The sequence below is a fragment of the Streptomyces sp. NPDC087420 genome, assembly GCF_044744165.1.
In the GTDB taxonomy this organism is placed as follows: Bacteria; Actinomycetota; Actinomycetes; order Streptomycetales; family Streptomycetaceae; genus Streptomyces.
The window spans coordinates 227,146-319,855 of sequence record NZ_JBIUXU010000013.1; the positions used below are offsets into that span (position 1 = coordinate 227,146).

General features: G+C 69.1%; 91 protein-coding genes, 1 tRNA gene and 2 pseudogenes (1 of these 94 cut by a window edge). 36 read left to right on the forward strand and 58 right to left on the reverse strand.

Annotated elements, in window-relative coordinates:
* On the forward strand, positions 1-661 hold the final stretch of the coding sequence (gene rph, locus ACIO1C_RS27130) for a rifamycin-inactivating phosphotransferase (RefSeq protein WP_401868136.1). Its footprint begins 1,844 nt before the window's first position; 661 of the gene's 2,505 nt are visible here — the last part of the coding sequence; its start codon lies beyond the left edge, outside the window; its stop codon occupies positions 659-661.
* Positions 662-1,913: 1,252 nt separating this feature from the next.
* Here the strand turns inward: rph and ACIO1C_RS27135 are convergent.
* Complete coding sequence (locus ACIO1C_RS27135) at positions 1,914-2,471, reverse strand: AAA family ATPase (protein ID WP_401867907.1); 558 nt, start codon at positions 2,469-2,471, stop codon at positions 1,914-1,916.
* Between the two features lie 85 nt (positions 2,472-2,556).
* Positions 2,557-3,156, reverse strand: a pseudogene (locus ACIO1C_RS27140) (sigma factor); the annotation flags it as partial.
* 145 nt (positions 3,157-3,301) lie between these two features.
* Here ACIO1C_RS27140 and ACIO1C_RS27145 point away from each other — a divergent pair.
* Complete coding sequence (locus tag ACIO1C_RS27145; protein WP_401868139.1) at positions 3,302-4,090, forward strand: SDR family oxidoreductase; 789 nt, start codon at positions 3,302-3,304, stop codon at positions 4,088-4,090.
* A 28-nt stretch (positions 4,091-4,118) separates the two neighbouring features.
* Here the strand turns inward: ACIO1C_RS27145 and ACIO1C_RS27150 are convergent, their stop codons facing one another.
* Entirely contained in the window at positions 4,119-6,146 is a 2,028-nt protein-coding gene (locus ACIO1C_RS27150) for a serine/threonine protein kinase (protein ID WP_401867910.1), read from the reverse strand.
* Positions 6,147-6,416: 270 nt separating this feature from the next.
* A complete protein-coding gene (locus ACIO1C_RS27155) occupies positions 6,417-6,992 on the reverse strand; it encodes a methylated-DNA--[protein]-cysteine S-methyltransferase (protein ID WP_401867913.1) in 576 nt (191 codons plus the stop codon).
* Positions 6,993-7,086: 94 nt separating this feature from the next.
* Here ACIO1C_RS27155 and ACIO1C_RS27160 point away from each other — a divergent pair, with 94 nt between their 5' ends.
* Positions 7,087-7,281, forward strand: coding sequence for a hypothetical protein (locus tag ACIO1C_RS27160; RefSeq protein ID WP_401867915.1), 195 nt, complete (start codon positions 7,087-7,089; stop codon positions 7,279-7,281).
* Between the two features lie 38 nt (positions 7,282-7,319).
* Here ACIO1C_RS27160 and ACIO1C_RS27165 read toward each other — a convergent pair whose 3' ends face one another.
* Positions 7,320-7,787: a nuclear transport factor 2 family protein gene (locus ACIO1C_RS27165; protein WP_401867917.1), complete on the reverse strand. Its 468-nt coding sequence runs from the start codon at positions 7,785-7,787 to the stop codon at positions 7,320-7,322.
* Between the two features lie 258 nt (positions 7,788-8,045).
* Between ACIO1C_RS27165 and ACIO1C_RS27170 the strand changes: the two genes are divergently transcribed.
* Positions 8,046-8,582, forward strand: coding sequence for a hypothetical protein (locus ACIO1C_RS27170; RefSeq protein ID WP_401868152.1), 537 nt, complete (start codon positions 8,046-8,048; stop codon positions 8,580-8,582).
* Between the two features lie 16 nt (positions 8,583-8,598).
* Here ACIO1C_RS27170 and ACIO1C_RS27175 read toward each other — a convergent pair.
* The 3 genes and pseudogenes from ACIO1C_RS27175 to ACIO1C_RS27185 form a co-directional block, all read right to left on the reverse strand.
* Positions 8,599-8,830 (reverse strand): annotated as a pseudogene (locus ACIO1C_RS27175) (IS5/IS1182 family transposase); the annotation flags it as partial.
* Between the two features lie 7 nt (positions 8,831-8,837).
* Entirely contained in the window at positions 8,838-9,179 is a 342-nt protein-coding gene (locus tag ACIO1C_RS27180; RefSeq protein ID WP_401867920.1) for a hypothetical protein, read from the reverse strand.
* 179 nt (positions 9,180-9,358) lie between these two features.
* Positions 9,359-9,832 (reverse strand): hypothetical protein, encoded by a 474-nt coding sequence (locus ACIO1C_RS27185; RefSeq protein ID WP_401867923.1) that lies wholly within the window; start codon positions 9,830-9,832, stop codon positions 9,359-9,361.
* Positions 9,833-9,987: 155 nt separating this feature from the next.
* On the opposite strand from ACIO1C_RS27185, the gene ACIO1C_RS27190 reads away from it, so the two are divergent.
* From ACIO1C_RS27190 to ACIO1C_RS27210, 5 genes are read left to right on the forward strand one after another with little or no spacing between them, the layout of a single operon-like run.
* Positions 9,988-10,824: a Scr1 family TA system antitoxin-like transcriptional regulator gene (locus tag ACIO1C_RS27190; RefSeq protein WP_401867926.1), complete on the forward strand. Its 837-nt coding sequence runs from the start codon at positions 9,988-9,990 to the stop codon at positions 10,822-10,824.
* Positions 10,821-11,057: a DUF397 domain-containing protein gene (locus ACIO1C_RS27195; RefSeq protein WP_401867929.1), complete on the forward strand. Its 237-nt coding sequence runs from the start codon at positions 10,821-10,823 to the stop codon at positions 11,055-11,057. Before ACIO1C_RS27190 ends, ACIO1C_RS27195 begins: the two co-directional genes overlap by 4 nt.
* Positions 11,058-11,088: 31 nt before the next feature.
* A complete protein-coding gene (locus ACIO1C_RS27200) occupies positions 11,089-13,965 on the forward strand; it encodes a CHAT domain-containing protein (RefSeq protein WP_401867932.1) in 2,877 nt (958 codons plus the stop codon).
* Complete coding sequence (locus tag ACIO1C_RS27205) at positions 13,937-14,776, forward strand: tetratricopeptide repeat protein (RefSeq protein ID WP_401867934.1); 840 nt, start codon at positions 13,937-13,939, stop codon at positions 14,774-14,776. Before ACIO1C_RS27200 ends, ACIO1C_RS27205 begins: the two co-directional genes overlap by 29 nt.
* A gap of 19 nt (positions 14,777-14,795) precedes the next feature.
* Positions 14,796-15,179 carry a hypothetical protein gene (locus tag ACIO1C_RS27210; protein WP_401867936.1) on the forward strand — a complete coding sequence of 128 codons (384 nt, stop codon included), beginning with the start codon at positions 14,796-14,798 and terminating at the stop codon, positions 15,177-15,179.
* Positions 15,180-15,289: 110 nt separating this feature from the next.
* Here ACIO1C_RS27210 and ACIO1C_RS27215 read toward each other — a convergent pair whose 3' ends face one another.
* A complete protein-coding gene (locus tag ACIO1C_RS27215; protein ID WP_401867938.1) occupies positions 15,290-16,573 on the reverse strand; it encodes an adenylosuccinate synthase in 1,284 nt (427 codons plus the stop codon).
* 263 nt (positions 16,574-16,836) lie between these two features.
* On the opposite strand from ACIO1C_RS27215, the gene ACIO1C_RS27220 reads away from it, so the two are divergent.
* The 3 genes from ACIO1C_RS27220 to ACIO1C_RS27230 are packed head-to-tail and all read left to right on the forward strand — an operon-like array spanning position 16,837 to position 18,977.
* Positions 16,837-17,832, forward strand: coding sequence for a diacylglycerol kinase (locus ACIO1C_RS27220; protein WP_401867941.1), 996 nt, complete (start codon positions 16,837-16,839; stop codon positions 17,830-17,832).
* A gap of 53 nt (positions 17,833-17,885) precedes the next feature.
* A complete protein-coding gene (locus tag ACIO1C_RS27225; protein ID WP_401867943.1) occupies positions 17,886-18,497 on the forward strand; it encodes a hypothetical protein in 612 nt (203 codons plus the stop codon).
* A 33-nt stretch (positions 18,498-18,530) separates the two neighbouring features.
* On the forward strand, positions 18,531-18,977 hold the full coding sequence (locus tag ACIO1C_RS27230; protein ID WP_401867945.1) for a hypothetical protein: 447 nt from the start codon (positions 18,531-18,533) through the stop codon (positions 18,975-18,977).
* Here ACIO1C_RS27230 and ACIO1C_RS27235 read toward each other — a convergent pair.
* Entirely contained in the window at positions 18,969-19,580 is a 612-nt protein-coding gene (locus ACIO1C_RS27235) for a TetR/AcrR family transcriptional regulator (RefSeq protein WP_401867948.1), read from the reverse strand. The genes ACIO1C_RS27230 and ACIO1C_RS27235 overlap by 9 nt on opposite strands.
* 143 nt (positions 19,581-19,723) lie before the next feature.
* On the opposite strand from ACIO1C_RS27235, the gene ACIO1C_RS27240 reads away from it, so the two are divergent.
* The 3 genes from ACIO1C_RS27240 to ACIO1C_RS27250 all read left to right on the forward strand — a co-directional run bounded on the left by ACIO1C_RS27240 (position 19,724) and on the right by ACIO1C_RS27250 (position 21,537).
* The gene (locus tag ACIO1C_RS27240) at positions 19,724-20,458 is read left to right on the forward strand and encodes an SDR family NAD(P)-dependent oxidoreductase (RefSeq protein WP_401867950.1); all 735 of its coding nucleotides are present in this window, start codon (positions 19,724-19,726) and stop codon (positions 20,456-20,458) included.
* A gap of 33 nt (positions 20,459-20,491) precedes the next feature.
* A complete protein-coding gene (locus tag ACIO1C_RS27245) occupies positions 20,492-21,115 on the forward strand; it encodes an NADPH-dependent F420 reductase (RefSeq protein WP_401867952.1) in 624 nt (207 codons plus the stop codon).
* Positions 21,116-21,231: 116 nt separating this feature from the next.
* Positions 21,232-21,537 (forward strand): hypothetical protein, encoded by a 306-nt coding sequence (locus ACIO1C_RS27250; protein ID WP_401867954.1) that lies wholly within the window; start codon positions 21,232-21,234, stop codon positions 21,535-21,537.
* Positions 21,538-21,632: 95 nt separating this feature from the next.
* On the opposite strand, the gene ACIO1C_RS27255 is transcribed toward ACIO1C_RS27250, so the two are convergent.
* From ACIO1C_RS27255 to clpB, 23 genes are all read right to left on the reverse strand, one after another.
* Positions 21,633-22,829: an esterase-like activity of phytase family protein gene (locus tag ACIO1C_RS27255; protein WP_401867957.1), complete on the reverse strand. Its 1,197-nt coding sequence runs from the start codon at positions 22,827-22,829 to the stop codon at positions 21,633-21,635.
* 205 nt (positions 22,830-23,034) lie between these two features.
* Entirely contained in the window at positions 23,035-23,694 is a 660-nt protein-coding gene (locus ACIO1C_RS27260; protein ID WP_401867959.1) for a response regulator, read from the reverse strand.
* The gene (locus ACIO1C_RS27265) at positions 23,691-24,941 is read right to left on the reverse strand and encodes a sensor histidine kinase (protein WP_401868141.1); all 1,251 of its coding nucleotides are present in this window, start codon (positions 24,939-24,941) and stop codon (positions 23,691-23,693) included. Before ACIO1C_RS27265 ends, ACIO1C_RS27260 begins: the two co-directional genes overlap by 4 nt.
* Before the next feature lie 384 nt (positions 24,942-25,325).
* Positions 25,326-26,231, reverse strand: coding sequence for an alpha/beta hydrolase (locus tag ACIO1C_RS27270; RefSeq protein ID WP_401867962.1), 906 nt, complete (start codon positions 26,229-26,231; stop codon positions 25,326-25,328).
* Positions 26,232-26,356: 125 nt separating this feature from the next.
* Positions 26,357-27,640, reverse strand: a complete 1,284-nt coding sequence (gene kynU, locus ACIO1C_RS27275) for a kynureninase (protein ID WP_401867965.1) — start codon at positions 27,638-27,640, stop codon at positions 26,357-26,359.
* Complete coding sequence (locus ACIO1C_RS27280) at positions 27,633-28,526, reverse strand: tryptophan 2,3-dioxygenase (RefSeq protein WP_401867967.1); 894 nt, start codon at positions 28,524-28,526, stop codon at positions 27,633-27,635. Before ACIO1C_RS27280 ends, kynU begins: the two co-directional genes overlap by 8 nt.
* A gap of 161 nt (positions 28,527-28,687) precedes the next feature.
* Positions 28,688-29,356, reverse strand: a complete 669-nt coding sequence (locus ACIO1C_RS27285; RefSeq protein WP_401867970.1) for a DUF3152 domain-containing protein — start codon at positions 29,354-29,356, stop codon at positions 28,688-28,690.
* A gap of 200 nt (positions 29,357-29,556) precedes the next feature.
* Positions 29,557-29,970 (reverse strand): DUF3151 domain-containing protein, encoded by a 414-nt coding sequence (locus tag ACIO1C_RS27290; RefSeq protein ID WP_161310685.1) that lies wholly within the window; start codon positions 29,968-29,970, stop codon positions 29,557-29,559.
* A 64-nt stretch (positions 29,971-30,034) separates the two neighbouring features.
* Positions 30,035-31,555 (reverse strand): MFS transporter, encoded by a 1,521-nt coding sequence (locus ACIO1C_RS27295; RefSeq protein ID WP_401867973.1) that lies wholly within the window; start codon positions 31,553-31,555, stop codon positions 30,035-30,037.
* Positions 31,556-31,579: 24 nt separating this feature from the next.
* On the reverse strand, positions 31,580-32,806 hold the full coding sequence (locus tag ACIO1C_RS27300) for a MalY/PatB family protein (protein WP_401867976.1): 1,227 nt from the start codon (positions 32,804-32,806) through the stop codon (positions 31,580-31,582).
* A gap of 76 nt (positions 32,807-32,882) precedes the next feature.
* Entirely contained in the window at positions 32,883-33,914 is a 1,032-nt protein-coding gene (gene fbaA / locus ACIO1C_RS27305; protein WP_401867979.1) for a class II fructose-bisphosphate aldolase, read from the reverse strand.
* Positions 33,915-34,109: 195 nt separating this feature from the next.
* Positions 34,110-34,649 (reverse strand): orotate phosphoribosyltransferase, encoded by a 540-nt coding sequence (pyrE, locus tag ACIO1C_RS27310; RefSeq protein WP_401867982.1) that lies wholly within the window; start codon positions 34,647-34,649, stop codon positions 34,110-34,112.
* Between the two features lie 46 nt (positions 34,650-34,695).
* Positions 34,696-35,523: an aldose 1-epimerase gene (locus ACIO1C_RS27315; protein WP_401867984.1), complete on the reverse strand. Its 828-nt coding sequence runs from the start codon at positions 35,521-35,523 to the stop codon at positions 34,696-34,698.
* Positions 35,524-35,532: 9 nt separating this feature from the next.
* Complete coding sequence (locus ACIO1C_RS27320; protein WP_401867987.1) at positions 35,533-36,597, reverse strand: SRPBCC domain-containing protein; 1,065 nt, start codon at positions 36,595-36,597, stop codon at positions 35,533-35,535.
* Positions 36,598-36,769: 172 nt separating this feature from the next.
* Positions 36,770-38,413 (reverse strand): polyamine aminopropyltransferase, encoded by a 1,644-nt coding sequence (locus ACIO1C_RS27325; RefSeq protein WP_401867989.1) that lies wholly within the window; start codon positions 38,411-38,413, stop codon positions 36,770-36,772.
* Positions 38,414-38,486: 73 nt separating this feature from the next.
* Positions 38,487-39,005, reverse strand: coding sequence for a DUF2617 family protein (locus ACIO1C_RS27330; protein WP_167029704.1), 519 nt, complete (start codon positions 39,003-39,005; stop codon positions 38,487-38,489).
* Positions 39,006-39,613: 608 nt separating this feature from the next.
* Positions 39,614-39,901: a hypothetical protein gene (locus tag ACIO1C_RS27335; RefSeq protein ID WP_401867993.1), complete on the reverse strand. Its 288-nt coding sequence runs from the start codon at positions 39,899-39,901 to the stop codon at positions 39,614-39,616.
* 218 nt (positions 39,902-40,119) lie between these two features.
* Positions 40,120-41,256 (reverse strand): aminotransferase class I/II-fold pyridoxal phosphate-dependent enzyme, encoded by a 1,137-nt coding sequence (locus ACIO1C_RS27340; protein ID WP_401868144.1) that lies wholly within the window; start codon positions 41,254-41,256, stop codon positions 40,120-40,122.
* Between the two features lie 286 nt (positions 41,257-41,542).
* Complete coding sequence (locus ACIO1C_RS27345; protein ID WP_401867996.1) at positions 41,543-42,070, reverse strand: YbjN domain-containing protein; 528 nt, start codon at positions 42,068-42,070, stop codon at positions 41,543-41,545.
* A gap of 75 nt (positions 42,071-42,145) precedes the next feature.
* Entirely contained in the window at positions 42,146-42,319 is a 174-nt protein-coding gene (locus ACIO1C_RS27350; RefSeq protein WP_401867999.1) for a hypothetical protein, read from the reverse strand.
* Complete coding sequence (locus ACIO1C_RS27355) at positions 42,319-42,459, reverse strand: hypothetical protein (protein ID WP_401868001.1); 141 nt, start codon at positions 42,457-42,459, stop codon at positions 42,319-42,321. Before ACIO1C_RS27355 ends, ACIO1C_RS27350 begins: the two co-directional genes overlap by 1 nt.
* A gap of 55 nt (positions 42,460-42,514) precedes the next feature.
* Positions 42,515-43,768 carry an ATP/GTP-binding protein gene (locus ACIO1C_RS27360; protein WP_401868004.1) on the reverse strand — a complete coding sequence of 418 codons (1,254 nt, stop codon included), beginning with the start codon at positions 43,766-43,768 and terminating at the stop codon, positions 42,515-42,517.
* A gap of 137 nt (positions 43,769-43,905) precedes the next feature.
* Positions 43,906-46,548, reverse strand: a complete 2,643-nt coding sequence (gene clpB / locus ACIO1C_RS27365) for an ATP-dependent chaperone ClpB (protein WP_401868006.1) — start codon at positions 46,546-46,548, stop codon at positions 43,906-43,908.
* A gap of 153 nt (positions 46,549-46,701) precedes the next feature.
* On the opposite strand from clpB, the gene ACIO1C_RS27370 reads away from it, so the two are divergent.
* Complete coding sequence (locus tag ACIO1C_RS27370) at positions 46,702-47,130, forward strand: pyridoxamine 5'-phosphate oxidase family protein (RefSeq protein WP_401868009.1); 429 nt, start codon at positions 46,702-46,704, stop codon at positions 47,128-47,130.
* A gap of 146 nt (positions 47,131-47,276) precedes the next feature.
* Here the strand turns inward: ACIO1C_RS27370 and ACIO1C_RS27375 are convergent, their stop codons facing one another.
* Entirely contained in the window at positions 47,277-47,597 is a 321-nt protein-coding gene (locus tag ACIO1C_RS27375) for a (2Fe-2S)-binding protein (protein WP_161310980.1), read from the reverse strand.
* Positions 47,594-47,791 (reverse strand): hypothetical protein, encoded by a 198-nt coding sequence (locus ACIO1C_RS27380; protein WP_401868011.1) that lies wholly within the window; start codon positions 47,789-47,791, stop codon positions 47,594-47,596. The genes ACIO1C_RS27375 and ACIO1C_RS27380 overlap by 4 nt, the downstream gene beginning before the upstream one ends.
* Positions 47,792-47,918: 127 nt before the next feature.
* On the opposite strand from ACIO1C_RS27380, the gene ACIO1C_RS27385 reads away from it, so the two are divergent.
* Positions 47,919-48,929, forward strand: a complete 1,011-nt coding sequence (locus ACIO1C_RS27385) for a helix-turn-helix transcriptional regulator (RefSeq protein WP_401868014.1) — start codon at positions 47,919-47,921, stop codon at positions 48,927-48,929.
* Between the two features lie 110 nt (positions 48,930-49,039).
* Here the strand turns inward: ACIO1C_RS27385 and ACIO1C_RS27390 are convergent, their stop codons facing one another.
* The 4 genes from ACIO1C_RS27390 to dnaK form a co-directional block, all read right to left on the reverse strand.
* Positions 49,040-49,507 carry a heat shock protein transcriptional repressor HspR gene (locus ACIO1C_RS27390; protein WP_327235338.1) on the reverse strand — a complete coding sequence of 156 codons (468 nt, stop codon included), beginning with the start codon at positions 49,505-49,507 and terminating at the stop codon, positions 49,040-49,042.
* Positions 49,508-49,513: 6 nt separating this feature from the next.
* Entirely contained in the window at positions 49,514-50,713 is a 1,200-nt protein-coding gene (gene dnaJ, locus ACIO1C_RS27395) for a molecular chaperone DnaJ (protein WP_327235339.1), read from the reverse strand.
* 99 nt (positions 50,714-50,812) lie between these two features.
* Positions 50,813-51,496 (reverse strand): nucleotide exchange factor GrpE, encoded by a 684-nt coding sequence (gene grpE / locus ACIO1C_RS27400; RefSeq protein WP_401868017.1) that lies wholly within the window; start codon positions 51,494-51,496, stop codon positions 50,813-50,815.
* The gene (dnaK, locus tag ACIO1C_RS27405) at positions 51,493-53,358 is read right to left on the reverse strand and encodes a molecular chaperone DnaK (RefSeq protein WP_401868019.1); all 1,866 of its coding nucleotides are present in this window, start codon (positions 53,356-53,358) and stop codon (positions 51,493-51,495) included. Before dnaK ends, grpE begins: the two co-directional genes overlap by 4 nt.
* 300 nt (positions 53,359-53,658) lie before the next feature.
* On the opposite strand from dnaK, the gene ACIO1C_RS27410 reads away from it, so the two are divergent.
* From ACIO1C_RS27410 to ACIO1C_RS27420, 3 genes are all read left to right on the forward strand, one after another.
* Positions 53,659-54,402 (forward strand): sugar transferase, encoded by a 744-nt coding sequence (locus ACIO1C_RS27410; protein WP_401868021.1) that lies wholly within the window; start codon positions 53,659-53,661, stop codon positions 54,400-54,402.
* A 58-nt stretch (positions 54,403-54,460) separates the two neighbouring features.
* Complete coding sequence (locus ACIO1C_RS27415; RefSeq protein ID WP_401868024.1) at positions 54,461-56,806, forward strand: (Fe-S)-binding protein; 2,346 nt, start codon at positions 54,461-54,463, stop codon at positions 56,804-56,806.
* Between the two features lie 108 nt (positions 56,807-56,914).
* A complete protein-coding gene (locus ACIO1C_RS27420) occupies positions 56,915-57,895 on the forward strand; it encodes a Yip1 family protein (protein ID WP_401868026.1) in 981 nt (326 codons plus the stop codon).
* 106 nt (positions 57,896-58,001) lie between these two features.
* Here the strand turns inward: ACIO1C_RS27420 and ACIO1C_RS27425 are convergent, their stop codons facing one another.
* From ACIO1C_RS27425 to dcd, 3 genes are all read right to left on the reverse strand, one after another.
* On the reverse strand, positions 58,002-58,787 hold the full coding sequence (locus tag ACIO1C_RS27425) for a calcium-binding protein (protein WP_401868029.1): 786 nt from the start codon (positions 58,785-58,787) through the stop codon (positions 58,002-58,004).
* An 81-nt stretch (positions 58,788-58,868) separates the two neighbouring features.
* Complete coding sequence (locus ACIO1C_RS27430) at positions 58,869-59,336, reverse strand: phosphoribosyltransferase (protein ID WP_401868031.1); 468 nt, start codon at positions 59,334-59,336, stop codon at positions 58,869-58,871.
* A gap of 55 nt (positions 59,337-59,391) precedes the next feature.
* Entirely contained in the window at positions 59,392-59,967 is a 576-nt protein-coding gene (gene dcd / locus ACIO1C_RS27435) for a dCTP deaminase (RefSeq protein WP_161308049.1), read from the reverse strand.
* A 553-nt stretch (positions 59,968-60,520) separates the two neighbouring features.
* On the opposite strand from dcd, the gene ACIO1C_RS27440 reads away from it, so the two are divergent.
* The 3 genes from ACIO1C_RS27440 to ACIO1C_RS27450 all read left to right on the forward strand — a co-directional run bounded on the left by ACIO1C_RS27440 (position 60,521) and on the right by ACIO1C_RS27450 (position 65,994).
* Positions 60,521-60,594 (forward strand) — tRNA-Gly (locus tag ACIO1C_RS27440).
* A 392-nt stretch (positions 60,595-60,986) separates the two neighbouring features.
* Positions 60,987-61,970 carry a hypothetical protein gene (locus ACIO1C_RS27445; protein WP_401868035.1) on the forward strand — a complete coding sequence of 328 codons (984 nt, stop codon included), beginning with the start codon at positions 60,987-60,989 and terminating at the stop codon, positions 61,968-61,970.
* 214 nt (positions 61,971-62,184) lie between these two features.
* Positions 62,185-65,994: a DUF4365 domain-containing protein gene (locus ACIO1C_RS27450; RefSeq protein WP_401868038.1), complete on the forward strand. Its 3,810-nt coding sequence runs from the start codon at positions 62,185-62,187 to the stop codon at positions 65,992-65,994.
* 186 nt (positions 65,995-66,180) lie between these two features.
* On the opposite strand, the gene ACIO1C_RS27455 is transcribed toward ACIO1C_RS27450, so the two are convergent.
* The 3 genes from ACIO1C_RS27455 to ACIO1C_RS27465 form a co-directional block, all read right to left on the reverse strand.
* Positions 66,181-67,344, reverse strand: a complete 1,164-nt coding sequence (locus tag ACIO1C_RS27455) for a tyrosine-type recombinase/integrase (RefSeq protein WP_401868041.1) — start codon at positions 67,342-67,344, stop codon at positions 66,181-66,183.
* Positions 67,344-67,565, reverse strand: a complete 222-nt coding sequence (locus ACIO1C_RS27460) for an excisionase family DNA-binding protein (protein WP_401868044.1) — start codon at positions 67,563-67,565, stop codon at positions 67,344-67,346. Before ACIO1C_RS27460 ends, ACIO1C_RS27455 begins: the two co-directional genes overlap by 1 nt.
* Before the next feature lie 180 nt (positions 67,566-67,745).
* Complete coding sequence (locus ACIO1C_RS27465) at positions 67,746-68,264, reverse strand: helix-turn-helix domain-containing protein (protein ID WP_401868047.1); 519 nt, start codon at positions 68,262-68,264, stop codon at positions 67,746-67,748.
* Positions 68,265-68,552: 288 nt separating this feature from the next.
* Between ACIO1C_RS27465 and ACIO1C_RS27470 the strand changes: the two genes are divergently transcribed.
* From ACIO1C_RS27470 to ACIO1C_RS27490, 5 genes are all read left to right on the forward strand, one after another.
* Positions 68,553-69,800: a DUF3631 domain-containing protein gene (locus tag ACIO1C_RS27470; RefSeq protein ID WP_401868048.1), complete on the forward strand. Its 1,248-nt coding sequence runs from the start codon at positions 68,553-68,555 to the stop codon at positions 69,798-69,800.
* Between the two features lie 186 nt (positions 69,801-69,986).
* Positions 69,987-70,937, forward strand: a complete 951-nt coding sequence (locus ACIO1C_RS27475; protein ID WP_401868049.1) for a DUF2637 domain-containing protein — start codon at positions 69,987-69,989, stop codon at positions 70,935-70,937.
* 335 nt (positions 70,938-71,272) lie between these two features.
* A complete protein-coding gene (locus tag ACIO1C_RS27480; protein WP_401868051.1) occupies positions 71,273-71,734 on the forward strand; it encodes a plasmid mobilization protein in 462 nt (153 codons plus the stop codon).
* A gap of 4 nt (positions 71,735-71,738) precedes the next feature.
* Entirely contained in the window at positions 71,739-73,445 is a 1,707-nt protein-coding gene (locus tag ACIO1C_RS27485; RefSeq protein WP_401868053.1) for a mobilization protein, read from the forward strand.
* Positions 73,446-73,531: 86 nt separating this feature from the next.
* Positions 73,532-74,437, forward strand: a complete 906-nt coding sequence (locus ACIO1C_RS27490) for an IS5 family transposase (protein WP_401868055.1) — start codon at positions 73,532-73,534, stop codon at positions 74,435-74,437.
* A gap of 338 nt (positions 74,438-74,775) precedes the next feature.
* Here the strand turns inward: ACIO1C_RS27490 and ACIO1C_RS27495 are convergent, their stop codons facing one another.
* From ACIO1C_RS27495 to ACIO1C_RS27555, 13 genes are all read right to left on the reverse strand, one after another.
* On the reverse strand, positions 74,776-74,910 hold the full coding sequence (locus tag ACIO1C_RS27495; RefSeq protein ID WP_401868057.1) for a hypothetical protein: 135 nt from the start codon (positions 74,908-74,910) through the stop codon (positions 74,776-74,778).
* Entirely contained in the window at positions 74,907-75,434 is a 528-nt protein-coding gene (locus ACIO1C_RS27500; protein WP_401868059.1) for a hypothetical protein, read from the reverse strand. Before ACIO1C_RS27500 ends, ACIO1C_RS27495 begins: the two co-directional genes overlap by 4 nt.
* A 333-nt stretch (positions 75,435-75,767) precedes the next feature.
* The gene (locus tag ACIO1C_RS27505; protein ID WP_401868061.1) at positions 75,768-76,133 is read right to left on the reverse strand and encodes a hypothetical protein; all 366 of its coding nucleotides are present in this window, start codon (positions 76,131-76,133) and stop codon (positions 75,768-75,770) included.
* Positions 76,134-76,165: 32 nt separating this feature from the next.
* Positions 76,166-77,059 (reverse strand): hypothetical protein, encoded by an 894-nt coding sequence (locus ACIO1C_RS27510; RefSeq protein WP_401868064.1) that lies wholly within the window; start codon positions 77,057-77,059, stop codon positions 76,166-76,168.
* Between the two features lie 733 nt (positions 77,060-77,792).
* Positions 77,793-77,960, reverse strand: a complete 168-nt coding sequence (locus ACIO1C_RS27515) for a DUF5713 family protein (protein ID WP_401868066.1) — start codon at positions 77,958-77,960, stop codon at positions 77,793-77,795.
* Positions 77,961-78,071: 111 nt separating this feature from the next.
* The gene (locus tag ACIO1C_RS27520; protein WP_401868069.1) at positions 78,072-78,914 is read right to left on the reverse strand and encodes an SDR family oxidoreductase; all 843 of its coding nucleotides are present in this window, start codon (positions 78,912-78,914) and stop codon (positions 78,072-78,074) included.
* 93 nt (positions 78,915-79,007) lie between these two features.
* The gene (locus ACIO1C_RS27525) at positions 79,008-79,469 is read right to left on the reverse strand and encodes a GNAT family N-acetyltransferase (RefSeq protein WP_401868072.1); all 462 of its coding nucleotides are present in this window, start codon (positions 79,467-79,469) and stop codon (positions 79,008-79,010) included.
* Positions 79,470-79,482: 13 nt separating this feature from the next.
* A complete protein-coding gene (locus ACIO1C_RS27530; protein WP_401868074.1) occupies positions 79,483-80,805 on the reverse strand; it encodes a UDP-glucose dehydrogenase family protein in 1,323 nt (440 codons plus the stop codon).
* Positions 80,806-80,964: 159 nt separating this feature from the next.
* Positions 80,965-82,257 (reverse strand): aspartate aminotransferase family protein, encoded by a 1,293-nt coding sequence (locus ACIO1C_RS27535; RefSeq protein WP_401868075.1) that lies wholly within the window; start codon positions 82,255-82,257, stop codon positions 80,965-80,967.
* 82 nt (positions 82,258-82,339) lie between these two features.
* On the reverse strand, positions 82,340-83,596 hold the full coding sequence (locus tag ACIO1C_RS27540) for a hypothetical protein (RefSeq protein WP_401868078.1): 1,257 nt from the start codon (positions 83,594-83,596) through the stop codon (positions 82,340-82,342).
* Positions 83,597-83,816: 220 nt separating this feature from the next.
* Positions 83,817-84,257, reverse strand: a complete 441-nt coding sequence (locus ACIO1C_RS27545) for a hypothetical protein (RefSeq protein ID WP_401868080.1) — start codon at positions 84,255-84,257, stop codon at positions 83,817-83,819.
* Positions 84,254-84,496, reverse strand: a complete 243-nt coding sequence (locus tag ACIO1C_RS27550) for a DUF5999 family protein (protein WP_401868147.1) — start codon at positions 84,494-84,496, stop codon at positions 84,254-84,256. Before ACIO1C_RS27550 ends, ACIO1C_RS27545 begins: the two co-directional genes overlap by 4 nt.
* A 660-nt stretch (positions 84,497-85,156) precedes the next feature.
* The gene (locus ACIO1C_RS27555) at positions 85,157-85,603 is read right to left on the reverse strand and encodes an ATP-binding protein (protein WP_401868083.1); all 447 of its coding nucleotides are present in this window, start codon (positions 85,601-85,603) and stop codon (positions 85,157-85,159) included.
* Positions 85,604-85,836: 233 nt separating this feature from the next.
* Between ACIO1C_RS27555 and ACIO1C_RS27560 the strand changes: the two genes are divergently transcribed.
* The 8 genes from ACIO1C_RS27560 to ACIO1C_RS27595 all read left to right on the forward strand — a co-directional run bounded on the left by ACIO1C_RS27560 (position 85,837) and on the right by ACIO1C_RS27595 (position 92,292).
* Entirely contained in the window at positions 85,837-87,120 is a 1,284-nt protein-coding gene (locus tag ACIO1C_RS27560; RefSeq protein WP_401868085.1) for an XRE family transcriptional regulator, read from the forward strand.
* Positions 87,117-87,656, forward strand: coding sequence for a GNAT family N-acetyltransferase (locus tag ACIO1C_RS27565; RefSeq protein WP_401868087.1), 540 nt, complete (start codon positions 87,117-87,119; stop codon positions 87,654-87,656). The genes ACIO1C_RS27560 and ACIO1C_RS27565 overlap by 4 nt, the downstream gene beginning before the upstream one ends.
* Before the next feature lie 8 nt (positions 87,657-87,664).
* Positions 87,665-87,814 carry a hypothetical protein gene (locus tag ACIO1C_RS27570; RefSeq protein WP_401868089.1) on the forward strand — a complete coding sequence of 50 codons (150 nt, stop codon included), beginning with the start codon at positions 87,665-87,667 and terminating at the stop codon, positions 87,812-87,814.
* A gap of 158 nt (positions 87,815-87,972) precedes the next feature.
* The gene (locus tag ACIO1C_RS27575) at positions 87,973-88,917 is read left to right on the forward strand and encodes an ABC-three component system protein (RefSeq protein WP_401868092.1); all 945 of its coding nucleotides are present in this window, start codon (positions 87,973-87,975) and stop codon (positions 88,915-88,917) included.
* Between the two features lies 1 nt (position 88,918).
* Positions 88,919-89,164, forward strand: coding sequence for an ABC-three component system middle component 6 (locus ACIO1C_RS27580; RefSeq protein WP_401868095.1), 246 nt, complete (start codon positions 88,919-88,921; stop codon positions 89,162-89,164).
* Positions 89,164-90,927, forward strand: coding sequence for an ABC-three component system protein (locus ACIO1C_RS27585; RefSeq protein WP_401868098.1), 1,764 nt, complete (start codon positions 89,164-89,166; stop codon positions 90,925-90,927). The genes ACIO1C_RS27580 and ACIO1C_RS27585 overlap by 1 nt, the downstream gene beginning before the upstream one ends.
* A 202-nt stretch (positions 90,928-91,129) precedes the next feature.
* The gene (locus ACIO1C_RS27590; RefSeq protein WP_401868101.1) at positions 91,130-91,777 is read left to right on the forward strand and encodes a DUF433 domain-containing protein; all 648 of its coding nucleotides are present in this window, start codon (positions 91,130-91,132) and stop codon (positions 91,775-91,777) included.
* Between the two features lie 2 nt (positions 91,778-91,779).
* On the forward strand, positions 91,780-92,292 hold the full coding sequence (locus tag ACIO1C_RS27595) for a hypothetical protein (RefSeq protein WP_401868149.1): 513 nt from the start codon (positions 91,780-91,782) through the stop codon (positions 92,290-92,292).
* Positions 92,293-92,710 lie beyond the last annotated feature (418 nt).

The following is a 92,710-nucleotide window of genomic DNA, read 5'->3' on the forward strand; positions in this document are numbered from 1 at the left end:
GGCCGACGAGACCAAGCGGATGATCGACCAGGTCAGAGCCTTCATCGGCTACCGCGAGTACCCGAAGTACGGCATCGTCAGCCGCTACTTCGTCTACAAGCGGGCCCTGATGCAGGAGGCCGAACGGCTGGTGCGGGCCGGCGTGCTTCCCGAGAAGGAGGACATCTTCTTCCTCACCTTCCAGGAACTGCACGACGTCGTACGTACGACCCAGCTGAACGAACAGCTCGTCCACGAGCGCAAGGAGGCCTTCCGCTCGTACGAGACACTCACCCCGCCCCGGGTGCTCACCTCGGACGGCGAGGCTCTGACAGGCGCATACCACCGCGACGACGCGCCGCCCGGCGCCCTGGTCGGCGTGGCGGTCTCGGCGGGGACCATCGAGGGCCGGGCCCGCGTCATCCTCGACATGGCGGAGGCCGACCTCGAAGCGGGAGACATCCTGGTCACGACCTTCACCGACCCCAGCTGGTCACCCCTGTTCGTGGGAATCGCGGGCCTGGTGACGGAGGTAGGGGGCCTGATGACCCACGGCGCGGTGATCGCCCGGGAGTACGGCCTGCCGGCGGTGGTGGGCGTGGACCGAGCGACCCAACTGATCCAGGACGGCCAACGAATCCGCGTACACGGAACAGACGGCTACATCGAGCTCCTGCCCTGACCGACCACGCCGACGGGTCCCGGGGTGGGGTGGTTGGGGTGGGGTGGTTGGGTGCGGGTTCGGACCGAGGGGTAGTCGGGGGCGGCCGGTCTTGTGTTGGGCGACGTGGGGCCGCCCCTTGCTGTTGAGTGTCGCGGTTTCGGGCCGGGCGTCAAGGGCGCTCCTGCGGAGCGTCGGCTTCGCCGATTCCACTGCGTTCCACCCTTGACCCCCGCCCCGAAACCGCAAGTGAAGGCTGAGGGGGGCGGCCCGGGGGAAGGTCCCCCGGAGGGCCTGTTTGCTGTTGGGGTTTCGTCGCGGGCCCCGGCTTTCGGCGGGGTTTTGCGCCCCACTTGAATGGGGCGGTGGCGGGCTGGTTCGGCGGCCGCCAGGCCGTCCGTCGGTGGGCGTACAGGCACCGTGTCTGAGATCCGTGGTCAGCAGCGGGGCCAGGCGGGGCTGGATCCACCCCGGCGGCCAATATGCCCCATTTACCCAGGCTTTGAGGCCCGCCGGGGGCTTCTCCCGCCGGGTCTTGCGTCCTGTGTTTCATTAAGGGGCTCTCAAGGCACACAACCCACCGAAACGGGCCCGATGGCCACCCCGACAGACGGCATCCGCCCTACCACCCACCGGCCCGGGCGTGGTGCTTGCGTGCGGGCCGGTGGGTGGCGGCCGGCCGCCGGTGCTGCCCACCACCCCACTCCCCAACAGACCATATGCCCCATTTGCCCGGGCTTTGAGGCCTTCTGCGGGCCTCTCCTCCCCGGCTTTGTGTCCTGTGTTTCGTTAATGGGCTCTCAGAGCACGCAACCCACCGAAACAGGCCGGACGGCCGCCTCCCCCGCCACATCCGCCCCACCACCCACTCACCACAGACACGGTGCTTGCGCACCGGCCAACGGACGGCCCGCCAGCCGCCGAACTGAGACCAACTGCCCCATTCAAGTGGTGCGCAACACCCCGCCGAAAGCCGAGGCCCGCGACGAAACCCGAACCTCCCCCGGGCATTACCGGGGGACCTTCCCCCGGGCCGCCCCCCCCAGCCTTCCCTTGCGGGTCCGGGCCGGGGGTCAAGGGTGAAGCGAAGCGCAATCGGCGAAGCCGACGCGACGCAGGAGCGCCCTTGACGCCCGGACCGGACCCGCGACACTCAACAGCAAGGGGCGGCCCCACGCCGCTCAAAACAACCCGGCCACACCCGACTACCCCTCGGCCCGAACCCGCACCCAACCCGGAACGCTCCGCCCCCCACCCCACCCCACCCCGCACCTCACCACCCCACCCCCACCGCATCCAGCACCGCCTCGACCGTCTCCTCCACCGTCTGGCCCGCGTTGTCGATCCACGTCCCCTGACCCGCCAGCTCCGTGCGCATCGCCTCGTCCAACGGGGACCAGTCCGTGGTCAGGACCTTCGTTCGCGTCTGGTTGCGCTGCCACGCGGCCGCCGGGCCGGGCGCCAGGACCACGACGTGGAACGGCTGGGTCCCCAACGTCCTGCGGTAGAAGTCGAGGTGGGTACGGCGGACCACCACGTCGTCGATCACCGGGACGAAACCCGCTGCCGCGAAACTGTCCGCCAGCAGGCACGCGTTGCGGGCACGCAGGAAGATCTGGCGGTCGGCCTCCGCGTCCGGCTCCAGCGTCGGCCATCGGCCGCCGCTGACGATCATCTGCTGGAGCCCATCCACCTCGACATGGGCCGCCCTCCCCAGCCGGGCGCCCAGCGCGGCAGCCACCGTGGACTTGCCGCTGCCGGGGATACCGGTCAGCAGGACGGCACCGGCGGCGGCCGGTTCACGGTCGATGGGTACCACGGCCAACGTCATACGAGCATCGTCGTACACCGTCGTCCGTGGTCTCTCTCCACCCGCACGGATCCTCGATCTCACACGCCGGCCCCACCACATCCAGCACCGCCAAGTCCAGCGTCCGCAAACGGTCCGCGTCCGCGATCACGTCGATGCCGGTGATCCCGTCCTCCGTGATCGTGAAGCTCAGCACCAGGAACAACCGGCCGCGAGGGGCCATCACCAGTCCCACCGCCCCGTTCACCAGTGCCGGCTGGGTGTACCGCGCCCGTCCCGTCGCCGTCATCGCGCCCCTGGCCACCGTCCGGGCACCGCGAATGAGGAGCGGAGTGGGCGTCGGTCCTGCCGACCGGTCGGCCCGAAGCACCACATCCGGATGCAGCAGCGCCACCAGCGCCTCGAAGTCCCCACCGCGTGAAGCCGTCAAGAAGGCGTCGACAACCCGGCGTTGGCGCGTGAGGTCCGCCTCCGGCACCGGCGCGCCCCCTCTGACGCAACATGTTCAGGCACACCCGCGCCACCACCGTCGTCAGCCACGCGGTGAGGTCTCCACGTCGTCCGTGTCGGCGCGGCTCATGCGCAGCCATGCCTCCCGTACGGCGTCGTCCGCCTCGCTCGCCGAGCCGAGCATCCGGTACGCCACCGCCCGCAGGCGCGCCCGGTCCTCCTCAAAACGCCCGGTCAGCCGTGCTTCGTCGCCCATCGGTCACATCTCTCGCTCGCGGAGTGTCAAAGAAGTAGACCCTCCGGAACCTGCTGAGGTGACAGGGGGGGAGAAAACCGCGTCGGAGCAACACCACCGAGTCCAGGAGAGACCAATGACCGAGGGACCAACGACCGAGAGACCAATGGCCTCCCCCATCCTCCTCACCGGCGGCACCGGCACCCTGGGCCGTCACGTCCTGCCACTCCTCGGCGCCACCGGCCACGACGTACGGGTACTCAGCCGCCACCCCCAACCCCACCCCCACCCGCCCAAAGACGACCAAGCCCGCCTCGAGTACGTCACCGCCGACCTCCTCAAGGGCGAGGTCGGCGACGGCATCCAGTCCGCCGTCGACGGGACCGAGATCGTCCTGCACCTCGCCGGTGGCCCCAAGGGCGACGAAGTGGCCACCCGGAACCTGGTGCGCGCCGCCTCACGCGCCGGGGTGAAACACCTCGTGTTCGTCTCGGTCATCGCCGCGGACCGCGTCCCCCTGGGCTACTTCAAGTCCAAGCTGGCCGCCGAGGAGGCCGTGACCGCCTCCGGTCTGCCCTGGACCACCCTGCGGGCCGCGCAGTTCCACGACCTGCTCCTGACCGTCGTGGAGAAGATGGCCAAGCTGCCCGTGATCCCCGTCCCTGGCCTCCGCCTCCAGCCGGTCGACTCACGCGAGGTGGCCGCCCGGCTGGTGGAACTGACCCTGGACAAGCCGGCCGGGCTGGTGCCCGACCTGGCAGGACCGAAGGTGTACGAGTCGGCCGAGGCGATCCGCGCGTACCTGCGCGCCAGCGGCAGGAAGCGACCCCTGATCCCGGTCCGGATGCCGGGAAAGGCGGGCCGCGTGTACCGGGCCGACGGAAACCTCTCCCTGGAAGGAACAGACTTCGGCACCCGCACCTGGGAGGACTTCCTCACCGAGCGGCTCCGCTAGGTGGCTCGGAGCCTTCGGTACGTGGGGGTCAGCGAAGCGTCCAGGTCTGATTGTCCCAGCCGCTGCACTCCCACAGGACCACCACCGTGCCGCTCGTGCCCCCGAAGACGGTGACGCATTTCTGCGACTGATCAGCCACCAGCGCCGCACCGGAGAAGTGGAATCGCTGGCTGGCGCCGCCGCCGCAGCCGCTCAGTTGGATCTCGGTACGGTCATCGCTCGCCCCTCCCGCCACCGTCATGCATTTCCCCGACGACCGGATGCTCCCGTCCGATGTGACCTGCCACCGCTGCGTCGCGGAGTTGTCACACGCGACATGGACCAGCTGTATCCCCTCGGTCCCGGCGCCGCCGCTCAGGCACTTGTTCGTGGCGGGGACCACCAGGGCACGGCCGGCCGGAACGTCCGACGATCCGGATCCGGATCCGGAGCCGGATCCGGAGCCGTTGTGCGTGGACGGGCTCTCTTCACCGCTTTCCGTATCGGGATCCGTGTCGCCTCCCGTATCGGGATCCGTGGCGGAATCCTCCTGTCCGTTCCCGGGCTTCGACTTCGACTTCGACGGTGGGGTGTCCGCCGTCGGCGACGTGACACCGGAACTCTTCGAACTCGACGGTGAGGAGACGGAAGAGGGCGTCGGCGTGTCCGCGGACCGCGAGGGCGTGGCCCCGCCGGCCTCGGCCTGGAGCGGGCCGGACGAAGCGGTGGCGCCGCCGGCGTTCTGCTTCGTCGTGATGTTGACCAGCAACCCGATCGTGATCACTGCCGCCGCGGCGAACACAGCGGCAAGCACGACCACCTTCTTCGAGTGGCCCGTTCGGCCGGAGGGCGGCGGCACGAGCGGGTCAGTCGTGACGGGCGCCGGGACGGTCGTGGCTGGCTCCGCGTCGGCCGCAGCCGCACGCGGGCCCGTCGCGACCAACTGCGGCTCGGCCGCAGCCGCATGCGCGCGTTCCGCTGCCGGGACCGCGGCCGATGCCTCGGCTGTTCCGCGCTCCGGCCCGGGTTCCGGTCCCGGCCCGGGTTCCGGTCCCGGCCCCGGTTCCGGTCCCGGCCCCGGTTCCGGTCCCGGTTCCGGCTCAGGACTCGGACTCGGAACCGGACTCGACTCCGGCTCCGGGCTCGACTCCGACTCCGGACTTGAGGCCGGCTCCGGACTCGGCTCCGACTCCTCCGCCACAACCAGGGCATCCGCCGCCGCCGGACCCGCGACGTCACCCCCTCCCCCCACTCGTCGCGGATCGCCGCCCCCCACCCGCAAGAGACGCTCCGCGTCCTCCGCCGATATTCGGTCGGCCGGGGTGCCGGCGAGCAGACCCTGGATCAGCGCGGTCAGCGGCCCGCCACGCCGGACCTCGGGGGCCGGCTCCATCGCGATGGCGTACATCGTCGCCGTCACGGAGTCCCGGAGGAACGGTGAGCGACCGTCCACCGCCTGGAACAGCGTGGCGCCCAGCGCCCACAAGTCCGCCTCCGGACCGGGCTTCGCGCCGGCGAGACGCTCGGGGGCCATGAAGTCGACCGACCCCACCAACTGGCCGGTGCGGGTCAGAGCCGAGGTCTCGGCCGCATGGGCGATGCCGAAGTCGGTGAGGACCACCCGGCCGTCCTCGGCGAGCAGCACGTTCGCCGGCTTCACGTCCCGGTGCAGGATCCCGGCCCGGTGCGCCGCCCGCAGCGCGGCGATCACACCCCGGCCGATTCTGGCGGCCTCTTCGGGCGCGACCGGCCCGTGCGCCTTGATCTGGTCGGCGAGGGTGGTGGAAGGCACGTACTCCATGACGATGACGGGTACGCCCTCGTCGTCCACGACATCGTGGACGACAACAACATTGCGGTGGCTGATCCTGGCGGCACTGCGGGCCTCGCGGCGGGTGCGCTCGAAGAGGGTGGCCAGTTCGGCGGCGTCGAGGTGCGGCTGGGGATGGAGCTTCTTGACGGCGACCTGGCGGCCGAGGACATCGTCGTGGGCCCGCCACACGGTGGCCATCCCGCCCCGACCGACCCGGTCGAGGACGCGGTAGCGGCCGGCTATCAGCCGTCCTTCGTCGGACACCGTGTTTCCTTTTCTCTGCCTCAGGACCGATCCGGCGGGCGGCGCCACGAGGCTCCCCCGGCCGACCACAGGTTCAACGGCCCCGCGCTCACGGCTTGTTGCGGAGTACGGAGAGCGCTTTCCACATGCAGGGTATCGGGTCGCGTCCCCAGGACCAGATCAATCCTCGGCGCGCCGTCCGCGCAACACGCTTCGTCCGCGCAGTACGTGCCGTCCGCGCAGTACGTACCGTACGCACCGTCGGGCACGCCATACGACGCACCGTCCTGCTCACGACCAGTCCAGCGTCGGCGCCAACACCCCCTCCAGGGTCAGCAGCCAATGCTTCGTGGCCAGCCCGGCCTCGCCCCCGCCGTAACCGCCGATCCCACCCGCCGCCACGACCCGATGGCACGGCACCAGGACGGAAACCGGCGCCGACCCCATGATGGAGCCCACCGTCTTGGCCCGGAGGCCGCGTTCGTCGGGCTCCTCATCGAACGCCCCGCTGCGGTCGGCCAGTTCGCCGTACGTGATGGTCGTGCCGTACCCCACCGTGCGGTGAAGGGTCCGCAGGACGGTCTGTTGGGCGCCGGCGGTCGCACGCCAGTCGATCGGCAGGTCGAACTCCCTTCGCCGGCCCGCGAAGTACTCGGCCAGTTGGGCGGTGACCGCGGCGGCTCTGCGGTCCTCGGTCGTGAGGTCCGGGCCGGTGTCCGCGCCGGTGTCCCGGCCGCTGTCCGGGCCCGCGTCCGGCCCGAACGCGGCGGTCGCCACCACGCCCTGGTCCGTGACACCTATGCGCATCCCGCCCGTAGGCAACGGGGTCTCCACGCTGAACCAGCCCACCCCTTGATCGTTCCGCATATGGGAAACGTACCGGCGCGACGGGCGGACATCGGCCGGGTCCCAGGGCTCCCGTCGGAAACCTGCCGACGCACGCTCAGGGGATGATGTCCGTGTGACCCACCGCATCAGCGCCCTGATCTCGGTCTTCGGCGCCCTCACCAGCATGTTGCTGCTCGTCGTCGCCGTACGTGAGTACCGGGCCGGAGCGTCGGCGCTCTGGATCGGGGCCGGAGCTGTGATCTTCCTCAGCGCTCTGTCCGCGCTCGTGCGGGACGTACGGCGGCTGCGTGCCGCGCCGCCCGCCTGAAGGAAGGCTGACGGGCGCCTGACGGGCGCGGTCCTCGCTCAGTCCTTCGTCTCGAACGCCTCGGCCACGGCAAGGCTGTCCTCGTAGACATGATGCCGGGTCACCAGGCCGTCCTCGACGGTGAGGTGGAGAGCGAACCGCGCACGATAGGCGCGCCCGGTGGAGCGGGCGGTCTGGCGGATCTCGCCGAGCACGACCGCCTCTTCGCCGTCGACCAGGATGCGCTCGATCTCGGTCGCCGCCTGCCCGGCGGCATGGTGCTCGGCAAGCTCGCGGAAGTGGGCGGCGGCATCGGCCCGGGTGGAACGGTGACGGATCCATGGCGTGGCCGCCCGGCCATGCTCGGCCTCCGGCCAGTCCAGCTTCCAGTCGACCCGTACGGCATACATCTCGGCGATACCCGCCGGATCACCCTCGCCGATCCGGCGCAACAGCTCATGCACCACAGCACGAGTGCCCTCGGGTGCGGCTGCGGGTACGGCGGCTGCGGCTGCGGCTGTAGACATGGCTCATCACTCCGATCCGACCTCCGCGTCCGACCGACGCGGCGAGATCCCCATCCTCGCCACCCCCGCCGGACCGACGCCATTACCTCCGGGGTAGGGGCCGAGTACCGGAACCGTGGGGTGACGCCAACACGATCGCGAACACGATCGGATCCGACTGAGCCGCAGTACGATAACTCCCCTGGTATGGGGGGCAGTATGTTCGGTTGGTCAGGCACCGAGAACTACTTCTCGGGGTACCGCTCGCAAGTCGTAGAGGTGCCGAAGAAGCTGCGCGAGCGACCCGTGAGGATCGAGGCGTGGGGCCGGTTCCCCAGCATGGGATTCAAGGTTGTCGGCGTGACCGAGCCCGGCGGCCGCTATACGGAGAACCACGCCGGCACGTCGGGGATCGGTCGGGAGAGGGCGCACATTCTCCTTGTGCCCGGGCAGTGCGCATCGGTACGGATCATGCGGGGCTGGAAGATGTCGGGCCGGTGGAAGATCCGCTTCGTGGACGCGATGATCGCGGAGCCGCTGCCGCCGAAGGTCAAGGCCACCGTCTCGCAGCTCTTCCAGTGCCCGGCGCCGGGAACGCGGATCGCCGCCACGTTCGGTGATGCCGGAGGGCGGCTGGCCATCTACAACGAGAAGGGGCGGCGCATCGCGACGCTCACGGGGCGCGAGCACCGGTTCGACGACGTCGTTGTCGTACCCGATGTGAAAGGCCTGCTCGCGGTCGAGGGGCCGGAATCGAAGTGGGGGCCGATGACTCGTTGGTCGCTCCGGACCGAGAACCCGACCGCCACGCGCTGAACCGGCCCCGGGTTCCGACCACGGTGTCCTCGGCGAACCGTTTGCGGGGCTGGAGCGCGAGCATCGGCCCGAGATGGTCGATGATGCGGTCCGCCGCCGACTTGGACACCCCGGACAGGGGGGCGAGCTGCCGCATCGTCGGGGCCCTCCCGCCGCAGCGCTGTCACGAGCCTCCCGAACTGTCGCGGGCTCAGCCCGGTAAACGGACCTGTCGAGGACGACTCCGACGCCGTGATCACACCAGCCACCGCATGATCATTCCACTGCTTCGGGTTCACCCTGCTCGAACGCGATGCGGCAGCGTTCCACCTGGTCAGCCACCTGCTCCATGAACCATTGCATGATCTTGTAGGGGATGACGTGCTCGTCAGGGCTATAGACGCGGACGGTCGGCTCCGATTCAGGGTCCTCGTCGGGGACAAGGACCCTCAGGAAGGCCGGCCCGGGCAGATGGGCCGCCGCGTTGGGCGTCTCAGCCCACGCCGTCGGCGCAGGCACAGCCTCACTCAGCTCCACAGCCCAGGAATCGTCGGGCAAGGCGTAGTGGAACAGAATGGCGTAGTGACGACCCGCGTGTTCTCTCAGCTCTGCCGGCATGACGGCAGGCTGCCACAGCGGTTGTAAGAGGTCTGCCAGGGATCAAAACTCTGGGGCAGGTCGCGCCAGGGAGAGCCGGTGCGGGTCAGAGGTCGGTCGTCCCCGGAGCCGCCGCCCAGGAGCTCCCCTGCACCACCCACAGCAAGATTGACGTACCCGGGTACGTCTCCATGATCCTGCTACAGCGCGGCGGAGGAATCGCTCTGGTCTCCCCGGTCGCCGCCCCACTGACACACCGTCGTACCGTCACCGAGGAGCAGCGCGGCGGTGTTGAGCAGCAGTAGCGGATGTACGAACCGGTCAGGACCGGTCGGCGGTACGTACCAGGACAGCGGCCAGGTGTCCCCCTTCAACGCGGGTACGGGTACGTAACTCACGTGCCCGTAGCTGGAGTTGAACCGCGTGACCTTCGGCGGCCAGGCCCTCAGCGCGGTGCTTCCGGGCGGTAAGTAGAAGTACACGGCCCGGCGACCGTTCGCCTCGGCGACGATCGGACCCGGGTCACCGGCCGTGATCGCCTCCATGGCGTCGGCGAGACGGCGACCGTCGTCCCCGTCCACGCGTACGGCGTCGAATTGCACCCCGGCCTTGCGAAGTTGGAATCCCGAAAACGGAATCCAGCTTGCCTTTAATTGGCGAGTTCTCGCATCCATACAGACAGTGTGCGGTCCACCGGCTAGCGTTTTCTACACCACGACCAGAGGGTCGCGTACGGCCCTGACCTGCTTGAACGTGGTTGAAGACGGGATGAAAACGGCGGGTTCCGGTTGAGACCGGTTGAGTCCGGTTGAGTCGAGAGGGGATCGCAATGGCGCGAGCGGCGAACAAGGAAACGGTCAGTGCGGCGATGCGTGCAATTGCGGGCATCGCACGGCTCCTGCGTAAGCAAAAAGGTTGGACGCAAGAGGAGTTGGGGAAAAAAATCGGGTTCACAGGCTCGGCGGTGAGCGCGATGGAGACGTGTGCACAGCCCGCAAGCGATCAGATGTTGGTGGGACTGGAGCGGGAGCTGGGCGGGGGAAGCGGGATCTTCGAGCAGGCGCGGTTGGACCTACGGCTGGAGAAGTACCCGAAGCAGTTCAAGGACTTCGCCTTGCTGGAACAGAAGGCAGTGGGCCTCTTGATGTACGAGACGCTGGTCATCAGCGGTCTCTTTCAGACTGAGGAGTACGCCGCCGCTCTGATCGGCGGAGGGTATCCGTTCCTCTCGGACCACCGGGTACACGAGCTTGTCGAGGCCCGGCTTGCGCGTCAGGCCCTGTTTGACCGCGATCCGCCGGCTCACATTGAGTTGGTGGTGGAAGAGGCGGTGCTAATGCGAACCATCGGGAGTCAAGAGGTCATGGCCGCTCAGCTATGGCACCTTGCCGAGGCGACTCAGCGACGCAACGTCACGGTCCAGGTGATGCCACTGAACCGAGGGCTGCGCGGCGAGTATGCGGGTGATCGTGGCGGGATGACACTACTGGAGACTCCCGAGCACGAGCATCTGGTCTACCTTGAGGTTCAAGGGGAAAGTCTGCTGATCAGCGATCCCTCAAAGGTAAGCATCCTTGGCCAGCGATATGCGAGGATCCGGTCACAGGCCCTTGGCCCGGACGAATCGCTGGGCCTCATCAAGCGGTTGGCGGGAGAACAACAGTGAGCAACACCATGCAGTGGTTCAAGTCCAGCTACAGCGACAGCGGCGGCGGCCAGTGCATCGAAGTCGCCTTCGACTGGCGCAAGTCCACCTACAGCGACGGCGGCGGCGGCCAGTGCGTAGAGGTCGCCACCACCCCCCACTCCATCCACCTCCGCGACTCCAAAAACCCCGGCGGCCCCACCTTCGCCGTCGCCCCCACCTCCTGGACGACGTTCCTCAACTGGACGGCCTGACTCCGGCACGCACCACAGGGGGGCGGGTCTGATGGTCGAACGGCTGCTGGTGGATCTACGGGACGACGGCCTCGTACAGGTGTCGTCATGGCCCACGGGCGAGCAGTATCCGCGGCCGGCCGGTGATCCGGTGGAGTTGGTGTGGCCTTTGTCGGACGAGGACCTGACCGACTTACGGTGGTATCTGGAGCGGTACCTGCGCCTCCCCACCGCCGCCTACGGCGAACGCGGCGCACGGGTGGCGGCAGCCTTGCCGCAGTGGGGGGAACAGGTCTTCGCGGCGGTGTTCGGGTCCGGGCCGGCCCGTGACGCGTACGTGGCGGCGAGGGCGCGAGGCGGGCCCGTCGAGATCGCGCTGCTGTCGAAGTCGGCGGAGCAGTTGGGGCGTCCGTGGGAGCTGATGGTTGCTCCGGGCAGTCCTGTGCCGGTGGCGCTGGACGGGGTGGCGATCTCGCGCACGCTGCAGAACACGGGGATGGCGGAGGTCTTCGAGGTCCCGGGTTCGCGGCTGCGGGTGCTGATGGTGATCTCCCGGCCCGGCGGGACGGCGGATGTCGGGTATCAGATGATCGCGCGGCCGCTGCTGAGGCGGTTGGAGGCGGTGCGCGGGAGCGTGGAGTTGGTCGTACTGCGGCCTCCGACGCTGGAACGGTTGGGTGAGGTACTCAGCGAGGCGCGGGAGGCCGGGGAACCGTTCCAGGTGGTGCACTTCGACGGCCACGGCGTTTTCGGACAGACGTCCGGGGCGGGGGCGGGGGCCGGAACCGGGTGGGGCTCGGTGATGTACCAGGCGCCGGGCCCGCAGGGAATGCTGGCGTTCGAGAAGCCGGGTGGCGGGAGCGACCTGGTCGAGGCGGGCCGGGTGGCCCAGGTTCTCGCCGGGGCGAAGGTGCCGGTGGTGGTCCTGAACGCGTGCCAGTCCGCGCAGGTCGGCTCGGAGCTGGAGGCGGCGGTGGCCACGCGGCTGCTGGCCGGGGGTTGCGCGAGCGTGGTGGCGATGGCGTACAGCGTGTACGCGGTGGCGGCGGCGGAGTTCATGACCGCGTTCTATGAGCGGCTGTTCGCCGGTGACCGTGTGGCGGACGCGGTCACCGCCGGCCGCGTACAGCTGACGCTGAACGACAAACGGCCGTCGATGAAGGGGATGCTCCCGCTGGCGGACTGGATGGTCCCGGTGCTGTACACGCGCAGCGAGGCGCGCTTCTCGCATCTGCGCACGACCCGGAGCCCCGAACAGTCCGTCGGAGACATCCTGACCCGCATCCGCGAGGAGTCCGAGGCGGGTCCGGAGACGGCCGGCCAGGGCCGGGATCTGGAGCCGGTGGGCGAGTTCGTGGGCCGGGACGCGGACTTCTACACCTTGGACGTGGCCGCTCGTCTCCAACACGTCGTCGTGGTGCACGGCCCTGGCGGTACGGGCAAGACGGAGTTGGCCAAAGCCTTCGGCCGGTGGTGGCGCGACACGGGTGGCATCGATGACCCGGACTGGGTGTTCTGGCACTCCTTCGAACCAGGGGTGGCGTCGTTCGGCCTGGACGGGGTCATCAACGCGATCGGTGAGCGATTGTTCGACGCGCGTTTCGCGCTCCTGGACCCCGCCCAGCGCCAGGAGGCAATCGAAGAACTCCTCGCCACCCACCGCCTGCTGCTGATCTGGGACAACTTCGAGTCGGTACGCGGGATGCCGGACCCAGGGCGGGCCACCCCACCGCTGTCCCAGCAGGAGCAGGACAGGATGCGCGGCTTCCTGACCCGCGTGGCCGCCGGTGGCGGCGGAAGCGCGGTACTCATCACCAGCCGCACCCCCGAAAGCTGGCTGGGGCCGGAGATGCGCCGCATCGAACTCGGCGGACTGGGGCCCGAGGACGCCACCGCGTACGCCCATCAGCTCTTGGCCCCCTACCCGGCCGCCCAGCCGCAGCGGCAGACTGCCGCGTTCGCGGACCTGATGGGGTGGCTGGACGGGCATCCGCTGAGCATGCGGCTGACCTTGCCCCACCTGGACTCCACCACCGCTCGCCACCTGCTGGACGGTCTCCAGGGGACGGCCGCCCTCGCGGCGGACGATGGGGGCGGCGACCGCCGTACGTCACTGTCGGCGAGCATCGCGTACTCGTTCACGCACCTCAGCGATGAGGACCAACAGGCTCTCACTGTCCTGAGCCTGTTCCATGGCATCGCCCAAGCGAATGTCCTCGCCGTCTTCTCCGCCGACGAGCAGGCTCCCGAACGCTTCCGCGACCGAACCGGCCGGCAATGGAGGGAGCTTCTGCAACGGGCGGCGGACTTGGGATTGCTGACACCGCTGGCGGCGGGCATGTTCCGCCTCCACCCCGCGCTGCCCGCGCACCTGGCGGCACAGTGGCGCGCCCACACTCCCGACGCCTACGCCTACGCCGCCGAACGCGCCACCGCCAGGTGCGCCCTCATATCGGCCCACGCCGACTTCAGCGCTTGGCTGGACGGACATATCAACGGCGGCGATGCGCAGCTCGCGTTGGCGCTGATCAGCCATCAGCAGCGGATGCTCGGCAGCATGCTCGGTCTCGCTCTGGACCAGACCCTTTGGGAGAAAGCACAGGACATAGTCCAGCCGCTGAACACGTACTGGAGTGCACGGGGGCTGGCGGAAGAGGCGCGATCATGGTCGGATCGGGTACGGGTGGCCGTCGAATCCGACGACGGCATCCCGCCCGGCCTGGAGACCCGCGCAGGTGCCCTGTGGTTGTTCTCGACTGGAGCCCAAGCTAACCGGGAACGCGAAGATGGGCAGCTTGACCTCGCAGAAAAGACCTACCGAGCCATCCTCCATGCCCTGCGGCGAACCTGCAACGCCGAATCACGCCGGTCGCATGGCCGCGACTTATCACCAGCTGGGAATGATCGCCCAGGACCGGGGTCGGCTTGAGGAAGCCGAGGACTGGTGCCACCAATCCCTCACCATCCACGAGAACCTCGGCGACCGCCCCGGCATCGCCGGCAACTACCACGAGCTCGGCGTGATCGCCCAACTACGGGGCCAACTGGAGCACGCCGAGAACTGGTACCGCCAATCCCTCACCATCCACGAGAACCTCGGCAACCGCCCCGGCATCGCCATTGCCTGTCACCAGCTCGGCGTGATCGCCCAACTACGGGGCCAACTGGAGCACGCCGAGAACTGGTACCGCCAATCCCTCACCATCAGCGAGGACCTCAACCACCACGACAACATGGCCGGCACCTATCACCACCTCGGCGTGAACTCCCAACTACGAGGACAACTGGATGAAGCGGAGGACTGGTGCCACCGATCCCTCACCATCAACGAGAACCTCGGCAACCGCCCCGGCATGGCCATCAGCTACCACCAGCTTGGCGCGATCGCCCAGGACCGGGGTCGGCTTGAGGAAGCCGAGGACTGGTACCGCCAATCCCTCACCATCAAAGAAGATCTCAACAACCGCCCCGGCATGGCCTCAAGCTATCGACAGTTGGGGTTGCTCGCAGAGGAGCGCGGGGATACGGCACAGGCCCAGACATGGATGGTCAGGTCCGTATCCCTCTTCGAGGAGACTCCCCATCCAAGTATGGGATCGGCACTCCGTCACCTCACTCGCCTCACCGCCCAACTTGGCATGCCGTCCCTCGAAGAGACCTGGCAGGCAGTCACCGGCCACCCCCTGCCCGCCGCCGTGCGCGAGTTCGCCCTCGCCAACCAAGACAGCACCAGCGACTGACAACGGGGAGAACACCCTCATGACCGACTTCATCGAACAAGGCGCCCGAGCCGCCGCCCAGCGCCTCACCACAGCCCACAACCCAGAGCTGACCGACGACGTGGAAGTCGCCCTGGCCGCGCGCGAGGCCACCCACGGACCCGACCAGTACAGCGACCCCGTCGCCATCAGCGGCCTCGTCGTCAGCGTCGCCACTTTCGCCTGGGCGGTCTACAACGACATCCGCAGCCGAAGCGCCTCCGCCACGACCGACGCGGTCGCCCGGCGCGTACGCCAGCGGCTCAACCAAGCGGAGGCTACGCCCGCGCCGCAGCTCGACCCCGCCGAACGTGACCGGATCATCGACATCACCGTCGAGGAAACCCTCAACGCTGCCCGGGACCAAAACCCGGAGAGTGCGTAAGAACTCACCGCAGCCGGAGACGGCAGACGCGGCGCCCCCCTGGCCGCCAAGGGCCACGGGAGCGCCGCGTCGTGCGCGTACCGCGAGTCGTGTGCGTACCGCGCGAGTTCCTACAGGAACGAGTTGATCTGGATCGTCTCCGTACGGCCCGGCCCCACCCCGATCGCCGAGATCGGCGCCCCGGACATCTCCTCCAGCGCCTTCACGTACGCCTGCGCGTTCTTCGGGAGGTCGGCGAAGGTCTTCGCCTTCGTGATGTCCTCCGACCAGCCCGGCAGCAGCTCGTAGATGGGCTTCGCGTGGTGGAAGTCCGTCTGGCTGTACGGCAGTTCCTCGACGCGCTTGCCGTCGATCTCGTACGCCACGCACACCGGGATCTGCTCCCAGCCGGTCAGGACGTCGAGCTTCGTCAGGAAGAAGTCGGTGAGGCCGTTGACGCGGGTCGCGTACCGCGCGATCACCGCGTCGAACCACCCGCACCGCCGGTCGCGGCCCGTCGTGACGCCCACCTCGCCGCCGATGCGGCGCAGCGCCTCGCCGTCGTCATCGAACAGCTCCGTGGGGAACGGTCCGGCGCCCACGCGCGTCGTATAGGCCTTGAGGATCCCGATGACCCGGCTGATCTTCGTCGGTCCCACACCCGCGCCGGTGCAGGCGCCGCCGGCGGTCGGGTTGGAGGACGTGACGAAGGGATACGTACCGTGGTCGACGTCCAGGAGCGTGCCCTGGCCGCCTTCGAAGAGGACGACCTTGCCCTCGTCGATGGCGTTGTTGAGGACGAGGGTGGTGTCGGAGACGTACGGCTTCAACTGGTCCGCGTAGGTCAGCAGTTCCTCTACGATCTTGGCGGAGTCGATCGCGCGGCGGTTGTAGAGCTTGGCGAGGATCTGGTTCTTGAAGTCGAGCGCCGCGTCGACCTTCTGGGTCAGGATCGACTCGTCGTACAGGTCCTGGATGCGGATCCCGACGCGGTTGATCTTGTCGGCGTACGTCGGTCCGATGCCACGGCCCGTCGTGCCGATCTTCCGCGAGCCGAGGAACCGTTCCGTCACCTTGTCCATGGTGGTGTGGTACGAGGTGATCAGATGAGCGTTTCCACTGATGAGCAGCTTGGACGTGTCGACACCGCGGTCGTTCAGCCCGCTCAGCTCGGAGAGCAGGACGGCCGGGTCGACTACCACTCCGTTGCCGATCACCGGGATACAGCTGGGCGAGAGGATTCCGGAAGGGAGGAGATGCAGTGCGTATTTCTGGTCGCCGACGACGACCGTGTGGCCGGCGTTGTTGCCGCCCTGATAGCGCACGACATAGTCCACGGACCCACCGAGCAGGTCGGTGGCCTTTCCCTTGCCTTCGTCACCCCACTGAGCACCGAGCAGCACAAGTGCGGGCACAGGCGTACACCCCTTCCGGGCGGGGCATGTCCAAGGTCGGGGGGCGCACATACGGCGTTCGTACGTCGCGTGTGCGCCGTACGACCCGTACGGCATCGCACGACATCGCACGAGACCGCTGGACGTAGATCACAGACGCGGACCGCACGACGTCGTACGACGCAGCCCGAACCGTCGAACCGGTTGCCCCGGAATAGACGAAGCCCCTGGCGCAATAGCGCAAGGGGCTCTTGCACAAAGATGCTACCCGAGGAAGGACCGAGGTGTCGGCTCCAGGGCCCGCCGAGAACGGCGCGCAGCAGCTTCTGGTGGTCATCGACCCGGTCGCCCGCCGGACCGACGGCGAATCCGTACGGATCGCGAAGGACGTGTTGAGCGCGGGTGCGGCGGTGAAGATATGCCTTCCCGACGGGCCGGAGGAGTTCGCGCGGGCGCTGGCCAGGCGGGGCGGCCGGCGGCCCGTGGTGATCGGCGACGACCGGGCGCTGTTGCGTACGGTCGCGCTGCTCCACCGCGAGCGGGAGCTGTCCTCCGGGGCGCTCTCGCTGGTGCCGGTGGGGGCGTCGGTCGAGCTGGCGCGGGCGCTGGGGGTGCCGACGGGCGCGGTGGCGGCGGCGCGGGCGGTGCTGGACGGGGTGGTGCGGCGGCTGGATCTGCTGGTGGACGACAGTGACGGGGTGGTGCTGGGGGATCTGCACATTCCGGGGCTGCCGGGGTCCAGACGGGAGAACGGGAACGGGGGCGGGAAGTGGAAGGGACCCGGTCAGGGGAACGGCGTCGGCAACGGCTCGGGGTCGGGCTCCGGTTCCGGCTCCGGTAACGACCCCGGCAACGGTCAGCGCGACGGCAGCGGGAGCGGCGCGGGCGGGGCGCACGGCGCGGCGTCCATGTGGCACACGTGCCGTTCGCTGGTCCGCACGCTGGTACGGCCGCCCCCCGGCGCGTTCCTCGCGCACACGTACCGGCTGCGGGTGGAGGCGGACGGCGTACTGCTGAGCGATCTGGACGAGCCGGTGGAAGGGATCATGGTCCGCTCGCGGGGCGGGCGGGCGGAGGTGGTGATCCGTACACGCGCGTCGGCCGAGCCGCTGCGGGCGAGCGCGCTGTCCGTGACGGTCTCGGGGGCGAATTTCCGCTACCGGGCCGACACCCGGGTCACGGGTCCGGTCCGGACGCGGACGTGGACGCTCCGGGCGGGGGCGTGGGGGCTGACATTGCCGGCGACGTATTCCGTGCCGGGGGCTTCTGGGACGGGGTGACCACCGATAGCCTCGGGTGCCACGAAGCCGGTACCACGCCTGGGGGCCGACCGATGCACGATTCGACGCCGGAGAGCAGCGCGACGCCGGACAACTCCGGACCGGAGGCCGCGGTCGGGGAGGTGGCCCTCGACGTCACCGAGACGGCGGAGGCGCTGGCCCGCTACCGCTCGCGGGCGGGCATGTGGCTCCGCGTCGGGCTGACGACGGCGGCCGGCGGCGTGGTCGTCGAGCTGGCGAACACCGCCCGGCGCCTGGAGTGGGCGGACCTGGTGGCGGAGGGCATGGGCGGCCTGGCACTGGCGCCGCTGCTGATCGGGCTGAGCGCGCTGCGCCTGGCCCGGCTGATGCGGCTGCGGCTGGCGGCCCGCCCCTGGACGGCCCTCCCGGCGGAAACGGCGCCGCACGGCCCGCACGCGGCGGCGGTGGTCCTGCGCGACCCGGCGAGCGGCGAACTGGTCCCGCTGACCCTGGTGGGCCTCCAAGGCCGCCACCACGCGGCGGACCCCCGCCCGACGGGCGAACTGTGGTGGTGCGGCGACCCGGAGACGGGCGGAGTACTGGCCCGCCCGGGCGGCGCCGAACTGATCTGGGCCCGCACCCCGGGCCGCCTGACCCGCGACCGGATACTGGGGACGGTACGGAGGGCGGAGGACCGGGGGTAGGCGGGACCCTGGCCGGAGGGGGAAGGCACAGCAATGCACGTCCCGGCCGTCCTGGCCGTCCCGGCCGTCTCCGAGCCGAAAGCCGGGTCACCCACGCCATCAACGGGTTGCGGCTGGTACGTACTGACCCCCGCGCTCGCCGCCCTGGGTACGTACGGCGCCACGGCGTGGACCATCCGTTCCTGGGCGAGCTGCCCGCTGGGGAACGACGCCGGCAACAACATCGGCCTCCAACTGCTGATGCCGGTCGTATGGCTCTGCATGACGCTGCCGCTGCTCCTGCTGCAACTCGCCCTGCGCCGACACCCCCTCCGAGGCGGCCGGGCAACCCTGTGGCTCGTACCGCTCGCGGCTGCTGTCGCACTGACGTTGCTGTACCGCTGGGGCATGGACTGGCCGTACCACCCACCCACAGGCCAGTGCGCGGAGGGCTATCCGCTGTTCCCCTTCACGGGCAAGACGGGCCCGCATTCACCTTGACGCCTCGTCACGTCGCCGGTCGTCGCCGGTTGTGGCGGGGATCGCGTGGTCGATGAGGACGGCGGCGATGGCGGCGGCGGTGGGGAAGGCGTCGGCGTTGAGGACCCGGGTCCGGGCCGCGGCGCCGTCGAGGAGCAGCGCGAGCTGCTCGCCGAGCTGTTCGGGGTCGGCGGCGCCGGCTTCGCGGGCGGTGTCGGCGAACCGCGCGGCGACGGCCTTCTTGTAGTCGCGCGCGTACTGGGACGCCGGGTGCTCGGGGTCGTGGAGTTCGACGGCGGCGGCGATGTACGGGCACAGCGGGGTGGTGGCCGGGATGTCGAAGGCGGCGAGGAGCCGTTCGCGGGGCGTGAGGTCGGTGCGGTCGAACACGCCGGACAGAACGGCGGGGTCGAACCGGCGCAGGTACTCGGCGACGAGTTCGTCCTTGCCGGCGAAGTGCTGGTAGGCCGTGCGCTTGGACACCTGGGCCGCCGCGCAGAGCTGGTCCATGCCGGTGCGGTTGATTCCCTGCTCGCGGAACAGTTCCTGCGACGCGCCCAGGATGCGCTCGCGGGCGCCCCGGCCGCGGCGGCTGCCCTTGGGGCCCTTCTCCAACTCCGTCATGGAGCCATCGTACCCCCACTGGGTAACGACCGGTGTACATAGTTGCGCCCCGGCCGCGCCGCCCGTACCGTAAGCACACAGAGCGGTGTACTTAACGCCGTCACCCCAGGTGCGCACGGCACCACCGACTCAAGGGAGCCACTGTGGGAAAGCTGGACGGCAAGGTAGCGGTCATCACCGGCGGCACCACCGGCATGGCGCTGGCCGGAGCGAAGCTGTTCGTCGACGAGGGAGCGCACGTCTTCATCACCGGCCGCCGCCAGGACGCCCTGGACGAGGCCGTGAAGCGGATCGGCCGCAACGTCACCGGCGTCCGGGGCGACGCCGGTGACCTGGACGACCTGGACCGCCTGTACGACACCGTCAAGCGGGAGAAGGGAAGCCTCGACGTGCTGTGGGCCAGCGCCGGCGTGGGCGCACCCGCCCCGCTCGGCGAGATCACCGAGGCCCACTTCCACGACGCGTTCTGGCTCAACGCCCGCGGCACCCTGTTCACCGTCCAGAAGGCCCTCCCGCTCTTCAACGACGGCGGCTCCATCCTCATGACCGGCTCCAACGCCTCCCTCGGCGCCTTCCCCGGCTGGAGCGTCTACGCCGGCAGCAAGGCCGTCCAGCAGGCCTGGGCCCGCGTCTGGCTCAACGAGCTCAAGGACCGCCGCATCCGCGTCAACGTCCTGACCCCCGGCCAGGTCGCCACCGCCAAGCAGGCGGAACTCTTCGACGAGGCCACCAAGCGCCAGTTCGAGTCCCTCATCCCTCGCGGCGAGATGGGCCGCCCCGACGAAATCGCCACCGCCGCCCTCTTCCTCGCGTCCGACGACTCCAGCTACGTCAACGGCATGGAACTCGTCGCCGACGGCGGCACCACCGCCATCTGACCCCGACAACGCACCACGAGGGCAGGACATCCCATGAGCGACATCAGCATCATCGGCACCGGGAACATGGCCCGCACCATCGGCACGCGGGCGGTGGCGGGCGGCAACACCGTCGAGGTCATGGGCCGCGATCGGTCCAAGGCCGCCGACCTGGCCAAGGCCCTCGGCGGCGGCGCCACGACGGGAGAATGGGGCACCGTCCCGACCGGGGACATCGTCATCGTGGCCCTGTTGCACGACGGTGTCGTGCCGGCCGTCGTCCAGTACGGAGACGCGCTCGCGGGCAAGGTCATCGTCGACATCAGCAATCCCTTCAACTCCACGTTCGACGGGCTGGCCCACCGCGAGGAGACCTCGATCGCACAGGAAGTCGCCAAGGCGGCCCCGGCCGGCGCCGGCGTGGTGAAGGCGTTCAACACCGTCTTCCGTCATGTCCTGGAGAAGGGTCGGCCCGACGTCTTCATCGCCGGCGACAGTGCGCGCGCCAAGGCGAGCGTGGAGGCGTTCATCGAGAGCCTCGGGCTGCGCCCGCTGGACGTCGGCGGCCTGAAAATGGCGCACTGGCTGGAAGGAGCGGGCGTGGTCGCGGTGGGCCTCGCCAACCACGGGGTGGGGAACGTGGACTTCGCCCTCGGCATCACCGAACTTCCTGTCTAGGCGCCGAGGACACGGGCGACACGGCGGCTTCGGGCATTCGGTCCCGTATCCGGCATCCGGTAGGGCGGCGTGCTAGAGATAGGGACGAATAGTCCCCAATCAGGAGGTATGTGACGATGCGTTCAGCTCTTCTCCGTGTGACAGCCACGCTGGGTGCCGCGGCGGCCCTGGCCCTCTGCGGCGCCGGCGCGGCCTCCGCCGACGACATGTGGTCGGCCGGTGGCGCCGGGGACACATGGTCGGCGGGTGGCGCCCACGAGGTGTGGCCGGTCGGTGTGGGCAACTCGGGTGCCTTCAACAACGGCGTCGGCAACGCCGGTGTCGCCAACTGGGGTGTGGGCAACGCGGGCCTCGGCAACACGGGCGTCGGCAGCTCCGGCATCGGGAATGCGGGAATCGGCAGCTCCGGCATCGGCAACTGAGGGATCTGGCCACACCTACTCCGGCCCCACGCACCCCGGCCGGCCGCTCCCCCTTGCGGCCGGCCGAGGTGCGTAGCGCGCCGCCCGCCGGCGGCTCAGCGGATGCCGAGTGCGACGAACTGGGTGACCGCGTCCTCGGCGAAGTTGTCGTCGCTGACCAGGACCAGGGTGCGTTCGCCGTTCGGCAGGGTCGGACCCCAGGTCATGCCCTCGGTGTTGTCGACCCTGGACAGACCCAGGTCCGCCAGGTCCGCGACCAGCTTCTTCCGCAGCGGGACGATCTTGCGTCCCTTGAGGGAGTCGAGGTGCCGCACGTCGGTCGCGCCCCGAGTGGTGGCGTCGAAGAGGCGGATCTTGTAGCCCGCGCCCGCCACCCAGGTGCGTTCGAGGACAAAGTAGCGGCCGGGGTCACCGGGGTACGCCAGGATCGCGGGAACGCCGGTGTCGGGCGGATACGTGCTGGACCCGTCCGGCGCGGTGAAGATCTTTTCGAGCGGGTAGGCGAACTGCCCGAGCACCTCCCCGGCCCGGCTCTGCTGGGTGACGCGGACCAGCGCGCCGTGCTGGAGGGTCGGCTCGGGGCCGTCCTGGAGCAGCGGCCCCTCGACGGCGCTGGTGAGCACGCTGCCCCCGGCCCCGAACGTGATCGCCTCCACCGCCTTGTTCCGCGCGATGCCCCAATCGCCCCTGGTGATCTTGTAGTTGGGCGGCAGCGGCAGTTGCCCGCGGTAGGCACCGGAACGGGTGGCGAACTGGATCGACGGCTGGATCACCGGCGCGTCCGACGAGCTCGGCCGGTCGCCCTCCTGCGCCCACCAGTAGTCGCAGCTCCGCGGGTCCACCCGCACTTCCTCCGGGTCCACGGCCTTTCCGTCGCCTGCGCTCACCGGCGGATAGACCTCGCCGTCCGGCTGGAGGAACGGGTGCGTGCCGGTAAACTCGACGGAGTGCACCCCGGCGCCGTCCACCGCGATCCGGGCGGTGTAGAAGCGCGCGGGCTGGAGCACGGAACGGTCGTCGCTGATCGCGACGTACTCACCCGTGCACGGATCCCGGTCGATCCCGGACAGCCCGCCGACGGTCGTGCCCCGGAACGGGAGCTTGTGCGGAACGATCTTCTCGCCCAGCAGCCGGGCCTTCGCCCCGATGTCGGACCGTACGGCCGAGCCGCCCCGCGCGGCGCTCTTGTCCCGTACGCCGTTGTTGTTCGACTGTGCCGCCACGGCCGGAGCCATCGTCGCCGCCAGCACGACGGCCGCGACACACGCACGGCGGATCAAGGAGGGTTTCATAGAGATGATCTTGGCGCGCCACGAGCGCCGGGCGCAGTCACCCATAGGTGTGACGGGGAGGCGCAATGGGGTGAGAGGGCGAGGCGGCGGGGCGGGAGGCGCCGCCCCGGCGCGACGGGGGGCCGCATCACCGCCGTACCCGGCCCGGTTCGTCCACAGGGTGTGGATGAACCGGACGGTGTACGGGAGATCCGCCGGACAGGCCCTAGCCCGGGGTCACCAAGCGCGCCTCGTACGCGAACACCGCCGCCTGCGTGCGGTCGCGCAGGCCCAGTTTCACCAGGATGCGGCTCACGTGCGTCTTGATCGTGGACTCCGCCACCACCAGGTGCTCCGCGATCTCCGCGTTCGACAGGCCCTGGGCGATCAGGACCAGCACCTCCGTCTCCCGTTCCGTGAGGTCGCCGACGCGGGCCAGGACCGGGGGCCTCGGGGTCTCCGAGAGCTTCGAGAACTCCGTGATCAGGCGGCGCGTCACCGTCGGGGCGAGGAGGGCCTCGCCCGAGGCCACCACCCGTACCCCGTCGGCCAGTTGACGCGCCGACGCGTCCTTCAGCAGGAAGCCCGACGCGCCCGCCCGCAGCGCCTGGTACACGTACTCGTCCAGGTCGAACGTCGTCAGCACCAGCACCTTCGCCGCCGCGTCCGCCGCGACGATCTCGCGGGTCGCCTCGATCCCGTTCAGCTCCGGCATCCGGATGTCCATCAGGACGACGTCCGGGTCCAGGGCGGCGACCTGGGTGACCGCCTCGCGCCCGTTCACCGCCTCGCCCACCACCTCGATGTCCGGCATCGCGTTCAGCAGGACCGAGAAACCCTCGCGGACCATCACCTGGTCGTCGACGATCAGCACTCTGATGGTCACGCCGCGTCCCCGTCCTTCACGGCGGCCACCGGGATGAACGCGGCGACCTCGTAGCCGCCGTCCTCCTGGAGATCCGCGGTCATCTCACCGTTCAGCATCGTCACACGCTCCCGCATCCCCGTGATGCCGTGACCCGCCCCCGGCGACTGCTTCACCAGCCCGCGCGGCGGTGTGTTCACGATCCGCAGCCCGAGCCCGCCGAGGACGTAACTGATCTCGACCCGTGCCGTCGACCCCGGCGCGTGCCGCAGCGCGTTGCTCAGTGCCTCCTGCACGATCCGGTACGCCGACAGCTCGACGCCCTGCGGCAGCTCCCGTACCGCGCCCGTCACCGCCTTCTCCACGGTCAGACCGGCGTCCCGCACATTGCCCAGCAGCCCGTCGAGGTCGGCGAGCGTGGGCTGCGGGGCGTCGGGCGCCTCGTAGTCCTCGGCCCGTACGACCCCGAGGACGCGGCGCAGCTCGGTCAGCGCGGCGACGGCGTTCTCGCGGATCGTGACAAACGCCTTCTCCAGCTCGGGGGGCGGATTCTCCACCCGGTACGGCGCGGCCTCGGCCTGGATCGCCACCACCGACATGTGGTGGGCGACGACGTCGTGCAGCTCACGGGCGATGGTGGTGCGCTCCTCCAGCAGCGTGCGCCGGTCGCGTTCGACGGCCGTGACGCTCTGCTGGATCGCGACCTCCTGCTCCGCCTCGCGGCGGACGTGCAGGACGGTCACGGTCAGCAGCACCAGCGCGGAGAGGAAGAGCATGGTGGGGACGCTGGTCGAGCCCCCGCCGTACCCCCCGAGGAAGACCGTGGCGAACGCCCCGTAGACCGCCGTGAGCACCCACAGCCAGGCGGCGGTGCTGGGCCTGGTGCGCAGTGCCACCACCGTGATCACGAGGAGGTACCCGGCGAAGGCGCCGGCTGTCCAGGGCCAGGTGTCGTACCGCCCGCCGAGCGCGCCCAGGACGGCGGAGACCGCGAGGGACAGCCACCAGGCGCCGACGGGCCTGACCAGCGTCATCAGCAACGGGATCGCGGGGAGGACACCGAGGAGCGAACCTTCGTCGGACACGCCGATGAAGCAGACCATGAGCGCGGCCAGCACGACGACGGCGTGCGGCAGCCAGGCGGCGTACTCACGTATCCGGCCGGGCAGCCGACGGATGATCCGGCCGTCCGTCCGCCTGGGCTTGAGCGGACGATAGGCGAAGGCGTCGTGGAAGAGGTCCTCGCGCAGGCCGCCGATCGCGTCCATGGCGAGGCGGAACTCGGGGCTCCGGGTCTTCCCGGTCTCTGTCTCGGTCACACTGCCAAGGTAGGCGGAGAGCCGCCCGGGGTCGTCACCACCGAAGCGGATCCCGGCGGGTCCGTCGCAGGTACTACGGGGGTACGTGGAGGGCGGACGCGGGCGGGGGTCTGTCGGCCGGGAGCACCATGTCGCCTGATGCGGGGGCGAGTCGGCGCGGGGGCGCGTGCCCGCTGGGCGGCAGGGCGGGCGGCGGTACGCGCGGGGCGGGCGGTGACGACGTTCACAGGGGGTGGGGTGGCCGGGCGGTGCGGTGCGCGACGGCCGGGCCCGTGGCGTCCTGGCTCGGTTCGCGCGGGTGCGGGGCCTGTCGGCGGCGGAGCCCCGGCCGCCTCACCACGCCAGCTGTGCGATCTCCTCCGCCACCACCGCGCACGCGTCCGCCGCCGGGTCGATCAGGGGGAAGTGGCCCACGTCCGGCAGCACGGTCAGGCCCACCGTCTCGCCCGCCTTCGCCGCCGCGTCCACATATGCCTCCGCCACCTCGTACGGCACGGTCAGGTCGGTGCGGCCCTGCACCACGGCCGTCGCGATGCCCGTCGGCAGCAGGGCCGCCGGGTCGGCGCTCGGCCGGCGCTCCTCGAAGCGGTCCTCGCCGCCCAGCAGTTGGACGATGGCCCCGCCGCACACGTCCAGCTCCACCGCCCGCGCGAGGTCCGCGATCGGTGCGAGCGCCACGACCCCGCGCAGCGGTGGCGGGTGCGGCAGTCGCCAGGGTGAGCCCTCGGGGAGTACATGGCGGGCCGACGCCCACAGCGCGAGGTGGCCGCCCGCCGAGTGGCCGGTCACCACGATCCGGCGCGCGTCGGCCTGCGGCACGGCGGCCGTCACCAGCGCGGGCAGCGCGTCCATCGCGGCGGCCACGTCGTCGAACGTCTCGGGCCAGCGGCCCGCCGCCGGCCGGTCCGCGTCCGCCTCAGGGGCGCCCGTGCCCTGGTGCGGGATGCCCGGGCCGCGCCGGTACTCCACGTTCGCCACGGCGAATCCCCGGCGCGCCAGGAAGTCCGCGAACGGCGTGAGGTGCGCGCGGTCGTACCGCGCGCGCCAGGCGCCGCCGTGGAACACGACGACGAGCGGGACCCGTTCCTGGTTGCCCCGGGGCGCGTAGAAGTCGATCACCTGATCGGGGTGGTCGCCGTACGCGACGGTCGCGTCGGGCGGGACGACCGGGTGGGAGAAGGCCGACTCGGTCTCTGCTGCGTCACGAACCACGGGATCGTGCGCGCCGGGGTCCGGCATGGTGCTCCAACCTCTAGGTACAGGCTGCGAATTGACCTGATCAGCCGGGACGGTACCAGTCGGACCCGGAGTCGATCACATCCCCGGGCACCGCCCCGTACGCCATCCGCCGAACGGCAGCCGCGTCACCCGCCGGCAGGCACCTCCGCCGGCACCTCGGCCAGTACCTCGCCGAGCACCCGCGCCGCCCGTTCCGCGTCCGCGAAACCCACGTACAGCGGCGTGAAGCCGAACCGCAGCACGTCCGGCCTGCGCAGGTCGCCGACCACCCCGCGCGCGATGAGCGCGTCCATCACCGCCGGGGCCTCGGCACAGCGCAGCGCGACCTGGCTGCCGCGTTCGGCGTGCGCCGACGGGGTCAGCGGGCCGACCCGCCCCGCCGGGGCGTACGCCTCCACGCACTCCAGGAAGAAGTCCGTGAGCGCCAGGCTCTTCGCCCGTACGGTCTCGATCCGCACCCCGTCCCAGACGTCGAGCGCCGCCTCCAGCGCCAGCATCGAGAGGATGTCGGGCGTACCGACCCGCCCCCGCGTCGCGCCCTCGGCGGCCTCGAACTCCGCGGCCATCGCGAACGGGTCGCTGTGCGAGGTCCACCCGGGCAGCGGGGAGTCGAAAGCGGCCTGGTGGCGCTGGGCGACGTACAGGAAGGCGGGCGAACCGGGGCCGCCGTTCAGGTACTTGTACGTGCACCCCACCGCGAGGTCCACACCGTGCGCGTCCAGGCCCACCGGCAGCGCGCCCGCGCTGTGGCACAGGTCCCAGACGGCGAGCGCGCCGGCCTCGTGTACGGCGGCGGTGATCCCGGGGAGGTCGTGCAGGCGCCCCGTACGGAAGTCGACCTGGTTCATCAGCACGACGGCCGTGCGCGGGCCGAGCGAGCCCAGCAGCTCCGCCGGGTCGACGGGGACGAGCGGCTTGCCCGTCATCCGGGCGGCGGAGTGCGCGATGTACCCGTCGCTGGGGAACGTCGTGGCGTCGACCAGGATCTCGTCCCTCGCCGGGTCCGTGGGGTCGAGCAGGCGGACGGCGGCCACCAGGGCCTTGAAGACGTTCACGCTGGTCGAGTCGCCGACGACGACCTGTCCCGGTGCGGCGCCGACGAGCGGGGCGATCCGGTCGCCGATCCGCTCGGGCGCGGTCCACCAGTCGCCCTCGGTCCAGGACCGGATCCGCAGCTCGCCCCACTGGCGGCTGATGACGTCGCGCATGCGGTCGGGGACGTGGCGGGGCAGGGCGCCGAGCGAGTTCCCGTCCAGGTAGACGGAGTGGTCGTCGAGCGCGAACAGGGCGCGGCGGTCGGCCAGTTCGTCGGCCGCGTCGAGGGCGGCGGCCCTGGCGGCGAGGCCGGTCGCTTTCGCGGCGAGGGCGGGGAGCACGGCGGTACGGTCCGTACGGGTCGGGTCAGACATGGCTGCGGGCCGTCCAGAGCTCGGGGAACACGTTCTTGGTGGCGCGCTTCTCCAGCCACGCGACACCGGCCGATCCGCCCGTGCCGGTCTTGGAGCCCATCGCGCGCCGCGTCGCGACCAGGTGGTCGTTGCGCCAGCGCCACACCAGCTCGCCGACGTCCGTCAGCGCCTCGCCCAGCCTGATCAGCTCGGTGTGCTGGTCCGCGTCGGCGTAGACGCCGGCCCAGACCTGCTCGACCTCGGGCGACGGCTCGTACTTCCGCGAGAGGTCGCGCTCGACCACGGCGCCGGGCACGGGCAGCCCGCGCCGGGCGAGCAGCCGCAGCGTCTCGTCGTACAGGCTCGGCTCGTGCAGGGCCTTCTCCAGCTCGGCGTGGACGCGCGGGGCGCCCCGGTGCGGGACCAGCATCGACGCGGACTTGTCGCCGAGCAGGAACTCCATCCGCCGGTACATCGCGGACTGGAAGCCGGAGCCCTCGCCGAGGGCGCTGCGGTACGAGTTGAACTGCGCGGGCGTCAGCTGTCCGAGCGGCTTCCACGAGGCGTTCAGCGCCTCCAGCTCGCGTACGGACCGCTTGAGCGCGTCGACGGCCACCTGGATCCGGTCCTCGCGCAGGGCGCGGGACGCGGTCTCCCACTCGTGGACGATGACCGTGAACCACAGCTCCATGACCTGCGTGGTGACGAGGAAGACCATCTCGCCCGGGTCGTCGGAGAGGGGGTGCTGGAGGTGGGTGAGGACGTCCGCCTGGACGTAGTCCTCGTACGGGGTGGTGCCTGCGAAGTCGAGATGCGGGGTGTCCGAGTGCGGGGTGTCCGAATGCGAAGGGTCCGAATGCGGCGTGTCCGAACCCGCGGATCCGGAGGCATCGGGGGCGTGCGACATTGCTGTCTCCTCGATATTGCTACCGGGTAGCGGTCCGCCCCTTCCGTTTCGTCTCGGAGCTCCGGTCCCCTGTCCGCATCATAATCCGGCTCCCGCCGCACGGCTCCGCCAGGCCACAGGAGCCCCGTCGGGCCAGGTCGGCGCCCCCCGCCGAGGACGGCTCAGGCCAAGGGGCCCGAGAGGTACGTCCCCTTCCTGTCGTACGGCCAGGCGTTCGCCCGGCAGCCGTCCAGGCCCTTGATCTGCTGCATCATCACCGGCGCGGGCCGGCCGGGGCCCGGACAGGCCAGATGCCGGCGGATGCCGATCTCATGGCCGATCTCGTGGTTGATGATCAGATGCCGGTAGTCCGAGGCAGGCCCGTCGAAGGTGGGCGAGCCCTCCGTCCAGCGCCGCAGATTGACCACCACGCCCTCGGAGGTCTCGCAGTTCAGCTCGCCGTGGGTGTCGAGCCCCTCGGCCCGGCAGAGCCGGTCGGCGGTGGCCGGGGTGGCGATCCTGACGACGAAGTCGGCGTCCGAGGAGACCAGCTGGAAGGCGCCGCGCCCGTGCGCGGCCCAGCTGCGCGGGTCGGCCAGGATGTGCTGGATCTCGGTGGCCGCCCTGTCGGCCGACAGGCCCGTACCGGTCTCGACCTGTACGAGGTAGCGGCGCGGGGTGCCGGCGCCGACCGGGCTGCCCTCCGCCCGCGCGGTGGTGAACGTGGCGGGCTCGGGGCCGCGCTGCCAGGAGCCCAGCGAGGCGCCGGCGCCGATCAGGACCGCCAGGCAGAGACCGAACAGCAGCGCGCGGCCGCGCGGCCCACGGCGTTCACCCCTCACCACCGCCATGCACCTCAGTCCCTTCAGCACCGGAACTCGCACCGGAACTCGCACCGGAACTCGCACCGGAAATCAACGAAGACCCACCCCCGGAGAGACGGGGCGGGCCTTCGCAAGGTTGCTCGTTCAATGATTATCGAACCGCGATCAGCTCTCAGCGGACGAGCGGGACGGCTGCGAACCGCAGACAGCGCACGTACGGGCCTGGCTCAGCCCAGCGTGTCCGCGGCCAGCGGCGACGAGTCGCGCAGGAACGTCGAGCAGCGCTCGTACTCCTCCTGCTCACCGATCGCCTGCGCGGCCCGGCCGAGCGCGTGCAGGGCGCGCAGGAAGCCGCGGTTCGGCTCGTGCTCCCACGGCACCGGGCCGTGCCCCTTCCACCCGCTGCGCCGCAGCGAGTCGAGCCCGCGGTGATACCCGGTCCTGGCGTACGCGTACGACTCGACGACCCGCCCGCCCTCGAACGCGTCGTCGGCGAGCCGGGCCCAGGCCAGCGAGGAGGTCGGGTACTTCGCGGCGACATCGGCGGGCGAGGTCCCGTTGGCGAGCAGCTCGCGCGGTTCGGGATCGTCGGGCAGTTCGGTGGGGGGCGGCCCCCCGAGAAGATCTTTGTGAATGGCCATGCCTACAGTCTGCCTTGCCCCGCCGGGCCCCCGCCCCGATCGGCGGCCTTCCCCGCGGACCGCCTCACCGGCCGCCGTCCGTCGCCGGACGATCGCCCGTGCCACCCTCCCCGCTCCGCCGCGGTTCCAGCCCCCGCACCGGCTCCAGCGGCGGCGAGGACAATCCGCAGTGGATCCTGCACTCGGGCTGCTCGTGCCCGTCCGGCGCCCCCGCCGCTCCCGCCGCCACCTTCGGCGTCCGTACGGTCAGGAACGCGATCACCGACCCCACCACCAGGATCCCCGCGCACCACGGCATCGACGTCCGGAACGTGTGGTTGAACTCGGTCGCCGACCGGAACGCCTCCGGGCTCGTCCCCGCGATCAGCGGCAGCGCCGCCACCGCGAGCAGGCCCGCCGCGCGGGCCGCCGCGTTGTTGACCCCGCTCGCCAGGCCCGCGCGCCCCACCTCCACCGACGCCAGCACCGTCGCCGTCAGCGGCGCGACGATCGTCACCATCCCCAGGCCCAGCACCAACAGCGCCGGCAGGATGTCCGCGACGTACGAGGCGCCCTGGCCCACCCGCAGCATCAGCAGCAGCCCGGCCGCGCACAGCAGCGGCCCCACCGTCAGCGGGATGCGCGGCCCGATCTTCCCCGCCAGCTCCCCCGACCGCGCCGAGAACAGCAGCATCAGCGCCGTGGTCGGCAGCAGGGCCGCGCCCGCGCCCAGCGCCGAGTACCCCACCACCACCTGGAGCTGGAGCGAGCCCAGGAAGAAGAACCCGCCGAACGCCGCGTACACGCACAGCGTCACCAGGTTCACCGAGGTGAACAGCCGGGACCTGAAAATCGACAGCGGCAGCATCGGATCGGGCCTGCGGTGTTCGTACAGGACGAAGCCGACCGCGACCACCACGCCCGCGATCCCCGACCACAGCTCCTTGGCGATCAGCGCGTACGTCACCAGCGCCAGCGCCCCCGCGCCCAGCACCGCGCCCGTCACGTCGAACCGGCCGTGGTGCGCCGGGTCCCTGGACTCCGGCGCGTGCCGCAGCGCCACCGGCACACAGATCGCCGCCAGCGGCAGGTTGATCAGGAACACCCAGCGCCAGCCGGGCCCGTCCACGAGATAGCCGCCGAGGAACGGCCCGACCGCCGCGCCCACCCCGCCGAGCCCCGACCACACCCCGACGGCGCGCGCCCGGTCGTCCGGGTGGAAGCTCCCCTGGATGATCGCCAGGGATCCCGGGACGAGCAGCGCCCCGCCGATGCCCTGCAACGCCCGCGCGAGGATCAGCAGGTCGGCGGTGGGCGCGATCCCGCACAGCAGCGAGCCGATGCCGAACCACACGACCCCGACCACAAAGATCCGCCGCCGCCCGTACCGGTCGCCGAGCGAACCACCGAGCAGGATGAGCGCGGCCAGGGTGAGCGTGTACGCGTTGACGGTCCACTGGAGGGCCGCCAGGTCGGCGTTGAGATCGTCCCCGATGTGCGGCAGCGCCACGTTGACGACGGTCCCGTCCAGCAGGGCCATGCTGGAACCGAGCACCGTCGTGAGAATGATCCAGCGGCCCTGGGCCGAGGACAGCCTGATCTCCATACCCGGATCATCCCCGCCAGGGAGTCAGGTGGCGAGCCTGCCGAGCGCACGGATCAGCGCGTCGGCACCCCGTTCCGCCTTGGCGCGCGGACAGCCCACGTTGAGCCGTACGAATCCGTCGCCGCCGGCCCCGTACGTCGAGCCCCGCATGATCGCGACCTTCTCGCGCTCGACCAGCTCCCGCTGGAGCGCGTCGTCGTCGATCCCGAGGGGGCGCAGGTCGATCCAGGCGAGGTAACCGGCCTCCGGCGGACGCCAGTCGAGCTGTGGGAAGGCGGCGTTCAACCGCTCGGCGAGCAGGAGGAGGTTCTGTTCGACGTACGCGTTGAGGGCGTCCAGCCAGGGGCCGCCCTCGCGGTACGCGGCGATGTGGGCGGTCAGGGCCAGTACGGCGGGCGATTCGAGCCCTTCGCCGGTCGCCATCCTGCGGACGAAGGCGGCGTGGTCGGCGGGGTCGCCGACGATGCCGTACGAACCGCTCAGCGCGGGGAAGTTGAAGGCCTTGGAGCCGGAGGTGATCAGCGCCCAGCGCCCGGATCCGAAGCGGGTCCAGGGGAGGTGGTGAGCACCGGCGGTACCGGTCGTACGGGAGCCGGCGGGGTCGGGGTCGTCGCGGAGAAAGTCCTTGTGCGGGAAGTCCGCGTGGATCTCGTCGCTGATGACCGCGACCCCGTACACCTCCGCCAGCCGCGCGAACTCCCTCAGCTCGTCCTCCGTCCACACCCGCCCGGTCGGGTTGTGCGGCGAGCAGAGCAGCAGCACCTTGCTGCCGGGCCGGGCGAGCTGCCGCTCCAGCGCGGCCGTGTCGCCGACCGGCGCCCCGCGCAGCTCGCGGCCGAGGCCCGATATCGCCTTGAGGAAACCGTCGTACGTCGGGGTGTGGACCACCACCCCGTCCCCCGGCCCGGTCCACATCCGCAGCAGCTGCGAGAGCTGGTTGAGCACGGACGGCGCGTACACCAGCCGGTCCGTGTCGATCGCGGTGTTGTACCGGCTCGCGAACCAGTGCCGTACCGCCGACAGGAAGTCGTCGTTGCGCCAGTCCGTGTAGCCGAGCACGCCGTGCGCGATACGGCGGTGCAGCGCGTCCAGCACCACCGGCGGCGACGCGAAGTCCATGTCGGAGATGGTGAAGGGCAGCATCCCGTGGGCCGCCGCGGCGCCGAAGCGGTCCGCGACGCCGTCCCACTGCACGGACCAGGTGCCGGTGCGGTCGATGGCGGTGTCGAAGTCGAAGTCCACGTGGCCCATGGTGAGGTCCCTCCGGGCATGACGCGGGCCCGGCATCGTGTGGGATACCGGGCCCGGAGTGCTGAGCCGGTGCCTACTACTTGATCTTCGTGCCCGAGGAGCGCAGCGCGCCGCACGCCTCGGTGACCCGCGCGGCCATGCCGCCCTCGGCGAGCTTGCCCCAGGTGCGGGGGTCGTACGTCTTCTTCGAGCCGACCTCGCCGTCGACCTTCAGCACACCGTCGTAGTTCCGGAACACGTGGTCCACGACGGGCCGCGTGAACGCGTACTGGGTGTCGGTGTCGAGGTTCATCTTCACGACGCCGTTCTCCAGCGCGGTGGCGATCTCCTCGGCCGAGGAGCCCGAGCCGCCGTGGAAGACGAAGTCGAAGGGCTGGCTCCCCGCAGGCTTGCCGTACTTCGAGGCGACGCCCTCCTGGAGGTCCTTGAGCAGCTCCGGGCGGAGCACGACGTTGCCCGGCTTGTAGACGCCGTGCACGTTGCCGAAGGACGCGGCCAGCAGGTAGCGGCCCTTCTCGCCCAGGCCCAGGGCCTCGGCGGTACGCAGCGCGTCCTCGACCGTGGTGTAGAGCGAGTCGTTGATCTCGTGGCTGACGCCGTCCTCCTCGCCACCGGTCGGGGTGATCTCGACCTCAAGGATGATCTTGGCGGCGGCGGCCTTGGCCAGCAGCTCCGAGCCGATCTCCAGGTTGTGGGCGAGCGTCTCGGCGGAGCCGTCCCACATGTGCGACTGGAAGAGCGGGTTACGGCCGGCCTTCACGCGCTCGGCGGAGACCTCGATCAGCGGACGGACGTACGTGTCGAGCTTGTCCTTGGGGCAGTGGTCCGTGTGCAGCGCCACCGTGATGTCGTACTTCGCGGCGACGATGTGGGCGAACTCGGCGAGCGCGACCGCGCCCGTCACCATGTCCTTGTTGTACTGACCGCCCAGGAACTCCGCGCCACCGGTGGACATCTGGATGATGCCGTCGCTCTCGGCCTCCGCGAAGCCGCGCAGCGCGGCGTGCAGGGTCTGGGACGAGGTGACATTGATGGCCGGGTAGGCGAACTTGCCTGCCTTCGCCCGGTCGAGCATCTCGTTGTAGACCTCGGGGGTTGCGATGGGCATCGGGCCGCTCCTTGTGATGTGCGGGTGTGAGGACTAGTCCCTGACCGGGGGCATGTCGTGGGGCGACGTCATCGTCGGCCCCATCTTTCCAGACTCTTGTGGTGGCTCCACCCTGAGCGGGGGCTGTTTCACGTGAAACAGCCCCCATGCCCACAAAAGGCCAGGTCACGGCAGGTAACAGACACCCCAGGAGCCTCAGGCCAGATCGAGATCGACCGTCGTGTACGCGTGGAGGTACGGGAGTCCCGCCTCCCGCACCGTGGCAGCCGCGCCCCGGTCCACGATGACGGCGACCGCGACGACCTCGCCGCCCGCTTCCCGTACCGCTTCCACGGCGGTCAGCGGGGAGCCGCCGGTGGTGGACGTGTCCTCGACCACCAGGCAGCGGCGGCCCTTGACGTCCGTGCCCTCGATCCTGCGCTGCATGCCGTGCGCCTTCTGCGCCTTGCGGACCACAAACGCGTCCAGCCGCTTCCCGCGCGCGGCGGAGGCGTGCAGCATCGACGTGGCCACCGGGTCGGCGCCGAGCGTCAGCCCGCCCACGCAGTCGAAGTCCAGCCCGGCGGTGGTCTCCAGCATGACCTGGCCGACCAGCGGCGCGGCGTGACCGTCCAGCGTGATCCGGCGCAGGTCGATGTACCAGTCGGCCTCAAGACCCGAGGAAAGGGTCACTCTGCCGTGCACCACGGCGATGTCCTTGATCTGCTGGAGCAGTTCAGCGCGTACGTCAGTCATGGTCACGAGCTTAGACCGGCGGTGTCACGGCCCCTGTCGGGTGCGCTCAGAGCCGCTGCCAGCTCCACTTCGCCGACACTTCCAGCGGCTCCAGCGGGGTGACCAGGCGGGGCACGGTGTTCAGCCCGTTCGGCGGGCCCGACTGCGGTTCGACGCAGACCGCCTCGTCCTGCTCGTCGTAGACGACCACCCACTCCTCGCGGCTGGTGACCTTCAACCGCAGCTGTCCCGGCCAGGTCAGGGTGACGTCGACGCCGTCGGGCATCCCGAAGCAGTCGTCCCAGGGGCCCGGCACCGGCTCGATCCGGCGGCCGGTGGGCAGCGAGTTCTCGCCGCGCTCCTCCTGCCAGGCCGGGCTGAAGTCGAGGTGGACGTCACCGTTGCCGAGGTTGCGCCGGAACCACGGGTGCCAGCCGGCCTGCGCGGGGAACGACGAGTCGTACGTCTCCACCCCCATCGTGAGGATCAGGGAGTCCTCGGCCAGCTCGAAGGTCTGCGAGACCCGTCCGCTGTACGGCCAGGGCTCGGTCAGGTCGTAGCTGAACGCCGCCCTGCTCTCCGTGGCCGCCGCCCGGCCCTCGGTCTCGACCCCGCTCGTGCGGGCGACCCGCCAGCTGGTGTCGCGGCCGGTGCCGTGGATCGCGTGCGCGCCGGAGTTCAGCGGCATCTGGTGCACGACATCGCCGGTGCGGAACTGGCCGTTCTCGATCCGGCCGCACCACGGCACCATCGGGAAGCAGCCGAACCGCTCGCCCTGGCGCAGCAGTTCCGCTCCGTCGATCCGCAGGCTGCTGATCCGGCAGCCGTTCTCCGGGTCGATGGTCAACTCGGCGTTGCCGGCTTTCAGTCGGATGCTCTCATCGCTGCTAGTCACCCTCCGACACTACTTGCGCCGCCGCAGGACACGCCCGACGACCACCGCGGAGGCGAGGGCGAGCGCGGCGGCGGGCGCGATCCACCGGAGCGTGGCGCCGACGGCCCCCGCGGCCTCGGGGGCGGGCACGGGGGCGTACCGGCCGCGCGGCGGCGCGTGGTCGACCTCCTCGGCGCTGCGCCCGATCATGGTGCGGCGGGCGTGCGCGGCCTCGGCGGGGGGCTCGTCGGGGACCAGGAAGTCACCTTCGCCGGCGGTGGTCTCGCCGTCGAGGGGCACGTCGAGCGGGGCGTCGGGGGGGCCGTCGAGGGCCGATGGGGGTACGGAGGCCCCGAACCCACTGCCGGCGTCGGCATCGGGGTCGGGGTCGACGGCGTCCGGGCCGGCGTCGTGGTCGCCGTGGGCGTCCTGGTCGTCGTCAGCGTCCTGGTCGTCGTCGGCGTCGGCGTCCTGGTCGTCGTGGGCGTCGTGGTCGTCCTGGGCAGGCGGCAGCGGGTCGGCGGCCTTGTCGGCGGACGGCGGGGGCGCGGGCTTGTCCGGGGCGGCGGGCGTCTCCGAGGGCTCAGAGGGCTCAGAGGACTCGGGCGCCCCCGAGGAGAGCCCGGCGGACCCCGTCCCCTCCGGCGCCCCGGCCGACTCCGGCGTCACGGCTTCTTCCGCCAAACGGGCGGCGAACCGGTTCAACAGCCGGTGCGCGGCCGCCGTGGCCGCCTCCGAGGGCAGCTCCGCGAGGCGGCCCTCGGCCCGCGAGGCGCCGGTGAAGACGAGCGTCGTGCCGTCCGGCGCGTCGGTCAGCCGCAGCGTGAGCGTCAGCTTGGCGGAGCCCGTTCCGCGGATCTCCGTACCCTCGGCCCCGGCGGTGAAGACACCGTCCGCGCCCTCGGTCAGCGTCAGCGCGCCCCGGTAGGTGATGGTGTGGCCACCGGCCCGGACCTTGAGCCGCCCGGCGAGCGCGCCCGCGGCGGCGTCCGCGTCCTGTTGGAGTCCCGGTACGCAGCGGGCGACGCGGACGGGGTCCCGCAGCGTCTGCCGGAGGGTCTCTGCCGTCACCGGAACGAACACCTCATGCTCCATGGGAACCGAGCCTACTCAGCCGGGCCGGGTAGAGCGCCCCCAAGCGACGAACCGAGTCCGTACGAGTGCGGTTCCCGGCTTCCACCCCCACCGACCACGCCCTCGCCCCCGCCCACCCGGCCGCCCCCCGTCACCCACCCGACCGGCCCGGTCCCCGCCTGGACAGGCCCCCTCACTCCCCGTACCGCGGATGCACCAACGTCGACGCCGGCAGCCCGCCCACGCGGGAGCCCGCCGCCTCCCGGGCGTCCGAGGCCAGCTCCGACCGGGTCAGCGAGCGGAGATGAGGGGCTCCCGGCGCGAGGCCCAGGCGGGGCGGGCGGCCCCTCGCGGCCAGGACCAGGCCCCAGTCGCCCGTCGCCGGGCGGCCGCCCCTGACCCGGTCGGGGCCCGCCGTGAAGCGGGTGAGCCGGCCCTCCGCACGGTAGGGGCTCGTACCGAACCCGGCCGCCCGGAGGGTCGCGTCGACCGTCCAGTACGTACGCGGCTGGGCCGTCGGCGAGCCCGCGTGCACCGCCAGCCGGCCGCCGTCCGCGAGGACCCCGCGCGCGAGGCCGTAGAACTCCTCCGAGTACAGCTTCGTGCTGGCGGTGATGCCCGGGTTCGGCAGGTCCGAGACGATCACGTCGTACGTCTCGCCGCGCCGCCCGCGCAGCCAGGCGAACGCGTCCGCCGTCACCACGCGCAGGCGCGGGTCGTCATACGCGTGCCCGTTCAGCTCCGACAGGGCCGGGTCCGTACGGGCCAGCCGGACCACCCCGGGGTCCAGCTCCACCACCGTGACGGCGCGGACGTCCCCGTACCGCAGCGCCTCCCGCGCGGCCAGGCCGTCGCCCCCGCCCAGGACCAGCACCCGGCCGTGCGGCCCGCGCATCGCGGGGTGCACGAGCGCCTCGTGGTAGCGGTACTCGTCGCGGCCGCTGACCCGCAGGCGCCCGTCCAGATACAGGTCCAGCGGCTCGCCGCGCCCGCCCGTCAGCACCACCTCCTGGACCTCCGTGTGTACCGCGACCCGCACCCGGTCCCCGTACACGGCCCGGCGCGCGGCCCGCTCGAAGTCGTCCACGAGCACCGCGGTGGTCGCCAGCACGACCAGCACCAGGACGTTGACGATCACCAGCAGCAGCCGGGAACGCGGCGTCAGGTCCCGGCGGAAGACCCACAGGACGAGCGCCCCGCCCGCCAGCGCGTTGACCGCGCCCGTCAGCAGCGCTCCGGTCAACTGGCCCAGCCACGGCAGCAGCAGGAACGGAAAGGCGAGACCGCCGACCAGCGCGCCCACGTAGTCGGCGGCGAACAGGTCCGCGACCGTCCCGCCCGCGTCCTGCCGGGAGACGCGCTGGATGAGCGTCATTAGCAGCGGGATCTCCGCGCCGATGAGGACGCCGATGGCGAGCGAGAAGGCGACCAGCGCGAACCGGGACTCGCCCACCCACGCGAAACTCGCGTACAGCACCAGCGCCGAGCAGCCCCCCAGCAGCGCGAGCGCGGCCTCCACCAGCCCGAACCCGACCGCCGCCCAGGGCCGTAATCGCTTGGCGAGCAGCGAGCCGATGCCCATCGCGAAGACCATCACCGAGAGCACGACGGACGCCTGCGTGACGGAGTCCCCGATCAGGTACGAGGCGAGCGCGACCAGCTCCAGCTCGTACACCAGTCCACAGGCGGCGCAGATGAAGACCACCGCGAGAATCAGGAAGCGGCCGGCATCCGGCCGCACGGGCAGCCGCGCCCCGCCCTGCGGCGGTCCGCCTGGGGGAGGCCCACCGTGAGGCGGTCCACCCTGCGGTGGCGAGGAGACGGACTGCTCGATCATGCCGTAACGCTACGTCACACCTACATGCCGGTTTGTCACCCACACGGGTGTAAAAAACGGCGCAAGCGTGTAACTACAGCGTGGCGGGCATACGGACCCCGATCCGGGTCCGTGTCACGACAAGCCGCCCCTCCTGGGGATAGGCGTGCCACGTACGCCACCCCAGCTGCCCCTTCTCGCGGTGCGCGACCATCGCGGTGAACGCGTGCGGGGAGCCGGGGAACGTCCCGGCCAGCCCGTTCGGGTGGTCGGTGACCAGCGCGAGCAGCTCCTGCGCGCGGGCCGCGAACTTGCCGGGCGACAGCGTCTCGACCCGCGCGGCGAATTCGTACTCCCACTCCCCCAGACGCTCGGAGACGCCGAGCGGCAGCGGTGTACTGCTGCCCGGGATGCAGGCGACGGTCTCGGAGCAGGTGCCCCGCTCCTCCTCCACGAGCACTTGGTGGGAGGCGCCGAGGAGCCTCAGCTGGAGTGTCGTACCGGACAGTTCGAGATCGAGGACGGCCAGGGCGGGAAGCGGCTCCCGGCCCAACGCCCAGGCCAGATCGGCGGCACGGGTGTCGGTGTAGGCGGTATTGAGGGTCGTGAGCATGGGTCGGCTCCGCAAACACGCTTGACGGGTGGACCGGGGGCGTCCCGGGAATGAGCGAATGGACTGGTGGGGAAGGTGGCCCGCCCGGCTTGAACGAGGACCGGGGGCTGGGGCTCTCCACAGCGAGGGAATCACGAACTACGCGGCACTCACAGCGTTTTTACCCAACTTGGCGGGGTTTCCATCCCCATGGGGGCTGCTCGGTTCAACTGTTCACCAGAAAACGAAGATGAAGTCAACGAACCGGTCAACATGGGTACTTCGGCTGCGCCGGGGCGCTGTGCGGTTGACGGGGCGGGAGGGGAAAGGGAGTTGTACGGGGGAGTCCGGCAGGCTCACACTCCCCGCACCGGGGGCCCCGGCGGTCGCACACTTCCCGGCAGAGGTGCGCCCCGCAAGGTGCCTCCGGCCAGGGGCACTTGCCCCCGGCAGCCCCCGGAGCCGCCGGCACCCCCGGCGCCCCTCGGCGCCGCCGGCACCCCCCCCCAGAGCCCCCTTCCCCCCGGCACGAAGGTGCCCGGTGGGCACCTGCTCCCCACCGGGCACCCACGGCCGCCGCGGACCGGCTGCCCCGTGTCAGCCGCCTCCGCCGTCAGCGTCCCCCGCCGTCAGCTGCCTCCCCCGCCGCATCCCCCGCCACCGCCGCACGACGATCCGCCGCCGCAGGAGGAACCCCCGCCCCCGCAGGACGCGCCGCCCCCGTCCCCACCGGCGGCGCCGCCCCCGGCCCACCAACTGCCTTCGGAGCGCTTCTTCTTGGCACCCTTCTTCTTCAGCGACGTCGAACCGCTCACGGCCGTCGTACGCCGCCGGTCGCGAGTGACACTCCCGACCACTGCCTTCACCGCTATCGCGATCACCACGAACACGACGAACGCGATCACCAGACCTGCCATGGCCCCCACCATCCTTCACTTCCCCCGAAGCGAGACCCTCGCGCCTTTGCGTGGCCGGCTCCGCTCCTGCCCGGCTTCTTGCGTCTACTGCGTTTCCTTCGATTCCTTCGTTTCCCGCGTGACAGGGATGTCCCCGCACGCCCCCACGCCCAAAGCCGAATTGAGCAACTCCAGAGGTTCGAACCCGATTCGCACACGCGCCCCGGGACCCGCTCGCTTCACCGGGCGAGCGCCGACAGCCGCTCCACCGCCGTCCCCAGCACGTCCGCCCGCTTGCAGAACGAGAAACGCACCAGCCAGGCCGGCGCGTCCGCGCCCACGTAGAACGCCGAGGTCGGGATGGCCACCACGCCGGCGCGGCCCGGCAGGTCGCGGCAGAAGTCCACGCCGTTCTCGTACCCGGCCGGACGTACGTCGGCCTGGACGAAGTAGCCCGCGTCCGCGCGGAAGGGGCGCAGGCCCGCCGCCGCCAGTCCGGTGCTCAGCAGGTCCCGGTGCGCGCGCAGGGTGCCGCGCAGCTCCGCCGCCCACTCCTCCACCGAGCCGAGGGCGAGGGCGAGCGCTTCCTGGTACGGCGTGCCCGAGGCGTACGTCAGGAACTGCTTGGCCGCGCCCACCGCGGCCACCAGCGGCGCGGGCCCGCAGACCCAACCGATCTTCCAGCCCGTCGTGTTGAAGGTCTTGCCGGCCGACGAGACGACCACGGTCCGCTCGCGCATCCCGGGCAGCGCGGCGACGGCCAGGTGGCGGACGCCGTCCTCGTACACGAGATGCTCGTACACCTCGTCCGTGATCACCGTCAGGTCGTGCGTACGGCACACGTCCGCGACCTCGGCCAGCTCCGCCGGGGTGAAGACCTTGCCGGTGGGGTTGTGCGGGGTGTTGAGGATCAGCACGCGTGTACGGGGGGAGACGGCGGCGCGCAGCGCGTCGGCGTCCAGCGCGAAGTGGTCCCCGTCGAGGGCCAGCGGGACGGCGACGAGCCGGGCGCCGGCGAGCCGGGCGTCCGCCGCGTACGCGTCGTAGCAGGGGTCGAAGGCGATGACCTCGTCCCCGGGGTCGCAGAAGGCCAGCACGGCAGCGGCGAGCGCCTCGGTCGCGCCGGTTGTCACGAGGACCTCGCCGACCGGGTCGTACGCGAGCCCGTACCGCCGCAGCTGATGGGCGGCGACGGCCTCGCGCAGGGCGGGGAAGCCGACGGCGGGCGGGTACTGGTTGTGGCCGGCGAGCACGGCGTCCGCCACGTCGCGCAGGAGGGCGGGTGGGCTGGGCAGCTCGGGGACGCCCTGGCCGAGGTTGATCGCGCCGGTGCTGCGGGCCAGTTCGGTCATCTCGGTGAAGATCGACGTACCCATGCCGCGTACGCGCCCGGCGGGCAGCCAGGCACGCGCACCGGCCTCCGCGTCCGCACCCACGCCCGCGTCCGCCCCCGCACCCGCGTCCGCGCCGACACCCGCACCCACGCCCAGATCCATGTTCACGCCTCTACCCATCCGCCGGTCCGCTGGTCCGCCCCACGATAGGCGGCGCAAAAAGCCCGACCGGGGGGGCGATCGTGGTGATCACGCCCCCGGCCGGGCTGTCGTTCCGCTACGGGACCTGCCTGCTGCCCCAGCGCTGTGACCAGCGCGGTAAGAGGACTCAGACGTCCTCGGGATCCTCGTCGCCCGGCGCGAGGCCGAACTGCTCAAGCAGCCACTTGTCGAACTCGATCGACGCGCGCACCCAGCTGACCGTGGACGACACGAAGTGCTCCAGGTTGACGCCCATGCTGATCAGCATCTGCGCCTCACCGATGAGGCGGATGGTGGGCGGACCGTCCCCCTCCTCGTGGATGTGGCTGTACACCTTGGGCCACAGCGTCCGGCGGTTCCAGTCGTCGATCGCGTCGAGGATCTTGTCCTTGTCCGTGATCGGGTGCGGCCGGTCGTAGAACGTCCGCACCGAGAAGACCTGCTGGTCGTCCTCGCCGCGGAACATGAAGTACGTACGGAATTCCTCCCACGGCGCCGCGAGGTCACCCTCGTCGTCGACGACGTACTTCAGCTCCATCTGTTCGAGAAGCTGCTTGACCAGATCCTGGTCGGGGACGACGGGGCCCGCCGGTCCTGCACCCTGCGGCTGGGGCGGTCCCCCGAAATTCGGAATCGAGGACGGGTCGATAGACATCGCTGGAAACTCCTGAGGATGGCGTGCGTGCCGTTGTCTCCCATCGACCCTAGTCGCGATAGCCGTTCGATGCGCTCACGGGTCAGTCATACGGTCCGTGAGCCGCCAAACGCCGGTCGACGGGTTGCGGGCGTGTTCCTCGCCGCTCGGGTCGAGCTTGCGGGCTCTGGCGGTGGCCTGAGCCACGTTGTCCCGGTATCGGGCGAAGTCGATGCGTGTCTTGTCGTAGGCCGGCACGTGCTTGAGCATCAGGGGCAGCGCGCGCGTATCTCGACCAGCTGCGTCGGCGAGCACGCCTTGCCCCGGACGACGACGGAGACGGCGGGGTTGCGCAGGTGATCCCGTAATCCTTGCAGGTACTGCCGCTCGGTCTCCTTGCTACCGCACACGACCAGCATCGTCCGTGCGGACCGCCGGACCGGGCCACGGCGCCGGCCAGAGCCCTCACGTGGAAATGACCTCGCCATGCGTCCCCCAGTACTTCTTGAGCATGTCCTCGAACGCCGTCTCCGGCAGCAGCGGCACAGCCCCGTAGCTGCCCGCGAGGTAGCGCCGCTCGAAGTTCTCCCCCTTGCGCGGCTTGAAGTCGCTGAGCGGGTAGAGCTCGGAGGCCCCGGTCGCGGGGTTCTTCTCCACGAACCACACCTGATCCCGCTGCAACACCTGGTCACCGAGCATGGTGCCGAGGAGGGACGCGTCGTGCGTGGTGAAGATCAGCTGGGCACCACGCGGGTTCAGCTCCGGATTCTGGAACAGGGAGACCAGCTTGGCCGTGAGCATGGGGTGGAGGCTGACGTCGACCTCGTCGACCCACATGGCCCGGCCCGCCAAGATCGCGGAAAGGCCTCCCGTCACCAGGGTCAGCCACGTCTTGGTGCCTGCCGATTCGGCATCGACGGGCAGTACGAAATCCTCGGTGCCGACGCGGTGAACGAATTCCAGCGACTCTGACTCCGCCACTTCGAAGGCGTCCTCTGGGTCGGCTCGCTCGCTCGGCGCGTCCGCCGGTCCGCGACGAATGCCGTGCACACCCAGGTCTGCCGCCGCCAGAACCTCCGCTCCGAGCGGCAGCCCCATGTTCGCGAACCTCTCGTAGGCTACGACCGCGAAAGCCCCCTCGGCGACCGTCTGCCGTGTGTTGTCATTGATGACCAGCGCACTGTGCACTGCGGTCCACACCTCGCTGAGCTGCCGGTGTGCCGACTGGGCGGCAGCGGAGAGGTAAAGGCTGTTGGGCCGCATGATCCGCTCGGCGACGACTCGCTCGCCCGTGAGCGTGGCGCCGTAGGCCATCACCGTCCGGGCACGCTCGAAGAGGACACGTCTGCGGCCCTTGGGGTATGCGTACAGCCACTCGGCGGTCACTTCGGCATCCGTGACGCTGAAGCCGTACACATGCCGCACGCCTTTCAACAGCAGGTCGACGGCGTAGGAAGACGCTTCCGCGCGGCTCTCGTGATCCAAGAGGAAGGGCCGTCGCGGTACGGGCCCGCCGGGCAACCATCTCGCCTGGGAATCACGTACGGCCTTCGTGAAGAATTTGAACGCGTCCACGACCGTCGACTTTCCCGAGGCGTTCGCACCGTAGATGGCAACGACCGGCACCGCGCCCCGCTCGTCCCCGTACACCGGTACAAGATTCAGCTCCTGCGGCTCGCGCAGAGAGCCGTGATTGGCGACACGAAAGCTCAGCAACATGCCTTAGCGCCTCCAAACAGCCTTGTGCGCAAGTGAACCGCCAGTTTCAATCTTTATCTGATGGCAGCTTCCTGCCCACGCACGTGGACAGGCCCACCACCCGGGTGGGTGACGGGCCCGTCAAAAGCCGACACGCGCTACAGCGTCTTCCCCGTCGGCGCGGATCCGGACTCCGTGGACTCCACCGCCTCCTCCGGACCCCCCGGTCCCACGATCAGGCCGTCGCCGAAGCGGGCCACCCTCACCGTGTCGCCGTCCGTGATCTCGCCCGCCAGGATCTCCTTGGCCAGCTGGTCGCCGATCGCCGTCTGGATCAGGCGGCGCAGGGGGCGGGCGCCGTAGGCCGGGTCGTTGCCCTCCTCCGCCAGCCAGGCCAGGGCCTCGGGGGTGACGTCCAGGGTCAGGCGGCGTTCCGCCAGGCGGGCGGCGAGACGGTCGATCTGGAGGCCGGCGATGTGGGCCAGTTCGTCCTTGGACAGGGCGGAGAAGACCACCAGGTCGTCCAGGCGGTTCAGGAACTCCGGCTTGAAGGAGGACCGTACGACCTTCAGGACCTGCTGCTTCTTCTCCTCCTCGCCCGTCAGCGGCTCGACCAGGAACTGGCTGCCCAGGTTCGAGGTCAGGACCAGAATCGTGTTGCGGAAGTCGACCGTCCGGCCCTGGCCGTCCGTGAGGCGGCCGTCGTCCAGGACCTGGAGCAGGATGTCGAAGACCTCGGGATGGGCCTTCTCCACCTCGTCCAGGAGGATCACCGAGTACGGGCGGCGGCGCACGGCCTCCGTGAGCTGGCCGCCCTCCTCGTAGCCCACGTAGCCGGGAGGCGCGCCGACCAGCCGGGCCACCGAGTGCTTCTCGCCGTACTCGCTCATGTCGATGCGGACCATCGCCCGCTCGTCGTCGAAGAGGAAGTCGGCGAGGGCCTTGGCCAGCTCGGTCTTGCCGACGCCGGTCGGGCCGAGGAAGAGGAAGGATCCGGTGGGCCGGTCCGGGTCGGCGATCCCGGCGCGGGTACGGCGTACCGCGTCGGACACGGCCTGCACGGCCTCGTGCTGGCCGACCAGGCGCTTGCCCAGCTCCTGCTCCATCCGCAGCAGTTTCTGCGTCTCGCCCTCCAGCAGCCGCCCCGCCGGGATGCCGGTCCAGGAGCCGACCACGTCCGCGATGTCGTCGGGGCCGACCTCGTCCTTGACCATCGTGTCCTTGGAGGCTTCCTGTTCGGCCTCCGCGGCCTCCTCCAGCTCGCGCTCCAGGCCGGGGATCTCGCCGTACAGCAGCTTGGACGCGGTGTCGAAGTCGCCGTCGCGCTGCGCGCGCTCCGCCTGGCCGCGCAGGTCGTCCAGGCGCTCCTTGAGCTCACCGACGCGGTTGAGGCCCTGCTTCTCCTTCTCCCAGCGCGCGTTCAGCCCGCGCAGCTCCTCCTCGCGGTCCGCGAGGTCGCGGCGCAGCTTCTCCAGCCGCTGCTTGGAGGCGGGGTCGGACTCGTTCTTGAGCGCCAGCTCCTCCATACGGAGGCGGTCGACGGCCCGCTGGAGCTCGTCGATCTCCAGCGGCGAGGAGTCGATCTCCATCCGGAGCCGGGACGCGGCCTCGTCCACCAGGTCGATGGCCTTGTCGGGCAGGAACCGCGAGGTGATGTACCGGTCGGAGAGGGTGGCCGCGGCGACCAGCGCCGCGTCCGCGATCTGCACCTTGTGGTGGGCCTCGTAGCGGCCCTTGAGCCCGCGCAGGATCGCGATCGTGTCCTCGACGTTCGGCTCGGCCACCAGCACCTGCTGGAAGCGCCGCTCCAGCGCCGCGTCCTTCTCGATCCGCTCGCGGTACTCGTCCAGCGTCGTCGCGCCGACCATCCGCAGCTCGCCGCGGGCCAGCATCGGCTTGAGCATGTTGCCCGCGTCCATGGCGGAGTCGCCGCCGGCGCCCGCGCCGACCACGGTGTGCAGTTCGTCGATGAACGTGATGATCTGTCCGTCGCTGCCCTTGATCTCGGCGAGGACGGTCTTGAGGCGCTCCTCGAACTCGCCGCGGTACTTCGCGCCCGCCACCATCGCACCCAGGTCCAGCGAAACCAGCCGCTTGTTCTTGAGCGATTCCGGCACGTCGCCCTTGACAATGCGCTGCGCGAGCCCTTCGACCACGGCCGTCTTGCCGACGCCGGGCTCACCGATCAGCACCGGGTTGTTCTTCGTACGGCGTGACAGCACCTGCACCACGCGCCGGATCTCCTGGTCCCGGCCGATGACCGGGTCGAGCCTGCCCTCGCGGGCGGCGGCGGTGAAATCGGTGCCGAACTTCTCCAGGGCCTTGTACTGGCCCTCCGGGTCGGGTGTGGTCACCCGGCGCCCTCCCCTTGCCTTCTCGAACGCGTCCAGCAGCTTCTTCGCCCCGGCCCCCTGCCGGTCCAGCACCTCCCCGGTCCGCCCGCCCTTCGCGGCGATGCCGATCAGGAGGTGCTCGGTGGAAAGGTATTCGTCGCCCAGCTCCTTCGCCCGCCGGTCGGCGTCCGCGATGACGGCCAGCAGCTCGCGGTTGGGCTGCGGGGGCGCCACGGTGGAGCCCGCGGCGGTCGGCAGGGCGGCCAGCAGCCGCTCCGTACCGGACCGTACCGCCGCCTGGTCCGCCTCGACGGCGGCCAGCAGATCGGTCACGTTCTCGTTGTCCTGGCCCGAGAGCAGGGCGAGCAGCAGGTGGGCGGGGGTCAGGTCGGCGTGTCCCGCCGCCACGGCCCTGCTGGTGGCGGCGTTGATGGCGTCCCGGCTCTTGTTGGTCAGCTCGGCGTCCACGGGCGCTTTCTCCTCCTCGCGCGGATCTCAAGCGGATCTCGACGCAGATCTCAACTATGACTGAGGTGTCGCAACTCTGTCGCAACTCTGACTGAGGCAACCTACGCAAAGTTGAGTCTATTCCACTCAGGGTCGCACGCCTACGCTTTCCGCATGGCTCATGACGTACTGCACCCCAGCCCCGAGTTTCTCGCGTTCTGGCGCGAGCGCCATCTGTGCACCCTGACCACCCTGCGGGCCGACGGCACGCCGCACGTGGTCGCGGTGGGGGTGACGTACGACCCGGAGGCCGGCCTCGCACGGGTCATCACCAACAAGAACAGCAGGAAGGTGGCCAACATCCTGGCGTCGGGCGCGGGGAGCGGCGCATCGGCCGCGAGCGGCGGCGCACGGGTCGCGGTCTGCCAGGTGCACCAGAGGCGCTGGGCGACCCTGGAAGGCGTCGCGACCATCCGTACGGAGCCGGAGGCCGTGGCAGACGCGGAGAGCCGTTACGCGGAGCGCTACGAGCGCGTTCCCGCGCCCAACCCGGACCGGGTTGTCATCGAGATCGCCCTGGACCGGGCGCTCGGTCGCGCGTGATCGTCCGGTCGGGGCCAGGGGGGTGCCCCGACCGGACGTGCCCGCACGCGGGCGGGGGGCACAGCGGCGCCATCGTGTTTCAGGTCCACGATGGCGCCGCTGTGTGGGGGAAGTGCCGGAGCGATTTACAACGACGGGGGAATCGCTCAGGCACTGCGGGGGGTGGCGAGGATGGTCTTGGGTTCGACCAGCTGGTGGTCACGCTGGTCGAGGTTCACGAAAATCATGTCGTACCGGATGGCACAGCGGACGGGCTGTGGGGCGCCCCTCGGCTTCCGCAGGCAACGGTAGGCCCGGACATCGTCGTCCTCCTCGCGTACTACGAGGATCGGCTCTCCGAACAGGGTCACTGTCAGCGAGTCGCCACGGTGCGGAATCGCCGTGACAAGGTCGATGAAGTGCCAGCCCGATCGGTAAGCCGTGGCCATCTCCCGCCGGAAGACCCGGTCGTCCGGCGGGACAGTCATGCGCCGGTGCCGACCGACGCGATACTCCAGCCGATGTCCTTGGGGGCCGAGCCCCAGCCGATGTCGCCGGTGTCCACAGTCCTGGCCGCGGACGTGCTGGCCGCGGACCCTCCAGGCGTGCTGATCCAGCCGATGTCTCCCCCGACAGCCAGCGCACCGAAGGCCAGAGCCGCAGAGAAAGCAGTGGCAACCACTGCGCGAAGCATTCTCTTGTACATGGTCGGCTTCGTCCTCACTTGATGGATTCCTCTTCCCCCGCCATGAAGACGATGTCCCACCCGGGCACACCAACGCCACCGGGTCGAGGCATCATGTTCCTGTATGTTCAGGACCCTGGGGGGTGGAGATTTGCCCGCAAGAGACACAAACCCGACACATCCCCATGCCATCACCGATATGTGTGATGAGGGCAGGCGGCTTTACGCCAGTGCGTTGCGGTCAGGACGCATCGCCAGGAGCGAAGCCGCGGCGGCTCCCTGCCTCATGGAATTTCCCCTCCTGCACCCCGATCCGGACGACGCCAACTGGCTTCGCCCAGTTCCACCCTCCGCCGCGCTCGCCCAGCGCCTCCATCCCATCGAGCGGGAGATCCAGGAGCGCAGGCATTTCGCGGTCGAACTGACCGACTCTTTCGAGCCGTTCATGACCATCAGCGCGCAGGACCCGCCCATCACCCACGCCATCACCGTTCTGGAGGGCGACAGCAGGATCAACGCCGCGCTCGACCTCTCCACCGCCGAATGCCGGACGGAAGTACTGACGGTGCAGCCGGGTGGCGGACGGAGCGCGCATGTGCTGGCGCAGGCCCTGGAGCGCGGCCGGGCGGTGGTCGACCGGGGCGTCAGCATCCGTACGCTCTACCAGCACACCGTCCGGCACAGCCAGGGAACCCTCGCCTACGCGGAACGGCTGGCCGAGGGCAAGGTGGAGATCAGGACACTCGAAGAACTCACCGAGCGGCTGATCATCTTCGACCGGAGCGTCGCGTACATTCCCGCCAGGTCCGACCGCCAGGTCGCCCTGGAGCTGCGCCACCCGGGGCTCGTGGACTACCTGGCCCAGGTCTTCGAGCAGCTCTGGCGGCGCGCCACGCCGCTCAACGAGCAGGTGGAGTACGAGCCGACCCCGGCCGGCATCACGGGTGTCCAGCGGACCATCGCCCAGCTCCTGGTGGAGGGGTACGTGGACGAGGCCATCGCGCGCCGGCTGGGGATGAACGTACGGACGTGCCGGGCGCACATCGCCAAGCTCGCCACCACGCTGGGCAGCGGCAGCCGCGCGCAGCTCGGCTTCCTCATCGCGAACTCGGGGATCCTCAAGCAGGAGCCCTGAGCACAAGCGGAAGCCCTGACCAGGAGACCCGGGAGAGACCGGGGGGATCCTGATCAGGGCGGAGCCTGGGGGGCCGTCCGTACGGCCGCCAGGACGTGCCTGCGGGGCCGCTACGGCCTGTCCGCCGGGCGCCACACCACCAGCGCGCTGGTGGCCTGTACGTCCGTGTACGGCACCAGGTCGCGGCGGTACGAGGCATGCACCTGCGCCTCACGCTGGCGCATCGCCGCCGCCGCGCCGTCCACGGCCGCCGACAGCTCGGCGACCCGGGCCTGGAGCGCGGCGACCTGGTTCTCCAGCTCGATGATCCGCTTGATGCCCGCGAGGTTGATGCCCTCGTCCTGGGACAGCGCCTGCACCTGGCGGAGCAGCTCGATGTCACGGGCCGAGTAGCGCCGGCCACGCCCCGCCGTACGGTCCGGGGAGACCAGGCCCAGGCGGTCGTACTGCCGGAGGGTCTGCGGGTGCAGCCCCGAGAGCTGGGCCGCCACCGAGATGACGTACACCGGCGTCTCCTCGGTCAGTTCGTACGCCCTGCCGAACGCAGAGGGCGGTCTGCGCCGCCCGTCCCTGTCCATCTCGGGTCATGCTCCCTTCGCGGCCTGGAACAGCTCCGCCCGCGGGTCGTCGTCCGCGGTCGCCTTCCGGTAGGCCTCCAGCGCGTCACGTGCCTCCACGCCGAGGTCCTTGGGGACGGCGACCTCGACGGTGACCAACAGATCACCACGGCTGCCGTCCTTGCGTACGGCGCCCTTGCCACGGGCGCGCATCGTACGGCCGTTCGGGGTCCCCGCGGGCAGTTTCAGCGTGACCGGGGGGCCGCCGAGCGTCGGCACCTTCACCTCGCCGCCCAGCGTCGCCTCCGTGAAGGAGACCGGCACCGTCACCGTGAGGTTGTCGCCCTTCCGGCCGAAGACCGGGTGGGCGCCGACATGCACGACCACGTACAGGTCGCCCGCCGGGCCGCCGCGCTCGCCGGGAGCGCCCTTGCCGCGCAGCCGGATCCGCTGGTTGTCGCTGACGCCCGCCGGGATCCTCACCTGCATCGTCCTGGACGACCTGGCGCGCCCGCTGCCCTTGCAGACCTCGCAGGGGTCCTGGGCGATCAGCCCGCGGCCCTTGCAGTCCACGCACGGGTCGGTGAGCGAGAAGCCGCCACCGCTGCCGCGGGAGACCTGTCCGGTGCCCACGCAGGTCGGGCAGACCCGCGGGGTGCCGTTCTTGTCGCCCGTGCCCGAGCAGGCCTTGCAGGGCGCCTGGCTGGACATCCGCAGCGGGACCGTGGCCCCGTCGACCGCCTCGGTGAAGCTGAGCGTCACCTCGGACTCGATGTCCTGGCCGCGGCGCGGCTGCACACGGGTGGTGCCGGGGCCTCCCCGGTTGAAGAGGCCGCCGAACATGTCCCCGATGCCGCCACCGCCGCCGCCGAAGCCGCCGCCCTGCGCCGTTCCCGTACCACCGCCGCCCGGGGCTCCCCCGAAGAGGTCGCCCAGGTCGAAGTTGAAGGAACCGCCGCCGGCGCCGGGGCCCGGCCGGAAGCCGCCGTTGCCGAAGAGCGCGCGGGCCTCGTCGTACTCCTTGCGGCGCTTGGTGTCGCCGAGCACGTCGTTGGCCTCGGAGATCTCCTTGAAGCGCTCCTCGGCCTTCGCGTCACCCTTGTTGGCGTCCGGGTGGAACTCGCGGGCGAGCTTCCGGTACGCCTTCTTGATCTCGGCCTCGGTGGCGTCCTTGGGGACGCCGAGAACCTTGTAGTAGTCCTTCTCCACGAAGTCCTTCGTGCTCATTCCCGACGTCCCTCCTCTCCACCGGCCACCCTCACGCCGTCCGTGCGTGCGTCCGCACTCTTCCGTGCGTCAGCGTCGGCCCTCGTACGGGCGCAACCGTCAGCCCTCGTCCGGGCCACCGCTGTCCTTGCCTTGCGCGGACGGGCCGGACGAGCCCGACTCGCCCGCCTGCTCCTCCGCCGACTTCGGCGTCGCCCCCGGCTGGGGCTCCGCCACCGCGACACGAGCGGGCCTGATCGTCCGCTCGCCGAACCGGTACCCAGGCTGAAGGATCGCGACGCAGGTGTCTTCCGTGACATCCGGCGCATACGAGTGCATCAGCGCTTCGTGGATCGTCGGGTCGAAGGGCTCGCCCTCCTTGCCGAACTGCTGGAGGCCCATCTTGGCGACGATGGTCTCCAGCGACTCGGCGACCGACTTGAAGCCGCCCACCAGCTCTTCGTGCTCCCGGGCGCGCCCGATGTCGTCGAGCACCGGCAGCAGCTCCGTCAGGAGCTTCGCGACGGCGATCTCCTTGACGGTGACCCGGTCGCGCTCCACCCGGCGGCGGTAGTTCTGGTACTCGGCCTGGAGCCGCTGGAGGTCCGCCGTACGCTCGGCGAGCGCCGTGCGCACCTGGTCCAGCTGCGCTGTCAGAGCTATGTCGTTCACGTCCCCGGCCGGGGCCGCCGGGCCGGTCTCCTTCGCGGAGTCCGGCCCGCCGGCCTGCGGCGCGGCGTCTTCGGGGGTCGCGCCGGAGGGGACGTCAGGCTTCTCTTCGAAGCCCGGGGTCTCCTCGGTCACGCGGCACCGCCCTTGGTGTCACGCTCGTCGTCCACGATCTCGGCGTCGACGACGTCGTCCGTACCGTCCTGGGAGGCCTGGCCCTGCTGGGGGCCCGGCGCGTCGGCACCGGCGGTCGCACCCTCGGCCTGGGCGTTGGCGTACATCGCCTGGCCCAGCTTCTGGGAAACGGCCGCGACCTTCTCCGTGGACGTACGGATCTCGGCTGTGTCCTCACCCTTGAGCTTCTCCTTCAGCTCGGCGATGGACTCCTCGACCTCCGTCTTGACGTCGCCGGGGACCTTGTCCTCGTTGTCCTTGAGGAACTTCTCCGTCTGGTAGACGAGCTGCTCCGCCTGGTTGCGCGTCTCGGCGGCCTCGCGGCGCTTGTGGTCCTCGTCCGCGTACTGCTCGGCCTCTTCGCGCATCCGGTTGACCTCGTCGCGCGGCAGCGAGGAGCCGCCGGTGACGGTCATCTTCTGCTCCTTGCCGGTGCCGAGGTCCTTCGCGGCCACGTGCATGATGCCGTTGGCGTCGATGTCGAAGGCGACCTCGATCTGCGGCACCCCGCGCGGGGCGGGCGGCAGGCCGGTCAGCTCGAACATCCCGAGCTTCTTGTTGTACGCGGCGATCTCGCGCTCGCCCTGGTAGACCTGGATCTGCACCGACGGCTGGTTGTCCTCGGCCGTCGTGAAGATCTCGGAGCGCTTCGTCGGGATCGTCGTGTTGCGCTCGATCAGCTTGGTCATGATGCCGCCCTTGGTCTCGATACCCAGGGACAGCGGGGTCACGTCGAGGAGCAGGACGTCCTTGACCTCACCCTTGAGGACACCGGCCTGGAGCGCGGCACCGATGGCGACGACCTCGTCGGGGTTCACACCCTTGTTGGCGTCACGGCCACCGGTCAGCTCCTTGACCAGCTCCGCCACGGCGGGCATACGGGTCGAGCCACCGACGAGCACCACGTGGTCGATCTCGGACAGCGCGATGCCGGCGTCCTTGATGACGTTGTGGAACGGCGTCTTGCAGCGGTCCAGCAGGTCGGACGTGAGCTGCTGGAACTGCGAGCGGGTGATCTTCTCGTCCAGGTGCAGCGGGCCCTCGGCCGACGCCGTGATGTACGGAAGGTTGATCGTGGTCTCGCTGGACGAGGACAGCTCGATCTTCGCCTTCTCCGCGGCCTCGCGGAGACGCTGGAGAGCCATCTTGTCCTTGGCCAGGTCCACGCCGTGGCCGTTGGCGAACTGCTTCACCAGGAAGTCCACGAGACGCTGGTCCCAGTCGTCACCACCGAGGTGGTTGTCACCGTTGGTGGCCTTCACCTCGACGACGCCGTCACCGATCTCCAGCAGCGAGACGTCGAACGTACCGCCACCGAGGTCGAAGACCAGGATCGTCTGGTCGTCCTTGTCGAGCCCGTAGGCCAGCGCGGCCGCCGTCGGCTCGTTGACGATACGCAGCACCGTGAGGCCCGCGATCTCGCCGGCCTCCTTGGTGGCCTGGCGCTCGGAGTCATTGAAGTACGCCGGGACGGTGATCACCGCGTCGGTGACCTTCTCGCCCAGGTACGCCTCCGCGTCCCGCTTCAGCTTCTGCAGCACGAAGGCCGAGATCTGCTGCGGGTTGAAGTCCTTGCCGTCCAGGTTCATCTTCCAGTCGGTGCCCATGTGGCGCTTGACCGACCGGATGGTCCTGTCGACGTTCGTGACCGCCTGGCGCTTGGCTACCTCTCCGACGAGCACCTCGCCGTTCTTGGCGAAGGCGACGACGGACGGCGTGGTCCTGGCGCCCTCTGCGTTGGTGATGACGGTGGGCTCGCCGCCTTCGAGAACGCTGACGACGGAGTTAGTCGTGCCCAGGTCGATGCCGACCGCACGTGCCATTTCAATTCCTCCAACTGACTTGAGTGGAACAGGCTCAAGGATGCATCACGGATCGCGGTGAGTCAAAGGACCTGAGTCGAGGGGGCTCAATAATCGTGCTGACGCGGGGCAACGGGCCTGGCGGGAGGCTTGCTGGGTCACCGCGAAGTGCTTACGGAGCACTCGCCGGCGCCCGGAGCGCCTACCAGGGTGACGCTGCCGCGTCATGCGATCGTTCTGTCATAACTTTCACAAAGGCCCCGAAAGTTCCCCGGGAGCCCCCTTGAGCCCTCTTGAGCCAAGAACGGTCAGGTGTCCGCCATGGAACGGTTCACGTCATGGGTGGCGGGGCGAGCGGCACGGCTCGCGGACCCCAAGCGCCTGCTGGATCTGACGCTCGGCTCGGTCCTGCTGGTTCTGGCGGCGCCGGTACTGGTGGTGGCGGCACTGACGGAGGCGGTACGGGGCCGGGGGGCGGGCCGGGGCGGGGGCTCGGGACGGGGCCGGGGCCGGGGCCCGGGCCGGGCCGTCTTCACCACCGACCGACGCACCGGCCTGCACGGCCGCCCCTTCGTCCTGCGCTCCCTGCGCACCCGCCGGTACCGCCTCGACCTGCTGTCCCGGCTGCACCATGTCGTACGGGGCGACCTGTCCCTCGTCGGGCCCGCCCCGCTCAAGCCCGGCTCCCCGGCGGCGGCCGCTCCCTGGCGGCAGCTCGTACGGCCGGGCCTGACCGGTCTCGCGCAGGTACGGCGGCACTCCCCGATGCCGTGGGACGAGACCCCGCTCCTGGACCAGCACTACGTCGAGCACCACTGGATCGGCCTCGACCTCCTGATCCTGGTCCGCACGCTCCCGGCCCTGCACCTGGCACGGCCCCGGCAGCACCCTCCGGGGCGCGCCCCGGGGCACGTACGCGCGGCGCCCACCCGCCGCTCCGCGGGCCGGGGAGCGGCACCCGCTCCCCGCTCCCCGGCCCGCAGGCGCGCCCCAGCGACACAGATCACCACCCGCGCCACTACATTGCGTCGAGACAACTGGGTAACCTCAGCACGAACCGATTAAGTTACTGCTTAGTACGAGTGCTGGACCTTCCACCCTCGCAGGCCCGAGGAGCCCCCACATGCAACTCGCCGCGATCATCGTGTCGCTGGTACTCGGCGTCGTCGGCGTGGCGCTGTTCGCCCGAGCCATCGCGCAGATCTACCGCTTCGTGCGACTCGGCCAGGACGTCCCCGCGGGCACGCGGACCGACGAGCCGGCGCAGCGCACCCTGACGGTGGCCAAGGAGTTCCTCGGCCACACGCGTATGAACCGGTGGGGTGTCGTCGGCGTCGCGCACTGGTTCGTGGCGGTCGGGTTCTTCTCGCTCGTCCTGACGCTCGTCAACGCCTTCGGACAGCTCTTCCAGGCCGACTGGCTGCTGCCGGTGATCGGCGACTGGACTCCGTACGAGGTGTTCGTAGAGCTCATCGGCGCGCTGACGACGCTCGGCATCCTGACCCTGATCGTCATCCGCCAGCTGTCCCTGCCGACCCGTGCGGGCCGCAAGTCCCGCTTCGCCGGCTCGAACTTCGGCCAGGCGTACTTCGTCGAGGCCGTGATCCTCGTCATCGGGGTGGCGATCCTGCTGCTGCGCGGTCTGGAGGGCGCGCTGCACCACGCGGACGGCTACCAGGCCGCGTACGTCATCTCGTACCCCCTCGTCGCGGCCTTCAAGGGCCTGAGCCTGACCACCCTCCAGAACCTGGTCTACCTGATCGCGATGATCAAGATCGGGACGTCCTTCGTCTGGATGATCACGGTCGCGCTCAAGACCGACATGGGCGTGGCCTGGCACCGCTTCCTGGCCTTCCCGAACATCTGGTTCAAGCGCGACGCGGCCGGCGGCACGGCCCTCGGCGCCCTGCTCCCGATGACCAGCGGCGGCAAGGAGATCGACTTCGAGGAGCCGGGCGACGACGACGTGTTCGGCGTCTCCCAGATCGAGCACTTCTCCTGGAAGGGCATCCTCGACTTCTCGACGTGTACGGAGTGCGGCCGCTGCCAGTCGCAGTGCCCCGCCTGGAACACGGGCAAGCCCCTCTCCCCCAAGCTGCTGATCATGTCGCTGCGCGACCACGCGCACGCCAAGGCGCCGTACCTGCTCGCGGGCGGCGGCAAGACGATGGAGGGCGAGGAGAAGGCGACGCCGGAGCAGCTGGCCGGGGTGCCGGCCGCCGCGCTCGCCGAGGCCGAACGGCCCCTGATCGGGACGCTGGAGGAGAACGGGGTCATCGACCCGGACGTGCTGTGGTCCTGCACCACGTGCGGCGCGTGTGTCGAGCAGTGCCCCGTCGACATCGAGCACGTGGACCACATCCTCGACATGCGCCGCTACCAGGTGATGATCGAGAGCGCGTTCCCGAGCGAGGCCGGGACGATGCTCAAGAACCTGGAGAAGAAGGGCAACCCGTGGGGGTTGCAGAAGAAGCAGCGGCTGGAGTGGACGAAGGAGGTCGACTTCGAGGTACCGGTCGTCGGCCAGGACGTCGAGGACCTGTCGGAGGTCGACTACCTGTACTGGGTGGGCTGCGCGGGCGCGCTGGAGGACCGGGCGAAGAAGACCACGAAGGCCTTCGCGGAGCTGCTGAACATCGCGGGTGTGAAGTTCGCGATCATGGGCGGCGACGAGAAGTGCACGGGTGACTCGGCGCGGCGCCTGGGCAACGAGCCGCTGTTCCAGCAACTCGGCCAGGAGAACGTGGCGATGCTGAACATGGCGTTCGGCGAGTCCGGCGAAGATGACGAGGGCGCGGACCCCGCGACCCGGAAGCCGAAGTCGGCGAAGAGGATCGTCGCCACCTGCCCGCACTGCTTCAACACGATCGCGAACGAATACCCGCAGCTGGGCGGGGAGTTCGAGGTCATCCATCACACGCAGCTGCTGCAACACCTGGTAGACGAGGGCAAGTTGGTACCGGTGACGCCGGTCGAGGGTCTGATCACGTACCACGACCCCTGCTACCTCGGCCGCCACAACAAGATCTACTCCCCGCCGCGCGAGATCATCGCGAGCGTGCCGGGCCTGCGCAGCGAGGAGATGCACCGTCACAAGGAGCGGGGCTTCTGCTGCGGCGCGGGCGGGGCGCGGATGTGGATGGAGGAGCGGATCGGCAAGCGCATCAACAACGAGCGGGTGGACGAGGCGCTTTCGCTGAACCCGGACATCGTGTCGACGGCGTGCCCGTTCTGCCTGGTGATGCTGACGGACTCGGTGAACGGGAAGAAGAACGAGGGCGCGGCGAAGGAATCCATCCAGGTGGTGGATGTGGCGCAGCTGCTGCTGGACTCGGTACGGGTGCCGGTGGGGGCGGTGGCTGTGGCTGTGGCGCCGGACTCTGCTGTGTCCCCGGAGCCGAAGCCGGAACCGAACCCGAAGCCGAACCCGAAGCCGGAACCGACACAGGACGAGGCCCCGGTCCAGTAGTGGACTCCCCTTAGGCCTCCCCTAAGGGATGTCACAGCTCAGCAGCAAACCCGGCCCGGTCCCGTACCTCGTCGGCCGTACGGCTCCGGAGCGGGTACGTTCGATGACGTGGCTGGATTCAGGATCGGACGCGGCCGGGACAACCGCACCTCGCGACAACAACCGCAGCGGCAGCAGCAACAGCAGCCGTACGGACGGCAGGCGCCGCCCCCGAGCTACGGGGGCGGCGGGCAACCCGCACCTCCGTACGGGCAGCCGCCACGCCCTCCGCAGCAGCAGTGGCCGCCGACAGGCGGTGGACAGCAGTACGGCGGGCAGCAGTACGGCGGCGGCCAGGGTGGCCCTGCCCAGGGCAGCGGCGCGCACGGCGAACCGGAGTACTTCGGCGACCCGTACGGCCAGCAGCAGCCGCACCAGGGCCAGGGCGGCGGCCAGGGCGCCGACCCGTACGCCAACAACCCGGGCCACACGCAGATGTTCAGCGTGAACGAGGACCCGTACGGCGACGGCGCGACGTACCACGCCGGCGCCGCGGCGGCCCCGTCGGGCCCGCGACTGCCCTGGAAGGAACTGCTGAGCGGCATCGTCCTGCGCCCGGCCCAGACCTTCCTCCAGATGCGGGACTACCCGGTCTGGGGCCCGGCGCTGACCGTGACGTTCCTCTACGGCCTGCTGGCGCTCTTCGGCTTCGGCACGGCCCGCGAGGACACGATCAACGCGACCCTCTCCACGGCGGTCCCGTACGTCCTGGTGACCGGGGTGACCTTCGTCATCGGCGGCCTGATCCTGGGCGTGGTGACACACACCATGGCCCGCCAGCTGGGCGGCGACGGCGCCTGGCAGCCGACCGTGGGCCTGTCGATGCTGATCATGTCGATCACGGACGCCCCGCGCCTGATCTTCGGCGTGTTCCTGGGCGGCGGGAACTCCCTGGTCCAGATCCTCGGCTGGGTGACCTGGATCGCGGCGGGCTTCCTCTTCACGACGATGGTGAGCAGGAGCCACGACCTGCCGTGGCCGAAGGCACTGGGAGCGTCGGCGATCCAGCTGATCGCGCTGCTGTCACTGCTGAAGCTGGGCACGCTGTAGGGGTGGCCCCGACGCCCGGCGGGGCCTACCGGACATCGGGCCTACCGGACGCCGGGCCCAACGGACATCGGGCCCACCGGAGATCGTGCCCTACCTCACATCGCGCCTACCGGACGTCGACGAAGTCGCCGGCGGCGCTGACGGCCGGAGTGGTCGCCGTACCCGCGAAGCTGTAGCGGAAGTAGCCGTCGGCGGAGGCGGCGACGGTCGTCTTGAGGGCGCCCGTCGAGTTGGACTTGACCGTCTTCACCGTGGTGTAGGTGCTGCTGGTCTTCTTGCGGAACTGCAACGCGACCGACTGGTTCGTATAGCCGTGGTACTTGTTGTCGTCCCAGTTGGCGCGGGAGAGCTTGCCGGTGACCGTGACGGTCTTGCCCTTCGTCACCGGCTCGGGCGAGGCGTTGACCGTCAGCTTCGAGTAGCGCTGCACCTTGAACGTGGTGGCCGCGTCCCGGTGGATGTAGTCGAAGTCAAGGGCGGAGACCAGCGTGCCGAGCTTCCAGGTGGCCGCGGCACTGTTGCCGACGAACCCGGTCGACGCCTGCGGGTCGAAGGTCAGCGTGCCCGAGCAGGTCGACGTCGTGGCACTCACCTTGACGCACGAGATCTCCTCGTCCCAGATCTGCGCGTAGTTCGGCTTCGGGCCGACGCCGCTGATGTACGTGGTCTCCGCGATGCCCGAATCGTCGGACGCGGTCACGGAGACCTTGGCGGACACCACGTTGGTGGTACCGACCACGACCGGCTTGCCGCCGTTGACAACAACCTTGTCGATCGTGATGTTGCCGCTGCCGCCGTCCTCTGCCTGGGCGGCGGTGGCACTGACCGCCGTGGCGACGAGCGCGAGGCCGGTACCGAGCAGGCCAAGGCGGGCGGTTGTGCTGCTGCGCATGAACGTTCCCCCCAGGAACTCTCTGATTGATCAGATTGATCAGAGGGAGCGTACGGCGTTGGCCAACGGTTCACCACGTCGTTACCGCACCGGCGGCAGAACACTCCAGGGAAAGTCGATCCAGTCGTCGGTGCGCTTCCAGACGTACTCACACTTCACGAGCGACTGGGACTTCTCGTAGATGACGGCGCTGCGCACCTCGGCCACCTGCCCGACGCAGAAATCGCGGACGAGCTTGAGCGTCCTGCCACTGTCGGCGACGTCGTCGGCGATCAGGACCCGCTTGTCCGTGAAGTCGATGAGGTCGGGGACGGGCGCGAGCATGACCGGCATCTCCAGGGTCGTACCCACGCCGGTGTAGAACTCGACGTTGACGAGGGAGAGGTTCTTGCAGTCGAGGGCATAGGCGAGCCCGCCGGCGAGGAACACACCGCCGCGGGCGATGCCGAGGATGACGTCGGGGTGGTAGCCGTCGTCGGCGACGGCGTGGGCGAGCTGCCGCACGGCAAGCCCAAATTCCCCATAAGCGAGCGCTTCACGCCCCCTCACAACACCCCACCCCCTCCCCCTCTCTCCCTTCCCCTCCCCTCCCCTCCCCCACCCCTCAAACCTGAGTGCGATGGAAGTTGAGGAAGGACCGAGAGGCGGTAGGACCACGCTGCCCCTGATAACGGGACCCGTACCGCTCGGAACCGTAAGGGAACTCCGCCGGCGAGCTGAGCCGGAACAGACACAGCTGCCCGATCTTCATACCGGGCCAGAGCTTGATGGGAAGCGTAGCGAGATTGGACAACTCCAATGTCACATGCCCGGAGAACCCAGGATCGATGAACCCCGCGGTGGAGTGAGTGACAAGCCCAAGACGCCCCAGGCTGGACTTCCCCTCCAGCCGGGAGGCGATGTCATCGGGCAGCGAGATGACCTCGTACGACGAGGCCAGCACGAACTCCCCGGGATGCAGGATGAACGCCTCATCGCCGTCCGGCTCCACCTGGCGCGTCAGATCGCTCTGCTCGACGGCGGGGTCGATGTGGGGATAGCGATGGTTCTCGAACACCCGGAAGTACCGGTCGAGCCGCACGTCGATGCTCGACGGCTGCACCATCGATGCGTCGTACGGTTCGACACGTACGCGTCCGGAGTCGAGCTCGGCCCGGATGTCCTTGTCAGAGAGAAGCACGCCCCGAGGATACGCAAGGAGCACGAGCCACCCGCAATCGGCCAACGCGCACCCCGAGCGCCCCCATCCCCCAAAAAGCCAAAACCCACCAAAAAGCGCTCCCGCAACCCCACTAACCCCACTAACCCCACTTAACGACTTCCACCCCTACCCGCACCCCCACGTCCCCCTCCCCCTCCCCCTCCACGCCCAAGTCCACCACCGGCACGGCGTGCCGCAACCGCGCACACCGCGGACACCGAATGAGCCGCCCCGGCCCAATTCGCCCGGCGTCGAGCTGCTGCATCGGAAACGTCGACGTACGGAACACATGCCCCTCGGCACAACGAACAACAGGCCGCTCGATCAGATCCATGAGGTCCCTTCCCCAACAAACGCGGACAAAGACCCACACTAGGGGATCAACAAGACACCCCCCACCCCGGCACTCCGCCCAACCTATCCACCCCCACCCCCACCCCGAACACAAACAGGACCCCGGGACGAAAACACGCCCGAGGCCCACGATGAGGTAGAGTGTCCGACGATGCGAGGCCAACAAACGCCTCGCTCGGCGGGTGTAGTTTAATGGTAGAACATGAGCTTCCCAAGCTCAGAGCGCGAGTTCGATTCTCGTCACCCGCTCCACGACAAACCCCCAGGTCACCGACCCGGGGGCTCTTTGTTGTCTAGACCATTTCCGGATGATCCAGCCCTCCGCCAGCCCCATCTGCCAACAGTGGCCACGTTTGAGCGACTTTCCGCGCCACTTCGGAGCCCTTCCACGCCAGGCTTCTCAAATGGCGAGACGCATTTCACGTGAACTGGGTCACATCGATGTGAGCCGACTCAACATTGCAGATGCGATGTCGACATCCGTGCTGCTGCGATCGCGTATTCGACTACTGGCGGTTCTGGCGTGCCCCCCGTCCGGCCGCAACTCGCTATGACGGTCAAGGCATCCAAGATTCAGGGCACCGGCGGCTGGGTTCGCAACAAACCGCCGACCCTCACCAGCTATATGTCCGTACCCTTCACCCATGACGGATTCGGTTAACGACACGCCGCTTGAAGACACTCGGCTGTTCTGTGTCCCGATCAACGAGTACTTCGCCAAGGACTGCGCCGAGGTGCTGAACGTGTACCGCCGCATCGCCGAATCGGCGCTCGACGTTCCCGACGAGGGCCTCAACACCGAAAGCGTCTTCTGCCGCGAGGTGGATGTTTTGCACGCCCTGCCCGACAGTCCGCTGAAGGAGGCCCGCGGACAGTTGCACAGCCTGAGCGTCGACGGCGGCTGGCTGATCTGGGCGCACGCCATCGACCATGTCAGGGCCCTAGAACACGACATCCTCATGAAGCCGCCCCCTGTTTGGTCCCCGCTGGCTCTGGCCCGGGTCACCTTGGAGGGCTGCGCCTTCAACGCCTACCTCTACGATCCGTCGATCACGCTCACGCAGCGCCTCGCCCGCTCAGCCAGCATGCGCATGGCCGAGGCTCAGAATGGGATCCATGCTTCCAAGGGCTTCGGCCGACAGGAAAAGGACTACGCAGAGGGGCAGAAGGCGGAGGCTGAGCAGCTCCTCTCCGACGCCGGCGCCGTACCGAAGCTCAGCAGGAGGGGCGACAAGCTCGTCGGCTACACGCTGGACGGCGAGGAGGCACCGCTGAACCACACAATCAGTAGCCAGATCGCCTCGTTCCTTCCCGAGTGGGCCGCAGGCTCGTACCCGCTGCTGTCCGGGGCAGCACACGGACGGCCGTGGATGATCGCACGTTCCCGCTCGAAGACCGGCTTGGCGGGCGAGGCCGCCACCGTCATGGCGGCCGTCATGGTCGTGATGGGTGCCATGGAGTCGGGCATTGCCGTCTGGGGCGGCTTCTTCGGTGTCGACGTCACCGAACCTCTGTCACAGATGCACTCGGCCCGCGAGGAATTCATCCCCCGCTCCCAGGTGCTCGCCCATGCCTTTCAAATCCTGGCCCAGGGCCCTCAGATCCTCAAGGCGCTCAACGACGAGTGACGTTGCCCCGTAGAGGCCAACCGGTCCGACCGTGTGTGGGGCACTGCTCCGGAGAGCTCCTCACGGTAGGCCAGCTCTGCTTCACCGTCTCTGCTCGGCAAGCCTTCCCTGGTCACAGCTGGGCCGCAGGCATGTCAGTGCCGTCACCTAGCCTGGTTTCGCAAAGGGGGCATGGCCCCGCGGCCCGGAGGGGGATGGGGCAAACACTGTGACGATGGTGCGTGCGACTCACCTGGTCGACCGCGCGGGGGTCACCATGACCGGATATCTGGTGACCACTCGTCTGGGCTGGCTGTTTCGCGAACAGGAAACCAGCGACGTCGGCATTGATGCCCATTTGGAGGTGGTGACCGGTGCCAGCTTGACTTCCAGGACCACAGGTGGCGCTACCGGCCGTCTGCTTGCCGTGCAAATCAAGTCGGGGGAAAGCCAGTTTGCTGTCGCTGGCGAAGAAGGCTGGTGGTATCCGTGCGATGCCGCTCACGTGGCGTACTGGAAGAAACATTCCCTTCCGGTGACGCTCATGCTATTCGACCCGGTGACTGAACGGGTGTACTGGCAGCACGTCAATAAGGACACGCTTGTCTCCACCGGCAAACACTCCAAGGTTTTCGTCCCGTCATCTCAGCAGATCGACGATGCCAACGCCGAAGCCTTGAGCCGCCCTGCTCGCCTCCAACAGGAAATCGACCCCATCCGAACAGCAACCGACCAACTCCCAGGTGACGTTCGGATACGCCTCTTGCAAGACCATCAGGATGGAGCCAGCCATCCTCTGCCTCTGGCCCGGCTTCTTACCGAGACCGACAACCCGGACGGCACGGTCACCGAACTCCTCACTAACCGGCCCCATTGGTTGACCGACCTGCAACCGGCACACGAGGAAGGCGCCTGGAGGACGATCGCCGCCTACGCTTGCGCGCACGAACTTGGTCCTGCGGCCACTAACGCACTGGAGCGTGCCGCTAATGCGGCACCCGACGACAAGGGCCATCTGCTCGCCCTCGCCGCTTTCACAGCCGTCACCCATGCGCCCGACCGTGCCCGCAGCCTGTCGGCAGCCGCCGAAAAAGCGGGTTCCACCATGCTAGTGGCCGCGACCCGCGCCCTGCTTACCACTGGTGGGCAGTTCCCCAAGGACATTCCGGAGGTCGTGGCGCGAGCACTGGCCGAGGGGGACCCGTCAGCAGCCAGGGATGTCAACGTCCTGCGGTTCGCGGCCTACTGCCATTTCGGCGCGGATCGTCACGAGGACGGCAAGGACTTGCTGGAAAAAGCCCTGCGGATCGCGCCGCAAGAACCAAGCCTGCAGCTCGACCTCGGTCGGTGTCTGCTGCGCGGCGCCACCGGGACACCGCAGCAAGCATCCCTCGACACCGGGCGTGCCCTACGCCTGGCCCTGGCCGCACGTGCAGATCTTCGTCGCTGGCGCGGCTCCAGCGCTACGGCCGCCGTCGTCCTGCTGGAGGCGCGGCTGATGGCTACAGACGTGATCGCCGCCATCCACACCGCGATAGCCGCGCCGGAAGGAGACGCACAAGAGCCAGAGACCTCGTACGAGCCGCTGCAGCTGGAGGCAGTGCGGCTGGCCTACAAAGCGGGCCGACCTGACCTTGCGGATCTGATCGCCTCCGGGCTAACCAGCGAATCCGCGCGACTCCACCTGAACGCATACGCAGCCGAGGCAGATCCGGACAGCGACAGCGCGCACCGCGTCGCCGCGTGGCAAGCCGCTGCAGTCGGCGCCACCAACGATGATCAGCGTGGCAACGCGGCATTCGCCTTGTCCGGCCTCGGCGTCTGGCCCGTGCGCTACCTTGACCAGGCCCGTGAGCTGGGCCTTATTCCGGAAGCGATTTACCAGACCCGCTGGGCCGTGGCCGAGGCCGCCCAGGGCGCGACGGAGGCCGCAATCAGGCGTCTGCGTGAGTGGGAGAACAGCAGCATCGTGGCTGCGATCGGACTCGTTGAGCTATACGAGCGCGAGGGGCAACTGGCCGCGGCTGCCGAAGCTGCTGAGAGGGCAGGTCGGCGTTTCGGTGACCCCCATCCGCGTGTACTCGCGGTCGAGTTGTGGGACCGCGCCGGCGCGACGGAGCAGGCCCGCATCAAGGCGCTGACCTTGTTGAGCCAACCGTTCCTGCCTGCCAGCACGCGCCGACAGTTGCGTGGCATGGCTGTCCAATGGGCCCACGACCGGTCTGACTGGAACGACATGGAAGAGCATGCCCTCATCGGCCTGGCCGAGGAGATCGGGATCGAACGCGCCACCGCCCTGGAGGGAGCCGCAGGAGATCTTCCGCAGTCCGCACCTGCCTTCGCGTGGGCGGCCATTCGCGCCCAGCTCAACGGCCGCAACCCTGAGGCCGCGCGGGACACACTGGCCCGCTTCGCACCACAGATCCGCAACACAGACGACGTCCGGTCGTGGCTCATGCTGGTCGGCTGGTCAGGATGGACAACGGAACTGGCGCAAACCGCAATCGACCTCGCCGAGCGCTACCTCAGTGAGGAGACAGAGCTGACGGGGGCAATTCTCGGCGGGCTCCTCTTCGCCACCGGCGAGCCGTCGACCGGCGGTACCCGGGCCGCAGCGCCTCCGCTTGTACTGCCCGAGGCCCTGAGAACCCGGATGCGGTCGTTGCTAGCCGATCTGCCCGCGACCAAGGCCCTCTCCATGATGCCCGCAGACGCGGAAGCACTTGCGCGAATGGTGGAGCAGCACCTTGGGCCCCGGGAGAAGCTGCTTGACGCAGCCGCCGACGCAGTCCGCTGCGGAGCCGTCCCCATGGGCATGCTCGCATGGGCAGCAGGACGTCCCGTAACCCTGGCCTACATTCAGCGGGCCGCTGGCCTCATCCCCGCATGCAGCCTCGATGACGGACAGGTGACTGCGGAGGTCAAAGCAGTGCGCCAGGCTTTGAACCGCACCGCTGTCCTGGACGTCAGCACCCTGGCTGTGACCTCTCTTATCCCGGGGCGATTCGATCAGTTGCGAGCCATCTTTGCCGCGACGCCTACCACCACAGCGGTCTATGACGACATCCTCCAGACCCGATACGCCCTCAGTGAGATGCTTCGGTCATCGGGCCAGCTCGGAGTCCGGGACGGACGCTCCACCCTCTTCGAATACTCCGCCGAGGACAAGGATCACTTGGCACAGCAAGCCGCAGCCATCAACCGCATCATCTCGGCCCTGCAACCAGTCGAGGTACCCGACGTCAGTGAGATTCGTGGTCGGCTCGGCCTGACCAATGTTCCCGATGAAGCTGATACCGCCTGGCTTTCGGCCGCCCAGCACGCCCTCACCACTGGCGCACCCCTCTGGTGCGACGACGCCGCCCTTCGCGAGATGCTCACCCGCGCACACGTCCCCAACTTCGGGACAGTGGCCCTCCTACACGTTCTGAAAGAGCTAGGCGACTATCCCGAGTTCACCGACGAGCGGCACAACCATGACATGCGTACCCTTCTCGCGGCCTACGTGGTGGACCTTCCGATCGCAGTGGACGGAATCGCGGATGTGGCGGCGCAGGCCGACTGGCGACCGACTGGCGCCGCAGCGCTCTTCGGTCGACCGCAACTGTGGGCCACCGACCGAACACGGTCCTTGTGGGGGCTTGTCGCGGAAAAGCTTTGGGACAGTCAGCCAGAACACCTCGGCGGCTGGTTCGCCATCGCAGCCGCTGGAGTAAGCGCTGGGGCAGACCCCCAAGATGTCCCCCAGGCAGTCTTCCAATTGGCTGCGGAAACCCTAATCGCTGTCGGAGTCGGTCCCGAGGTGGCAGACAGTCTGCTCGCGGCTTCACCACATGCAATTGAATCCTGCCGTCGGGCGGCACTCCGCCGACGCGAGCTGAGCGGTCAGCCCGTTTCGGTGCCGGATGCGTCCCAGGAAGGCGATCTGGTTGCTTACCTGCGGCAGACAGTAGTGAAGCAGTTGACAGCCCAGCGTGGATTCACAGCCGCTACAGCTACCGCGATCGTCGATGCCGCCCTGTCACACGTTGATGAAACGGCGTGAGGCCGTCACAGCCAGGAACACGTTCGGAACACACCTGAACATGCGACCTCACTGGTCCCAAGAACGGGGCCAGACTCTTGCCGAGCTCAGCCCGAGAGCAGGGGCGGGCGGGGGCAGAACCGCGAGACGAAGCGGCCCTGCACCCACCACGCTGCCCCTTGGGGGGAGGCACCGTTGCCTCGGCTCTCAGCCAGAGTGCTTCCGCGCCTCCGCCTGGGACTCCTCGGCTGACTGGGCGCGTTGCTGGCGCACTTCGGCGTCGATGCTCTTCGCGAGCTTGCGCTGGTGCCTCTTCTTGGAGTGCTGGTAGATCAGCTGTGCCTTCGGGCTGGACTGGCCCGCCCGAACCATGAGGTCCTTGAGCTTCGCGCCCGAGTCAGCCGCCAGGGTGTTGCCGGTGTGGCGGAGGTCGTAGAAGCGAAAGCCGTCCGGCAGACCCGCCGCAGTCCGCGCCTTGCGCCACTTGCGCCCGAAGGAAGACCGTCGCAAGGCGGCACCGCGCTCTCCGACGATGAGCAGTCCGTCCGGTTCCTTCTCGGCGAACCACTGAAGGTGGCGGCGCAGCTCGGGCACCACGAAGTCGGGCAGGTAGATCGCCCGCTTCCCTGCGCGTGACTTGGGGGCTCCCACGACCTTTTGGCCGTTGGTCAGTTCCGGTGCGGCTCGCCTGATCCACACGACGCCTTCGTCGAGGTCGATATCACCGCGCCGCAGCTCCGCGAGTTCTTCGGGGCGGAGGGACGCGAAGGCGCCCAGAAAGATCATGATGCGCCAGCGCGGTCCGATCGCCTCGGCCAGCGCGTAGACCTGATGGATCTCAGCGACGTCGCGCTCGTCCGCCTCCTCCTTCCCTGCGCCCTTGATACGACACGGGTTGCTCTTGAGGAGATCGTCGTCGACCGCGGTCTGGAGCACCGCCTTCAACAGACGATAGGACTTGGCCACTGTCGTCTTGGCGCCGTTGGTCGCCTTAAGCCGCTCGGCTCGCCACACGCGCACATCCGCCGGCTGGATCTCGTCCAGGTCCCATGCACCGAAGGCGGGCAGGATGTGGAGCCTGAGCAAGCGGGTGTACAGATCCTCGGTGGTCGCCGCCAGGCCGCGCTCCCGAACCCACTTGTCGGCGAAGTCCTCGAAGTTGACCGCTCCGGCGTCGGGGTCGGTCCAGTGCTTGCGCTCTATGTCCGCCTGGGTCAGAGTGAGCCAGGTCGTCGCCTCCGTCTTGGTCTCGAAGGTGTGTGGCGCGTAGCGCCGCACACCGTCCGGGGCCCAGTAGCGGGCCTGGAAGCGTCCCGACTCGGTCTTGCGCACGCTGCCGAACTCGCGCCGCCGCTGCCGCTTGCGCGGCATCAGGCAGCCCTGCCGTAGTCGGACCGGACCCGCCGTGCAGGCTGGACGGTGTGGGCTTCGATGTAGGCGGTAAGGACGGCCTCGGAGAGGCGGACGTGGCGTCCGACCTTGACGAAGGCGATGCGGCGCTCCGCGATGAGGCGCCGAACGAAGCGCACTCCGGTGCCGAGGCGTTCCGCTGCCTCTTCCACGGCGAGGAGACGGTCAGTGGTGTGCGTCACCCCCTTCGCGGCGTGAGGTGGGTGCGTGGAGGCATGGGGTATCGCCGACCGGGGCACAGCGGGGTCCTCTCTTCGCAGGCGTGTGGCACGGCAATGCCGGCCTGCGTGGTTGATCGTTCGGGATGGCGGTTGTGTACGGGCACCTGCCCCGGCGGTTTGCGAGCCGGGGCGGAGGTTGGGCTACGCGTCGCTGCTGGGGCTGTCCTCAGCGGCCGAGTACGCACCCGAGGACTGGTCCGCGCGCTCCAGCATGTGGCTGCTGGCGACCTGGGCCATGGCGTTGGAGACCATCACCTCGGCCTCCTCGCGGATGTCGGGGTGCTCGGCGAGGTAGGCGTCGAGGGCGTCTCTCGCCTTCGAGAAGCCCGCGCTGGCGCGCTGCGTCTCGCGGAAGGCGTCAACGACGGAGTCGATGAGCTTCATGGCGCGGGCCTTGGCGGCGAGTTGCGGCGGACCGACAAGGTTCCGCAGGTCGATGCCGAACACCTCGGCGAAGCCGATCGCCTCGTCCACGTTGATACGGCGCTTGCGTTTCTCGATGCGCCAGACCGCAGACGGGTTCATGTCGAAGCCAGCCTCGTTGAGCCGGTCGGACAGGGAGTTGGTGCTCCAGCCGCGGGCTTCGCGTTCCAGCTTGATCCGTACGGCGACGTTCTCCTCGCCGCTGATCAGCACGCCCTGCTGGGGTTCCTCGTCCACCGCGCCCACCCCCTTCCGTTCGTAACGAGTCTCTGCCGTTCGCAGGGACAGCAAAAGCGTAGCACGCGTTCTGCGGTACGCAAAAGACTTCTGCGATCGGCAATCGTGTGGCATGCTGGTACTCCCACCAGCACCGCGCCCAAGACGCCCGACCCCCAAGACGCGAAAAGCCCCCCGACAGAGCCGGGGGGCCAAGCGCAAACCTCTCAACCGCCATCCCTAGCGATCAACCCGCGTGGCCGGGATTGCCGTCCCATATGGCCCGCGAGTAGAGGAGCTGACTTCAGTATGCCCGATCCGCAGCCGAACCCGCCATCCTTCCCCGCCACCCCCGCCGTGTGGCCGACCGTCGCGATACCCGGCCAGCCGGCCCAGCCCGCACAGCCGACCCCAGTACCCGCAGAGCCGCCCACCGACGAGCCCGAGCCTGCCGCGGCATCCGAGGGCCAGCAGGTGCTGGCCGATCTGCGGGAGCAGATCCGGCGGTACGTCGTGCTGCCGCACGAGGAAGCCTTCACCGCCGTGACCCTGTGGGTCGCGGCCACCCACCTGCAGACCGCGTGGCAGCACGCGCCGAGGCTGGCCGCGGTCGGACCGGCCAAACGGTGCGGCAAGTCGCGGCTCCTGGACGTGATCACCGAAACCGTCCACGACCCGCTCATCACGGTCAACGCCTCGCCCGCAGCAGTGTTCCGGTCGATCACCGAAACCCCGCCCACCCTGCTGGTCGACGAGGCCGACACCCTCTTCGGCTCCGCCAAAGTCGCGGAGAAGAACGAGGAGATGCGCGGCCTGCTCAACGCCGGGCACCAGCGCAACCGACCCACCCTCCGGGTCAGCGGACCCAACCACGAGGTCGCGAAGTTCCCCACCTTCGCCATGGCCGCCCTCGCGGGCATCGGCGACCTGCCCGACACGATCATGGACCGGTCGATCGTCATCCGCATGCGCCGACGCAGGCCGGGCGAGAAGGTGGCGGAGTTCCGCAGCTTTCGCGACACCCCCTCCCTCCACGTACTGCGCGACCGGCTCACACAGTGGCTGGCCCCACTCCACACCGACGCGATCGAACTGACGCCGACCATGCCGGTCGAAGACCGCGCCGCCGACACCTGGCAGCCACTGGTCGCCATCGCCGACCTCGCCGGCGGCCGATGGCCCGACCTCGCCCGCACCGCGTGCCTGGCCATGACGAGCCACGAGGCACAGCAGGACCAGGACAGCAGCGGCCTGGGCATTCGCCTCCTGGTCGACATCCGGCGCGCCTTCGCGACCGAGGGCAACCCGCCGGTGATCCGCACCGGTCGCCTCCTCGACATCCTCAACAAGGACGACGAGACGCCCTGGCCGGAGTACACCAAAAACGGCCTCACCCCTCGCGGACTCCAGCTCCTGCTCAGGGAGTACGGCATCAGCTCAGCCAACCGCCGCTTCCACGGCGACATCCAGGCCAAGGGCTTCACCCGCCTGCAATTCACCGACTCCTGGGCACGCTACTGCCCTGAGCCCACGCCGGGACGCCCGACCGGCGCCTGACCCGACACGACTCGTCGCGACTCGTCGCCGCGCAGGTCAGCACGGGGACGAGTCGAAGACCGGCAACGAGTCGACTCGACATCACCGCCGCACCCGTACCTGGACTGACCAGGCACGCGACGAGTCGCGACGAGTCTCCCCCACCCAGGGCCGCGTCACCCGCGCCCGCCTCCCTGGAGCACCAACATGCCTTCAACCACCAACGACACCGCCCACCCCGCTCCCGCGCGTGGAAGCGCCGCAATCCGCATCGGTATCGCGCTGCTCGGCACCGTCGGCTTCGCCCTCTCCTACGACGCGCTGCGCCAGATGGCCGCCGCCATCCATGTCCGTAACCTCCTGACCTACACCTTCCCCCTGGTCATCGACGGGTTCATAGCCATCGGCGTCGGCGCCCTCGTCCTCCTGCGGACCGCCCCGTTGCCTGCCCGCCTGTACGTATGGGCGCTGGTAGGCGCCGCCACCGCCACCAGCGTCTGGGCCAACGCGCTGCACGCCATCCGCCTCAACCAGCAGACCCCCGGCACAGGACTCCATCTCGGCGACACCACCGTCGCCGTCCTGTCCGCCATCGCCCCACTCGCCCTCGCCGGAGCCACCCACCTCCACATCCTGATCGCGCGGTCCGCAAGCCCCCAACCGTCCCGAACCCCCGCGTACGGAACCAGCGCACCAGTTCCGTACGGGCAGCGGTCCGACCGAACCCCCGCGGACGTCCTGCATCAGGAGCCCAATCCCAGGTCCGGAAGGGACGATCCGAACGCCGGTCCCCAGACACCGACCCCCGCCGACTTCCCGCGGAACCAGTACGAAGACGATCCCGGCGCCGCCACAGAAGAACCGGACAAGGATTCCGTACGACGCGGCGGGCGCCCGCCAATGGCAACGGTGGAACGGCTGGCAGAAGTGATTGCCGCAGCGCACCCGAACCCTGACGAGATCACGCGTGACAGTGCCCGCAAAGCCCTGACCGAAGTCGACCTCGGCGCCGGAACCCTCCGCCTCACCGAGGCCATCAACCTGGTCCGCACCGCCACCCAAGCCCGCCAGCACCCGGACCAGCCGGAAGACAAACACCCCCTCGCGCCGACCGGACCTGACCCCGCCCGGACAGCCAAACCTCACTCGAATCGATAGGGCGGGCGCGGCTGCCGACACCCCGGCAGCCGCGCCCGCACCAGCCCCTGCCCCTGCCCCTGCCCCACGAACACAGTCAGCTGAGCCGCCGAACCCGGCAACGAACACCGCCGCCGCCAACCCGCAAATGGAGCCACCTCATGCGTAACCCCTTCCACCCCAAGCCCAACCCCGGAACGGTCACCCCCAATCGACAACGCCAGAACAGGGAGCAAGCCCCCTCCAGCCCGGTAACCCCCCTCCACCTCAATGCCGTTGACGACGAACACGAAAACGGCGGAGCAAGTTGTCGGGTAAGGAGTCCTTACCCGACCTCCGCCCCCAGGGAGGCGGAGGTGTCCGGCGCCGAGGGAGCGCCGGTGTCGGCCGGCCCGGGGGAACCGACTCGGGAAGAAGCCACGCAGTCGTCCGTTCCGCGTCGTCGCCTGCGTGAGCCCACGCTGCGCGAGAAGCGCGTCCACCCCCGCTACAGCGGCAGCGAGTTCACCCTCCTCACGAAGGCCGCCGACCTGAGCCGCATGCCGGTCGGCGGTTACGTCGCCGAGACCTCGCTCGCCGCCGCCCGCGCAGACGACCCCATCGCCGCGGTCGCCGACTACCGCTCCATGGTCAAGGCGCTCATGGCGGCCAACGGGCAGCTCGCCAAGATCGGAACCAATCTCAACCAGCTCACCCGCCACCTCAACCAGGACGCTCCCTGGCCCGAGGCGGACCTCGTGTGGCGGCTGTTGCGCCACATCGAGGCGTCAATCACCGGCGTGGACGTGGCCGTCGCTCAGGTGACCTCGGGACGGTGACCGCGTGATACCGAAGATCATCCTCGGCAAGGGTGTCCGCGCCGCCCGTCGTCTGATCGGCTACCTGTACGGGCCGGGCAGCGCCAACGAGCACACCGACCCCCACCTGGTGGCGTCCTGGAACGGGTTCGCCCCCGACCCCGGCCGCAGCCCCCACCGCGACCCCAAGGACGTCCAGGACCAGCTCGCCGCGCAGCTCGACCAGCCCGTGAAAATGCTCGGCGACAAGGCCCCGGCAACCACGGTGTGGCACTGCCCGGTCCGTGCCGCGCCCGAGGACCCGATCCTGACCGACGCCCAGTGGGCGGACATAGCCCGCCGGATCGTGGCCGCCGCCGGCATCGCCCCCGACGGTGACGAGGAAGCCTGCCGGTGGGTTGCCGTCCGACACGCCGATGACCACATCCACATCGCCGCCACCCTCGTCCGCCAAGACGGCCGCCGCCCCCGCCGCGACCACGACATCCGCGCTGTCCAGCGCGAAGCACGCGAGATCGAGACCGACTTCGGCCTGCGCCGACTCAAGGCCGGTGACGGCACCGCCGCCAAACGCCCCACCAGCAAGGAACACTTCAAGGCCAAGCGTCAGGGCCAGGACACCACGACCCGTGAGATCCTCCGCCGACGTGTCCGTCGAGCGGTGGCCGCAGCCTCCAGTGAGACGGAGTTCTTCGCCCTGCTGGAAGCGACCGGAGTGGACGTACGGCCCAAGACCGGCCCGTCAGGCGAAGTCCTCGGCTACAGCGTCGCCCTGCCCGGCGACCTCAACAAACACGGCGAACCGATCCGGTTCTCCGGCTCCACCCTCGCCGGCGACCTCTCCCTCCCCAAGATCCGCCGCCGCCTCACCCACACCGACCCCGAACCCGTCCCCGCTCGGATGGCCGACCCGTGGCACCAGGCCACCGCCGCCATCGAACGCATCCCCGACCACCTCAGCCACAGCAACGACCACATCGCCCAGGGCCAGCTCGTCGCCCTCGGCGGAGCACTCGACCTGCTGCCGCTCACCGCACCGGCCGAAGCCAAGCGGGAACTCGAACAGGCCGCCACCGCCTTCGAGCGCGCCACTCGCTCCCGCATCACCGCCGACCTCAACAGCACCCGCGTCCTGCGCCGTAGCATCCAGACAATCCTGCGCACCCCCACCACAACGCCCGACGGCACCGGGCTGGCCATGCTCCTGGACGTAGTCCTCATCGCCGTAGCCTTCGCCAGGCACTGGCACAGCACCCACCAGCACGCCCAGCAGGAAGCAGCCGCCCAACAGACCCTCAGCCACCTACAGGCCGCGTACACCCACGTCGCCGTCCCGGCCCTGGACGCCCTCGCCAGCCGCACCCCCAACCTCCAGACCAAGCACCGCTACGCCCGCCACGTCCAGCAGGCCGCCCCCGAACACGCCGACCGGATCCTGGAAGACCCCGCCTGGGACGCTCTCGCCACTGCCATCGCCGACGCAGAGGCCGCCGGTCACAACCCGACCACCCTCCTCGCACAGGCCCTCAGCCAGCGCACCCTGGACGATGCCCGCAACCCCGCCCGCGCCCTGACCTGGCGCGTCTATCGTCTCGGCCAACGCCACACACCCAGCCCGCGCGCCCAGGCAGCCACGGCCCGCAGCACCACACGACTCCCCGCCGTCCCGACCCAGACGCCGGCTGTCACACCGACGGCCGCACAGCAGTCCTCCCCCGTACGCCGACGTTGATCGGCCGACCTGTCACAGGGCACTTGGAAACATCGATCTAGGCCGTGTATCGAAAGTGGATCTTGGGCTGTGAATGATCACGGTCCATGGGTCGCGGAGATCTCACGGACGAGCAGTGGGCGGTGCTGGAGCCGTTGCTGCCGACGGGCGCCAGGACGGGACGGCCGCCCGTCTGGCCTCGGCGACAGCTGATCGACGGCACACGGTTCCGGGTCCGGACCGGTGTTCCATGGCGGGACGTCCCCATCGAGTACGGACCGTGGAGCCGGGTCTACGACCTGTTCCGCCGATGGCAGCGGAACGGCACCTGGCAGCGGATCCTCACCCGGCTCCAGTCCCTGGCCGACGTGAAGGGCGCGATCACGTGGGACCTGAGCGTCGACTCCACGGTGTGCCGCGCCCATCAGCATGCGGCTGGGGCTCGCAAGCGAGGCGACCTGCAGAAGGAACCACCGGGCGGCATCTTCACCGAGCCCCGTGATCACGGGCTGGGGCGGTCGCGAGGCGGGTTCACCACCAAGCTCCACCTGGCCGTTGAGCAGGGGCAAAAGCCCATGTCGATCGCGGTGACGGCAGGGCAGCGCGGGGACTCGCCGCAGTTCGAACCCGTGCTGGAGAAGGTTCGCGTGCCTCGCATCGGTCCGGGCCGACCGCGGGTCCGGCCCGATCGAGTGCGGGCCGATAAGGCGTATGCCTCCCGGAGGAATCGCGCCTACCTGCGCCGACGCGGGATCCGCTGCACCATCCCGGACAAGGCTGACCAGGTGCGCAACCGCCAAAGGCTCGGCCCCCGCGGCGGCCGGCCGCCGCATTTCGACCCGGCCGACTACCGCGAGCGCCATGCGGTCGAGTGCGGGATCAACCGCCTGAAGAGACATCGTGTCGTCGCCACGAGATATGACAAGCTCGCCGTCCGCTACGAGGCAACCGTGCCTGGCCGGCGCCCCTCGGCGAAGCGACGGCAAGCTGACCGTCTCGACGCTCGCCATTGAAGCGGGCATTCCGCGGCACCGGCTCTATGAGCACCACGCTTCCGCCGTCTCCCAGTTTAAGACCGATGCCGGAGCCGGCCCTCTCACCCCGAACCAGCAGGCACTTCAGCAGCGGCTCAAAGACGCCGGATCCTACGCGGCCCGGCTCCAAGAGGACAACCGGCTCCTCCAGCAGCGGATCACAACCCTGACGGCCGTGATCGTTGAACTCACCCATCAGGCGCATGGCGAGAACATCGTCGCCCTGCCTCCACGAGGACACAGGCCACCACGATCCCGAGAACGCTGAGTAGGCATCCCCTCCATGACATCTGCTGAGGGACGAAGAGGCATACGTGCTACCGGGCTCGGTTCTTCCTGCGGTCTCGCCACTTCCGGAACCAGTCGGCCACCATATTGTTGCTGGCCACCACAGCGATCGCGGTGACCACGGTGGTGAACAGAGGGGCGAGGGTTCCAAGCCAGTCGGTCATTGTGCTGTCTCCTCTGCCGCAGCCGCCTTCGCGCACATCCACGTGCACAACCCAGACCCCGCAACAGCCACGAGGAATGCGATCAGTGACTGTTGGCCGACGACTTCCTTGATCTTGTTCGCGTCGTCGGAGGAGGACGAGAGGATCGCAGCGAACACCATGATGACCAGGTTATTCACCGTCACCAACACCAAGGAGGCGGACGCCTTCTTCATCAACTGCATCAGCGCTTCACCGACCGATGCGATGACCAGCGACATCGCCATGGGATAGAGGTCGGCCTCGCTGCACCACTCCCAAAAGGTGAACGCAGGGGCGCCGGCAGTCTGCCGGTCATGCAGGTATTCGGTGATCGTGGGCGCCAACCCGACAAGCACCGACAGGGAAAGCCAGATGGTGAACCGAAGCCACACCGTCTGCTTGGCCTGCCGACTTGAGGAAGCTGCTGCCGTTGGGGGCGCAGGCCCCCCGCCAGCAGATGCGGCACCCTCACCATCGGAAGGTGCCACTGAGGTTGTTGTCATGCACAACTCCGCGAGACGAGTACCTGATCGGCCCCCATGCTTACCGGAAGGCACTGACAGTCGCGGGCGTTCACCCAAACTCGCGCGCATATGAGATCACTTGCACACTCCCGAATCCAACAGGTGTCGACTGGGTGAGAGAAATCCGTGCCCGTGAACCCGTATGCCGACGCGCCGATGGGAGCCGTGCCCTCGATCGGGCCGTCTCTGGTCATCGAGAGCGCGGCTGTCGGGCGGATTCGGTCTGAGGCTGCGGCCGGGCCGGCTGCCGTTCGCGCAGGCCCGTGGCCCCGCGGCCAGGACGGCTGCGGGGCCACGGTGGTGGTTCAGGGGTCAGGAGACCGTGACGGTCGCGTAGCCCTTGGTGGCCGTGATGCGGGTGTGCCGGTCGTTGTCGGCCTTCGGGTCGTGGCTGTGCTCGTGCCAGTAGCCGCCGATCTTGACCGTCTTGCTGCTGGAGTTGGAGACGGTGTAGTTGCCGGGCTCGACTTCGATGACGGTCTCGAACCGGTAGTTTCCGGAGCTGTCGAAGCTGCCGGAGAAGTTACGGTCCTTGAGGAAGCGGGTGTTACCCGACTTGTTCAGCCACAGGGTGCCGCCGTCCATGCGAGCTCTGTCGGCGTCGGTGCCGTAGTTCTTGTCGCGGTACCAGGAGACGCCAAAGTAGTATCCGGCCTCGGCCTCCCATGTGGCGATCACAGCGTGCTTGCCGTTGGACAGCTTCGCGGGGGTCAGGGAGAGGCGGTGCTTGATGGAGGACCAGCCGCCGTCGCTGTAGTCGGTGATCCACTTGGATGGGACCGTCTCGCCCTGGCTGACGACGCCCGGCGGGGGCGGCGGCGGGGGGGCGGCGCCACGTACCGGTCCACGCCCCGGCGGACCAGGAGCAGCGCCTCGCGTTCCTCTCCGGCCGGCCCGTCCTTGAAGGCGACGAGGGCGGGGGTGTTACGGCTGTCGTGTCCGTCCAGGTTTTGTACCTTGCTCCAGCCGTCGGCCTCGGTCCACGTGGCGTGGGCGAGATTGTCGGTGGTGGGACTGGGGAAGACGGCGTGGAGCTTGCCGTCGTAGGAGGCGAGGGCCGCGGTGCGGCGGGTGAGCACACCACCGGCGGGGTTGCTCCAGCTGGTTCCGTCGAACGCAGTGTGGAACAGGTAGCCCTTGGCCTGGGTGATCCGGTAGAGCAGATGGAGCTTTCCGTCGTGGACGGCGGTGGCCAGGTTGCCGGGGTAGCCGTGCTCCTCTTTCAGCCGCTTCTTGAGCACGGCATCAAAGGAGTCGTGGAGCTCTGCCGCACGGGAGCTGGCAGCATCCCATCGACCGTTCCTCCGGACCAGGTGGCAGATCCGCTGGCGCCCCACGTCCGCGTAGAGCAGGTGTACCTGTCCGTTGAAGAATGCCAGGGCGGGAGCGCTGGGGCGTTGCAGGCCGTCGCCGGCTTCATCCGTGAGTGAGTCGATGACAGTCCACTCGGGTTCGCCGTCCTCTGTGTAGCGCAGTTCCGCCTCGTACAGTTCGCTGAAGTCGGCGCCTTCGTCGGTGAACACCATCCGCAACGTGCCGTTGTCGTTGACGATGGCAGGGGTTTCCAGCTGGTCACAGGGCCGGCGGTGCTGTCCGGCGTCCACTTGCGGGCCTTGGACAGGGCGGCTGCTGCGGCTTGGCGCTTGTCCGACCACCGGGTTTTCTCGTCGTCGGTGGCTTTGTCGGGCAGCGGCTTGCCCGCCTCGTCCAGGGCCGCAATGTGGGCCCGCAGCGCGGACGGGGTGAAGCTGGTCCACTTTACGGGGAGCTGCTTCGTATCCTCTTCGCGGGCGCCTCGGTGCACGCAGTACAGGGTTCCGTTCACGTCGGCGAGAGCAGGCGCGGCGGCCGACAGGTGGTCGGCGAACGCCACCGCCGGACTCCACCCGTCGGCGGTCGTGTAGACCGCCCGCCACAGATTCTGATCGTCTTCCAGCGGATTGGTCTGGTCAGCCACACGCGCTCCAGTTCAGGCGATGCGATGCCGGGTCAACACACCGGCAGACGGGCAAGCGGCACACCTCAGATACATGCAAAAAGTAACGAACTGCTCACGGATTGTGCAAACGGGTTGATCGTCATGGCGCGGTAGGGCCGGTCAAATGACCCGGGTCCCGGCAGCTGCACAGCGCACACGACGCTCCCTACGGAACCCCCGCAGTGGATCGCCGCATGCGGATCAGCCTCGGACTTCGGCCACACCCGCACCCCTCGCCGCACAGACCACAAGTGAGGCCCCAAAGCAAGCACCCACGCGTTTCCCAGAACTCAGCGACATCACTTCCCCGTGCAACCGAGTGTTCCCGTCAATGAGCAGCAGACGTTCTCGAAACTCGCCTACGTAGCCAAGAGCTCCAGGTCCGACGGCCGCCCGACCTCAATCCGCTCGCACAGCCTCAGCAGGCTCGCCTTCCCCTGATCGACCACGTGATCAGGGAAGTGCGCGTCGTCGTGCATCTGCCGCAGGAACGCGTGTCCCGCTACCTGTTGGTTAGTGATCGGCATGGCACTTCCCTATCTCCGCGAAAGCTGACGCGCCGGTCATGCGCAGCACCACTGACAGCGACGCCCCGATGGACGCCAGACCTCACGCGACCAGGACTTTCACAACACGCCCTAGAGCTGGCCCGCATCGCAAAGGCGGAGGAAGTCCCGAGCGCCGCGCAGGTGGGTGCGCAAGGACCGTTGGGTCTTCTGACTGTCAAGGCGCACGTCGAGGGCTCCGGGAACGGTGCTCTCTGCCCGCAGGCTCGCGGGCAGACGGGAGGGGTCGATGCCGTCGCGTCTGGCGATTAGGACGCCGAGTTCATGGCGGCTCAGGGCGTCGGACCCCGCGAGGTGGTGGATACCTGCCGCACCGCTCGTCGCGAGTTCGAGCAGCGCGGCTGCCAGGTCCGAGACATGGACGGGACAGCGGATGTCGTCGGTGAACAGGGCACCGTCGACGGCTCCGGCGGCGAGTTGGTGCACCAGGCGCTCGTGGACGGAACGCCCGTGCCCGATGATCAGCGACGTACGGGCGACCACGGCCTTCGGATGCACCGCGAGGATCCCGGTCTCCGCCGCTGCCTTGGCCGCGCCGTACGGGGTGATGGGGTCGGGGAGACGGGACTCGTCGTAGTGGGCTCGGCCGACGCCGGAGAACACCGCGTCGGTGGACATGTGAACCATACGGGTTCCGTGCTTCGCGGCGACTATCGCGAGCTGGAGCGGACCTTCCGCCGTAACCGCCCAGTCAGCCCGGCCGCTTGAAGCGTTGATGACGACGCGCGGGTTCACCTCGGCCATGACTGTGTCCAGCCTTCCCGCGTCCCGCAGATCGAGGGGGCACCACGCGGTGGGGGAGGCGGTGCCCGGCTTGGTCGCGTACGTCGCGACCGTCGTGTGACCCGCCGCTCTCGCCTGCCGGACCAGCTCGGACCCCAGGAAGCCGGACCCGCCGACGATCAGAATTGTCATGCGCGTAACCGTAGCCCCGTGGGCCCCACGATGGCGGGCGGCCACTCAGTGCTCGTGTGACCGTCCGTCATCATCCGGGGAGGCGGAAGGCGACTACGTCGGCGGCTTCCAGACGTAGCGGACGTCGGGCTCTTGCTCGTCGTTGTGCTGGCCGTCGGTGCGCTCGGCCTCGGTGAAGCCGTGCCTCTGGTAGAAGCGCCGGGCTGGGCTGTTGACTTGGAACGTCCACAGCGACAGGCCGTCAGGCTGTTGCTGCTTGGCCAGGGACATGAATCTGTCGCCGAGGCCCCGTCCGCGCCATTCCGGTTCGAGGTAGAGCTGCTTCAGCTCCTTCCCTTTGAGCACAAGGAGGCCCACCACGCTGTTCCCGGTGACGGCGACCCAGGTCTCGTACTGCGGCACGAGCACGCGGGCGAACCAGTCATGCACGTCTGGTTCGTCGTGGGCGCAGCGTACGGTCGGCAGCGCCGCGGCGTACGAGCGGAGCCACACGTCCGCCGCGGCACCCGCGTCGGTTGCGGCTGCACGGCGAAGGACCACGTCATCGCTGTTCATAGCGCGGCCCGGTCTACTTTCCCGGACGCCCGAGCTGGTGGACGGTCCAGCCCACAGTGCGCCAGGGCTCGGGGTCGAGAGTGGTGCGGCAGTCCACGAGTAGGGGGTTGGCCGGGCGGTCCACCAAAGCGCGAGGGTCGGCCTGCCCGTACTCGGGCCACTCGGTAGCCAGGACGACGAGGTCCGCGCCGTCGAGGGAGCCGGCGAGGTCGTTGGTGTAGTCCAGCTCCGGGTTGCGGACCATCGCCGTGGGTACGGCCTGCGGGTCGTGGACGGTGATGACGCCGCCGGCCTGCTGGAGTGCCTGGGAGAGAGCGAGGGCCGGCGACTCGCGCACGTCGTTGGTGCCGGGCTTGAACGCAGCACCCCACACGGTGATCTGGGCGCCCTTGATGGGGCGGTCGCCCAGGGCGCGCGTGATGAGTCCGAGGGCGACATCCGTACGGTGCTCGTTGATCTCCTCGGCAGCGCGCAGGAGGGTCGCAGCCTGATCGGCGCCGAGCTGCCGGGCGGAAGCGGTGAAGGCGCGGACATCCTTGGGGAGGCAGCCGCCGCCGTAGCCGATGCCGGGCCTCATGCCGCCCGCGCCGATGCGGGGGTCGATGCCGAGGATGTCCACGATCTGGGAGACATCGCCGCCCGCGGCTTCGCACATGTCGGCGACGGCGTTGATGTAGCTGATCTTGAGTCCGAGGAAGGTGTTCGCGGCGCCCTTGGCCAGCTCGGCGGTCTGCGGGTCGGTGATGAAGATCGGTACACCCGCGTCGATGATCCCGGCGTACACCGCACGGATCGCTTTCTCACCCTCCGCGGTGGCAACTCCGGCGATGAGCCGGTCCGGCCGGAGGGTGTCCTCGACGGCGTGACCTTCGCGCAGGAACTCCGGGTTCCATACGACGTCGACCCGGTCGCCCACGGGGGCCAGGCGCTGCGCGAGGGCGGTGACCTGGGTGGTGGTGCCGACGGTGACGGTGGACTTCCCGACGATCGTGCACGCCCGGTCGAGGTGGGGGGCGAGCTGACGGATCGCGCCGAAGACCTGTGCGGTGTCGTAGGAGCGGCCGTCGGCGTCGATGGGGGTGCCGACGCCGATGAAGTGCAGTTCGGCGAAGCCGGCGGCCTCGCGGATGTCGGTGGTGAAGCGCAGACGTCCGTTCTGGGTGTGGCGGGCGAGCAGTTCCGGCAGACCGATCTCGTAGATGGGGCACTCGCCGGCGTTGAGTCGGTCGACCTTGGCCTGGTCGACGTCCACACCGATGACGCCGTGGCCGAGTTCGGCCATCGCCGCAGCGTGCGGGATGCCGAGGTGACCGCAGCCGATCACGGAAACACGCATTGCAGGTCGTCCTTGTCTGGTCGGGGGCACACCGACGTCGGTGTGCCCTCAGACGCTATCGGCGAGCAGGACCCGAGTCGGGTTGCTCGCGGGTTCGTTGGAGTTGTTCGATCCGGTGGTGCGAGTCTGGCGTCGTGCCAGCAAGCGGCCTCGGACGGTTCAGTTCAGGGCATCCAGCGCGCTGGACAGGGCGGTGGTGAGGAACTCGATGTCCTCGTCCGTCGACGTCAGCGGGGGTGCGACGACCAGCCCTTCACTCTTCGGATCCCCGGCGCCGGTGAACGGGTAGAAGAACACGCCGCGTTCCTCGGCGGCCTTCATCACGGGCCAGAGCTGTCCCGGGGCGACCTCCACGCCGTAGAGGAAGCCTCGCCCACGGATGTCCCGCACCGGCCCGACACCGTTCAGTGACGTCATGGCCTCCTGGAGACGTTCGCCGCGCGCCGCGAAGGCGGCCAAGTCCATTTCCTCCAGCTCGTCAAGGACGCCTAGGCACGCCGCTGCCATGAGGGGATGGGTGGCCATGGTGCCCATCGCGGGGAGCGAGGCGGCGTCCGCATCGCGGAGCCACCACGCCATCTCGGGCGAGACCAGCACCGCGCCGACGCTGGTGTAGCCGGCGCCCAGTCCTTTCGAGAGGATCACGATGTCGGGTTCGCAGCCGTCCCAGTGGTGGCTGGCCAGCGGTGTTCCGGTGCGCCAGAGCCCGGTCAGCACCTCGTCGTGGATCACGAGGACGTGCCTCTCCCGGCAGATTTCCGAGACCCGGCGGAGGTAGCCATCGGGCGGTACGAAGGCGCCGCCCGTGGTCCCGTTGATGGGCTCGATGAGTACGGCGGCGACGTTCTGGGCGCCGCGGCGGTCGATCTCCTTGGCGATCTCGTCGGCGCACGAGGCGTCGCAGTCGCGGTCCGAGTGGGGGTGCGTCGGCGGGTAGGGCGCCGGGAAGCCGGGCCCGAGGTCGAGCGCGTCCTCCGGGCGGGGTCGGCGGGCGTGGTTCCCGGCCAGGGCGAGGGTCAGTGCGGACATCCCGTGGTAGCTCAACGTCGAGGTCAGGATGTCGCCGCGCAGCTTCCCGTTGCGCACGCGGGTGATGTTCCGCGCGAGGCCCACGGCCACCTCGACGCCGAGCGTCCCGCAGGTGGTCAACGCCACGGAATCGTCGGGGCGGCCGACCGCGCGGCACAGACGCTCCATCAGCTCCATCTGGATGCGGGGCTGTACGACGGCCGCGCCGCCGAATGAGTAGCGGAAGAACTGATTCTCGATCCGGGCGTAGACCTTGGCACTGCTCTGGCCCACGTTGGTGCACAGCAGACCGCTCGATCCGTCGAAGATCCGGCTTCCGCCCTCAAGGTGCAGCCATGATCCTTGCGTTCCCACGACTTCGAAGTCGGGGAGCGGCCTGGACGACGTCAGCAGCCGATCACGGTTCTGCGCATACGCGTTCACTTTGGGGAGTCCCTTCTCGGGTGTGCTCACGGGGAGGGGGCCGCGCACGAGCGCCCAGCGCGGCCCCGGGGAGGACGTTCGTTCAGGCGGTGGCCTGGGCGACGGGGACGTTCACGCCGAGCTGGTTGCACAGTTGGACGAGTGTGGGGATGGCCTCGGCCTTCACGATCACGTCGTCGTCCTGCGGGCCCTCGAGCGGGTAGGGCATGTACTCGCCGAACTCCTCCAGGCCCTCGGTGTCGATGAAGAAGACCTTCATGCCGCGCTCGCGGGCTCGCTTCTCGACCGACCGCCGGTCGGCGTGCAGGCCGACGACCAGGAGTGCCTTTGCCTCGGAGTGGAACGGCACGGGTGGGATCTTCTGGTCGTAGCGGCGTACGAAGCACTCTTCGAGCCCGGCCCGCGCGGCAAGCAGGTCGAAGTTGTGCTGGAGCACGGGACCGACGAAGTGTCCGGCGTCGTGGAGGGCCTTGAGCGCGTGGTGGGCCGCTGTCGGTTCGGCGAGGAAGCTGACGCGGAACATCGTGACCAGCTCGTCCGCCTTCATCGTGGCGTCGAGCAGCATCTCCCGTACGAGCGTGTCCCTCTGTGGGCTCAGGACGAACGGGTGCGTCTGCTTCATGACGTTGTCGGTCCGCTCGGTGACCCGGTACGCCTGGTGCAGGAAGTGCAGCGGCGGCACACCGGCCTCCACGCTCGTGCCGCAGCCGATCTCGACCTGGAACGGCAGGTAGTTCTTCAGCTCGCTCAGGTCGTCGGCGTAGGTCGGGTTGCCGCGCTCGTCCTTGATACGGATGCCGCCCGCCAGGACGTTCCACGGCATCTGCCGCACGTTGCGCGTCACCTCGAAGTCCTCGGAGAGGAAGACGACGTCGAGCGAGCAGAACCCGGCCGGCGTTTCCCGTGAGGCTCGCTCGTCCTGCGGGTGCGTGTCGTACGGGGTGACGGTGACCCGCAGGTCGCCCTTCGACCACATGGCGTCGTCGACCTGCCGCCAGCCGCCTTGGAGGAGCCAGAAGCGCACATTGCTGCGGTACTCGTCGATCTCAGCCTTCGGGCCAAGGACCGACGTGTACAGGTAGAGCTCCGCGAGAACGAGCCGCGGCACCGGGAACGTGTAGTCCAGGTCGTACCGGTAGCGGTAGTGCACGATGCGGCGGCGGCCCTGCTCGTCCTCGGACCAGCCGGACTGGACGGCGTTCGCCGGGTCCTGAGTCCGGCGCCAGATACCCTCCTCGATCGCCCGGGGCCGTTCGTGTCCGGCGCCGGCGAAGTACTTCTCCCAGGTGGCTACCTGGGCGTTGTCGAGCTGTTCGATCACGGGATAGGGAAGGAACATCTCGTCCTCCTAGTCAGCGGCGTTGGAATAGCGCGTGCTTCCCGGCCGGGCGCGGCTGCCATACCGCCGCAACGCGGGCAGGCTGCTGCATGTTCGATTCGGTGGCCGCACCCGGCAGGGAAGTTGGAACCCACCCCTGTCCTGCGTAGAAGGGACAAGTCGTGTCCGGCTGCGGGCCGGGGCGGAAGTCTGGAAAGCGGAACCATCTGCTCTGGCTCGATCAGGCGTACGGCCACGGCATTCCGGAGTACCAGCGGCCCTGGACCATGAACGCAGTGATCAAGACGGCGAGGAACCAAGAAACGCTGAGATAGGTGTAGAGGCCGTGTACCAGTACGGGGTGTTCCCGGCGCAGAGCCCTGAGCGCGGCAAAGCCGGTCCGGCCGTGTGACTGCGCCCGGAACCCAAAGAGCTTGATCTCCACAGACGACGGCTGGGCAGGGCGTTCCGAGTCGTCGTCCAAGAGCATGTCGAGGAGGGTGAACGGCTCGTAGTCCTTGCGCGTGGAGCGATTCGCGCGAAGGCGGCGAAGGTTTTTCAGGACGTGCATGATCAGTCGGCTCTTTCTCGATTGTTTGGGTTGCGCAAACCACGGCAGAGGGTCGGCGAAGGAACGTGCGGGCCACGTCGGCCGAACTGCCTTCTCCGTCGCAGCGGTCATGAGGGCGCCTCCGCGAGGACGGGCCGATGTGGGGCGACAACCTGCCCGTCCGGAAGCAGCTCGCCGGTGTCCTCGAAGAACAGCACGCCGTTGCACAGCAGGCTCCAGCCCTGTTCCGGGTGATGCGCCGCACGACGCGCGGCCTCCCGGTCAGGAGCCTCAGCCGTCGGGCACGGCGGGGTGTGCGCACATGGTGCTCTTCCTCTCGGGTGCGGGCGGGAAGTTGGTCCCCTCTTCAGCGGGCTTCAGGGCCGTGGGGAAACGGTTCAGAGGTAGCTGAAGAGGGGGTCTCTGGGCGGTGCTCCACGAACGCGGCGGTCGAGTGGGGCCAGACCGCTCCCGCGTGGTGGGAGGACGGCGTGGTTTTCGGCCGCTTCTACGGCTACAGCAAGGCCGCCCCCACTCGGAGCATCTGCCAGTGGCTGGCTCCTCGGGGGCTCCTGGCCGCCCGGCACGAGCTGACGTGTCCCGCAGAGGCAATCCGCGGGCGCCGTCGCCGTACGCCGGGAAGTCGTGTGCCGAAAGTCCGATCAGGCGGACGCCGGTCGTCGTTCCATGAAGTAGGCGAGGGCTTGAGCCCTGAGACGGTTGAGGCACGGCTCGCACGCGAAGAACGGGGCGTGCTGCCCGTCCCACTGCACAGGGCCGAGCCAGATCACTCGCACGTCCGAGCGCCCGCACCCAAGCCAGCAGTCACCAGTGATCCATTGCCGCCCCACGGAAGACTCCCCCCGTTCTCGGTAGCAGGGACGGCCGCTCGGCCGCCCGACAGTTGAGCGCTGCGCAGCCCCGGGACCGGAATGACAGACCCCGGTGGCGCGCCTCCCCAAGCGTCAGGCCCTCGGGGGGATGGGCGGACGACGTCCAGAAGTGGCGGGTGCGCTGCGGAGCGGTGGTATTCACTCGTCGCCCTTGAAGCGGAGTTCGGCCCAGACCTCTTTGGCCCATGGATGCCCGGCCGAGCCGTGCAAGTCGTAACCCCAACCGTCGGCGACGGCATCGATGAGGAACAGTCCGCGACCCGACTCGTCCTCGTCATCCGCCTGGCCGAGAGTAGGCAGGCACCACGGCGCCCGGTCCACGACCCCGATACGCACCCGAGTCCCGGTCGGCCGTCCGACTATCAGGCGGATCTCATGACACGGCGTGTGCCTGACGGCGTTCGCAATCAGCTCGGTGACAACCAACGCAGCACGGTCAGCGAGGTTGTCGAGGTGCCATACGCCGAGGACTTCCCGAACAAACCGGCGGCCGATCTCGGCCGTCGACGGCTCGCACGGAAAACTCTGGCTATAGGCGGGACGGCCGACGGAAGCGGCCAGAACAGACCTACTGAGACTCGTCATTGGGGTAGAGCCTTCGCGTTGTCTCGGCGCTCGGTCCTCCGCAGGAAAACGCCAGGGCCGACCGAGCCGTCAACAGCCGCCCGCACTCACGTGACGGCCGACCAACAACCAGATAACTCCGCCTCGCCACGGACCGGTTAGGGCAATCACGGGCCCCTCCCACGGGATGACCTAGGGCGATTTGACCTTCTCTTTACCTGACGAATGGGTGACGTGAGAGCTACCGTGCGTCAATGGACATCACGCGCAACACCACTCTTGCGGTGTGGATGGCCGAACACGGCTACAGCTCCAACAGCCTTGCTGATGCGGTGAACAGGGCCCTGGAGCACCTGACCGGAAGGGCCGGCGGGCTCGACGGCTCGTCGGTCCGAGCCTGGAAGGCAGGCCGGGTGACGTGGCCGAAGTCGGCAACCCGCAGAGCACTTGAAGACGTCACCGGCCTGCCCGCCACGGCTTTAGGGTTCGTGCCACGGAGACGCCCTCCGTCCACCCCAGCCGCACCGCAGCAGGAGGACCCCGACTTGAAGCGCCGCACCCTCGTCGGTGGCCTTGCCGCGGCTGCCGCAGCGGCAGCAGCCGCCCCTGGCACCGCAACCCGCCGCATCGGCATGGGCGATGTCGACCGTCTACAGCAGCGCTTCGCCGAGATCGTCGCCAGCGACCACCGCCACGGCGGACAACTCGGCATCGAGCAGCAGGCCGCCGCGCTCGCCGAGGAAGCACTGAACCTCCAGCACGCGGGCAGCGCCTCCCAGCGCGTACGCAGCAGCCTGTATGCCTCCGCAGCCGCGTTCCGCTCCTCGGCCATGTGGGCCGCCATCGACGGCCGCCGCTACGACGTCGCGAAGGCCCACATGCGCGAGGCCCAGGCCCTAGCCGAGATGTCAGGCGACCAGGCGATCAAGTTCCGTATCTGGAGTCACGCGGGCACGATGTACCGGCACATGGGCCGACCCGCCGACGCGATCGCCGCCAACGATGTCGCCCGCAACCTGCACCTCACTCGCCGCGACCCCCTGTTCGCCTCCCTCGGCCTTGCCCGACAAGGGGCCATCCAGGGCACCGCACAGAACCGCGCCGGCACCCGCCGTGCGTTCGACCAGGCGCAGGAAGCCATGCTGCGCGCCGACCCCGCCGACTACCGACCGGTGTGGATGCGCGCCTTCTACGACCAGGCCGAACTGGACTCCCTGGCCCTCTCCGCGCACTTGGCGCTCGGTGACCACCCGACCGCCGAGTTCCACGCCCACCGCTGCCTGTCCGCGTTGCGACCCCACATGGTCCGTTCCCGGGCCATCGCCACAACCCGCCTCGCCCACGCCCAGCTCGCACAGGGCGCGCCCGACGCCGCCACGGCCACCGCGATGAAGGTCCCCATCGACGCCGCCACCCGTCACGCCCGCGTGGCACGCATGCTGCAAGAGTTCGGAGCCGCGCTGCGCGCCACCGCCCCGGGCAGCTCCACCGTGCAGACCTGGAACGAGCACGCCGCCCTCTGGAGGACTCCCGCATGACCACTGCGCCCGCCATCGAACTCCGCACATTCACCACCCTCGATATGGTTCGCGGCGACCTCCTCGACGTATACGCCGACGTACGCGCCCCACTCCTCCACCTGCCGAACTACGCGATCACGGCCTTCGGCGAACGACTGGACCGCCACGGCACCGAGCCGGGCTTCGCAGCCGTACTCGCGTACGCAGACGGACACCCGGTCGGCTACGCCTACGGCACCACCATCGAGCACGGCAACCGCTACTGGCAGCGCACCAGCCCGGAACCGGCGGCAAAGTACACCGAGCGTCCGGCCGTAGCCCTCAAAGAGATCGGCGTCCGACCGACCTGGCGAAAAACAGGCACCGCCCAGCGTATCCATGACACTTTCCTCAGCACCCGAGACGAACCGTTCGTCACGCTCATGGTCAACCCGGCGGCGGGCGACGGAAAGGTCCACGCGCTCTACAAGGCGTGGGGCTACGAAAGCATCGGACAGAGCCAGCCGTCTCCGACCTCGCCAGTCCTCACCGTCATGATCCGCGCCGTCCTCTGACCGGCACCATGACTAACCGATCGGGGCGGTTCACCCTCAGCACACGCGGCACCCTGGCCCCGCACATCACCTTCCACTGGAACGGCGTGGGCTTCTTCATCACACCCCAGCAGTCCGTCTGGGTGCGAGCAGTGCGGGAGATGATCGTCGGCAGCTGACAGTCCCTGTTACTCCGCAGAGGAGCACGCCCCCGCCGCGCTGGGGAACGGCAGCCGCAGAGCCTTAGGACACACAGGGGATGCCGCACACCGCGTTCTGCGGCTAATGTGATGACGGGCCATCAGAAGGCGGCCTGCGGTTCAAGGGGAGGGGGACCGTGAACGGCGCGCAGCGTATGTACGCGTATGTCAAGTTCATTGAGAAGCTGGCTGAGTTACACGGGGAAGCCTTCGAAGGCTTCTTCCACGACGTAATGTGCGCCCGGTACCCGGACTTTCTCGATGTACGTACCCACGGCAAACTGGGCGACCAGGGTTCCGATGGACTCAGCATGCACGACGAGAAGCTGTACGCCTGCTACGCGCCCGCCACCTTCGACGTCGCCAAGATCCGCAAGAAGTTCCACGGCGATCTGGATTCCGCGCAGCGACAGCGGCCGGGCCAGTTCAGTACGTTCGTCTTCGTCCACAACGACCTCCGCGGGATCCATCCGGAGATCGCCACCATGCTGGCCGAGGCGCGCACCGCACACCCGCCACTCCGCTTCGAGCAAATGGGTCGCAGGCGCTTATGGACCGAACTGCTGCCCCTGCCGTGTGAGACAGTCGAGTACATTCTTGGGTGCGAAATACCCATCGAGGAACAGATATACGGGGTTGGCATGGGTGACCTTGCCCCCTTGCTGGGTCGGCTGAAGGAACAGCGTCTGACCGCTGATCCACTGATGAGTCTCGCGGAAGTCAGCGACAGGAAAGTCGACTTCAACCAGATCATTGGAGAAGTACGCGACGATTTGGTCAACGGGATGCGATACACGCACCTCGTGGCCCAGTACTACGCCGGCGTGTACGACCCGTTTGAGCACGACGAAGTGGCCACCGCGTTCACCCAGGAGTATCTAGTCGCGCGTCGGCGCAGCAGCGACCCCGACCTGATCCTTCTGGACCTGCAGCACTACATCCACGGCAACCGCCTCCCCGGCTCGCGAGAATTGAGCGCCGGCTGGGTCGTCCTCGCCCACTTCTTCGAGCACTGCCACATCTTCGAGAACGCGCCAGAGGGCTGGTCACCCAACGGGCTGCCCAGTGATTGGAGCAGCTGACATGCTGACCCCAACCAAGGGCATTGCTCCCGACCGGGCCCTGCTTGCAGTCGGCGCCCAAATCCTCCAGGAACTCGACAGTCCCCTCACCGTCAGCCAGGCGTGGGCCCGGCTCAAATCACGGCGCTCCGAACTCGGTCACGGTTCGCCCGTCTCCTTCGGCTGGTTCGTGCTCGCCTTGGATGTCCTGCACGCCCTCGGAGCGGTTGAGCTCCGTGACGAGCTGCTGATGCCGAGGAGGCCCTGATGCTCCGCCGACTGAGCGCCAACGACCCGAGATTCCGCCGCATCGACTTCTCTCCCGGCCTCAACCTCCTCGTGGCCGACACAACGGACGTTTCCGGAGACAAGGACAGCCGCAACGGCACCGGCAAGTCGAGCATGGTGGAACTCCTGCACTTCCTCCTCGGTGCCCGCGCCGATAAGAGGAGCCTGCCGGCGCGCAAGGCCGTGCGGAAGATCGCCTTCAGTCTCGACCTGGACTGGCCGAGTGCCGACGCTGGGCTGCTAGCGGTCTCTCGGAGCGGGGCGCACCCAGAGGTCGTGCGGCTGAGCCAAGACATCGACGCAGACGAGCCACGACGTGAATCCCTCTTCGACATCGACATCGCAGGTCCCGTAGAGATCCCGGCGACACGGTGGACGAAATTGATCGAGGCGGAACTCTTCGGGCTGCGCGGAGAACACCCCGGCTTGAGCGGGAGGACAATGCTGTCCTTCTTGATCCGCCGGATTTCCAGTCACGCCTTCAACAGCCCGACTCGCACTTACAGCCAGCAGTCGGAGGCCGACGCAGCCACCAACCTCGCCTATCTCCTCGGCCTCGACTGGAAGCTCGCTGGTGGATACCGCGAGATCTCTGCGCGCGAGGCAACCCGACGCCAACTACGCCAGGCCGTCAACGACCCGGTGTGGGGCCGAATCGTAGGCAGCACCGCGGAACTGAGAGGCCAGATCACCATCGCCGAGGAGGAAGTGCGACGGCTTGAGGAGCAGATCAAGACATTTCGCGTCGTGCAACAGTACGAAGAGCTGAAACGGCGTGCCGACGAGATCGACCGCGAAATTCGAACCCTCAACTCCCAGGACTCAATCGATCAGCGGAACCTGTCGGACCTTCGAACCGCGGTACGGGACACCACCGACGGAGACGTGAGGTACCTGGAACCCGTCTACCGGGAGTTGGGCATTCTGCTCGGTGACCAGGTCAAGCGGCGCTTCGACGACGTCAAGGACTTCCACAAGTCGATCATCCGCAACCGGCAGCACTACCTCGCCGAAGAGGTCGAGTCCATCGAGAATCGGCTCGCAAACCGCGCAACGCAGCGGGAAAGACTGGGCGCCGAACTCCAGCAGGTCCTGCGAACTCTCAACGAGGGCGGTGCCCTGGAAGCCCTCACTGCTCTCCAGCAAGCTCTCGCGCAGAAGCAGGCGTCGGTGGGAGCACTGCGTCACCGCTACGAAGCAGCGCAGACGCTGGAAGCCAGCGCCTTGGAGATCAAGGCCAAGCGTCTAGACCTCCAACGCGCGCTAAAAGACGACCTGGATGAACGAGCTATGCAGACCAGCGAGGCTACAGTCCTGTTCTCGGAGTTCGCCCAACGCCTCTACGGGTCAGGACGCCAGGCATACCTAGAGTTCGACGCCGGCCCCAGCAGCCTCCGAATCGTCCCCCACGTCGATAGCGACGACAGCCGCGGTATCGGTAACATGGTCATCTTTTGCTTCGACCTCACCGTGGCGGTCGTCGCCCACCGGCACGGGCGCGGCCCCGACTTCCTCGTTCACGACAGCCACCTCTTCGACGGCGTCGACGACAGGCAACTCCGCGACGCTTTGGAATTGGCGGCCGAGGTCGCGGAGCGGGAAGGCATGCAGTACATCGCCACGTTGAACTCCGACGACCTGGAGAAGGCCCAGCGCCGGGGATACGACGCATCAGGGAAGGTACTACCTGTGCGGTTGGACGACGAGTACGACGACGGGGGGCTGTTCGGGTTCCGCTTCTGAGGCGTCGGCGCAGTACGGTCTCAGTCATCCCCCTCAGATGCTTCGTAGACGGTTGGTACTGTCCGCAGATTCCGAATGCCTATCGCTGCGAACGAGCAGCCGGATCTACCCACTCGATGGGCTCAGCCGTCCTTCAGAGCCGTGCTCATTCCGGCACAATCAGGTAACGTCACGCAGCCAAGGTTCGGGTGAGGGAGGCACGGTGTCCTACGAGCCAAATCTGGCAGCTGCGTTGTCCGGCGCGACCATCCGCCAGCTCGCCCACTGGCGTAACCCATCGGCTAGTAGGGGCGCCATCTTGGTGCCCGAGGTGTCGCATACCCGACCGATCCTGTACTCCTTCCGAGACGTCGTCGCCCTCCGCACTTGTGTGAAGCTCCGTCAAGAGACATCGCTGCAGAAGATCCGCCAGGCGCTGAACACCCTGCGGGAAGACCTAGGCGAGCGAGAGCACCTGTCGTCGTATGCCCTCGTGGCGGAGAACGACAGGATCTATCTGGCCGACTCGGACCACGCCGTAGACCTCATCAAGGGGGGCAACGTCGTCATCCACGAACTGGTTGACGTCCTTGCCCCGTTCTACCGCAACGGTCGGCATATCCCGGACCTTCTCAAGCCGCGTGACCACGTGGCGGTCGACTCGTCCGTCCGAGGTGGCGAACCGGTCATCGAAGGCACCCGAATCCCTGCGTCAGACGTGGCTGCCTTGGTACGTGATGGGATTCCGCCCGACCTGATCAGCGACTTCTATCCCGGGGTCAGTGCTGCGGCCGCCCGCGACGCGAAGGATTTCAGCGACTACGTGGACAGCTACACCGGCGACAGCGGCACCAGGCAGGTCGTCGCTTGAAGTTGCTTCTGGACGAGAATATGCCGAGGCCCATGGCCAACATCGTGCGTACGCTCCTGGCCGGACACAACGTATCGCACGTCCAGGATCTGCAGGGTTGGTCGGGCACGAAGGACGTTGAGCTCTACCCCAAGGCCAGGGCAGAGGGTTTCGAGGCCATCATCACCAATGACAGCAAGCAGATGAACCGCCGTCTTGAAGTGGCGGCTATTGCTGAGTCGGGCCTGCACCGCATCGAGTACCGGCAGAACAACAAGCATGGTGGGTTGGTCGGTCTGGGGACCGCGATCGCCACCGTTTGTGCTGCTCTGCCACACGCGATGGACGAGTTGGCCGAGGCTGATGGACAGCGGCTAATCCTCCTTCGAGGCATTGACCCGACCAGGGGAAGCCGCCTCCAGGTGACGATCCCCGCGCTCGAGCCCCCGCGGCTGTGGCCTGATACCCGTGTACAGAGAGCCTCCGTGGTGCGCCAACGATCTGCGGAGAGGCCAGTTGGGAAGCCGACCGCGTGATGCGCACCACGTCTTCGAGATCTCGAATGTGCGCATCCCGGGCGAATGGCGCCACCACGTCGGTGCAACGGCTACCTCCAAAGGGCAGCCCTTCCCACGCGGAAAGCGGAAGCCCGGTCCGGAACGCAGAGGGCTGCTGACGAAGCTCTGGCCCCTCCCAGCGCCTGAATCCTCTTCCCAGGCGGCGCGCCCAATACGTGCCCGATCGGACGGACAACCGGGCGTGCTCGTCCATGCTCGACGCCACAGCGTGCCCGATAGATAACAACACACAACCAGGCCACGTTCGCGCGTAGGCACCGATCATTCAGCCCTCCGGCCTAACAACGGCTAACACAATGAGGTGGATCGGGCCTGGTGGCCGTGTCTGCGTCATGGGGTCAGCGTTGTCCGGGCATGGGGGCTTCGCCGTGGATCG

What these genes read in the sequence shown, in the direction of transcription:
- ACIO1C_RS27165 (WP_401867917.1), bottom strand. Translation starts at nt 7,787, where the DNA reads ATGTCTACAGCCGCAGCCGCAGCCGCCGTACCCGCAGCCGCACCCGAG.
- ACIO1C_RS27525 (WP_401868072.1), bottom strand. Translation starts at nt 79,469, where the DNA reads ATGAACAGCGATGACGTGGTCCTTCGCCGTGCAGCCGCAACCGACGCG.
- dnaK (WP_401868019.1), bottom strand. Translation starts at nt 53,358, where the DNA reads ATGGCACGTGCGGTCGGCATCGACCTGGGCACGACTAACTCCGTCGTC.
- ACIO1C_RS27545 (WP_401868080.1), bottom strand. Translation starts at nt 84,257, where the DNA reads ATGACCGCTGCGACGGAGAAGGCAGTTCGGCCGACGTGGCCCGCACGT.
- ACIO1C_RS27210 (WP_401867936.1), top strand. Translation starts at nt 14,796, where the DNA reads ATGACCGACTTCATCGAACAAGGCGCCCGAGCCGCCGCCCAGCGCCTC.
- ACIO1C_RS27295 (WP_401867973.1), bottom strand. Translation starts at nt 31,555, where the DNA reads ATGGAGATCAGGCTGTCCTCGGCCCAGGGCCGCTGGATCATTCTCACG.
- ACIO1C_RS27450 (WP_401868038.1), top strand. Translation starts at nt 62,185, where the DNA reads ATGGTGCGTGCGACTCACCTGGTCGACCGCGCGGGGGTCACCATGACC.
- ACIO1C_RS27500 (WP_401868059.1), bottom strand. Translation starts at nt 75,434, where the DNA reads ATGACAACAACCTCAGTGGCACCTTCCGATGGTGAGGGTGCCGCATCT.
- ACIO1C_RS27340 (WP_401868144.1), bottom strand. Translation starts at nt 41,256, where the DNA reads ATGGGTACGTCGATCTTCACCGAGATGACCGAACTGGCCCGCAGCACC.
- ACIO1C_RS27290 (WP_161310685.1), bottom strand. Translation starts at nt 29,970, where the DNA reads ATGGCCATTCACAAAGATCTTCTCGGGGGGCCGCCCCCCACCGAACTG.
- ACIO1C_RS27285 (WP_401867970.1), bottom strand. Translation starts at nt 29,356, where the DNA reads ATGGCGGTGGTGAGGGGTGAACGCCGTGGGCCGCGCGGCCGCGCGCTG.
- ACIO1C_RS27375 (WP_161310980.1), bottom strand. Translation starts at nt 47,597, where the DNA reads ATGACTGTCCCGCCGGACGACCGGGTCTTCCGGCGGGAGATGGCCACG.
- ACIO1C_RS27200 (WP_401867932.1), top strand. Translation starts at nt 11,089, where the DNA reads ATGGTCGAACGGCTGCTGGTGGATCTACGGGACGACGGCCTCGTACAG.
- ACIO1C_RS27250 (WP_401867954.1), top strand. Translation starts at nt 21,232, where the DNA reads ATGCGTTCAGCTCTTCTCCGTGTGACAGCCACGCTGGGTGCCGCGGCG.
- fbaA (WP_401867979.1), bottom strand. Translation starts at nt 33,914, where the DNA reads ATGCCCATCGCAACCCCCGAGGTCTACAACGAGATGCTCGACCGGGCG.
- ACIO1C_RS27180 (WP_401867920.1), bottom strand. Translation starts at nt 9,179, where the DNA reads ATGCCGGCAGAGCTGAGAGAACACGCGGGTCGTCACTACGCCATTCTG.
- ACIO1C_RS27585 (WP_401868098.1), top strand. Translation starts at nt 89,164, where the DNA reads ATGCTCCGCCGACTGAGCGCCAACGACCCGAGATTCCGCCGCATCGAC.
- ACIO1C_RS27570 (WP_401868089.1), top strand. Translation starts at nt 87,665, where the DNA reads ATGACTAACCGATCGGGGCGGTTCACCCTCAGCACACGCGGCACCCTG.
- ACIO1C_RS27410 (WP_401868021.1), top strand. Translation starts at nt 53,659, where the DNA reads ATGGAACGGTTCACGTCATGGGTGGCGGGGCGAGCGGCACGGCTCGCG.
- ACIO1C_RS27345 (WP_401867996.1), bottom strand. Translation starts at nt 42,070, where the DNA reads ATGTCTATCGACCCGTCCTCGATTCCGAATTTCGGGGGACCGCCCCAG.
- ACIO1C_RS27270 (WP_401867962.1), bottom strand. Translation starts at nt 26,231, where the DNA reads ATGCCGGACCCCGGCGCGCACGATCCCGTGGTTCGTGACGCAGCAGAG.
- ACIO1C_RS27205 (WP_401867934.1), top strand. Translation starts at nt 13,937, where the DNA reads ATGATCGCCCAGGACCGGGGTCGGCTTGAGGAAGCCGAGGACTGGTGC.
- ACIO1C_RS27490 (WP_401868055.1), top strand. Translation starts at nt 73,532, where the DNA reads ATGGGTCGCGGAGATCTCACGGACGAGCAGTGGGCGGTGCTGGAGCCG.
- ACIO1C_RS27135 (WP_401867907.1), bottom strand. Translation starts at nt 2,471, where the DNA reads ATGACGTTGGCCGTGGTACCCATCGACCGTGAACCGGCCGCCGCCGGT.
- ACIO1C_RS27415 (WP_401868024.1), top strand. Translation starts at nt 54,461, where the DNA reads ATGCAACTCGCCGCGATCATCGTGTCGCTGGTACTCGGCGTCGTCGGC.
- ACIO1C_RS27145 (WP_401868139.1), top strand. Translation starts at nt 3,302, where the DNA reads ATGGCCTCCCCCATCCTCCTCACCGGCGGCACCGGCACCCTGGGCCGT.
- ACIO1C_RS27235 (WP_401867948.1), bottom strand. Translation starts at nt 19,580, where the DNA reads ATGACGGAGTTGGAGAAGGGCCCCAAGGGCAGCCGCCGCGGCCGGGGC.
- ACIO1C_RS27280 (WP_401867967.1), bottom strand. Translation starts at nt 28,526, where the DNA reads ATGTCGCACGCCCCCGATGCCTCCGGATCCGCGGGTTCGGACACGCCG.
- ACIO1C_RS27230 (WP_401867945.1), top strand. Translation starts at nt 18,531, where the DNA reads ATGCACGTCCCGGCCGTCCTGGCCGTCCCGGCCGTCTCCGAGCCGAAA.
- ACIO1C_RS27520 (WP_401868069.1), bottom strand. Translation starts at nt 78,914, where the DNA reads ATGACAATTCTGATCGTCGGCGGGTCCGGCTTCCTGGGGTCCGAGCTG.
- ACIO1C_RS27190 (WP_401867926.1), top strand. Translation starts at nt 9,988, where the DNA reads ATGGCGCGAGCGGCGAACAAGGAAACGGTCAGTGCGGCGATGCGTGCA.
- ACIO1C_RS27335 (WP_401867993.1), bottom strand. Translation starts at nt 39,901, where the DNA reads ATGGCAGGTCTGGTGATCGCGTTCGTCGTGTTCGTGGTGATCGCGATA.
- ACIO1C_RS27560 (WP_401868085.1), top strand. Translation starts at nt 85,837, where the DNA reads ATGGACATCACGCGCAACACCACTCTTGCGGTGTGGATGGCCGAACAC.
- dnaJ (WP_327235339.1), bottom strand. Translation starts at nt 50,713, where the DNA reads ATGAGCACGAAGGACTTCGTGGAGAAGGACTACTACAAGGTTCTCGGC.
- ACIO1C_RS27515 (WP_401868066.1), bottom strand. Translation starts at nt 77,960, where the DNA reads ATGCCGATCACTAACCAACAGGTAGCGGGACACGCGTTCCTGCGGCAG.
- ACIO1C_RS27300 (WP_401867976.1), bottom strand. Translation starts at nt 32,806, where the DNA reads ATGGGCCACGTGGACTTCGACTTCGACACCGCCATCGACCGCACCGGC.
- ACIO1C_RS27580 (WP_401868095.1), top strand. Translation starts at nt 88,919, where the DNA reads ATGCTGACCCCAACCAAGGGCATTGCTCCCGACCGGGCCCTGCTTGCA.
- ACIO1C_RS27390 (WP_327235338.1), bottom strand. Translation starts at nt 49,507, where the DNA reads ATGGACAGGGACGGGCGGCGCAGACCGCCCTCTGCGTTCGGCAGGGCG.
- pyrE (WP_401867982.1), bottom strand. Translation starts at nt 34,649, where the DNA reads ATGACTGACGTACGCGCTGAACTGCTCCAGCAGATCAAGGACATCGCC.
- ACIO1C_RS27425 (WP_401868029.1), bottom strand. Translation starts at nt 58,787, where the DNA reads ATGCGCAGCAGCACAACCGCCCGCCTTGGCCTGCTCGGTACCGGCCTC.
- ACIO1C_RS27385 (WP_401868014.1), top strand. Translation starts at nt 47,919, where the DNA reads ATGTTCAGGACCCTGGGGGGTGGAGATTTGCCCGCAAGAGACACAAAC.
- ACIO1C_RS27470 (WP_401868048.1), top strand. Translation starts at nt 68,553, where the DNA reads ATGCCCGATCCGCAGCCGAACCCGCCATCCTTCCCCGCCACCCCCGCC.
- ACIO1C_RS27475 (WP_401868049.1), top strand. Translation starts at nt 69,987, where the DNA reads ATGCCTTCAACCACCAACGACACCGCCCACCCCGCTCCCGCGCGTGGA.
- ACIO1C_RS27325 (WP_401867989.1), bottom strand. Translation starts at nt 38,413, where the DNA reads ATGATCGAGCAGTCCGTCTCCTCGCCACCGCAGGGTGGACCGCCTCAC.
- ACIO1C_RS27540 (WP_401868078.1), bottom strand. Translation starts at nt 83,596, where the DNA reads ATGTTCCTTCCCTATCCCGTGATCGAACAGCTCGACAACGCCCAGGTA.
- ACIO1C_RS27530 (WP_401868074.1), bottom strand. Translation starts at nt 80,805, where the DNA reads ATGCGTGTTTCCGTGATCGGCTGCGGTCACCTCGGCATCCCGCACGCT.
- ACIO1C_RS27330 (WP_167029704.1), bottom strand. Translation starts at nt 39,005, where the DNA reads ATGCTCACGACCCTCAATACCGCCTACACCGACACCCGTGCCGCCGAT.
- ACIO1C_RS27265 (WP_401868141.1), bottom strand. Translation starts at nt 24,941, where the DNA reads ATGGACGCGATCGGCGGCCTGCGCGAGGACCTCTTCCACGACGCCTTC.
- ACIO1C_RS27245 (WP_401867952.1), top strand. Translation starts at nt 20,492, where the DNA reads ATGAGCGACATCAGCATCATCGGCACCGGGAACATGGCCCGCACCATC.
- ACIO1C_RS27320 (WP_401867987.1), bottom strand. Translation starts at nt 36,597, where the DNA reads ATGGAGCATGAGGTGTTCGTTCCGGTGACGGCAGAGACCCTCCGGCAG.
- ACIO1C_RS27455 (WP_401868041.1), bottom strand. Translation starts at nt 67,344, where the DNA reads ATGCCGCGCAAGCGGCAGCGGCGGCGCGAGTTCGGCAGCGTGCGCAAG.
- ACIO1C_RS27185 (WP_401867923.1), bottom strand. Translation starts at nt 9,832, where the DNA reads ATGGATGCGAGAACTCGCCAATTAAAGGCAAGCTGGATTCCGTTTTCG.
- ACIO1C_RS27255 (WP_401867957.1), bottom strand. Translation starts at nt 22,829, where the DNA reads ATGAAACCCTCCTTGATCCGCCGTGCGTGTGTCGCGGCCGTCGTGCTG.
- ACIO1C_RS27445 (WP_401868035.1), top strand. Translation starts at nt 60,987, where the DNA reads ATGACGGATTCGGTTAACGACACGCCGCTTGAAGACACTCGGCTGTTC.
- ACIO1C_RS27565 (WP_401868087.1), top strand. Translation starts at nt 87,117, where the DNA reads ATGACCACTGCGCCCGCCATCGAACTCCGCACATTCACCACCCTCGAT.
- ACIO1C_RS27350 (WP_401867999.1), bottom strand. Translation starts at nt 42,319, where the DNA reads ATGCTCAAGCACGTGCCGGCCTACGACAAGACACGCATCGACTTCGCC.
- ACIO1C_RS27370 (WP_401868009.1), top strand. Translation starts at nt 46,702, where the DNA reads ATGGCTCATGACGTACTGCACCCCAGCCCCGAGTTTCTCGCGTTCTGG.
- ACIO1C_RS27225 (WP_401867943.1), top strand. Translation starts at nt 17,886, where the DNA reads ATGCACGATTCGACGCCGGAGAGCAGCGCGACGCCGGACAACTCCGGA.
- kynU (WP_401867965.1), bottom strand. Translation starts at nt 27,640, where the DNA reads ATGTCTGACCCGACCCGTACGGACCGTACCGCCGTGCTCCCCGCCCTC.
- ACIO1C_RS27155 (WP_401867913.1), bottom strand. Translation starts at nt 6,992, where the DNA reads ATGCGGAACGATCAAGGGGTGGGCTGGTTCAGCGTGGAGACCCCGTTG.
- ACIO1C_RS27555 (WP_401868083.1), bottom strand. Translation starts at nt 85,603, where the DNA reads ATGACGAGTCTCAGTAGGTCTGTTCTGGCCGCTTCCGTCGGCCGTCCC.
- ACIO1C_RS27495 (WP_401868057.1), bottom strand. Translation starts at nt 74,910, where the DNA reads ATGACCGACTGGCTTGGAACCCTCGCCCCTCTGTTCACCACCGTGGTC.
- ACIO1C_RS27360 (WP_401868004.1), bottom strand. Translation starts at nt 43,768, where the DNA reads ATGTTGCTGAGCTTTCGTGTCGCCAATCACGGCTCTCTGCGCGAGCCG.